General features: G+C 37.0%; 98 protein-coding genes and 1 riboswitch. Of the genes, 64 read left to right on the forward strand and 34 right to left on the reverse strand.

Going from position 1 to position 115,343, the window contains the following annotated elements; translation table 11 throughout:
- Positions 1-172: 172 nt before the first annotated feature.
- Together IEV35_RS01935 and IEV35_RS01940 are read right to left on the reverse strand one after the other, a co-directional pair.
- Positions 173-1,465 carry a hypothetical protein gene (locus tag IEV35_RS01935; RefSeq protein WP_188383012.1) on the reverse strand — a complete coding sequence of 431 codons (1,293 nt, stop codon included), beginning with the start codon at positions 1,463-1,465 and terminating at the stop codon, positions 173-175.
- A gap of 235 nt (positions 1,466-1,700) precedes the next feature.
- A complete protein-coding gene (locus tag IEV35_RS01940) occupies positions 1,701-3,320 on the reverse strand; it encodes a long-chain fatty acid--CoA ligase (RefSeq protein ID WP_188383013.1) in 1,620 nt (539 codons plus the stop codon).
- Positions 3,321-3,537: 217 nt separating this feature from the next.
- On the opposite strand from IEV35_RS01940, the gene IEV35_RS01945 reads away from it, so the two are divergent.
- The 6 genes from IEV35_RS01945 (at position 3,538) to IEV35_RS01970 (ending at position 10,366) form a co-directional block, all read left to right on the forward strand.
- Positions 3,538-4,482: a TAXI family TRAP transporter solute-binding subunit gene (locus IEV35_RS01945; RefSeq protein WP_188383014.1), complete on the forward strand. Its 945-nt coding sequence runs from the start codon at positions 3,538-3,540 to the stop codon at positions 4,480-4,482.
- A gap of 215 nt (positions 4,483-4,697) precedes the next feature.
- Positions 4,698-5,105 (forward strand): DUF1850 domain-containing protein, encoded by a 408-nt coding sequence (locus tag IEV35_RS01950; protein ID WP_229740609.1) that lies wholly within the window; start codon positions 4,698-4,700, stop codon positions 5,103-5,105.
- The gene (locus IEV35_RS01955) at positions 5,098-7,107 is read left to right on the forward strand and encodes a TRAP transporter permease (protein WP_188383015.1); all 2,010 of its coding nucleotides are present in this window, start codon (positions 5,098-5,100) and stop codon (positions 7,105-7,107) included. Before IEV35_RS01950 ends, IEV35_RS01955 begins: the two co-directional genes overlap by 8 nt.
- A 119-nt stretch (positions 7,108-7,226) precedes the next feature.
- A complete protein-coding gene (locus IEV35_RS01960) occupies positions 7,227-8,579 on the forward strand; it encodes an MATE family efflux transporter (RefSeq protein WP_188383016.1) in 1,353 nt (450 codons plus the stop codon).
- A gap of 223 nt (positions 8,580-8,802) precedes the next feature.
- Complete coding sequence (locus IEV35_RS01965) at positions 8,803-9,180, forward strand: RidA family protein (RefSeq protein ID WP_188383017.1); 378 nt, start codon at positions 8,803-8,805, stop codon at positions 9,178-9,180.
- A 13-nt stretch (positions 9,181-9,193) separates the two neighbouring features.
- The gene (locus IEV35_RS01970; protein WP_188383018.1) at positions 9,194-10,366 is read left to right on the forward strand and encodes an iron-containing alcohol dehydrogenase; all 1,173 of its coding nucleotides are present in this window, start codon (positions 9,194-9,196) and stop codon (positions 10,364-10,366) included.
- Between the two features lie 64 nt (positions 10,367-10,430).
- Here the strand turns inward: IEV35_RS01970 and IEV35_RS01975 are convergent, their stop codons facing one another.
- From IEV35_RS01975 to nikC, 5 genes are all read right to left on the reverse strand, one after another.
- The gene (locus tag IEV35_RS01975) at positions 10,431-10,676 is read right to left on the reverse strand and encodes a YuzB family protein (RefSeq protein WP_188383248.1); all 246 of its coding nucleotides are present in this window, start codon (positions 10,674-10,676) and stop codon (positions 10,431-10,433) included.
- Positions 10,677-10,944: 268 nt separating this feature from the next.
- Positions 10,945-11,952: an ABC transporter ATP-binding protein gene (locus tag IEV35_RS01980; RefSeq protein ID WP_188383019.1), complete on the reverse strand. Its 1,008-nt coding sequence runs from the start codon at positions 11,950-11,952 to the stop codon at positions 10,945-10,947.
- The gene (locus IEV35_RS01985; RefSeq protein WP_188383020.1) at positions 11,933-12,967 is read right to left on the reverse strand and encodes an ABC transporter ATP-binding protein; all 1,035 of its coding nucleotides are present in this window, start codon (positions 12,965-12,967) and stop codon (positions 11,933-11,935) included. Before IEV35_RS01985 ends, IEV35_RS01980 begins: the two co-directional genes overlap by 20 nt.
- 37 nt (positions 12,968-13,004) lie before the next feature.
- A complete protein-coding gene (locus IEV35_RS01990; protein ID WP_188383021.1) occupies positions 13,005-13,961 on the reverse strand; it encodes an ABC transporter permease in 957 nt (318 codons plus the stop codon).
- 15 nt (positions 13,962-13,976) lie between these two features.
- A complete protein-coding gene (gene nikC, locus IEV35_RS01995; protein ID WP_188383022.1) occupies positions 13,977-14,870 on the reverse strand; it encodes a nickel transporter permease in 894 nt (297 codons plus the stop codon).
- A gap of 195 nt (positions 14,871-15,065) precedes the next feature.
- On the opposite strand from nikC, the gene IEV35_RS02000 reads away from it, so the two are divergent.
- On the forward strand, positions 15,066-16,622 hold the full coding sequence (locus IEV35_RS02000; protein WP_188383023.1) for a glutathione ABC transporter substrate-binding protein: 1,557 nt from the start codon (positions 15,066-15,068) through the stop codon (positions 16,620-16,622).
- Positions 16,623-16,769: 147 nt separating this feature from the next.
- Here IEV35_RS02000 and IEV35_RS02005 read toward each other — a convergent pair whose 3' ends face one another.
- Positions 16,770-17,960: an MFS transporter gene (locus tag IEV35_RS02005; protein ID WP_229740610.1), complete on the reverse strand. Its 1,191-nt coding sequence runs from the start codon at positions 17,958-17,960 to the stop codon at positions 16,770-16,772.
- Between the two features lie 227 nt (positions 17,961-18,187).
- On the opposite strand from IEV35_RS02005, the gene IEV35_RS02010 reads away from it, so the two are divergent.
- The 12 genes from IEV35_RS02010 to IEV35_RS02065 all read left to right on the forward strand — a co-directional run bounded on the left by IEV35_RS02010 (position 18,188) and on the right by IEV35_RS02065 (position 32,568).
- On the forward strand, positions 18,188-19,096 hold the full coding sequence (locus IEV35_RS02010; RefSeq protein WP_188383024.1) for a DUF1002 domain-containing protein: 909 nt from the start codon (positions 18,188-18,190) through the stop codon (positions 19,094-19,096).
- 442 nt (positions 19,097-19,538) lie between these two features.
- Positions 19,539-20,552: an ABC transporter ATP-binding protein gene (locus IEV35_RS02015; protein ID WP_188383025.1), complete on the forward strand. Its 1,014-nt coding sequence runs from the start codon at positions 19,539-19,541 to the stop codon at positions 20,550-20,552.
- Positions 20,539-21,471, forward strand: coding sequence for an ABC transporter ATP-binding protein (locus tag IEV35_RS02020; RefSeq protein ID WP_188383026.1), 933 nt, complete (start codon positions 20,539-20,541; stop codon positions 21,469-21,471). The genes IEV35_RS02015 and IEV35_RS02020 overlap by 14 nt, the downstream gene beginning before the upstream one ends.
- A 4-nt stretch (positions 21,472-21,475) precedes the next feature.
- Positions 21,476-22,438, forward strand: coding sequence for an oligopeptide ABC transporter permease (gene opp4B, locus IEV35_RS02025; RefSeq protein ID WP_188383027.1), 963 nt, complete (start codon positions 21,476-21,478; stop codon positions 22,436-22,438).
- A 26-nt stretch (positions 22,439-22,464) separates the two neighbouring features.
- Positions 22,465-23,358 carry an ABC transporter permease gene (locus IEV35_RS02030; RefSeq protein WP_188383028.1) on the forward strand — a complete coding sequence of 298 codons (894 nt, stop codon included), beginning with the start codon at positions 22,465-22,467 and terminating at the stop codon, positions 23,356-23,358.
- Positions 23,359-23,442: 84 nt separating this feature from the next.
- The gene (gene opp4A / locus IEV35_RS02035) at positions 23,443-25,281 is read left to right on the forward strand and encodes an oligopeptide ABC transporter substrate-binding protein (RefSeq protein ID WP_188383029.1); all 1,839 of its coding nucleotides are present in this window, start codon (positions 23,443-23,445) and stop codon (positions 25,279-25,281) included.
- Between the two features lie 449 nt (positions 25,282-25,730).
- On the forward strand, positions 25,731-26,747 hold the full coding sequence (locus tag IEV35_RS02040; RefSeq protein WP_308419753.1) for an ABC transporter ATP-binding protein: 1,017 nt from the start codon (positions 25,731-25,733) through the stop codon (positions 26,745-26,747).
- Entirely contained in the window at positions 26,734-27,669 is a 936-nt protein-coding gene (locus IEV35_RS02045) for an ABC transporter ATP-binding protein (protein ID WP_308419754.1), read from the forward strand. The genes IEV35_RS02040 and IEV35_RS02045 overlap by 14 nt, the downstream gene beginning before the upstream one ends.
- Before the next feature lie 4 nt (positions 27,670-27,673).
- Positions 27,674-28,636, forward strand: coding sequence for an oligopeptide ABC transporter permease (gene opp4B / locus IEV35_RS02050; protein ID WP_188383030.1), 963 nt, complete (start codon positions 27,674-27,676; stop codon positions 28,634-28,636).
- Positions 28,637-28,663: 27 nt separating this feature from the next.
- Complete coding sequence (locus IEV35_RS02055) at positions 28,664-29,578, forward strand: ABC transporter permease (RefSeq protein ID WP_188383031.1); 915 nt, start codon at positions 28,664-28,666, stop codon at positions 29,576-29,578.
- Positions 29,579-29,769: 191 nt separating this feature from the next.
- Positions 29,770-31,662 carry an oligopeptide ABC transporter substrate-binding protein gene (gene opp4A / locus IEV35_RS02060; RefSeq protein ID WP_188383032.1) on the forward strand — a complete coding sequence of 631 codons (1,893 nt, stop codon included), beginning with the start codon at positions 29,770-29,772 and terminating at the stop codon, positions 31,660-31,662.
- A 228-nt stretch (positions 31,663-31,890) separates the two neighbouring features.
- Positions 31,891-32,568 carry a 3D domain-containing protein gene (locus IEV35_RS02065; RefSeq protein WP_188383033.1) on the forward strand — a complete coding sequence of 226 codons (678 nt, stop codon included), beginning with the start codon at positions 31,891-31,893 and terminating at the stop codon, positions 32,566-32,568.
- Between the two features lie 375 nt (positions 32,569-32,943).
- On the opposite strand, the gene IEV35_RS20275 is transcribed toward IEV35_RS02065, so the two are convergent.
- Positions 32,944-33,078 (reverse strand): hypothetical protein, encoded by a 135-nt coding sequence (locus IEV35_RS20275; RefSeq protein WP_268237904.1) that lies wholly within the window; start codon positions 33,076-33,078, stop codon positions 32,944-32,946.
- Positions 33,079-33,320: 242 nt separating this feature from the next.
- On the opposite strand from IEV35_RS20275, the gene IEV35_RS02070 reads away from it, so the two are divergent.
- Both IEV35_RS02070 and IEV35_RS02075 read left to right on the forward strand, forming a co-directional pair.
- Positions 33,321-34,511 (forward strand): glycine C-acetyltransferase, encoded by a 1,191-nt coding sequence (locus tag IEV35_RS02070; protein ID WP_188383034.1) that lies wholly within the window; start codon positions 33,321-33,323, stop codon positions 34,509-34,511.
- Positions 34,512-34,533: 22 nt separating this feature from the next.
- A complete protein-coding gene (locus IEV35_RS02075; RefSeq protein ID WP_188383035.1) occupies positions 34,534-35,478 on the forward strand; it encodes an L-threonine 3-dehydrogenase in 945 nt (314 codons plus the stop codon).
- Positions 35,479-36,071: 593 nt separating this feature from the next.
- Here IEV35_RS02075 and IEV35_RS02080 read toward each other — a convergent pair.
- A complete protein-coding gene (locus IEV35_RS02080) occupies positions 36,072-37,694 on the reverse strand; it encodes an ABC-F family ATP-binding cassette domain-containing protein (RefSeq protein ID WP_188383036.1) in 1,623 nt (540 codons plus the stop codon).
- 230 nt (positions 37,695-37,924) lie between these two features.
- On the opposite strand from IEV35_RS02080, the gene IEV35_RS02085 reads away from it, so the two are divergent.
- Positions 37,925-38,536, forward strand: a complete 612-nt coding sequence (locus tag IEV35_RS02085; protein WP_188383037.1) for a hypothetical protein — start codon at positions 37,925-37,927, stop codon at positions 38,534-38,536.
- A 101-nt stretch (positions 38,537-38,637) separates the two neighbouring features.
- On the opposite strand, the gene IEV35_RS02090 is transcribed toward IEV35_RS02085, so the two are convergent.
- The 5 genes from IEV35_RS02090 to rarD all read right to left on the reverse strand — a co-directional run bounded on the left by IEV35_RS02090 (position 38,638) and on the right by rarD (position 44,448).
- The gene (locus IEV35_RS02090) at positions 38,638-39,267 is read right to left on the reverse strand and encodes a YpmS family protein (protein ID WP_188383038.1); all 630 of its coding nucleotides are present in this window, start codon (positions 39,265-39,267) and stop codon (positions 38,638-38,640) included.
- 24 nt (positions 39,268-39,291) lie between these two features.
- Positions 39,292-40,179: an SGNH/GDSL hydrolase family protein gene (locus tag IEV35_RS02095; RefSeq protein WP_188383039.1), complete on the reverse strand. Its 888-nt coding sequence runs from the start codon at positions 40,177-40,179 to the stop codon at positions 39,292-39,294.
- A gap of 311 nt (positions 40,180-40,490) precedes the next feature.
- Entirely contained in the window at positions 40,491-41,531 is a 1,041-nt protein-coding gene (gene metX, locus IEV35_RS02100) for a homoserine O-acetyltransferase MetX (protein ID WP_188383040.1), read from the reverse strand.
- Between the two features lie 21 nt (positions 41,532-41,552).
- Positions 41,553-43,256 carry an O-acetylhomoserine aminocarboxypropyltransferase/cysteine synthase family protein gene (locus tag IEV35_RS02105; RefSeq protein ID WP_188383041.1) on the reverse strand — a complete coding sequence of 568 codons (1,704 nt, stop codon included), beginning with the start codon at positions 43,254-43,256 and terminating at the stop codon, positions 41,553-41,555.
- A 97-nt stretch (positions 43,257-43,353) separates the two neighbouring features.
- Positions 43,354-43,471, reverse strand: a riboswitch (SAM riboswitch).
- Between the two features lie 68 nt (positions 43,472-43,539).
- Positions 43,540-44,448 carry an EamA family transporter RarD gene (rarD, locus tag IEV35_RS02110; protein WP_188383042.1) on the reverse strand — a complete coding sequence of 303 codons (909 nt, stop codon included), beginning with the start codon at positions 44,446-44,448 and terminating at the stop codon, positions 43,540-43,542.
- A 229-nt stretch (positions 44,449-44,677) separates the two neighbouring features.
- On the opposite strand from rarD, the gene megL reads away from it, so the two are divergent.
- Complete coding sequence (gene megL / locus IEV35_RS02115; protein WP_188383043.1) at positions 44,678-45,892, forward strand: methionine gamma-lyase; 1,215 nt, start codon at positions 44,678-44,680, stop codon at positions 45,890-45,892.
- Here megL and IEV35_RS02120 read toward each other — a convergent pair.
- Positions 45,864-46,424, reverse strand: coding sequence for a Rossmann-fold NAD(P)-binding domain-containing protein (locus tag IEV35_RS02120; RefSeq protein ID WP_188383044.1), 561 nt, complete (start codon positions 46,422-46,424; stop codon positions 45,864-45,866). The genes megL and IEV35_RS02120 overlap by 29 nt on opposite strands.
- Before the next feature lie 141 nt (positions 46,425-46,565).
- Between IEV35_RS02120 and cls the strand changes: the two genes are divergently transcribed.
- The 3 genes from cls (at position 46,566) to IEV35_RS02135 (ending at position 50,659) form a co-directional block, all read left to right on the forward strand.
- Positions 46,566-48,002 (forward strand): cardiolipin synthase, encoded by a 1,437-nt coding sequence (cls, locus tag IEV35_RS02125; RefSeq protein ID WP_188383045.1) that lies wholly within the window; start codon positions 46,566-46,568, stop codon positions 48,000-48,002.
- A 31-nt stretch (positions 48,003-48,033) separates the two neighbouring features.
- On the forward strand, positions 48,034-48,549 hold the full coding sequence (locus IEV35_RS02130; protein ID WP_188383046.1) for an acyl-CoA thioesterase: 516 nt from the start codon (positions 48,034-48,036) through the stop codon (positions 48,547-48,549).
- 688 nt (positions 48,550-49,237) lie between these two features.
- Complete coding sequence (locus IEV35_RS02135) at positions 49,238-50,659, forward strand: alanine/glycine:cation symporter family protein (protein ID WP_188383047.1); 1,422 nt, start codon at positions 49,238-49,240, stop codon at positions 50,657-50,659.
- A 41-nt stretch (positions 50,660-50,700) separates the two neighbouring features.
- On the opposite strand, the gene IEV35_RS02140 is transcribed toward IEV35_RS02135, so the two are convergent.
- The gene (locus IEV35_RS02140) at positions 50,701-51,711 is read right to left on the reverse strand and encodes a hypothetical protein (RefSeq protein ID WP_188383048.1); all 1,011 of its coding nucleotides are present in this window, start codon (positions 51,709-51,711) and stop codon (positions 50,701-50,703) included.
- A 261-nt stretch (positions 51,712-51,972) separates the two neighbouring features.
- Here IEV35_RS02140 and hutH point away from each other — a divergent pair, with 261 nt between their 5' ends.
- From hutH to hutG, 4 genes are read left to right on the forward strand one after another with little or no spacing between them, the layout of a single operon-like run.
- Positions 51,973-53,499: a histidine ammonia-lyase gene (gene hutH / locus IEV35_RS02145; RefSeq protein WP_188383049.1), complete on the forward strand. Its 1,527-nt coding sequence runs from the start codon at positions 51,973-51,975 to the stop codon at positions 53,497-53,499.
- Entirely contained in the window at positions 53,492-55,147 is a 1,656-nt protein-coding gene (gene hutU, locus IEV35_RS02150) for a urocanate hydratase (protein WP_188383050.1), read from the forward strand. The genes hutH and hutU overlap by 8 nt, the downstream gene beginning before the upstream one ends.
- Positions 55,148-55,193: 46 nt before the next feature.
- On the forward strand, positions 55,194-56,402 hold the full coding sequence (hutI, locus tag IEV35_RS02155; protein ID WP_229740623.1) for an imidazolonepropionase: 1,209 nt from the start codon (positions 55,194-55,196) through the stop codon (positions 56,400-56,402).
- Entirely contained in the window at positions 56,399-57,379 is a 981-nt protein-coding gene (gene hutG, locus IEV35_RS02160) for a formimidoylglutamase (protein WP_188383052.1), read from the forward strand. Before hutI ends, hutG begins: the two co-directional genes overlap by 4 nt.
- Before the next feature lie 171 nt (positions 57,380-57,550).
- On the opposite strand, the gene IEV35_RS02165 is transcribed toward hutG, so the two are convergent.
- Entirely contained in the window at positions 57,551-57,871 is a 321-nt protein-coding gene (locus tag IEV35_RS02165; RefSeq protein ID WP_188383053.1) for a winged helix-turn-helix transcriptional regulator, read from the reverse strand.
- Between the two features lie 188 nt (positions 57,872-58,059).
- On the opposite strand from IEV35_RS02165, the gene IEV35_RS02170 reads away from it, so the two are divergent.
- Complete coding sequence (locus tag IEV35_RS02170; RefSeq protein WP_188383054.1) at positions 58,060-59,304, forward strand: aminopeptidase; 1,245 nt, start codon at positions 58,060-58,062, stop codon at positions 59,302-59,304.
- Positions 59,305-59,356: 52 nt separating this feature from the next.
- Here the strand turns inward: IEV35_RS02170 and recQ are convergent, their stop codons facing one another.
- Positions 59,357-61,504 (reverse strand): DNA helicase RecQ, encoded by a 2,148-nt coding sequence (gene recQ, locus IEV35_RS02175; protein WP_188383055.1) that lies wholly within the window; start codon positions 61,502-61,504, stop codon positions 59,357-59,359.
- A gap of 289 nt (positions 61,505-61,793) precedes the next feature.
- On the opposite strand from recQ, the gene IEV35_RS02180 reads away from it, so the two are divergent.
- The 3 genes from IEV35_RS02180 (at position 61,794) to IEV35_RS02190 (ending at position 64,866) form a co-directional block, all read left to right on the forward strand.
- Positions 61,794-63,629 carry a cation:proton antiporter gene (locus IEV35_RS02180; RefSeq protein WP_188383056.1) on the forward strand — a complete coding sequence of 612 codons (1,836 nt, stop codon included), beginning with the start codon at positions 61,794-61,796 and terminating at the stop codon, positions 63,627-63,629.
- A 162-nt stretch (positions 63,630-63,791) separates the two neighbouring features.
- Complete coding sequence (locus IEV35_RS02185; protein ID WP_188383057.1) at positions 63,792-64,295, forward strand: RNA polymerase sigma factor; 504 nt, start codon at positions 63,792-63,794, stop codon at positions 64,293-64,295.
- Complete coding sequence (locus IEV35_RS02190; protein WP_188383058.1) at positions 64,282-64,866, forward strand: hypothetical protein; 585 nt, start codon at positions 64,282-64,284, stop codon at positions 64,864-64,866. Before IEV35_RS02185 ends, IEV35_RS02190 begins: the two co-directional genes overlap by 14 nt.
- A 90-nt stretch (positions 64,867-64,956) precedes the next feature.
- Here the strand turns inward: IEV35_RS02190 and IEV35_RS02195 are convergent, their stop codons facing one another.
- A complete protein-coding gene (locus IEV35_RS02195; protein ID WP_188383059.1) occupies positions 64,957-65,136 on the reverse strand; it encodes an SE1832 family protein in 180 nt (59 codons plus the stop codon).
- Positions 65,137-65,236: 100 nt separating this feature from the next.
- Here IEV35_RS02195 and IEV35_RS02200 point away from each other — a divergent pair, with 100 nt between their 5' ends.
- Positions 65,237-66,085: a GNAT family N-acetyltransferase gene (locus IEV35_RS02200; protein WP_188383060.1), complete on the forward strand. Its 849-nt coding sequence runs from the start codon at positions 65,237-65,239 to the stop codon at positions 66,083-66,085.
- A 381-nt stretch (positions 66,086-66,466) separates the two neighbouring features.
- Here the strand turns inward: IEV35_RS02200 and IEV35_RS02205 are convergent, their stop codons facing one another.
- On the reverse strand, positions 66,467-67,531 hold the full coding sequence (locus IEV35_RS02205) for an AI-2E family transporter (RefSeq protein WP_229740611.1): 1,065 nt from the start codon (positions 67,529-67,531) through the stop codon (positions 66,467-66,469).
- 238 nt (positions 67,532-67,769) lie between these two features.
- Here IEV35_RS02205 and IEV35_RS02210 point away from each other — a divergent pair, with 238 nt between their 5' ends.
- The 5 genes from IEV35_RS02210 to IEV35_RS02230 all read left to right on the forward strand — a co-directional run bounded on the left by IEV35_RS02210 (position 67,770) and on the right by IEV35_RS02230 (position 71,271).
- On the forward strand, positions 67,770-69,503 hold the full coding sequence (locus IEV35_RS02210) for a phospho-sugar mutase (RefSeq protein ID WP_188383062.1): 1,734 nt from the start codon (positions 67,770-67,772) through the stop codon (positions 69,501-69,503).
- A 177-nt stretch (positions 69,504-69,680) separates the two neighbouring features.
- Entirely contained in the window at positions 69,681-70,040 is a 360-nt protein-coding gene (locus IEV35_RS02215; protein WP_373284682.1) for a DUF488 domain-containing protein, read from the forward strand.
- A 174-nt stretch (positions 70,041-70,214) separates the two neighbouring features.
- The gene (locus IEV35_RS02220; RefSeq protein WP_188383063.1) at positions 70,215-70,421 is read left to right on the forward strand and encodes a helix-turn-helix transcriptional regulator; all 207 of its coding nucleotides are present in this window, start codon (positions 70,215-70,217) and stop codon (positions 70,419-70,421) included.
- Positions 70,421-70,939: a hypothetical protein gene (locus tag IEV35_RS02225; RefSeq protein WP_188383064.1), complete on the forward strand. Its 519-nt coding sequence runs from the start codon at positions 70,421-70,423 to the stop codon at positions 70,937-70,939. Before IEV35_RS02220 ends, IEV35_RS02225 begins: the two co-directional genes overlap by 1 nt.
- A 2-nt stretch (positions 70,940-70,941) precedes the next feature.
- Entirely contained in the window at positions 70,942-71,271 is a 330-nt protein-coding gene (locus IEV35_RS02230) for a hypothetical protein (RefSeq protein WP_188383065.1), read from the forward strand.
- A 276-nt stretch (positions 71,272-71,547) separates the two neighbouring features.
- Here the strand turns inward: IEV35_RS02230 and IEV35_RS02235 are convergent, their stop codons facing one another.
- On the reverse strand, positions 71,548-72,498 hold the full coding sequence (locus IEV35_RS02235) for a DUF4003 family protein (RefSeq protein WP_188383066.1): 951 nt from the start codon (positions 72,496-72,498) through the stop codon (positions 71,548-71,550).
- Positions 72,499-72,666: 168 nt separating this feature from the next.
- On the opposite strand from IEV35_RS02235, the gene chrA reads away from it, so the two are divergent.
- The 3 genes from chrA to IEV35_RS02250 all read left to right on the forward strand — a co-directional run bounded on the left by chrA (position 72,667) and on the right by IEV35_RS02250 (position 76,010).
- Positions 72,667-73,848, forward strand: a complete 1,182-nt coding sequence (gene chrA, locus IEV35_RS02240) for a chromate efflux transporter (RefSeq protein WP_188383067.1) — start codon at positions 72,667-72,669, stop codon at positions 73,846-73,848.
- Positions 73,849-73,878: 30 nt separating this feature from the next.
- Positions 73,879-74,319 (forward strand): OsmC family protein, encoded by a 441-nt coding sequence (locus IEV35_RS02245; RefSeq protein WP_188383068.1) that lies wholly within the window; start codon positions 73,879-73,881, stop codon positions 74,317-74,319.
- Positions 74,320-74,615: 296 nt separating this feature from the next.
- Positions 74,616-76,010: an L-cystine transporter gene (locus tag IEV35_RS02250; protein ID WP_188383069.1), complete on the forward strand. Its 1,395-nt coding sequence runs from the start codon at positions 74,616-74,618 to the stop codon at positions 76,008-76,010.
- Positions 76,011-76,071: 61 nt separating this feature from the next.
- Here the strand turns inward: IEV35_RS02250 and IEV35_RS02255 are convergent, their stop codons facing one another.
- Complete coding sequence (locus tag IEV35_RS02255; protein ID WP_188383070.1) at positions 76,072-77,883, reverse strand: DNA ligase D; 1,812 nt, start codon at positions 77,881-77,883, stop codon at positions 76,072-76,074.
- Positions 77,884-77,989: 106 nt separating this feature from the next.
- On the opposite strand from IEV35_RS02255, the gene ku reads away from it, so the two are divergent.
- Together ku and IEV35_RS02265 are read left to right on the forward strand one after the other, a co-directional pair.
- Positions 77,990-78,829, forward strand: coding sequence for a non-homologous end joining protein Ku (ku, locus tag IEV35_RS02260; RefSeq protein ID WP_188383071.1), 840 nt, complete (start codon positions 77,990-77,992; stop codon positions 78,827-78,829).
- Positions 78,830-79,531: 702 nt separating this feature from the next.
- Entirely contained in the window at positions 79,532-80,524 is a 993-nt protein-coding gene (locus IEV35_RS02265) for an acyltransferase family protein (protein ID WP_188383072.1), read from the forward strand.
- A 135-nt stretch (positions 80,525-80,659) separates the two neighbouring features.
- Here the strand turns inward: IEV35_RS02265 and IEV35_RS02270 are convergent, their stop codons facing one another.
- Entirely contained in the window at positions 80,660-82,006 is a 1,347-nt protein-coding gene (locus tag IEV35_RS02270; protein WP_188383073.1) for a YjiH family protein, read from the reverse strand.
- A gap of 364 nt (positions 82,007-82,370) precedes the next feature.
- Between IEV35_RS02270 and IEV35_RS02275 the strand changes: the two genes are divergently transcribed.
- The 3 genes from IEV35_RS02275 (at position 82,371) to IEV35_RS02285 (ending at position 83,335) form a co-directional block, all read left to right on the forward strand.
- On the forward strand, positions 82,371-82,526 hold the full coding sequence (locus IEV35_RS02275) for a hypothetical protein (RefSeq protein ID WP_188383074.1): 156 nt from the start codon (positions 82,371-82,373) through the stop codon (positions 82,524-82,526).
- Between the two features lie 126 nt (positions 82,527-82,652).
- Positions 82,653-82,952 (forward strand): YwdI family protein, encoded by a 300-nt coding sequence (locus tag IEV35_RS02280; RefSeq protein WP_188383075.1) that lies wholly within the window; start codon positions 82,653-82,655, stop codon positions 82,950-82,952.
- A gap of 14 nt (positions 82,953-82,966) precedes the next feature.
- On the forward strand, positions 82,967-83,335 hold the full coding sequence (locus IEV35_RS02285; protein WP_188383076.1) for a DUF423 domain-containing protein: 369 nt from the start codon (positions 82,967-82,969) through the stop codon (positions 83,333-83,335).
- On the opposite strand, the gene IEV35_RS02290 is transcribed toward IEV35_RS02285, so the two are convergent.
- From IEV35_RS02290 to hemQ, 5 genes are all read right to left on the reverse strand, one after another.
- The gene (locus IEV35_RS02290; protein ID WP_188383077.1) at positions 83,330-83,581 is read right to left on the reverse strand and encodes a hypothetical protein; all 252 of its coding nucleotides are present in this window, start codon (positions 83,579-83,581) and stop codon (positions 83,330-83,332) included. The two genes, IEV35_RS02285 and IEV35_RS02290, sit on opposite strands and share 6 nt — an antisense overlap.
- Positions 83,582-83,682: 101 nt before the next feature.
- A complete protein-coding gene (gene gerQ, locus IEV35_RS02295) occupies positions 83,683-84,147 on the reverse strand; it encodes a spore coat protein GerQ (RefSeq protein ID WP_188383078.1) in 465 nt (154 codons plus the stop codon).
- A 25-nt stretch (positions 84,148-84,172) separates the two neighbouring features.
- Positions 84,173-84,595 carry a cell wall hydrolase gene (locus IEV35_RS02300; protein ID WP_188383079.1) on the reverse strand — a complete coding sequence of 141 codons (423 nt, stop codon included), beginning with the start codon at positions 84,593-84,595 and terminating at the stop codon, positions 84,173-84,175.
- Positions 84,596-84,684: 89 nt separating this feature from the next.
- On the reverse strand, positions 84,685-84,828 hold the full coding sequence (locus IEV35_RS02305) for a hypothetical protein (protein WP_188383080.1): 144 nt from the start codon (positions 84,826-84,828) through the stop codon (positions 84,685-84,687).
- A gap of 56 nt (positions 84,829-84,884) precedes the next feature.
- Positions 84,885-85,634 (reverse strand): hydrogen peroxide-dependent heme synthase, encoded by a 750-nt coding sequence (gene hemQ, locus IEV35_RS02310; RefSeq protein ID WP_188383081.1) that lies wholly within the window; start codon positions 85,632-85,634, stop codon positions 84,885-84,887.
- A gap of 238 nt (positions 85,635-85,872) precedes the next feature.
- Between hemQ and pta the strand changes: the two genes are divergently transcribed.
- The 3 genes from pta to IEV35_RS02325 all read left to right on the forward strand — a co-directional run bounded on the left by pta (position 85,873) and on the right by IEV35_RS02325 (position 88,236).
- Positions 85,873-86,847 carry a phosphate acetyltransferase gene (gene pta / locus IEV35_RS02315; protein ID WP_188383082.1) on the forward strand — a complete coding sequence of 325 codons (975 nt, stop codon included), beginning with the start codon at positions 85,873-85,875 and terminating at the stop codon, positions 86,845-86,847.
- 124 nt (positions 86,848-86,971) lie between these two features.
- Positions 86,972-87,520, forward strand: a complete 549-nt coding sequence (locus IEV35_RS02320) for a TlpA family protein disulfide reductase (RefSeq protein ID WP_188383083.1) — start codon at positions 86,972-86,974, stop codon at positions 87,518-87,520.
- Positions 87,521-87,645: 125 nt separating this feature from the next.
- Positions 87,646-88,236, forward strand: a complete 591-nt coding sequence (locus IEV35_RS02325) for a Type 1 glutamine amidotransferase-like domain-containing protein (RefSeq protein ID WP_229740612.1) — start codon at positions 87,646-87,648, stop codon at positions 88,234-88,236.
- Here IEV35_RS02325 and IEV35_RS02330 read toward each other — a convergent pair.
- Positions 88,233-89,090 carry a lipoate--protein ligase family protein gene (locus IEV35_RS02330; RefSeq protein ID WP_188383085.1) on the reverse strand — a complete coding sequence of 286 codons (858 nt, stop codon included), beginning with the start codon at positions 89,088-89,090 and terminating at the stop codon, positions 88,233-88,235. The genes IEV35_RS02325 and IEV35_RS02330 overlap by 4 nt on opposite strands.
- Positions 89,091-89,190: 100 nt before the next feature.
- On the opposite strand from IEV35_RS02330, the gene IEV35_RS02335 reads away from it, so the two are divergent.
- The 3 genes from IEV35_RS02335 to IEV35_RS02345 all read left to right on the forward strand — a co-directional run bounded on the left by IEV35_RS02335 (position 89,191) and on the right by IEV35_RS02345 (position 91,576).
- Complete coding sequence (locus IEV35_RS02335; protein ID WP_188383086.1) at positions 89,191-90,492, forward strand: HD domain-containing protein; 1,302 nt, start codon at positions 89,191-89,193, stop codon at positions 90,490-90,492.
- Between the two features lie 2 nt (positions 90,493-90,494).
- A complete protein-coding gene (locus tag IEV35_RS02340; RefSeq protein ID WP_188383087.1) occupies positions 90,495-90,998 on the forward strand; it encodes a YwgA family protein in 504 nt (167 codons plus the stop codon).
- A gap of 77 nt (positions 90,999-91,075) precedes the next feature.
- Positions 91,076-91,576: a YwhD family protein gene (locus IEV35_RS02345; RefSeq protein WP_188383088.1), complete on the forward strand. Its 501-nt coding sequence runs from the start codon at positions 91,076-91,078 to the stop codon at positions 91,574-91,576.
- A 1,151-nt stretch (positions 91,577-92,727) separates the two neighbouring features.
- Here the strand turns inward: IEV35_RS02345 and IEV35_RS02350 are convergent.
- Positions 92,728-94,767: a transglycosylase domain-containing protein gene (locus IEV35_RS02350; protein ID WP_188383089.1), complete on the reverse strand. Its 2,040-nt coding sequence runs from the start codon at positions 94,765-94,767 to the stop codon at positions 92,728-92,730.
- A 152-nt stretch (positions 94,768-94,919) separates the two neighbouring features.
- On the opposite strand from IEV35_RS02350, the gene IEV35_RS02355 reads away from it, so the two are divergent.
- Together IEV35_RS02355 and argS are read left to right on the forward strand one after the other, a co-directional pair.
- On the forward strand, positions 94,920-95,348 hold the full coding sequence (locus IEV35_RS02355; RefSeq protein ID WP_188383090.1) for a YwiB family protein: 429 nt from the start codon (positions 94,920-94,922) through the stop codon (positions 95,346-95,348).
- Positions 95,348-97,018, forward strand: coding sequence for an arginine--tRNA ligase (argS, locus tag IEV35_RS02360; protein ID WP_188383091.1), 1,671 nt, complete (start codon positions 95,348-95,350; stop codon positions 97,016-97,018). Before IEV35_RS02355 ends, argS begins: the two co-directional genes overlap by 1 nt.
- A gap of 120 nt (positions 97,019-97,138) precedes the next feature.
- Here the strand turns inward: argS and IEV35_RS02365 are convergent, their stop codons facing one another.
- From IEV35_RS02365 to IEV35_RS02375, 3 genes are read right to left on the reverse strand one after another with little or no spacing between them, the layout of a single operon-like run.
- Positions 97,139-98,257, reverse strand: coding sequence for a GerAB/ArcD/ProY family transporter (locus tag IEV35_RS02365; protein ID WP_188383092.1), 1,119 nt, complete (start codon positions 98,255-98,257; stop codon positions 97,139-97,141).
- Positions 98,258-98,274: 17 nt separating this feature from the next.
- Complete coding sequence (locus IEV35_RS02370; protein ID WP_188383093.1) at positions 98,275-99,390, reverse strand: Ger(x)C family spore germination protein; 1,116 nt, start codon at positions 99,388-99,390, stop codon at positions 98,275-98,277.
- 5 nt (positions 99,391-99,395) lie between these two features.
- The gene (locus IEV35_RS02375) at positions 99,396-100,916 is read right to left on the reverse strand and encodes a spore germination protein (protein ID WP_229740613.1); all 1,521 of its coding nucleotides are present in this window, start codon (positions 100,914-100,916) and stop codon (positions 99,396-99,398) included.
- 298 nt (positions 100,917-101,214) lie between these two features.
- Between IEV35_RS02375 and IEV35_RS02380 the strand changes: the two genes are divergently transcribed.
- The 8 genes from IEV35_RS02380 to icmF all read left to right on the forward strand — a co-directional run bounded on the left by IEV35_RS02380 (position 101,215) and on the right by icmF (position 114,104).
- The gene (locus IEV35_RS02380) at positions 101,215-103,311 is read left to right on the forward strand and encodes a (Fe-S)-binding protein (RefSeq protein ID WP_188383095.1); all 2,097 of its coding nucleotides are present in this window, start codon (positions 101,215-101,217) and stop codon (positions 103,309-103,311) included.
- A gap of 543 nt (positions 103,312-103,854) precedes the next feature.
- Positions 103,855-105,042: an acetyl-CoA C-acetyltransferase gene (locus tag IEV35_RS02385; protein WP_188383096.1), complete on the forward strand. Its 1,188-nt coding sequence runs from the start codon at positions 103,855-103,857 to the stop codon at positions 105,040-105,042.
- 720 nt (positions 105,043-105,762) lie between these two features.
- Positions 105,763-106,608: a 3-hydroxybutyryl-CoA dehydrogenase gene (locus IEV35_RS02390; protein ID WP_188383097.1), complete on the forward strand. Its 846-nt coding sequence runs from the start codon at positions 105,763-105,765 to the stop codon at positions 106,606-106,608.
- A 389-nt stretch (positions 106,609-106,997) separates the two neighbouring features.
- Positions 106,998-108,125, forward strand: coding sequence for an acyl-CoA dehydrogenase (locus IEV35_RS02395; RefSeq protein WP_188383098.1), 1,128 nt, complete (start codon positions 106,998-107,000; stop codon positions 108,123-108,125).
- 13 nt (positions 108,126-108,138) lie between these two features.
- Complete coding sequence (locus IEV35_RS02400; protein WP_188383099.1) at positions 108,139-109,278, forward strand: acyl-CoA dehydrogenase; 1,140 nt, start codon at positions 108,139-108,141, stop codon at positions 109,276-109,278.
- A 14-nt stretch (positions 109,279-109,292) separates the two neighbouring features.
- A complete protein-coding gene (meaB, locus tag IEV35_RS02405; RefSeq protein ID WP_188383100.1) occupies positions 109,293-110,216 on the forward strand; it encodes a methylmalonyl Co-A mutase-associated GTPase MeaB in 924 nt (307 codons plus the stop codon).
- A gap of 4 nt (positions 110,217-110,220) precedes the next feature.
- The gene (locus IEV35_RS02410) at positions 110,221-110,844 is read left to right on the forward strand and encodes a TetR/AcrR family transcriptional regulator (RefSeq protein WP_188383101.1); all 624 of its coding nucleotides are present in this window, start codon (positions 110,221-110,223) and stop codon (positions 110,842-110,844) included.
- 14 nt (positions 110,845-110,858) lie between these two features.
- Positions 110,859-114,104 (forward strand): fused isobutyryl-CoA mutase/GTPase IcmF, encoded by a 3,246-nt coding sequence (gene icmF / locus IEV35_RS02415; protein WP_188383102.1) that lies wholly within the window; start codon positions 110,859-110,861, stop codon positions 114,102-114,104.
- Positions 114,105-115,343: the final 1,239 nt, after the last annotated feature.

Below are 115,343 nucleotides of genomic sequence, written 5' to 3' on the forward strand. Positions count from 1 at the left end.
TCTCGTTGTCTATTTTTATTTCTTTATTCAAAAAAAAGCTCCTCTCGGTTTCATTCCCGAAAGAAGCATATACAAAAATTGGTCATTTTTCCATTAAAGTTGCTTAACTTGATGGCTATGGGGTCTGTCCCCCTCATCATAATAATTTTGATGGGGACAGACCCTTTATAATTTACATATTAATTTGGAATAACTTTCTTGGTCTACCTTTTACATAAGGCTTTTCCTCACCAACGACTTTAATGACATTTCCATTTAATAATTTATTAACCGTTCTTTCCGCACTTCGTTTCGTAACACGATAATAATTCGCAATGTCATTAGAGGAAAACGGTTCATTGTTTCTTAATTGAACAAAGTCGATAAAGTTATAAGACAATTCATTGTTTAACTTAGCTTTGTGAATAAGTGCTTGATAAAGCTGTGAGGTATCGAAATGTTTCTTTACCCCAAGCGGTCCAATTGTTTCCCCGCGATCATTGACAATATAGCAACTACTATTTGAATTATGAGTACATGCTTCAAGAGCTAATCTAGCATGATCTTCTCCTTGTTTAGCGGTCAAACCTAATCCAAAGCCAATCTCAACAGGTGTATTTAACGCACTTTCAATTTCCTTTATAAGTGGAAAGTCTCTGTAATGATTCGTAATATGATCTAACACACCTCTCGTACCGAAAATAACGTACTGTCTTTCGTTATTTTTAAGTACAGATGCATATGTTTTATGTCCAAACTTTAATAATATTTGATTCAGCTTGAATTGTAGTTCCTTTAGGTGTGCTTCCCCTTTTTCTTCAATTATCTTCTCTATATTTTTAATGCGTACATAACCAGCAACGATTTGAGCGCTTTTACTCATGTTTAATATAGCTATCGATTTGCACTCAGCAATGGCGTGGTCAATATTTATCTTAGGAATTTCCATTAAATAAGTTGGTATTTCCCCTTCTTGAAGGCGTCTATTGACCTCTGGTAAGGAAGTGAGTACATAATCAATCTTTCCTTCATCCCAAAGTTGTTTATGGTAATCTACTATTTGGTTAATATTGATTTCTTCATCGTGCCTATAGCTATATGTATAAATACTATCTCCAGCAATATTTAATTCCGTTAGCACTTCCTTCACATACGTTTCATCAAAAATATCAATAGATAGTCGATTTAACTGTTGCCCATATCGATTTTTTAGATGATAAAAGGAAGTAAGAATCATATATTCATCAAAGGCTACCATCACATGAGGTAATCGTTTCTTTTTGATTTTATTTTTGGCATATAAAAAAGGGAGGTTTTCTAGAAATAAGTACACTTCACACATAAATGCTTTATCTACAAGTTCCACTGCTTCACTTGCTTTATAGTAGATAAATGGTATTGCTTCAAACTCATTATGATCTTTCAGGTAGTCTTGAAACCTGTTAACTAGATCATCTCTTCCAAAGACAGCAACCTTAATCTTCACAATCGACTTCCCTCCTAAATCCATTTTTATTAGGAAAAATGCTATGTTAATGAAAATTCAGACTTTTTGTTACATATTACTATATAACGACTTATTAAACGACGGTTATTATAATTTATCTTAGTCTAATGAATTTTCATAATATTGTCAAGTAGGCAATATTATGAAAATTGGTTGGAGTCTAGTGTGAAACATGCTTGTAAAGTAATTGAACTATACCCCAACCATTATAAATCTACCCTTGTGTACTATATCTAGCTTTTACTTGTTCGCGAAGTTCTCTTTTTAGGAATTTACCAACAGATGATTTTGGTATTTCTTCAAAGAAGAGAACATCATCTGGTAACCAAAACTTTGCAAACTGTGGTTTTAGGAATTCAATAATATCGTCTTTAGTTACTTTATTTTCGAACCCTTCATGGAGGACGACACATGCAATTGGGCGTTCTTGCCATTTTTCATCCGGAATGGCCACAACACTTGCCTCAAAAACAGCTTCATTCGCCATGATAGCGTTTTCAATTTCGACCGAGGAAATCCATTCGCCACCACTTTTGATTAGATCTTTAGTACGGTCGACAATCTTAATTGTTCCTTCCGCATCTACTGTAACTACATCACCTGTATGGAACCATCCATCGATAAATGCATCCTTTGTTCTTTCATCCTTGTAATATTCACTAGCAATCCAAGGACCTCGTAATAATAGTTCGCCCATATCTTTACCGTTCCATTCCACTTCGCCTTTTTCATCAACAACTTTCATCTGCAATCCAGGAACAAGTATTCCTTGTCGGGTACGTTCTTCATATTTTTCTTCCGTAGATAATCCTTGCTGATAGCTTTTTAATCGTGATATAGTTGCAAGTGGAGTAGTTTCTGTTGCTCCATATGCATGGTAGAATGGAATGTTTAGTTTTTCTTCGAAAGCTTTTATCAAACCAAGTGGTGCCGCCGACCCACCACATAAAACTGCTCGTAAACTAGAAGTGTCGTAATCTCCTTGCTGCAATTCTTTCAGTAAACCTAACCAAATTGTTGGTACTCCAGCAGTAATTGTAACTTTAAAACGTTCAATAAACTCAGCAAGTCGTTTAGGGGTAAATCGTGGACCAGGCATTACTTGTGTTGAACCGAACCACGTACATGCAAACGGTGTTCCCCATGCATTCACATGGAATTGTGGAACGACAGGCATAGAAACATCAGATTCAGAAATTGCTGCAGTGTCTTTAAGTCCTAGTGCAAAGCTATGTAACACAATGGCACGATGTGAGTAGACAACCCCTTTAGGTTTTCCAGTTGTTGCTGATGTATAGCACATCCCAGCAGGTTGATTTTCATCAATATCATTTGCAAATTCATAAGTTGGGTCACCTGTTGAAAGAAGCTCTTCATAAGAATAGAGTGGTTGGATAGTAGATTCAGGAAGTTCGGTTTTATCAGTCATGACTACGAATGCTTCAACAGTTGTTAAATGTGTGTGTATATGTTCGATAAGAGGTAAGATATCTTCGTCAATAAATAAAATCTTGTCTTCAGCATGATTAATAATATAAATAATATCTTCTGGGGAGAGGCGGATATTAATAGTATGTAAAATAGCCCCCATTCCTGGTGCGGCAAAATAGATTTCTAGATGACGGTGATGATTCCAAGCAAGAGTCCCAACGCGGTCCCCATTACGGATACCGAGTTCATCTAAAATACTCATCAGTCGCCTTGTGCGTTGACCAATTTCAGCATAGTTCAAACGATGCAGCTTATCATGTGTTTGAGAGATTACTTCCTTTTTAGGAAAGAACTTCTCAGCATGTTCCATCATACTGCCAATGGACAGTGGAACTTGCATCATACATATCAGCTCCTTTTCTAAATAGATATTTTATATTGCTTGTTATCATAATATCATATTATTTAGACAATTTGCAATAGAATTAATATTTAACGTAAAACCTTATTATTATTGCATTTTGGGATAATGTAGCGCTTTCAGTTTTAATAATAGTTTGACAATATTAGGTACTTTTCAGTAGAATACAAATTAGGAAATTATAAAAGGGGGAAATAATATGAAAAAGAAGTATATTCTTTCTATCGCTATTTTACTAGTGTTATCTTTGGCATTAGCAGCGTGTGGCGGTAGTAAACAATTAACGATGTTGACAGGTGGTACTGGTGGTACTTATTACCCACTTGGTGGACAACTTGCAACAATCATCTCTGACAACACAGACATGGAAGTAACTGCATCAGCTTCTAACGCTTCAGCAGACAATGTTGCTGACTTAGCTTCTGGTGATGCTGATATTGCATTTACACAAACAGACGTTATGGCAAATGCAGTAGAAGGTGTTAACTCTTTCAAAGATAAACCAGTTGACAACGTACTAGCTTTAGGATCTCTATATCCTGAAACAATTCAAATTGTAACTTCTGCTAATTCTGGTATTACATCTGTAGAAGACTTAGCAGGTAAAAAGGTATCTGTAGGTGCACCTGGATCTGGTACGTATGTAAATGCTGAGCAAATATTAGCATTACACGGCCTATCAATGGATGATATTGAGCCACAGAACTTAAGCTTTGATGAATCTACTGGTGGAATCCAAGATGGTAACATCGATGCAGCATTTATTACTGCTGGTACACCAACTGGTAGTGTTGAAGGACTAGGAGCTACAAATGATATTGTGATTCTTTCAATCGCTCCAGAAAAAATTGATGAGCTAATTGCTGAGTATCCTTACTATGCAAAAGATGTAATCCCTGCTGGAACATACAGTAGTATTGATGAGGAAGTTACCACAGTAGCTGTTCTTGCAATGCTTGCTGTAACAGATAGCTTATCTGATGATGAAGTTTATGAAATGACGAAAGCGATCTACGATAATGCAGGTGACATTACTCACGATAAAGGTAAATTAATCACTTTAGAATCTGCACTTGATGGTATTGGTATTGATTTACACCCAGGAGCAGAGAAATACTTTAAAGAAAAAGGTTTAATCGACTAATTAGGACAATAATAATGTAAAGTGGAAAATGGCCGGCTTATTGCCTTTAAAGGCTTTTGAGCCGGTCTATCCATTTATTAGGTTGTGATTGATTGAAAAAGATGTTTACTAAACGTATGATATTGAGTATTCTCCTACTATTTGTCCTATCAATAATAATATTTTTTCCTTTCCGAACTGCCTTAGTATTTTACAAACAAAATACATCTCAAATAGTGGCATACCTCCCAATAGAGGAAGGAAATTCATTTCAAATTATATTTACACATTCCATTCACCTAACTGATGTAGTTGAAGAATATGAAGTTTTATCAGATCATTCCATTAAGCAGAATGAGATTATTTATGAGCATTATGGAATAGGTATGCCTGCAAATGATGCAGATGGTGGAACTTTAGTATATGAAGACGGAAAGATTCATATAAAAGATATGAATAGAGTTTTTCCTTATATTAATTTGCGTAATGCAAAGGAAGTACCTAAATACCGATTGGTCTGGGGAGAAACTTTGGAGCATATCGCGTGGTTTAAGGATTACTTTGAACCAGGTGCTAGATTTACTGTAAAAATTGATAATCTATCACTATGGCAAATATTGAAAGGAGTGAAAATTCATGAGTGATAAGAATAAGCAACTACACGATGAATTAACACCAGAAGAACAAGAGGCCTTAATGCAGAAATATGATCAAGAATCCAATACGCGTAGCCTTAAAGGTACTGCGGCAATTATTGTTTTTGTCTTATTATTAGCATTCTCTATATTTCAATTGTACACAGGGTATTTTGGGGCGTTTACAGCGTATATACAACGAACAATTCACTTAGGATTTGCTCTAGTATTAATCTTCCTACTATTTCCTGCTAAAAAGGGCGGGAATAAGCGTAGAGTAGCTTGGTATGATTACTTGTTAGCTGGATTGTCCTTGATTGTTTGTTTATATTGGCCGGTCAATTACACCGAAATAGTACAACAAATTGGTTCTATCTCAACAGTGCAAATGATTGTCGGAGGAATTGCTATTCTTCTAACATTGGAAGCAACTAGACGTGCTGTTGGTCTACCGATTACGATTATCGCTGGTTTAGCTTTACTTTATTCTTTATTAGGGCCTTATATGCCAGGAATGTTAGGGCATAGAGGACTAAGTTTAAATCAATTAGTAAATACGATGTTCTTTACAACGGAGGGTATACTTGGTACGCCATTAAAAGTATCTTCTACGTATATATTCTTATTCCTACTATTTGGTGCATTCCTAGTAAAAACCGGGGTAGGAAATTACTTCAATGATTTAGCAATTTCTATTGCTGGTAGAAGAACTGGTGGACCTGCAAAGGTTGCGATCTTCTCTAGTGCATTAAATGGAACAATCTCTGGTAGTTCTGTTGCTAATACAGTAACAACTGGTGCTTATACAATTCCATTGATGAAACGTTTGGGTTATCGTAAAGAATTTGCTGGTGCGGTTGAGGCTGCTGCTTCAACTGGGGGACAAATTATGCCACCAATCATGGGTGCTGCGGCATTCCTAATGATTGAGTTTGCTGGTGTTCCTTATTGGGAAATTGCAAAGGCAGCACTGATTCCTGCTATCCTATACTTCGCGGGAATTTGGATTATGACTCACTTAGAAGCAAAGAAAACTGGATTAACTGGTCTTCCTGAAAGTGAAATCCCTCCTATTAAAGAGGTATTAAAGAAAATCCACTTGTTAATTCCAATCTTTGTCATTATCATTCTATTATTCCTTGGATACAGTATTGAAAGAACGGCATTAATAGGGATTTTATCAGCAATCATTGTAAGCTTGTTCTTAAAGGAAACTCGCATCACTCCAAGGAAATTTGTTGATGCACTAACTTCAGGTGCTCGTACTGCATTAGGTGTTGCTGCTGCAACCGCTAGTGCCGGTATGATAGTTGGAGTAGTAACCAAAACAGGTCTAGGATTAAAGCTTGGTAATGGTATTGTTGATATTGCTGGAGCTCTTGCTTCAAATATTAATGTACAATTAATGTTAACATTAGCATTTACAATGGTTGCTTCTATCATTTTAGGTATGGGTTCACCAACGACAGCAAACTATATCATTACTTCAACAATTGCTTTACCAGCAATTTTAGCTTTAAATAGTGAACTTGAATTTGCTATACCTGTACTTGCTGCACATATGTTTGTATTCTACTTTGGTATTGTTGCTGACATTACGCCACCTGTTGCCTTAGCCGCATTTGCTGCCTCGGGTATATCTGGTGGAGAACCAATACGAACAGGGTTTAATGCATCGAAGCTTGCAATCGCAGCCTTTATTATTCCGTATATGTTCGTGTTAAATCCAGAAATGCTCATGATTGATGCAACTTGGACAGGAGTATTATGGATACTATTTACGGCCTTAACCGGAATGATAGCTATTGGTGCAGGGCTGATTGGTTACTGGTACAAAGGATTAAATTGGATAGAACGTATCATTTCAGTTGTAGCTGGGTTGTTACTAATGTATCCAGAAGGGTATTCTGATTTGATTGGTTTAGTAATATTTATTGCAATGCTAGTGTATCAATACCTTGTAAGAGGGAAAGGTGACTCTAGTAAACCTCAGCCTCAGGTACAATCTTAATAAATTCAATGTATAGAAGAAGATTTCTCGTTTGAGGAATCTTCTTTTTAATATTGTGGGAATTAAAAATGGATAAATGTTACAATCAGTTCAGATAATGTTGAAGAAAGGTGTTTGAAATGAAAAAGCAGCATGACTTCACTCAGGGGAATATTTGGAAGCAGTTAATGGTGTTTTCTGGGCCAATAATGTTAGCGAACCTGTTACAAACTTCATACCAGTTAATTGACAGTTTATGGGTAGGGAACTTACTTGGTGCGGATGCACTAGGGGCAATTGCAGTATCAGGGACGATTATCTTTACAGTCCTATCATTTATAATAGGATTGAACAATGCTGCTCTAACGATACTTTCGCAACAAAAAGGTAAAGGTAATATAGAGGGATTAAAGCGATACCTTAATGCATTTGTTGTTATCCTTTCAACCATGTCGATAAGTTTAGGCTTATTTGGCTTTATATTTTCAGAACGATTACTTCAGATATTAGGTACTCCTGTAGAAATACTTGAACTTGCTACATCTTATTTACAAATTAATTTCCTTGGGATGTTATTTTTATTTGGCTACAATTTTATTAGTACGGTTTTAAGGGCACTGGGAGATAGTAAAACTCCATTACGTTTTGTATTTATAGCAGTTCTTTTAAATTTAGTGATGGATCCATTATTTATTGCTGGTTTTAATATGGGGGTAGAAGGGGCGGCATATGCAACCATTATCTCACAAGGATTTGCTTTTTCTTATGGACTGTTCCATGTATTAAGGAAAAAACTAGCACCATTCACCTTTCCTAAGCTCCCTAGTTGGCATGAGGTGAAATTAATCTTGCATTTAGGAATTCCTTCTGGACTGCAAATGTCTGTTATCTCTGCTGGCTCTGCGGCAATTATGAGTGTAGTTACTTCTTTTGGTTCTCAAGTGGTTGGGGGATTTGGAGCTGCACAGCGATTAGATAGTATTATTATGCTACCTGCCCACGCACTTGGAACAGCTGTTGGTAGTATGGCTGGACAGAATATAGGTGTTAGGAATTGGGAACGAGTTAATAAAATTGCTAAATATGGTGTTGTGTATAACTTTGCTGTTATGATTTCCATCGGAATCCTCGTAGTATTATTTGCTGAACATGCTGTAAGGTTATTCATTCAGGAAGAAAAAGCTGTTCAATTTGGGACTAGATATTTGCAAGTGATTGCATTATGTTTTCCATTTTTGGGGATAAACTTTATTCTTAATGGTGTTGTTCGAGCTGCAGGGGCAATGTACCAAGTGTTAGTACTTAATATAATTTCGTTCTGGGTATTAAGATACCCCCTAACATATCTTTTCTCGAAATTGTTAGGGGATATTGGCATAGCGGTTGGTATGGGTGTTAGCTTTATGATCAGTAGTATATTTGCTTATCTGTATTTCCGATATGGAAAGTGGCGAAAAAAAGTATTGTTTAAAGAGAAGAAGCAGTCAAAATAACAATGTAAATCAGAAACTTATACACAATTTGTGGATAGTCTGAGGATAACCGCAATATTTTGTATTTAAAAATGATAAATAATACAAAATGTTGAGGAATAGTCTGAAAAACTGTGGATATCTTATGTGGATAAACCCTTATCCACAAGCTAGTTCATACCACTGGCTTCTCAAATAAAAAAACGCTATGATTTAACTAGAAATTAGTTTAGGAGGAATGAAAATGGGAAAAGAAGTGTTTACAAGTAAAGCACCTGCTGCAATCGGACCTTACTCGCAAGCAGTAGAGTTAGGTAATATTTTATTTGTGTCCGGTCAAATTGGAATCAATCCGGAAACAGGTGAGGTAGTACCAGGAATTGAAGCACAAACAAAACAAGTAATGGAAAACTTAAAGCATATTTTAGAAGAGGCAGGAACAGACTTCTCTAAAGTTGGTAAGTTTACAATTTATTTATCCTCAATGGATGACTTTGCTACAGTAAATGAGATATACGGTAGTTATTTACAAAAGCCTTATCCTGCACGTGCTACTATTGAAGTGAGTCGTTTACCAAAGGATGTACTAGTAGAAATTGATGCATTAGTAGTAAAAGAATAAGGAGGATTTTTACTTGGAGAACTTTACATATTATAATCCGACTAAATTAATCTTTGGAAAAGGTCAACTAGAAGCACTTCCAGAACAAGTGAAACAATATGGTACAAAAGTATTGCTTGTTTATGGTGGGGGAAGTATAAAGCGAAATGGTATTTATGATGAAGTAAAGAATCAACTTTCAAAAATAGATGCACAAGTCTTTGAATTACCTGGAGTAGAGCCAAATCCGCGTATTAGTACGGTCCGTAAAGGGGTTGAAATTTGTAAGGAAGAAGGAATCGAATTTCTACTAGCTGTTGGTGGTGGAAGTACAATTGACTGTACAAAAGCGATTGCAGTTGGAGCTAAAACGGATGTAGATATGTGGGACATTGTAACGAAAAAAGAAACAGCAAATGATGCATTACCGTTTGGTACTGTATTAACTCTGTCTGCAACTGGTTCGGAGATGAATAGTGGTTCGGTAATTACGAATTGGGAAACGAATGAAAAGCATGGTTGGGGTCTTGCTCCATATACATATCCGAGGTTTTCTGTTTTAGATCCAACCCATACATTCTCTGTGCCAAAGGATCAAACGATTTATGGTATTGTGGATATGATGTCACATGTATTGGAACATTATTTTCATCAAGCGACGAATACGCCAATACAAGATCGCTTCTGTGAGTCTGTTTTAATTACAGTGATGGAAACAGCACCTAAATTACTCGAAGACCTAGAAAACTATGAGTTACGTGAGACAATAATGTTAGCAGGAACATTAGCATTAAATAATATGTTAAGCATCGGTTTCCGCGGAGATTGGGCAACACATAATTTAGAACATGCGGTAAGTGCCGTTCATGATATTCCACATGGTGGGGGATTAGCTATTCTCTTCCCTAACTGGATGAAGCATGTTTTAGATGAAGGAAATGTTTCTAGGTTCAAGCAATTAGCAGAGCGAGTATTCCAAGTTGATGGGCAAGGAAAATCTGACCGTGACATTGCTCTAGAAGGAATTGTTAAGCTTCGAGAGTTTTGGAATAGTATTGGTGCACCATCTCGACTATCCGATTATGACATCGATGAAACAACTGTTGAATTGATGGCAGAGAAAACAGTAGTAGCTAGACCGGAATATGGAAACTATAAAAAGTTAACAAAACAAGATTCGATTGAAATATTCAGAGCAAGTTTGTAAATAAACTAAATATCGACATATTATTTCCCTGGTAATAAATTTGTCGACATAAAAAGAACTAGCCTTATTGATAAATGGCTAGTTCTTCTTCAATTGCTGCTCTAATTTTATCTAAACATTCCTCGGGTGTCTTCCCGAAAATACGTCTATTATTTACTATTGCATATGGCTTTACTCGACATAATCCACAAAATGATAAACAGTCACTAGAAAGGACTGCGACTTCGGGATATTCTTTTTCAAGAATCTCCTCTAAATCTAATGTAGTGATCGCATTACCATCACAAACTTCTACAACGACAATACCCATTAGTGTATCACTTTCCTTCAAGGGAATATAAGGGAATAATAGCATTAACAGAATCTCATTTCAATAATGGTGCTTTGCATGATGAAGAAGTGGACAATCGGAGAAACGAATAATAGATTAACGATTATATAGATAGAATCAGTTAATAAGGAAAGAAAAAGCTTGACCACACATTTATCGCCTCGTACATTAATTATTTCCAAAACTTGTTAGGATAAACCAACAAAAAAGCATACCCTCAATCCACTGAAGGTATGCTTTGAATAAACTATCTAACTGGCTGCATAATACCAGCCTCGATATCTTCTACATAATGGCAAGCAGCTTGATGTCCATTATCTGTAACTACATTACGTAATTCAGGAACTTCTCTTGTGCAACGTTCTGTTGCAAAAGGACATCTTGTGTGAAAACGACATCCTTGAGGGGGATCGATTGGTGATGGTACATCTCCTGTTAAAATAATCCGTTCCCTTCTCTTTTCTGGATGGATACTAGGTATCGCGGATAGTAATGACTTCGTATAAGGATGCTGTGGATTTGTAAATAATGATTTTTTATCAGCGATTTCTACAATTTTTCCAAGATACATCACAATAATACGATCGGAAATATGTCGAACAACTCCTAAATCATGAGAGATAAATAGATAAGTAAGTTTATATTCCTTCTGTAATTTTTTTAATAGATTAATGACTTGTGCCTGTATAGATACATCTAGTGCAGAAACTGCTTCATCGCAAATGATCAACTGTGGTTCAACGGCAAGTGCGCGCGCAATTCCAATTCGCTGTCTTTGACCACCACTAAATTCATGTGGGTATCGATCCATTTGATGTGCCCCAAGTCCGACCGTTTCCAATAATTCTACAATCCGTTCGTGCTGTTTTTCTTTCGGTACAGTGTTTTGTATACTCATTGCTTCCTGAAGAATCTCACCAACTGTTTGTCGTGGGTTTAACGATGCATACGGGTCTTGGAAAATAACTTGTAAATCTTTTCTTTTCTTGCGCATCTCTTTTTTGTTTAACGATAATAAATCAATACCATCAAATTCAACTTCTCCACTAGTTGGTTCGTCCAAACGAAGAATAGCCCTACCTGTTGTAGATTTACCACATCCAGATTCACCAACGATACTTACTGTTTCTCCTTCATAGACGGTAAATGAAACACCATCTACAGCTTTCACGTGATTGATCGTTCTTCCGAAAATACCACCTTTTATTGGGAAATGTTGTTTTAAATCGGTTACTTTAAGAATTTCTTTCTGCATAGGTCTTCACCTCCGTTGATCCATTCCATTCATCCGTATATATCCAACATCTTGTTTGATGATTATTATCGTCAGTTACAAGTTCTGGTAGTGTATTACATAGTTCCGTTGCATATGGACAACGAGGTGCAAAACGGCAGCCACTTGGTAAATTAGTAGGGTTAGGTACCATTCCTTTAATGATAGGTAGGTCACCCTCTATATCTTCCTCATGGGAAGGAAGTGAATTAATTAATCCAACCGTATAAGGATGTTGTGGGTTACTAAATAGTGTTTTTACATCGGTATACTCTACTATTTTTCCACAATACATCACAGCTACATAATCGCAAGTTTCCGCCACAACTCCTAAATCGTGGGTAATTAATAGCACTGACATATCTAGTTTTTCTTGTAGTTCTTTAATAAGCTCCAAGATTTGTGCTTGGATTGTTACATCGAGCGCTGTTGTTGGTTCATCTGCGATTAATAAATCGGGATTACACGCTAGAGCAATGGCAATCATTACTCGTTGACGCATGCCCCCAGATAGTTCGTGTGGATATTGATCTATCCGTTTCTCGGGAGACGGAATTCCAACTAGTTTTAACATATCAATTGATTTCTTTCTTGCTTCTGCTTTGTTTAAACCTTCGTGTATTTTATAGGCTTCACCAATTTGCTGACCAATCGTATAGGTTGGATTTAATGATGTCATTGGTTCTTGGAATATCATTGAAATCTGATTACCGCGGATTTTCCTCATTTCCTCATTCGATTTATCTAATAGATTTTCACCTTTAAAGATAATCTCTCCGCCAACGATTTTTCCGGGTCGGTCAATTAAACGGAGGATGGAAAGGGATGTAATACTTTTACCAGAACCAGATTCACCAACAATTCCAACGGTCTTTCCTTTTGGTAAGTCGAAAGTTACTCCATCTACTGCTTTTATTTCTACATCTTCTGTAAAGAAGGAAGTCTGTAATTCTTTTATTTCTAAAATGTTATCGAAGTTTTGAGATTCATTTGCCAAAGTAAGTCACACCTTTCTAAACTGGGAAACTAGTAACTTAATTAAAATCAATTCGCTTATTTAAATATCTATAGGTGATGTCTACAATAAGGTTTACTAGAACAAATAATAGAGACGCAACTAATACAGTACCTTGAACTAAAGGAAAGTCACGTGCTTGAATAGCATCGATAACAAGTTTCCCCATTCCATTAATTGCAAAGACTGTTTCCGTTAATACCGCACCACCTAGTAGTCCACCAAATTGTAATCCGACAACTGTTACAACAGGTATAAGAGCATTTTTTAATGCGTGTCTATAGATGACTACTCGTTCTTTTGCGCCTTTTGCCCGTGCAGTACGAATATAATCTTGATCAATCACTTCTAACATGCTCGACCTTGTCATACGAGCGATTATTGCTGCTCCACCAGTTCCTAATGTAATAACAGGTAAAACTATTTGTTGGAAGCTTCCCCAACCGGATGGTTTAAACCAAGCGGTATTATCGATAAATGGAATCCAACTAGGGACGTCTAAGCCAATAGCAAACCATTGAATTAGCATGAGTCCAAGCCAAAAGTTTGGCATAGATAATCCGAAAAGTGCAATTAACATTAATGTTACATCTCGAAAAGAATATTGTTTTACTGCAGAAACAATCCCTGCAATTAATCCTAAAAACACACTTAGAACAATACTATAAAAGGCAAGTTCAACGGTGATCCAAAATCGGTGTCCAATTTCTGTTGTAACGTCACGTCCAGATCGAATCGAGTTACCTAGATCACCTTGTAACACATTACTGAGGTAGTTCCAATATTGAACTGGATACGGATCATTTAATCCAAGTCGTTCACGAATATTTTCCACTTGTTCTGCTGGTGCACTCTCACCGGCCATGATCTGTGCAGGGTCCCCGGGAATGAGGTGCATAAGACTGAAAACAATTATAGTTACTCCTAAAAATACTGGAATAGTTTGAAGAATACGTCTGATTATGAATACGAACAATCTACTGCACCCTCTCTATTTTTTTGATTTTGGATCAAAAGCATCTCTTAATCCATCCCCTAGAATGTTAAATGCAATTACTACGATGACAATGGCCATACCAGGATAAAATGCAACGTGTGGTGCTTGATATAAATAATTTCGACCATCACTTAACATTGCTCCCCATTCAGGTGTAGGTGGTTTTGCTCCAAGGCCGAGAAAGGATAATCCGCTTGCAGTTAAAATTGCCGTTGCAATTGTTAACGTCGCTTGAACGATTAGCGGAGAAATGGTATTTGGAAGAATATGCTTAAAAATAATTCGTGAATCACTAGCTCCTAATGCTTTTATCGCATCTATATACTCTAGCTTTCTTACTGCTAACGTTGAACCACGGACAATTCTTGCGAAAACTGGTACAGAGAAAACCGCTATTGCAATAATTACATTTCGTAGGCTTCCACCAAGTACACTTACGATTGCTAGTGCAAGAAGAATACCAGGGAAAGCTAACAATACGTCCATACAGCGCATTATGAATGAATCTGTACGGCCACCATAATATCCAGAAATAATTCCTAACAATGTTCCGACGATTAATCCTAAGAACACGGAAGAGAAGCCAACAAATAATGTATAAGACATCCCTTTAATTATTCGGCTAAATATGTCTCTGCCGTGATGATCAGTTCCGAACCAATGATCGGATGAAGGTGGTTCTAATTTGTTTGTTGGGGAAACGGCACCAGGGTCATAAGGTACGAAAAATGGACCAATTATCGAGATTAAAATAAATAGAAAAATAAGTATTGCACCAATAACGGCTGCTTTGTTTTTCTTGAACTTCTTATAAAAATCTTTAAATCGCTGTGACTTCTTTTTCTTAATTGGAATAGATTTTTGTTCGTTGATTGCTGGTTGTCCCATTTTCCTATGTACACCCTTTCTAGCATAGTTTAATGTATCTGATAATTTATACTATTATATCATTATAGTTAAATATGACAACTCAGAATACAAAAAATACTCTTGTAATTTATCTCGGTATCCATTATATTTATAGATAATCCAAACCAGAGACAACTTTTTGTCTCTAACTAAAAGAAATGGGGGTAATATGGAGTGAGGTTGACAAAGAAATTATTAGGTTTATTAGTTGTAACAATCATGCTGAGCATGGTGCTTGCCGCTTGTTCAGGTGACTCAACGAATGAATTAGTCATTGCAAACTCAGCTGATGCAGTATCATTAGACCCTGCAGGATCAAATGACGTACCATCAAGTAACGTTGCCGCAAATATTTATGAATCGCTTGTGGCACAGGACCAGAATATGGAATTACAACCAAGTCTTGCGGTTAGTTGGGAATTAGTTGAAGATACTGTCTGGGAATTTAAATTACGTGAAGGTGTAAAATTCCACGATGGTTCCGATTTTAATGCGGAAGTTGTAAAAGCAAACATTGAAAGAGTATTAGATCCTGATATCGGATCTCCTCGTGCATTCTTATATAGTATGGTTACCGATATCGAAGTGGTAGACGATTACACGGTTCGTTTTACGACAGAATTTCCATTCTCGCCACTACCTGCACACTTAGCTCATAATGGTGGGGCGATGGTTTCCCTAAAAGTAATTGAAGAGGATTATGCTGCAATGGAAGATGGGGAAGACCCAGGTAGTGTAATTAATGAAAAACCAATTGGTACCGGATTCTTTAAATTTGATGAATGGGTACCAGGACAGCAAATTAAACTTGTCCGTAATGATGATTATTGGGGAGATAAAGCAAAGTTAGAATCCGTAGTATTTAAAGTAGTTGACGAAGATTTAACTCGTGTAGCGGAATTAAAAACTGGAGATTCCCATATTTCTGATCCGTTAAGTCCTTCTGATGTAGCAGATATTGAGGAGACTGACGGTGTACATGTTAATAGGCAATCTAGTGTAAGTTTATCTTATGTTGGATTCAATATGGATAAAGCTCCGTTTGATGATGCTCGTGTTCGTCAGGCAATAAATATGGCTATTGATAAAGATCAAATTATTAATGGGATTTATGATGGTAATGGTGTTCCAGCTGTTGGTCCACTTGCGCCAGATGTATTCGGATATGATCCAGATGTTCCTGGGCTAGAATATGACCCAGATAAAGCTAGAGAGTTACTTGCAGAGGCTGGTTATGAAGATGGCTTCTCAACAACACTTTGGACAAATGATAACCGTGAACGTATGGATATGGCGACAAACATTCAAGCTCAGCTAAAAGAGTTTGGAATTGATGTTGAAATTGAAGTAATGGAGTGGGGTGCTTACTTAGAGCAAACGGCTAAAGGTGAACATGATATGTTTATCTTAGGATGGTCAACAGTAACTGGTGATGCTGACTATGGTTTATATGCTTTATTCCATTCTAATAATGTTGGGGACCCAGGAAACCGTACATTTACAAAGGATCCTGATCTAGATGCACTATTAGATGAAGCTCGTCAAACTCCAGATCCAGATGACCGTGCAGCACTTTATCGTGAAATTCAAGAATTACTTGCTGAAATTGCACCAATGCTTTACATTCACCACCAAGAGTTCTTACTTGGGGTTAGTGATCGAGTAGAAGGACTTACACAAGACCCAACAGGAGTTCTACAATTACAAAATGTAACTCTAAAAGAAGAATAATATTATAATAGAAGAAAAGAGGAATTCCACACCAGGAATTCCTCTTTTTAATATTATTTTTAATGATTAGTTTGCAATTTGTTTTAGAAAATGCACTATATTTCCGGAGCGGCTTAGATGCATCCATAATATTGAAAACAGAATTAATCAAGATAACGAATGACTACCCTTCTCCGCATATTCATACCGATACCATACAAATAACAAAAATGCCCCACTTGCAATTAATAAACTACTAGTAAATATAAACACAGTTGAAATGCCATAAAACCCAGCAATTAATCCACCTAATGCAGGTCCGATAATATTCCCTAAAAATCGTAAACTTGTATTATAGCCAAGTACTTCACCTTGCATAGACAGTGGTGCTTCCTGACGAATATAAGCAATTCTTAATGGGATAATTCCCCCAATCGATATACCTAATAAGAAACGAACGATGACAAGTTGCCATATGGAAGAAACAAATGCTCCAGGTATATAAACAACACCAGCCATGAATAATAATAAAATTAAGTATTTGATATACCCATGCTGGTCACCAAGTTTCCCCCATTTTCTTGTCATCAGTAGATTACCGACACCGGCAGCAGAAAATGCAACCCCAGAGAAGAATGCAATGTTAAGAGGACCGTGAATTTCTTCTACATATAAAGAAAGAATCGGTTGAACACTAAAATGAGCAATCTGCACTAATGCAGATATAATCATCACAACGAGTAATATAGGATGTTTTACAATATGCAAGAGCACTTCTTTTCGAGAATAAGATTTATTCTCTTTGCCGTTCCCACTTTGTAGTTTTCTTTCCTTAACACCTAGGAATACAATCAACGCGGATAAGAATATAGTAATAGCCGTCCATTTGAATGTTGAAGAAAAGCCAAACGTATCGGCTAGTGCACCACCAAGAAGCGGCCCCATTAACGAACCAGTAATACTTCCTGTTTGCAATGTGCCTAGAACCCTTCCGGCTATGTGTTTAGGGGTTTCTGTGGCGATAAGTGCTTGGGACATTGGAATGAATCCTGTAAAGATTCCCATAAACAGACGAAGGAAAAATAACTGCCAAACGTTTGTAGCGAACCCCATTAGAAATACAGAGATCCCCATTCCTGTAGCGAAGAAAATTAGCAGTTTCTTTCTTCCGTATTTATCCCCAATTCTTCCCCATATGGGTGAAAATAAAAAAGCCGCGATGAAAGTAACTAGAAATACCCATCCAGACCAGTTTTGAACGTAGACATCAGAGTAATCGCCAAAGGAATCAATATATAAGGAGAGAAAAGGGATTACCATCGTCATACTGCCTGCAGTAAAGAAATTAGCAAGCCACATAATATACAGATTTCGTTTTACAGAGTTGTTTTCAGTACTAATGGATCTTTGCCTTCTTTCATAAAATACTTCGTTACCCTAAATATACCGAATACCGAAATAAATTTAAAGTAAATTGCTTGGCATCTATATGGTGTTATTTTTCAAAAATTGGGTATAATCATAGTGATAGATTAATATTTTCTTAGACAAGTAGTAATAGAAAAAAGGAAGAGGAGCTTAAAACGATGAAAAAATTATTGAAATTATCAGCTCTGTTTACATTAATGATTAGTTTATTTGGTTTGCAAGTTCAACCTGTAAGTGCAGATGAGGTTATAAATGAAAAACTTGGTGTTCCAATTATCGTTTATGGTGGGAATTTAACGGAAGAACAAAAAGCTCAAACTAAAGAACTTCTAGAATTGAGTGATTCAACCGTTGCGGATGAACATACTGTAACAGGTGAAGACCTAGCAAAATATATTGGTGGAAATCCTCAGTCTCGAATGTTTTCATCGGCAAAGATAACGATGGAAGAAGAAGGAACAGGACTAAATGTTTCTATTGTAACACCTGATAATATTACAGAAGTAACGAGTGAAATGTATGCAAATGCCTTATTAACAGCCGGAGTAGAAAATGCGACAGTAGTTGTTGCTTCACCTGTAAAGGTGACAGGACATTCTGCGTTAACAGGAATTTATAAAGCTTATGATGCTGAGGGTGTTGTGTTAGATAAGGAACGTATGGAACTTGCTAACGAAGAGCTTAATGTAGCGACTGATCTTGTAAATGATGCTGGATTAGATAAAGATCAGGTAAGTGAATTAATCACACAAATTAAACAAGCCATTGCCGAACAAAAACCTGCATCAATAGAAGATATTGAACGAATCGTTCAGGAGCAACTAGATAAATTAAATATTTCATTAAGTGATAAAGATAGACAGTTATTAATTGATCTTTTTGATAAGATGAGAAGTTTAAATATAGATTTTGACCAAGTGAAGAATCAATTAAACGATATTGCGACAAAAGTACAAGATAAAATAGAAGAAATATTAGCTGATGAAGGTTTCTGGAATAATGTTGGTAATTTCTTTAAACAATTATTTGATGCAATCGCTGGATTTTTCAAAAGTATATTTGGCTAAACATGAATAGTAAAAAAGACAGTCTTCCAATAATATGGATGACTGTCTTTTTGTGTAGATAATTCAATTTTATTCAAAAAATTAGAAAAAATAATTTATTTAGCGACACGAAATATTATGAAAATTTAAACATGGTAAAAATGGACGAATCACGTTCTAGATCTTTAGAATTAGAATAGCGCTTTCAAACCATTGATATAAAAGGATTTTAAAAAATCAAAAAATAATCTTTTGAAAATAATTGATTTTTTTTGAAAATAAAGGTCGACAAAATTCTCGACTTAATAGTATAATAGATTTCATCAAATAAATTCAATAACACTAAATTGTCAGAAAAGTATAAACAATAATATAAATAACTTGTTTAATAAATACATTAAAAAAGTAAACCCTAAAAAGGCATAATGTCTTGGGCCGACAATAAAAAGTAGGGGGATTTAAAATGGCTGAAAAGCTCTTAGAACTAAACAATTTAAAAACTTCATTTCGCATAAAAGATGATTATTATGCAGCTGTTGATGAAGTGTCATTAACAGTAAACAAAAATGAAATACTTGCAATTGTAGGAGAATCTGGTTGTGGGAAAAGTGCATTAGCATTTTCCATTATGGGCCTTCACACACGTGCGAAAATTGAAGGTGATATTTTATTCAAAGGAAATAACCTTGCTAAGATGTCGCCATCTGAAATAAATAAAATTCGTGGTAAAGATATCGGATTTATTTTCCAAGATCCTTTAACATCTTTAAACCCATTGATGGAAATTAAAGATCAAATTGGTGAAACATTATTACTTCATAATAAAAACATGTCCAAAACACAGCGCTATGAACGTGTATTAGATTTATTAAATAAAGTTGGAATTCCTCGTGCAGAACATGTAATGAACCAGTTCCCGCATGAATTATCAGGTGGTATGCGTCAGCGTGTTGTTATTGCTATGGCAATTGCTAATAAACCTGAATTATTAATAGCAGACGAACCAACAACTGCACTTGATGTAACGATCCAATCACAAATTCTTGAATTAATTAACAAGCTTAAGAATGAGATGGATTCAGGTATTATCCTAATTACTCACGATCTTGGTGTTGTTGCAGAGATGGCAGACAGAGTTGCTGTTATGTATGCAGGTCAAATTGTTGAAATTGCGGATGTGAAAACATTATTTGAAAATCCGTTACACCCATATACAAAATCATTATTAAATTCTGTTCCAAATGCTAATGAGGAACAAGATAAATTACATGTTATTCAAGGAATTGTACCTTCATTACAAAATTTACCTAGAGAAGGTTGCCGTTTTGCTGATAGAATTCCTTGGGTTGATGAATCAGAACATGATAAACATCCTGAATTAAATGAAATAGAACCGGGACATCACGTGCGTTGTAGTTGTTATAAGCACTTCAGTTTCCCTGATGAAAGTAAGGAGGGACAACATGTCTTATCTTGAGGTTAAAGATTTAAAAGTGCATTTCCCTATTAAGGGTGGTGTATTTGGAAGAACAGTTGCACATATTAAGGCAGTCGATGGTGTAAATTTATCGATTGAAAAAGGTAAAACATATGGGTTAGTGGGTGAATCTGGCTCAGGAAAGACTACTACTGGACGTGCAATAATTGGACTAAATAATATTACTGCAGGTCAAGTTATCTTTGATGGAGAAGATATTACGAACATTCGTCGTGCAAAATCAGATGCTCGGAAAGATGTTCAAATGATTTTCCAAGATCCATACTCATCATTAAATCCAAAGAAACGTGTTATGGACATTATTTCTGAACCACTACGAAATTTCGAAAATTTATCTCGTAAAGAAGAACGAATCAGAGTTCAAGAGTTATTAGAATTAGTAGGGTTAAGTCCAGAAAGTATTTTAAAATATCCACATGAGTTTTCTGGTGGACAACGTCAACGAATTGGTATTGCAAGAGCAATTGCATTAAAACCAAAACTAATTATCGCGGATGAACCAGTGTCGGCACTTGATGTATCCGTACAAGCGCAGGTTCTTAACTTCATGAAGGAAATACAAAAAGAACTTGATTTAACTTATCTATTTATTAGTCATGATTTAGGAGTAATCAAACATATGTGCGATGAAATTGGAATTATGTATAAAGGTCGCTATGTAGAGGAAGGAACTGCTGAAGATATCTTTACTAACCCGCAACATATTTATACGAAGCGATTAGTAGCAGCAATTCCGGATATTGATCCAAATAAGCGAGAAGAAAAACGTAAATTCCGTGAAGAAGTGAAAAAGGAATATGATCAGTCCTTTAATGATTACTTTGATGAAGAAGGTTTAGCCTATAAATTGCAACCAGTTTCGGATACTCACCAAGTGGCTTTACCTGAGAGAGGTTGATAATATGTGGAAATTTTCAGTACGACGTACGTTAATCATGATTCCCCAAATATTTTTACTTAGTATCTTAATATTTGTTTTAGCACAACTAATGCCAGGGGATGCATTATCTGGAACAGTAGATCCAAACGTAGATCCTGAGAGATTAGATGAAATTCGTGAGCAAATGGGATGGAACGATCCATGGCACGAGCAATATGCGAGATGGATGGGTGGCGTTCTTCAAGGAGATCTAGGGCAATCATTCCGTTTTAAGATGCCAGTTACAGAATTAATTGGGCAACGTATTGTGAACTCATTTTGGTTATCTGTAGCTACGTTAATTCTTACTTATCTAATTGCTATTCCACTTGGAATTACAAGTGGCCGTTATAGTGATACATTCCGTGACCAACTAATAACTGGTTACACATATGTTGGATTTGCAACACCATTATTCATTTTTGCGTTAGTCATGTTATGGATATTTGGTTTCCAATTAGGTTGGTTCCCTACAAGTGGTAGTGTAGAGCCTGGAGTTGAACCAGGAACATTTAATTACTTTATGAGTAAGGTGTACCACCTATTGCTACCTGCACTTTCCATGGCGTTAATCACGACGTACGGTACAATCCAATATTTACGTAACGAGATTATTGATACGAAACAAAAAGACTTTATTTTAACAGCTAGAGCAAAAGGTGCATCCGAGTCTCGCGTGTATAATCGTCATATTTTTCGTAACTCACTATTACCAATTGCGGCGTTCTTTGGATTTGAGATTACAAATCTAATCGGTGGTTCCATCTTTATTGAGAATATCTTCGGTTACCCTGGAATGGGACAGCTTCTAGTAGAATCAATCTCATTACGTGATTACACGGTGTTAACAGCTGTAACGTTAATTTTCGGTGTAGCATCGATTCTAGGGGCATTATTATCCGATATTATTCTAAGTATTGTCGATCCGCGAATTCGTATTAAATAAATTAGGTAAACAGCGAGGTGAGAAAAATGGAAAATAAAGCAGAAGAAGTAAAACCGATAAAAAGTCCTTCTGGCTTTAGTATAATCTGGCGTGAGCTAGTACGAGATAAGTTAGCGTTAATTTCTTTAATCTTTTTAATTTTAATTATGGCTTTTGTATATGGGGTATCCCTTGTATTAGACCAGGATGAGATTGTCACAGTAGACTTGTTTTCTATTTACGAACCACCAGGTGAAGAGTTCATTTTAGGTACGGATTACGGTGGTCGTGATGTATTTGGACAATTGATCATTGGTACAAGAAACTCCTTGTCAATTGCAATCATCGTTACCGTATTGACAGGTATTATTGGAGTTGCTTATGGGTTAATTTCAGGTTACTTTGGTGGGCATATTGATAACATCATGATGCGTATTCTAGATTTCTTTATGATCTTACCATTTACAATGATTGTAATTGCGTTTGTGGCTATCGTTCCAAAATATAGCATTACGACATTTTCACTCATTATGACCGGATTCCTGTGGATGGGAATTGCGCGGTTAATCCGTTCGAAAGCACTCCAAGAGAAAGAATTGGATTATATCCAAGCATCAAAAACACTTGGAAGCTCTAATTTTAAAATTATTTTCACACAATTATTGCCTAACGTAAGTTCCTTGATTATCGTTACGATGACGTTGAACTTAGCGGCGAATATTGGACTTGAATCAGGTCTTTCTTTCCTTGGATTCGGGTTTCCAGAAAGTACACCAAGCTTAGGTACGCTACTCAGTTATGCTAGAAATCCACAAACACTAGAATTTAGATGGTGGATTTGGGTTCCTGCATCAATCATGATTTTACTGCTTATGCTTTCGATCAATAACGTTGGTCAAGCATTGAAGCGTGCAACAGATGCAAGACAAAGAAGAGGTTAAATAATAATAAAACATACTTTTCCTTGGCCGCGACCATTGGAATGGCCAAGGAAAACTTTATAAAAGAATAGGGAGGCAATTAAGATGAAAAAGACAAGCAAATGGCTTTTAGCTCTTATGCTAGTTTTACTGCTTGCACTTGCTGCATGTGGTGGTGGAGACGATAAATCGTCTGATTCTTCCAACAATAATGAGGGAGAAAACAATAAAACTGCTGAAAATAATAAAGACGAAGGCAGTGACACAGAAATTTTCAATATTGAAGATTTCAGCATGACTACTTCAAACACTGGTGAGGCAATTGAAGATGGTACACTAACTTACGGTATTGTATCAGATACAGTTTTTGAAGGAACTCTAAACTATAACTTCTATTCAGGTGCTCCTGATGCTGAAATTATTGGTTGGTTTGATGAGCCTTTATTCGATACAGATGCAAACTATGCATTCACTAATGAAGGTGCTGCTACTTGGGACGTAGATGAAACTGGTACAGTATACACTTTCCAAATCAAAGATAATGTTAACTGGCATGATGGAAAACCTGTTACTGCAGAAGATTATGCTTATGCTCATTATGTAATTGGACATCCTGACTATGTTGGAATCCGTTATGGTTCTGACTTTGAAAACATCGTTGGTATGGCTGAGTACCATGCTGGTGAAACAGATACTATTTCTGGTATCGAAGTTATCGATGAAAAAACTCTACAAATTACTTATAAAGAAGGCGGTCCTTCTCTAATTACTGGAGGAATCTGGCCGTATGCATTACCGAAACATGTATTCGGTGAAATGGAAGTTGCAGATATGTTAGAATCTGATGCAGTTCGTAAAGAGCCAATCGGATTCGGCCCTTATAAAGTTACACAAGTTGTACCTGGTGAGTCAGTTACTCTAGAACGTAACGAAGACTACTGGAGAGGAACTCCTGCTCTAGAACAAGTTACTGTAAAAGTAGTTTCTCCTTCAGTTGTAGTTCAAGCACTAGAAAAAGGCGAAGTTGATATGGTAGATAGCTTCCCAACAGATCAATTCGTTGATAATGCACATATGTCAAACGTTGAATTCTTAGGTCAAGTTGACAATGCATACACTTACATTGGTTTCAAACTAGGTAAATGGAATGCAGATGAAGGTAAAGTTGAAGTAGATCCAAATGCTAAAATGGCTGATGTAAACTTACGTCGTGCTATGTGGTATGCGGTTGATAATAATGCTGTAGGTGACCAATTCTATAACGGTTTACGTTGGAATGCAACTACGCTAATCATTCCATTCTTCCCAGAGTATCATAACTCTGAAATCGAAACACCAACATATGATCCAGAAGAAGCTAAACGTATTTTAGATGAAGCTGGCTACCTAGATGTTGATGGTGATGGAATCCGTGAAGATAAAGAAGGTAATGAGTTAACTATTAACTTTGCTTCTATGTCAGGTGGAGACACTGCTGAGCCACTAGCTCAATACTACATCCAATCTTGGAAAGCAGTAGGTCTTAACGTTGAATTAGTTGATGGTCGTCTAATTGAGTTTAACGCATTCTACGATCGTCTAGAAGCTGATGATCCTGCTTACGATATTTATCAAGGTGCATGGGGTACTGGTACTGACGTAAACCCTGCAGGTATCTTTGGTGGTAACTCACCAGCTAACTACCCTCGTTGGACTAACGAAGAAAACGATAAACTACTTGCTGAAGGTGCTTCAATGAAAGCAATGGATGTTGAATATCGTAAAGAAGTTTATGATCAATGGCAACAATTAATGGTTGATAACATTCCTATGTTCCCAACTCTTTACCGTTCTGTTCTAGTTCCGGTAAACGAGCGTGTTGTTAACTATACACTTGATCCTGCTTCTGAATTACGCCGTTACCAAATTGGTGTAACTCAAGAAGAACCAGTTGTAGCTGAATAATCTTTAAAAAAGAAGAGGCATTTTGCTTCTTCTTTTTTTGTTTATAAATAAAAGAATCTTGTTTATTTAAATTTATTTTATGTACCAATTATCCTACTAAAACCAACGTTGGAAGCGCTTGATAATTGTTTGTATAGGTACAATTATCTAAATACTTTTAATAAAAAGTTTAAAAAAAGCTTGTTAAAAATCTGAAAATAATATATACTTTAAAAAAATCGCATTTATATTACAAATTCATTACGATATCTTCTTATATGAATATTTTCATAGAATAACTCAAAACAAATTAATTGAAAATTATAACATTTTAACCTAAATGGGCAGACGCATACAGTCGAGGGTAACAAAACATCACGAAATATTCTGCTCTTTACTTTGTTTAAAATGTAATTTTATAAGAAAAATTATATCATGAATTTTTTCAATTTTTAGTTAGGGGGATTATCTTGGCAGAGAAGTTACTGGAAATCAAGAACTTAAATACATCTTTCCGAATCAGAGATGATTATTATGCTGCGGTTGATGATGTTTCACTTACTGTTAACAAGAATGAAGTATTAGCAATCGTGGGCGAATCCGGTTGTGGAAAAAGTGCATTAGCATTTTCAATTATGGGATTACATAATCGAACGAAAATGGAAGGGGAAATATTATTTAAGGGTGAAAACATCGTCAATATTTCACCATCAAAGTTAAATAAACTACGTGGTAAAAGCATGGGGATGATTTTCCAAGATCCGTTAACTGCACTAAATCCCTTAATGATAATAGGTGATCAAATTGGAGAGGCATTACTTCTTCATAATAAGGAGCTCTCTAAAACAAAACGTAAAGAAAAGGTAATTGATTTATTAAATAAAGTAGGGATACCAAGAGCCGAACATGTATATGAACAGTTTCCACATGAGTTATCAGGTGGTATGAGACAGAGAGTTGTTATAGCAACTGCAATTGCGAATGAGCCAGAATTACTCATTGCGGATGAACCAACGACAGCACTTGATGTAACCATTCAATCACAAATTTTAGATCTAATAAAAGATTTGAAAGAAGATATGAACTCTGGTGTCGTACTCATTACGCATGACTTAGGTGTTGTTGCTGAAATGGCTGATAGGGTTGCAGTAATGTATGCAGGACAGCTCGTTGAGATTGCAGATGTCCATACCTTATTCGAAGAACCATTACATCCATATACGAAATCACTATTTAATTCCGTACCAAATGCTAATGAAGAACAAGAAAAATTGCATGTCATTCAAGGAATCGTTCCATCGTTACAAAACTTACCTCGTACAGGATGCAGGTTTGCAGCAAGAATACCTTGGATTGACGCATCACAACATGAAGAACATCCGGAATTACATGAAGTAAAACCAGGACATTTTGTACGTTGTAGTTGTTATAAACATTTCCACTTCCCGGAAGAAAGTAAGGAGGAACAGCATCATGGGATTTCTTAAAGTTGAAGATTTGAAAGTCCATTTTCCTATTAAGGGCGGATTGTTTGGAAGGACTTTAGGACATGTAAAAGCAGTTGATGGTGTCTCTTTCTCCTTAGACAAAGGAAAAACATATGGCCTTGTTGGTGAATCTGGATCAGGTAAATCTACTACTGGTAGAGCGATTATCGGACTGAATCACATAACGGATGGAAAAATATTCTTTGAAGATAATGAAATAACTGCTACTGCTAGAAAAGCTAAATCTGATATACGGAAAGATATTCAAATGATTTTCCAAGACCCATATTCTTCATTAAACCCAAAGAAGCGGGTACTTGATATCGTTGCAGAACCGTTACGTAACTTTGAAAGTTTATCTAGAAAAGAAGAACGAATTAGAGTTCAAGAATTATTAGAATTAGTTGGTTTAAGCCCTGAAAGTATTCTGAAATATCCACATGAATTCTCTGGGGGACAACGTCAGCGTATTGGGATTGCAAGAGCGGTTGCACTAAAACCAAAACTAATTATCGCTGATGAGCCGGTATCAGCACTTGACGTTTCCGTACAAGCGCAAGTATTAAACTTTATGAAAGAAATTCAAGGTGAGCTAGACTTAACTTATTTATTCATTAGTCACGATCTTGGAGTTATTAAACATATGTGTGATCATATTGGAATCATGTATAAGGGACGTTTTGTTGAAGAAGGGACAGCAAAAGAAATTTTTAATGACCCTCAACATATTTATACAAAACGACTTGTAGCTGCAATACCTGATATTGATCCAAGAAAACGTGAAGAAATGAAACAGTTCCGTCAAGAAGTGAATACGGAATATGAACAAGCCTACAATGATTACTTTAATGAGGAAGGTTTAGCTTATAGTCTAAAACCTATATCCGACACTCATTTAGTAGCTCTTCCGGAGAAAGGTTGATAGTATGTGGAAATTTAGTGTACGAAGAATAATGATTATGATTCCTCAATTATTTGTTTTAAGTGTACTAATCTTTGTCTTAGCAAAAATGATGCCAGGGGATGCATTATCTGGTCAAATCGATCCAAATATTGATCCTGCTCGTATTGAAGAAATTCGTCAAGAAATGGGATGGTATGACCCATGGCATGAGCAATATGCTAGATGGATTGGTGGAGTAATTCAATGGGATTTCGGTCAATCCTTCCGATTTAAAATGCCAGTTACCGAGTTAATGGGACAGCGAATTGAAAACTCTTTCTGGTTGTCACTTGTAACACTAATATTTACATATTTAATTGCAATTCCATTAGGGATTACAAGTGGAAGGTATAATGACACATTACGAGATTCACTCATTACCGGTTATTCCTATTTAGGATTTGCCACACCAATATTTATTTTTGCACTCGTTATGTTATGGGTATTCGGATTCCAATTAGGTTGGTTCCCAACTAGTGGAAGTGTAACACCGGGACTGGTGCCTGGAACCTTCGATTATTTTGTAAGTAAGGTATATCACTTGATATTACCAGCCTTATCAATGGCACTCATAACAACATATAGTACAATCCAGTACTTAAGAAATGAAATTATCGATACGAAACAGAAAGATTTTATCTTACTAGCAAGAGCTAAAGGTGCTTCAGAATCAAGAGTTTACAATCGACATATTTTTAGAAACTCACTTTTACCTATAGCGGCATTCTTTGGATTTGAGATCACTACTTTAATTGGAGGTTCTATCTTTATTGAAAACATTTTTGGATATCCAGGGATGGGTCAATTGTTAATAGAATCTATTAGTCTACGAGACTATAGTGTTGTAACAGCTACTACATTACTATTTGGTATGGCAGCTGTACTAGGGGCACTACTCTCAGACATTATTTTAAGTATAGTAGATCCGCGAATTCGTATTAAATAAATTTGGTAAATAGTGAGGTGAATAAAAATGGCAGCAAACTCAGCAAGTGTAGAAAATGTTGACGTAAAGAAAAAAGAAATTAAAAGTCCTTCTGGCCTTAGTGTCATCGGAAGAGAACTTATTAAAGATAAGATTGCTTTAATCTCATTAATATTCTTAATTTTAGTTGTCGCTTTTGTATATGGTATATCGTTCGTACTCGATCAGGAAGAGATTGTAAAAGTTGACTTGTTTTCTATCTACGAACCACCAGGAGAAGAATTTATTCTTGGAACTGACTACGGTGGCCGTGATGTATTTGGACAGTTAATCATTGGTACACGAAACTCGTTATCGATTGCATTTTTAGTAACGATAATGACAGGATTAATCGGTGTTGTTTACGGATTATTATCTGGTTATTTCGGTGGGCATGTCGATAATATCATGATGCGTATTTTGGATTTCTTCCTAATTCTACCGTTTACGATGATCGTTATTGCATTCGTTGCAATCGTACCAAAATATAGTATTTGGACTTTCTCTCTAATTATGACTGCCTTTCTATGGATGGGGATAGCCCGATTAATAAGATCGAAGGCACTCCAAGAGAAGGAACTAGACTATATTCACGCGGCAAAAACACTTGGAACATCTAATCTGAAAATTGTATTTAAACATATTTTACCGAATGTAAGTTCATTAATTATTGTAACAATGACACTTAACTTAGCATCAAATATTGGATTAGAATCCGGACTATCCTTCTTAGGATTTGGATTCCCAGAAAGTACGCCAAGTTTAGGTACACTACTCAGTTATGCGAGAAACCCACAAACACTAGAATTCAGATGGTGGATTTGGGTACCAGCATCACTAATGATTTTATTCCTTATGTTAGCAGTAAATAACGTTGGTGTTGCATTAAGACGTGCATCAGATGCTAGACAAAGAAGAGGATAAGATTTTAAGTCATAGCTTTCTAATATTTCCAACTAGATTGGCATATCTTTTAAGGAGGTGAGGCTTGAGTAGTAGAGAGGGTATTAATAAGTTACCTACATTAATACTTAGCTAGGTATTAATGTTGAGTATAAAATGTCGAGTAATCGACAAAAAACAAAAGCTTTATAAAAAAAGGGAGGGTATTTAGCATGAGTAAGAATGTAACAAAGTTGCTATTTGCACTAATGCTTGCAATGGTTCTAGTATTAGCTGCATGTGGTGACAAAGACACTGCTGACAATGGAAACAACAACAACAACACTGAAGATCCAGCAAACAATGAGAACAACGAAGACAATGGTGAGGAAGATCCAGCTGATGATGAAGATTCAAATCTATTCAGCATCGATGACTTCTCTCAAAGCAAAAATAACGAAGGAGAACCAATCGAAGGTGGAACACTTAACTTTGGTTTAGTTTCCGACACAGTATTTGAAGGTACACTAAACTGGAACTTCTATTCCGGTGCACCAGATGCAGAAGTAATCGGTTGGTTTGACGAGTCGATGCTTTACATGGATGATACTTTCACTTACACAAATGAAGGTCCTGCAGAATTTACTACAGAACCTTACGAAACAGATGAGTATCCAAACGGTGTAACTTTCACATTCACAATTAAAGATGGTGTGAAATGGCACGATGGAGAGCCAGTAAAAGCAGAAGACTGGGCATTCTCATATGAAGTAATTGGTCACCCGGATTACCCTGGTGTTCGTTACGGTCCAGATTTCTCTGGAATCATCGGTATGGAAGAATATAATGCTGGTGAAGCAGACTCAATCTCTGGTATTGAGATTGTAGATGATAAAACTCTAAAAATTACTTATAAAGAGTCTCAACCTTCACTACTAACTGGTGGTGTGTGGACTTACGCAATGCCAAAACATCTATTCAAAGATATTCCAGTTGCAGAAATGCAAGAACATGATTTAGTACGTAAAAACCCAGTAGGTATGGGACCATTTAAAGTTAAACAAATTACACCTGGTGAGTCTGTTGTATACGAAAAATTCGCAGATTACTGGCGTGGAGAGCCTAACCTAGATGAAGTTGTATTAAAAGTTATCGCTCCTGAAGTTGTAGTTCAAGCACTACAAACTGGTGAAGTTGATATGGTTGACAGTTTCCCAACTGATCAATTCGTTGATAACGCTGATATGAGTAACGTTGAATGGTTAGGTCAAACTGACTTAGCGTACACTTACATCGGATTTAAGCTAGGACATTGGGATAAAGAAGAGAAGAAAGTTGTAATGGATCCAGACAAGAAAATGGCTGATGTAAACTTACGTCGTGCTATGTGGTATGCAGTGGATAACAATGCTGTAGGTGAGCAGTTCTACAACGGTTTACGTTGGAACGCAACTACTCTAATTATCCCACCATTTGGTGACTACCATAACTCTGAAATTGAAACACCAACATATAATCCTGATGAAGCTAAGAAAATTCTTGATGAAGCTGGATACCTAGATGTTGATGGCGATGGAATTCGTGAAGATAAAGAAGGTAATGAGTTAACAATCAACTTTGCTACTATGTCAGGTGGAGACGTAGCTGAGCCACTTGCTCAATACTACATCCAATCTTGGAAAGCAGTTGGTCTAAATGTAGAATTAATCGATGGTCGTCTACTTGAATTCAACGCATTCTATGATCGCGTAGGTCAAGCGGGAGACGATGATCCAAACATCGATATTTATCAAGGTGCTTGGGGTACAGGTTCTGACGTTAACCCTTATGGATTATACGGTCCAGACCAATTATTCAACTTCCCAAGATACGAATCTGAGAAAAACTCAGAATTGCTAGAAGCTGGTAACTCTCTAGATGCATTCGATACAGATTACCGTATCGATATTTACAGACAGTGGCAAGAGCTAATGGTTGAAGATATCCCAGTATTCCCAACTCTATACCGTGCGGTTCTAATTCCGGTTAACAACCGTGTAGTTAACTACACAATTGAGCGTGGAGCTAACATGGGACTTCATGAGCTAGGAGTTACTCAAGAAGAGCCTTTCACTCACGAAGGATAATTAAGTATTAAAAACGGAGGAGCGATTATGCTTCTCCGTTTTTTTATTTTAATTTGATACATATCAATAAAATGATAACTTTATAGATTTAATCATACTTTTTACTCAAATCTATTAAATTAGTAATAAAAAATAGTAGTTTTGGCAATCCTTATAAAAGATTCATAGAAATCTTGCTATGACTAGTATGGAGTATCGTACTTAGTCAAAATTTAAGGAGGAACTACTATGAAGAAAACAATTATAACTTTAACTACTGTGATAGCATTAGCATTTCCATTAAGCACTTCTGCCTTATCCTACGATGTATTAAATGGAGAAACGTTATTAGGAGTTTCAGAAGAATATCAGAACTATGAACATACAAATTCAAATCAAAATGGTAATGTATCAGAACCGTATATTGTTAAAAAAGGAGATACTCTCTATGCAATCTCGAAACAGTATGATATTTCTGTTGATGAATTAAAGGCATGGAACAATCTTACATCTGATTTAATTTTAGTTGGACAAGAACTAGTTGTTGAAGAATTATCAGCCGAAACAAATAAGATAAATGCTGAGGATACAATCCAACCTAAAGAAGTTAAAGCTAGCTCTACTACTAATGTAGAAGGAAAAACATTGACTGTTGTTGCTACAGCATATACTGCTGAATGTGATGGATGTACAGGCATTACGTATACTGGAATAAACTTGCTTGAAAATAGAAACTTAAAGGTAATCGCTGTTGATCCAACTATCATTCCATTAGGTTCAAAAGTATATGTAGAAGGATATGGAGAAGCAATTGCAGGAGACATTGGCAGCGCCATTAAAGGAAACCGAATCGACGTCCACTTACCAACAAAGAAAGAAGCATATGAGTGGGGAGTAAAAGAAGTAAAAATTACAATTGTAGAGTAAACAAACGAGGCTGGGACAAAACTAAAACAAAGGTAAAAAAATACGAGCAATCACCACATTAGCCCCGGAAATATACGGAGACTCCTCGAAAAAGTAGAACACTTTTTCTTCGTGCGATGTATCGCTGTCGAAGCGTTCCTTGTCCTGTGGGAGGAAAGGCATCGGTGAGACCCCGTTGATGCACCTGCGTCTGCAAGTCATGCTACGAAGAAAGCTTCCTCGGTGCAAGGCAGCAGGGAAGCTTATTCAAGTAGTAGCCTGGCTCACCAGCCGCCCACGGAAAGCGCAGTATATTTCCGGGGCGGGTCTGATGCTCTAACTTTAATGTTCAGTTTTTCCTTTGTTAGAAATAGTTTTGTCTCAGCCTCTTATTTTTTATGATTTATAATTTATAGCATTTGGATTCACAGGTTTAATAACTTCTTCTGGTTCATTAAAAATTTGTTCAATTCCAACGATACTAAAACCAATAATAATCATTAAAAATAAAACGACTAATAGCTTCCTCACTTCAGTCTGCCCCCATATATGATGTCCTAATAAGTAGTATACTAGATGAGCTCGCATTAAGACAATTGGAAAATAGAAAAATATGAAGGAAATATTTCCATATAAAAACAAAGGAAAATGCATAAAAGTAAGGTGTTATTCATCATTCTAAACTTTTATATTAGTTTATGATAAACTATATATGGATAGCATCCTGGTAACGCTTACATTTAAGCTCGTTTTTTATTATAAGGAGGTATACAATGAGTAGTAAAACTCTCGATAAGTTTTTAAATGATAATTTAGCAGAATTAAAAGCCAATGGACTTTATAACGAAATCGACCCAGTGCAAGGGGCGAACGGACCGATCATACATATAAATGGAAAAAATCTAATTAACCTTTCATCAAATAACTATTTAGGATTAGCTACAGATGAGCGACTAAAGCAAGTTGCTAAGGATGCAGTTGATTCTCATGGTGCAGGTGCGGGTGCAGTTCGTACTATTAACGGTACTTTAGATTTGCATATTGAATTAGAGAAAAAGTTAGCGGAATTTAAAGGAACAGAAGCAGTAATCTCCTATCAATCAGGATTTAATTGTAATATGGCTGCTATATCTGCAGTGATGGATAAGCATGATGCGATTCTATCAGATGAGTTAAATCACGCTTCTATTATTGATGGTTGCCGTTTATCAAAGGCAAAGATAATTCGTTTTGCCCATTCTGATATGGATGATCTAAGACTAAAGGCAAAAGAAGCAGTAGAGTCTGGTCAATATAATAAAATAATGGTTATTACTGATGGTGTATTTTCAATGGATGGAGATATTGCTAAATTACCTGAAATTGTTGAGATTGCTGAGGAATTCGACCTAATTACATATGTAGATGATGCTCATGGCTCAGGTGTATTAGGTAAAGGAGCAGGTACTGTTAAACACTTTGGTTTGCAAGATAAAGTAGACTTCCAAATGGGAACACTTTCTAAGGCAATTGGAGTTATCGGTGGATATGTAGCTGGTAAAGCAAATCTTATTGATTGGCTAAAAGTTCGTTCCCGTCCATTTTTATTCTCAACTGCAGTTTCTCCAGCGGATGCAGCTGCAAGTAAAAAAGCAATTGAAATACTAATGGAAAGCACAGAGCTTCATGATAAGCTATGGGAAAATGGCAACTATTTAAAAGATGGATTGAAAAAATTAGGCTTTGATATTGGTAATAGTGAGACTCCAATTACACCATGTATTATTGGTGAAGAAAAAGCTGCACAAGAATTTAGTAAGCGCCTGTTCGAGGAAGGTGTATATGCGAAATCAATCGTATTCCCTACTGTTCCAAGAGGTACTGGTCGTGTGAGAAATATGCCAACAGCAGCACATACAAAGGAAATGCTAGATGAAGCAATTCAAGTGTATGAAAAAGTTGGTAAAGAAATGGGTTTAATTTAGTCGGTAGGTAGGGGAGAAGCATATGAAAAGAATACTAGTCACCGGTGCAGGGGGCCAAATAGGCTCTGAACTTGTTGTGAAATTAAGAGAAATATACGGGGATGCGAATGTAATTGCATCGGACATTCGTGTCGTTGAAGGGGAAGTGGCGAACGGTCCCTTTGAAATTGTTGATGTGACAGATGAACAGCGGATATATCAAGTAGCCAAAGATTATCAAGTGGACACAGTCATGCACTTAGCCGCATTATTATCTGCAACTGCAGAGAAAATACCTAAAAAAGCATGGGATATCAATATGGGTGGTCTAATGAACACGTTAGAAGTGGCCCGTGAATTGAATTTGCAATTTTTTACACCGAGTTCAATAGGTGCCTTTGGTCCATCTACACCAAAAGATAATACACCGCAAGATACGTTGCAACGTCCTACAACGATGTATGGAGTTAATAAAGTGTCAGGAGAACTTCTCTGTGACTACTATTATGAACGATTTGGCGTTGATACACGTGGTGTACGTTTCCCTGGGTTAATTTCATACGTTGCACCTCCAGGTGGTGGAACGACAGATTACGCGGTGGAAATTTATTATGAAGCGATAAAACAACAGAAATATACTTCATATATTGCAGAAGGAACATATATGGATATGATGTATATGCCTGATGCACTTGAAGCCATTATTCAGCTAATGGAAGCAGACCCAACTAAGTTAATCCATCGAAATGCTTTTAACATAGCTGCTATTTCGGCAGAACCGATGGACTTTGCTAAAGCAATCCAAAAACATATACCTCAATTTGAACTAACATTCGAGGTTGACCCGGTCAGACAGAAGATTGCGGATAGTTGGCCAAATAGTATAGATTCCTCGGCTGCTGAGGAAGAATGGGGCTTTCAAGCAAAATATGATATCGATCGTATGACTAAAGAAATGTTAGAAAAGATTGCAGAGAAGTTAAAATAATATAGAAGCATTCTCATCTTAGGTGGGGGTGCTTTTTTATTTCAATGTGATGATAATTACGGGAGGCTTTTTTCATACATTGTTTCGTATCATATGGGGTTCCAAATGAAGAATGGGCAGTTCTCATACATCAATTCGTACCTAATTTCAGTTTCAAATGAAGAATGGGTAGTTCTCATACATTATTTCGTACCTAATTACGGTTCCAAATGAAGAATGGGCAGTTCTCATACATTACTTCGTATCTAATTTCAGTTCCAAATGAAGAATGGGCAGTTCTCATACATTATTTCGTACCTAATTTCAGTTCCAAATGAAGAATGGGTAGTTCTCATACATCAATACGTATCTAATTTCAGTTCCAAATGAAGAATGGCCAGTTCCCATACATTATTTTGAATCTAATTACGGTTCCAAATGAAGAATGGCCAGTTCCCATACATTATTTTGAATCTAATTGCGGTCCAAAATGAAGAATGACAAGCTCCCATTCGTTAATTCCAGTAGCCATCCCAGCCAAAAAGGATAAATAGCAATTGCCAAATCATTTTCACTACAAAAAATCCCCCCTGCACGAAGCAGGAGGGTTAATATTAACCAGCATACATCTCGCTAATTTGTTTTTGTAATTTTTTGTCGCGAACATATTCGTCATAACTCATTTCCTTATCGACAATTCCATTTGGAGTAATTTCAATAAGGCGATTTGCAATACTATCAATAAACTGATGGTCATGTGAAGTAAATAGAATAGAACCTTTGAACTTAATTAATCCATTATTTAATGATTGAATGGATTCTAAGTCTAAGTGGTTTGTAGGTTCATCTAATAATAGAACATTTGCATTGGATAGCATCATTTTAGATAGCATACAACGAACTTTTTCTCCACCAGATAGTACATTTGCTTTTTTCAGTGCTTCTTCTCCAGAGAATAACATTCTTCCTAAAAATCCGCGTAAAAAGGTTTCTGTTTCATCTTCTGGTGAATATTGACGTAGCCAGTCGACTAGTGTTAAATCTCCATTTTTGAAGAACTCACTATTATCTTTCGGGAAGTAGGATTGAGATGTTGTAATTCCCCATTTATACGTACCGGAATCTGGCTCCATTTCTCCCACTAAGATTTTAAATAGAGTCGTTTTGGCAATATCATTTTTACCAACAAAAGCAATTTTGTCATCTTTATTCATAATAAAGCTAACATTATCAAGAACTTTCTTCCCATCAATTGTTTTCGTTAGTCCTTCTACACGCAATAGGTCATTTCCGATTTCGCGTTCTGGTGTAAATGCAATATAAGGATATTTTCTAGACGATGGTTTAATATCATCTAATGTAATATTATCGAGCATTTTTTTACGAGAAGTCGCTTGTCTTGACTTAGAAGCATTCGCACTGAATCGTGCAATAAATGCTTGTAGTTCTTTAATCTTTTCTTCTTTCTTCTTGTTTGCATCTTGTGCCATTCTAGAAGCTAATTGACTGGACTCATACCAGAAATCATAGTTTCCAACATAAATTTGTATTTTTCCAAAGTCAACATCTGCAATGTGCGTACATACTTTATTTAAGAAGTGACGATCATGGGAAACAACGATAACCGTGTTCTCGAAGTTAATTAAGAACTCTTCAAGCCATTGGATAGCTTGTATATCCAAACCGTTTGTAGGCTCATCTAATAGTAGAATATCGGGATTGCCGAATAGGGCCTGTGCAAGTAATACTTTTACTTTCTGATCTTCTGTTAATGTGGACATGAATTGGGAATGTAGACCTTCCTCAATGCCAAGACCTTTTAAAAGAATGGCAGCATCAGATTCAGCTTCCCAACCATTCATTTCAGCGAATTCACCTTCTAGTTCTGCAGCACGAATTCCATCTTCTTCTGTGAATTCAGTCTTCATATAAATTTGGTCTTTTTCTTGTTTTACTGCATATAGTTTTTCATGTCCCATTAAGACAACTTCTAATACAGGATATTCTTCATAAGCAAAGTGATCCTGCTTCAGAACAGCTAAACGCTCACCAGGAGACATAGAAACATTACCAGTTTGCGGATCAATTTCACCAGATAATATTTTTAGGAACGTAGATTTACCAGCACCATTGGCACCAATAACACCATAACAGTTTCCTGGAGTAAATTTTAAATTAACATCTTCAAATAATTTTTTATCGCCATATCGTAAACTTACATTAGTTACAGTAATCATTTAATCGGTTTTCCTCCAAATTTAATACTTCATCGTAAGCTTATTAGATTTAAGGGGTGAAGTCAATGTAAATCGTTGGTTTTACAATGATTTACGTTAACTTTATATAAATATTTTCAATAATGTCTTGTGTAATTATCGTTTTTTCGGTAAAGTTTTGTTATATTCGTTTTTATTATTACTAATATTAGAAAAAATGCTTAAGGTTAGTCCTGAGTGGAGGGGAAAACATGAGAGAAAGGACTATATACTTTATCTTTACAGATACAGGGACTTATCTTTCTAGAATGATTAATTTATATACAAATGCACCTCTAAATCATGTGTCAATCGGATTTGATTATGAATTAAAAGAGGTATATAGCTTCGGTCGAATTAATCCTAAAAATCCTTTTAGTGGGGGCTTTGTTCAAGAGGATATTAGAGGAGATTTTCTTAAAAATTCACAGTGTGCTATTTATGCATTTCATATAACGGAAGATGAGTATATAAAGGTTCGTCATCATATTAAGGAAATAGAAAATCGAGCGTCTGACTATAAGTATAATTTTATTGGTTTAATAGGAATAGCATTAAAAATTGAGATTCGTAGAAAGAATGCATTTTTCTGCTCGCAATTCGTTGCAACAGTCATGCGGGATACCGAAACATTTAAGTTTTCGAAGCCAATTCACTTTGTTACACCAGCTGATATTAGGGCTCATTCTGAGTTACAACTAATCTATCAAGGTAGATTAGGAGACTATCCGGTTCATCAACTAAGCGAAGAGGCACTAGAGTTGCCTAAGAAATCATTTTTTCATATTGTATCGAACAAGGTTAAGAGTTTTGTTGCAAGATAATAAGAATAGCACCATAGTGACATATAGACAAGGGGTCTGACTCCTGAAGAAAACAAGTAAGCTAGTTATTTGTGTTTTTCAGGAAACAGATCCCTATTTAACTACTTCCTTAAAAAAGTTTCAATTCCTAATGTTTCATAAGGGACCTTTATTTTAAATGCAAGATTATTCCCTTCTAAATCCATATTTTCAACACTAACTTGAAAGTTGCTCTTTATATCCATCTTCGTAACAGCTACGTAAATCTCCTCATCGTCTGGATTAATTGTAACCCACTTCGGTACCGGTAGATATTTGTTCATGTATTCCATAATCTTTTTATTTGGTAATTCCATAAGTCCAAGAGAAATGGACTTTTGCTTTAAGACGACATCTCCATTTTCTTGGACAATGGGCTCTAATCGAATGGATAGTGGGACGGTCGTTGAGAACACAGGAATATCCCCAACTATATGAACATCCTCTTCTAATGAAACCCTGTACTGGTGATTCGAGTCTTTTAAGTATTCATACATATAGGCATTAATTAATTCATTGAGATTTTTTTTCGTCGTTCGAATAACGAATTCTGAACTATCTTGAGTTACTTGGTGTTCTCCAATAGACATGTTAGGGCGATCAACAGGCCAAAAGATAAGTGATGTAATGATAATTACAATGATAATATTTAATATTAGTAAGGTGAAAAAGGACCTTTTCCATTTGTTTTTATTTCTATTACTTCTTTTCATTGGAATTTTTCACCCTCGATTCTTTCATTCTACGACTAAATAATTTAATATTCGTTCAGCAATACGTTGGTAACCAAATTCATTCGGATGGAAGTGATCTTCTGCAAACAGATTAACAGATTCGTCGGTGAATAAATCTTTTGTAGGGATAAAGGTGGCACCTGCCTTTTCGGCTACTTGTTGACTTGTGCTATTCCAATCATCTGCAATCATATCCAACTCTTTAATATGTTCGAAATACTTTTGAAAAGGATTGTAAAACCCAATAAGATAGATTGTTGCATCTGGATTAATCGTATCTATCTTTGCGAAAATTTGTTTCAATCTCTCCTCATAATGCACTCTTTCTTCGGAAAAAATCGTATAAGTTATTTCCATAAAGTTTTCTTTAACGACTTGCATAATATCATTGGCACCAATTGTAATAAGAATAATGTCTGCTTTTTTTATCGAATCTTGTATATTGGATTCATTTAGACGTTCTAATAATTGCTCGGTGCGGTTTCCGCGCTTACCGAAATTATCAATTGTTACGACTTTTTCTTCTGCATTTAAATGCTTATCGATAAGTCCAACATATCCACCTTGATTCGTGCTATCTCCTACTCCTTGTGTTAAGGAGTCGCCTATAGCGACGATATGCTTATCTTTATTTGAAAAGAATGCAATCGTATTTTGAATCATTTTAGAAAATTCTTCGGAGAGTTCTTCTACTGGTGTTTTAGTGTCTTTATTATTTGTATCATTCGAATCTTTTTCTTCAATAGTTCCTACTGGGTCTTCCATGGAAGTATCGTGATTCTCTGGAGGTGAAGCAGGATTCGTTTCTGTTTGTGCATTGTAATTTAAGGTAACTCCGATAAAAACAAGACAAATAAGTGCAATACTTAAGATGACAGTCTTTTTATTCATATGAACACACCTAATAGTTGTTTGACCTTACTTTAATGTATGAAATGCAAAAAAAGAAATCTACTCATTTTATTATATATATCCATTTTCAGTAGGTTTTAAAAGTGGAATTGTGAATTTATGATAGAAAATCGGCAATTTTGGTTGAATTATGGGGAAAGAAGAGGTTTGCAATAATAAAAGTTAGATTTAGAGGACGAACAATACGCTTTATCAGCTCTGGGAATATACGAAGACTCCTTGAGAAAAAACGAAAAAGCTTCCTCGGTGCAAGGCAGCGAGGAAGCAAATTCTTTGTAGTAGCCTGACCTTCAACTCTCCAAAAACTGTTGGACCATCCAACTCCATTTTTCAAATTCGGTGAGAAAGCCGTCGTGGCCGAATTTAGTTGAGACGTGATGATAGGTGGCGTTTGGAGTGTGGCTTGCGAATTCCGCGATTGAATTTGGGTCATAAATAAGATCATATTCATAACTAATTGCCAAGATAGGACAAGTATATTTCTTACAAGCTTCTTTCCAACCACCACGGTCTCTTCCTATATCATGGGAATTCATTGCTTGAAGTAATGTTAGATAACTATTGGGGTCGAATCGACTTGCTAGTTTTTCACCTTGATACTTTAAATAGGAAGTAACAGAAAATCCATCACTAGATTCTGCGCGACCGAATCTCTCATGAAAAAGTTCTGCACTTCGATACGTAACCATGCCAATCATTCTTGCAATTTCTAGACCTCTAATTTCAGATGGTGAGTTATAATCTCCATTATTCCAGGCAGGATCAGATATAATCGATTGTTCAGAAATATAATTGTATGCAATACCATAATCGGAAAGTGTTGGGGTAACTGCTAGTGCAATGAGACGATTTACTATATTAGAGTATAGGAGTCCCCATTCTAACACTTGCATACCACCTAATGACCCCCCAACGACTGCAAAAACTTCATCAACTTGTAATCTTTTTAATGCGAGATATTGTGCATGCACAATATCACGAATTGTAATATTGGGGAAGTTTTTGCCATATGGGCGATTGTTATTAGGATTAATGGAAAGTGGCCCAGTTGAACCATTACAACCACCTAATACATTAAAAGTAATCACTTGATATTTAGTTGTATCGATGGCTAAACGATGTCCAATTAGCCCACTCCACCATCCTGGTTCTTCGTTATTTCCGATTGTTACATGATTTCCTGTTAATGCGTGGCAAATTAAAACGACTGGCGCACCAACAGGTCCAACACGTTCATACCGTAAGGAAACAGAGGGAATGGTTGCGCCAGATTCCAGTTGGAGTGGACCAATGTTAATATCATTTACCTCTGTTATATAATTTCTAGACATATGAACCATTCCTTCAAACATTTACCCAATCGAAATTGCTTGTTTTGCTATGCCCCGTAATGCTAGCCACTCATCAATAATAGAACGGCCAGCTACCACTGTAATACCTGTAGCTTTTAGATGACTAATTATTGGATCATTTAGATTGGCGTTTTCCACCCAAAGGGCTTTCACTTGTTTATTAATTAAATCTTCAATGACCGTTGGCGGTAGTGTATCTTCATGTACAAGAACAAGATCGACCTCCGTTGCACTACTTAAATCGGTAACTTCATAGCCAAACTGGTTTAATCGCTCTAATGTTTGTTTAAATGCACTTTGTTCAGTCTGCCCTAATGTTGCAATTACTTTTTTACGTGGTGCTCCATTATTTCGGTCAAAGGAAGAGTGAAGTAACCATGGAACAAATTTCTCATCCGATTCTCCGTTTGTGGATTTTAAAGTTGTTGCTTTATGGATTGCTTGCTCCAAGTCTTGAATAATATCATTAATGGATTCGATACCGATGGACAGTCGAATTAGCTCTTCAGATACGCCACTCTTCTTTAAATCATCCGCACTTAATTGTTGGTGGGTTGTTGAAGCGGGATGAATAATTAATGATTTGGCATCCCCTACATTTGCTACATGAGAGAATAGCTGTGTAGCATCAATGACTGCACTTCCAGCTTCTCGCCCACCTTTAATTCCAAATGTAATAATCGAGCCAAACTTCCCACTTAAATATTTTTTAGCTAACGCGTGTGATGGATGTGTTGGAAGCCCAGGATAATTAACCCATTCTACTGCTGGATGTTCATTTAAATAATTAGCTACAAGGTTAGCGTTCTCAGTGTGCCTTTCGATTCGAAGATGTAATGTTTCTAATCCTTGCAGTAATAAAAAGGCATTATTTGGACTTAGGCAAGCACCAATATCTCGTAATAATTGGACTCGTAGTTTTGTTGCAAATGCACTCGGTCCTACATCAACATAGCGAAGTCCATGATAGCTTTCATCGGGTTCATTAAATTCAGGGAAGCGTTCTTTATTCCATTGGAAACGGCCACCATCGACAACAACTCCACCAATGGACGTACCATGACCACCAATCCATTTTGTAGCGGAATGAACGACAATATCTGCTCCCCATGTTAAAGGTTTAGAAAGGTATGGTGTCCCGAATGTATTATCGATAATTAGTGGTATTCCGTTTTGATGACAAATACGAGCAACATTTTCAACATCAAAAACATTTAAGCTAGGGTTTGTAATGATTTCTCCAAAAACTGCTTTCGTCCGATCAGTAATTGCATTCTCAATTTCTGATAAACTAGTTCCATCTACAAACTTCACGTTAATGCCATACTTCGGTAACGTTTTGGCAAATAAATTATACGTTCCTCCATAGAGATTGCTATCAGCAATAATTTCATCTCCAGCACTCGCAATGTTTAAGATTGCTAATGTAATAGCAGCCATGCCTGATGAAGTGGCAACAGCAGCAACTCCATCTTCAAGTAATGCAACTCGCTCTTCAAACGCATCTACAGTAGGATTCATAATTCTTGTGTAAATATTTCCGGATTCTTTTAAGCCGAATAAATTTTGTGCATGTTCGGTGTCTTTAAAAACATAGGAAGTAGTTTGATAGATCGGAACTGCTCTAGAGCCAGTTGCAGGATCTGGGGACTGTCCCCCATGGAGTAATGTTGTTTCTGGTTTTTTGAAATTATAATTGGTCATGATAAATTCCTCCTTATGATAGTTTTTATCTGGAGGAAGAGGGGAAACAAAAAACCCTCTTCCTAAGAAGAGGGTGTAGGTACGAAAACCGTTCCTCCTCTTATCTTCCAGATCATATGACCTGTAGGATTTAGCACCTTTTAAGGAAAGTATCACTTTCACCTCAGGTTGCCGGGCTTCATAGGGCCTATTCCCTCCACCGCTCTTGATAAGAGATTTGAAAATTTTAAATTTGAATACTATACTATCGATTAAAAAAATAAATGTCAACTATAATTGTTTATTAATTGTCGACATTTTTCATTTTACGTATCGGGAATCGATATACAGAGCTAAGATAGATAACAAGTGCTAACCAGATCATACTAAAAGCGATAAGATGTTCTTTTGTGAACGTTTCTCCATATACAAATATCCCAATTAGCAGCATAAATGTTGGTGCGATATACTGTAAAAATCCGACCATTGCTAGAGGAATTCTCCTCGCCCCACTAGCAAAAAGTAGTAAGGGAACAGCAGTCATTATGCCAGAACCAATGAGCAATAATTGGTTACTTGAGATTTCCTGAAAGGTAAATGTATTAGTTGGTAGAAAAAGTAGATAAAGTAATGCGATCGGTGTAACAATTAATGTTTCAATCGTTAAGCCATACATAGCAGGAATGTCTACAACCTTTTTAAATAATCCATACAAAGCAAAAGTGACAGCTAAGATGATAGAAACCCATGGAAATACGCCATAAGAGATTGTTAAGTATAGAACGCCAAGACCGGCTAAAAGTACGGAAACGGTTTGGCTTTTCGTTAATTTCTCTTTTAGAACAATAATCGCCAGTAGTATGCTAACTAATGGATTAATATAGTAGCCGAGACTTGCTTCAAGAATATGTTCACTATTTACTGCCCATATGTATGTTAACCAGTTTAAACTAATGACGAGGGAAGCCAATGTGATGCTCATCCACTTCTTTTTATCTTGCAAAATAGCTTTACATTCACGAATGAAACCATTCCACTTACGAACAATCAACAAAATCAAAATCATGAATGCAAATGACCAAATGATTCGATGAGCTAAAATTTGACCAGCTGGTACATGATCAAGGAGTTTCCAATAGATTGGTAGAAATCCCCAAACTACATAAGCAAAAACGGCATAAACAACGCCAATACGGTCTACTGTCTTTTCCATAAAATCCCTTCTTTAGTTTAAATTTGAAATTCTTCTTATTAACACAATCTCTCTAATAATGTCCTTAGAACACTTGGAGTAATCGCAATATAAATAAAAACCATTCTAAAACTATTCCGAGCAAAAGGCAATAAAAAAGTTTCCATATATAAATAGAGAAAACGCTTTCATAATTGTGGGTAATAGAATATGATAATTATAGAAGGATATTTTAGAGGAGGAGAAATAAATGGCAAGATCGTATAAACATATGGAAACATCCGTAATTCATGAAGGCTATGACTCAAAGGAAATGTTAGGTAGCCTGACTACACCATTGTTTCAAACCTCAACCTATACGTTTGATACAGCAGAACAAGGGGAAAGGCGTTTTGCTGGAGAAGAAGAAGGCTATATTTATTCAAGACTTGGAAATCCGACCGTAAAAGTTCTAGAAGAAAGAATTGCAGCACTCGAGAATGGAGAACGTGGACTTGCTTTTGGTTCTGGTATGGCTGCTGTGTCTGCGGTGTTAATTGCTTTAACGAAGGCGAATGATCATGTGCTTTGTTCTGTAGGACTGTATGGCTGTACATTCGGACTTTTATCGATGATGAAGGAAAAATATAATATCTCTCATAGTTTTTCCACCATGGAAACAGAGGAGGAAATTCGCTCACAAATTAAACCAGAAACGACTTGTATTTATGTGGAAACTCCGATTAATCCGACGATGAAGCTCATAGACTTGGAGATGGTCGCTCGAGTTGCCAAGGAATATGACATTCCAGTAGTAGTGGATAATACATTTGCATCGCCATATTTACAAAATCCGTTAGAATTAGGCTGTGATGTTGTTCTCCATAGTGCGACAAAGTACATTGGTGGCCATGGGGACGTAATAGCAGGGCTAGTCGTTGGGAAAAAAGAATTTCTAGATGAAGTTGCGATGACAACATTAAAAGATATCGGTGGTGTTATGTCTCCATTTGATGCCTGGCTATTACTAAGAGGTTTAAAAACATTACCAGTTCGTGTGGACCGTCATTGTGATAACGCAGAAGAGATTTTTAAACGACTAAAATCCCATCCTAATGTGGAAGCAGTCTATTATCCTGGAGATAATACACATCCAGACTATCACATTATGAAGAAACAAATGCGTCGTGGTGGAGGCGTAATCTCATTTGAAATAAAAGGAACAAAACAGGATGCACAGCAGTTTCTAAATAATCTCTCCTTCTTAAAAATAGCTGTTTCCCTTGGTGATGCGGAAACATTAATTGAGCATCCAGCAACGATGACACATGCAGTCGTTCCTGGAGATTCACAACGGGATATGGGGATTACCGACCAGTTAATTCGCCTATCTGTTGGATTAGAAGCATGGCAGGACATTTGGCAAGACTTGGAGCAAGCATTAAATAAAATTACAGTTAGCTTAGACGCTTACTCCAAGGCTTAAGAGTCCCGATAATAGTTTCTTTAAAGTCGCGTTTAATCACTTTTATAATTCCATTTGCGACTTCTTCATTTGTAAGCCACCTAGGGGAATCATTTTCATCTACAAATCCTAAATATACACGTCTGTATTCACATGGTTTGGGTACAGTCGTGTTTTCTTTTACAAAGAATGAAGAGCTGCCTTGAATGTGAATTAATTTCCATGGGTCTGTTCGAGTGCTTACCTCCTTTAAAATCATTGGAAGGGCATTTGGCGCAGAATTATGCATGTAACTAATAATTAAGTCTGGGCAACATCCATGTTGCTTAATAGCTTCCCTTACTTTTTCTTGTAAAGTTTGATCATCATGATAATCAACGGCTAATGAAAAGAGTTTTTCCGGATATTCACTATTTTTCTTCATTTGATCAAAAAGGTGCTGATGTTTAGTGACGACATACACATCATAGCCTTCTTCCGTAAGCCAATGACAAACTCCATCTAACATGCCAATTCCACCAAACACAAAAGCAAATAGAGATTTATTACTCACGATTTTAACTCCCTTCTGTTATAGTATTTAATAGGATTAGATATTGTGTAATCAACGTATGCTATAGTATACGGAATTGACTAATTTCTACTAGTTTCTGTAAAATTTGATTTTCTATGAATCGGATAAAGGGGATATCAAATGGACATCATGCCCTACTTGTTAGTAGCATTTATTATTTTTAACATTGCCCTTGGGTTCTCTATTGTATTCTTAGAGCGTAAGGATGCATCGGCAACATGGGCATGGCTTATGGTACTATTATTTATCCCAATTGCAGGTTTCTTCTTATATTTAATTTTTGGAAGAAGGCTTAGTGGGAAGAGACTGTTTACTTGGGATGCCAAGGCAAAATTAGGGGTTAAAAAGATCGTTCAATCACAACTTAGAGCCATTGAAAATAATGAGTTTGAATTTAATGATTTAGAGGAGTATCAAGACTTATATTATTTACATTTACGAAATGATGATGCGATTTTTACCCAAGATAATGATGTGGATCTTTTTGTTGACGGAAAGGAAAAGTTTAAGTCGTTGCTCCTGGATATGGAGAAGGCAAAGGATCATATTCATCTACTTTATTACATTATTAGACATGATGAATTAGGCCAGCAAATTTCGAACATGTTAATACGAAAGGCATCCGAAGGGCTCGAGGTAAGAGTATTGTACGATGCACTCGGTACAAGGTACTTAAGGCCAAAATATCTTCGGAAGCTTAAAAAAGCTGGAGTACAATTAGAAGCTTTTTTCCCTTCTATTATTCCAAAAATTAATTTTAAGATAAATTATCGTAACCACCGTAAACTTGCCATTATTGATGGGCAAATCGGCTATATTGGTGGTTTTAATATTGGGGATGAATATCTAGGGAAGAGTAAAAAGTTCGGCTATTGGCGAGATACGCATTTACGTGTTCGGGGAGCAGCAGTACAAAGTATGCAAACTCGTTTTATTTTGGATTGGAATCAAGCCTCTAAGAAAGATATTGTCTATGATGATAGATACTATTCCTCTATACCAGCAGGTAAAGTTGGTGTGCAAATTGTTTCCAGTGGCCCAGATTCCGATTGGGAACAAATTAAGAACGGCTACATAAAAATGATCCTGTCCGCAAAAGAATATGTATACATTCAAACACCTTATTTTATACCAGATGAAAGCTTACGAGACGCTATTCGAATTGCGGCACTTTCTGGTGTAGATGTAAAGATAATGATACCAAATAAGCCAGACCATCCTTTTGTCTATTGGGCAACCCTATCTTATTCAGGGGATATGCTGGAAGCTGGGGCAGAAGTGTATATATACCAAAATGGTTTTTTACATTCCAAGACAATTGTTGTGGATGGGAAAATTGCCTCGGTTGGAACAGCGAATATTGATGTTAGAAGTTTTCGATTGAATTTTGAAGTGAACGCATTTTTATATGATCGCACACTGGCAAAAAGACTTGTAGATGCTTTTCACGTTGATGTGGAACATTCGACACAGATGACGAAAAAGCTCTACGAAAAACGGTCTATTGGCATTCGTATTAAAGAATCTGTATCCCGCTTGTTATCACCAATACTATAATTACTGTAAACATAAATGGAGTGAACTAAGAATGGAAAAGAAACCATGTTCGAGCTCTTTGGCAGTAAAAACTTCTCATGTTCTGCCACCAGATACGAATTACCATGGCACATTATTCGGAGGAACGCTAATGGCTCATATTGATGACGTTGCCGCAATAAGTGCTGTTAGACATTGCCGTAAACCAGTCGTCACGGCCTCAACGGATTCGGTTGATTTTATTAAACCAGTCAAACAAGGTAATTCAATTTGTGTGGAAGCATTTGTAACATGGACTCATAATACATCGATGGAAGTATTTGTTAAAGCTGTTACAGAAGACCTTCTTACTGGAGAAAGAAATGTATGTGCAACGGCCTTTTTAACTTTCGTAGCGGTAGACGAAAATCTACGTCCCGTTCCAGTTCCTGAAGTATATCCAGAAACAGAATCAGAGAAGTTTCTACATGAAGGTGCACAATTAAGAGCAGAGCGTCGTAGGGAACGCAGAGCCTATTCAAAGGACTTTGCCAACCGATTTGGAACGACGTATCCTTGGAATAAATAAATGTTATGGAGAAGAAGCCTATTTATGTAGTGCTTCTTTTTTTGTTGGGTGATAAATAGCTAGTATACCTCGTTAAGGAGGTTGTAGAGTTTCTTCTTGGTAGAAACCCGGCATTTATAAAGAATGATGGCCGAGAGAGCGCTTGTCACGGAAGAAAGTTGGAGATTTATGAAGAAAGAAAGCCAAGAGAGCGCTTGTCACGGAAGAAAGTTGGGCATTTATGAAGAAAGATAGCCGAGAGAGGTGCTTTCACGGAAGAAAGTTGGGGATTTATGAAGAAAGAAAGCCGAGAGAGCGCTTGTCACGGAAGAAAGTGGAGCATATATGAGGAAAGATAGCCGAGAGAGAGCTTGTCACGGAAGAAAATGGAGCATTTAAGAATAAAGACAGCCGAGAGAGAGCTTGTCACGGAAGAAATTAGAGCACATATTAAGAAAGAAAGCCGAGAGAGTCCCCATCACGGTAGAAACTGAACAAATATGATAAAAATTAAGCCGTGAGGAGTCTCTTCACAGCAAAAAATGACCATGAAGATTCAACAACAGTCGTGATGATTAGCCTAGGTTAAATTGCTCTTGTTAGATAAACCTCAATTAAAATATCATATTCACATGAGGGATATTTTTATAATTGGTTATGCTAAGTAGTAGCATTCAAATCAATAAGATAGTTTGGAAGGGGAAATAATGTGGAATTTATAGAGAATCTCGTAGGCCATGCCAATGATTTATTGTGGTCCTATATCCTTATAATTGTATTAATTGGCTTAGGACTATATTTCACGATTCGAACAGGATTTGTACAGTTTATTAATTTTCCGGAGATGCTTCGAGTCATATTTGACAAACGAACTATTGATGCTTCAGGTAAGAAGGGGACCTCTTCTTTCCAAGCATTTGCGATAAGTGCTGCTTCCCGTGTAGGAACAGGAAACTTAGCAGGTGTCGCATCTGCAATAGCTGTTGGTGGTCCTGGTGCTATATTTTGGATGTGGGTTATAGCTTTATTAGGTTCCGCATCCGGATTTGTAGAGAGTACACTTGCACAAGTATATAAAGTGCCAGATAAACATCAGTATCGAGGTGGACCAGCATATTATATGGAAAAGGGACTGAAGAGCCGTGTGCTCGGAGTCGTATTTGCTATTACAATTACCTTTACATATGGGTTAGTGTTTAATTCGGTACAGTCAAATACGATTAGTCTAGCTTTTGACGGTGAATTTCCAATTACGAAAACCGCAACAGCAATCATTCTAGTCGTAATGACTGCTGCAGTTATTTTTGGGGGACTGAAGTCGATTGCAAATGTTTCGCAAGTAATTGTACCGGTTATGGCGATCATCTATTTATTAGCAGCCTTATATGTTGTGCTTACCAATCTTACTATCATTCCTGAATTATTTTCGTTAATCTTTGCCAATGCATTTGGTATAAAAGAAGTTGCTGGTGGTGGATTCGGAGCAGCGATTATGATGGGAATTAAACGAGGACTATTTTCCAATGAAGCAGGTATGGGTAGTGCACCAAATGCTGCAGCTACAGCGGAAGTGTCCCATCCTGTAAAACAAGGATTAATCCAAGCGCTTGGAGTTTTCTTTGATACCCTTCTCATCTGTTCGGCAACAGGATTTATTATTATAACTGCTGGTGGTTATGCTGGAAGTGATTTAGACGGAATTCAGTTAACACAAGCAGCATTTTCTCAACATGTTGGAGACTGGGCAGGTGCCTTTCTAGCAATTGCTATATTCCTCTTCGCCTATAGTTCCATATTAGGGAATTACTATTATGGGGAAAGCAATATTGGGTATCTTCATACAAATCCAGTCTGGTTGTTTATTTATCGGATAGCGGTTTTAGCAATGGTCGCTTTTGGAGCATTGGCAAGCTTTAATTTTGTTTGGGCGCTAGCTGACTTAACGATGGCGATTATGGCTCTAATTAACCTTTATGCGATTACGAAGTTATATAAGATTGTTCATGTTGTATTAAAGGATTACCGTGATCAGCGAAAAGCAGGAAAAGACCCTGTATTTGACCGCAACATATTAGAAAATACAGATGGTATTGAATTCTGGGAGCCTGGTCAAGTGAAAGGTAAGGACTAATTAAAAGAGCGTTCACTAATTTGCAGTGAACGCTCTTTTACTTAACGAACTCTCCGTCTCGGCCAATTCATCCCAATTAAAATGACACTAATGAAAGTACTGACAGGAAATGCTGGGGTATGATATCCTTCTCCATAATAGTTCGTATAACTTATTGCAAGTGAACTATTATTTAGTAAGAAAGTTTCGTAATGACTTCTATCCTCATAATGAAATGCATCTTCTTTTACTTCACCAGTTTCATTTATTTCATAGTACGTGTAAGATAAATCATCTTCTGAAGACATCATCATAACAATAAACTTCTCACTTTTATCATTATAATCCGTTATTCGAAAAATGGATAACTGCCCATAATAGCGATCAATCCCTTCCCAATCTATGCGAATAGGGGAATCCTCAAGTTGTACGAGCATATTATCTTTTAGTAGAACAGTAATGTCACCAATCATAATTTGATTCTTCCAATGGTCTATTTTTGCTGTTTGGTTTTCTTGAATTTCCTCAACTATTTCTATACCGGAAAACTGTTGTCCTCTTGAAATGGTATATCGTTCTATAAATTCCTTCTCTTTTATCTCTTCTAAAGTCACAAATACAGTAAACGGAATGGTTATGATAAATAAAATGAGACCTGTTGTAAAAAGAGTAAAACGATTGTTAAATTCTTTTAATCGAATTAATTCATCAATCCCCCAAATTGAAATAGCTACCAGTGTTGCGGCAATTAAAAACATATCAAGATGTAGACCTAGGATGGAAACATCGATGTTGCTTGGTACGATGATTCCAAATAAGAGCCCAAATCCGAGATGAATGAGAAAGGCAGTTAATAATCTTTTATGTCCATCATAACGTTTGGCAATATAATCCGATAATAATGTAACGGTCCCTCCATAGAGAACAATAAAAGGAAAAGCAAATGGAAGCAGTTGAAAGATATAACTTATTAATTCGGGTAAATTCATCTTAATTTGTGCAGACATTAATACCAACAGCATTAACCCAATTATACTGCCTACTATAATGGAAGTTATCTTACGACGTAACATAATTAAATTCCCCCTCCTAATATTGAGACGAAGCCCAAAGTCGAATGGTCACTTTTATTTCTTTATTCCTATTGAAACCTCACAAGAAAACGCTTACAATAATAATTGTAGGAAAATTTAAATAATGGAGTATGGTCATGAGAAACGGTCATGTGCATATAAAAATAAATACAAATATTGTAGGGGCTATGGATCAATCCAAGCCTCTTTTTTAATGTCTTGCTTTACTCCATTACAGTGATACAACAAAGGAGTGGGAGAATGGTTGTCATAACGGGGAAGGACTTAACATTAGATGATATAAAACGTGTTGTATTTCAGCGGGAGAAAGTGAAGTTGTGTGACAAACAGAAGATAAAAATTACGGAGAATCGAAGTGCTCTTAAGAAGATGATTGATTCGAAAAAAGTCATGTATGGCATAAACACAGGGTTCGGGAAGTTTAGTGATGTCATTATAGATGAAAAAGATATAGATGATCTCCAATTGAATCTGATTCATTCTCATGCATGTGGTGTAGGAGAACCGTTTGATGAAAATATAAGTCTCACCATGGTGTTATTGCGGGCCAATGCACTGGCACAAGGCTATTCAGGAGTACGTTCAATATTAGTAGAATTTTTACTTGAATTAGTGAATGAAAGGATTTGTCCTGTTATCCCACAGCAAGGTTCCCTCGGAGCAAGTGGCGACTTAGCACCACTTTCCCATTTGGCTTTAGTATTACTTGGGGAAGGAGAAGTTTTCTTAGATGGCAGGCGGCTAGTAACGAGTATTGCTTTTCAGAAAAAAGGAATGGTGCCAATCACTTTGAAGGCGAAGGAAGGTCTTGCATTAATTAATGGAACTCAAGCAATGACGGCTACAGGGGTTATAACGTATTTGGAGATGGAGAAATTGATGTATCAGAGTGAATTGACAGCTGCGATGACGTTTGAAGGATTAAATGGGATTGTTGATGCATTTGATGAAGAGTTGCATGACGTGAGAGGACACGAAGAGCAGATTGCTGTTGCAAGTAGAATACGCTTGATGCTAGTAGATAGTAAACTGACGACAACTCAAGGTGAACTTCGTGTCCAAGACGCCTATTCCTTACGCTGTATTCCACAAGTACTTGGAGCATGTTGGCAGACGCTTCATTATGCAAAAGAAAAACTAACAGTCGAAATCAATGCGGTTACGGATAATCCATTAGTTTTCTCAGCGAGAAACCAAGTTATCTCAGGAGGGAATTTTCATGGGCAACCGATTGCGTTTGCGATGGATTTTATTAAGCTAGGCATTGCTGAATTGGCTAATATGGCAGAAAGAAGAATTGAACGGCTTGTCAATCCACAGTTAAATGATTTACCAGCATTTTTAAGTCCGAATCCTGGCCTTGAATCAGGTGCAATGATTATGCAATACAGTGCCGCATCGCTCGTTTCTGAAAATAAGACGTTAGCACATCCTGCTAGTGTGGATTCCATTCCGTCATCTGCTAATCAAGAAGACCATGTCAGTATGGGAACAATTGCAGCTCGGCACGCATTAATGATGCTACAAAATACAAGAAGAGTGATCGCAATTGAACTAATTTGTGCTATGCAAGCTGTTCAATATCGAGGCATAGATAAACTTTCTTCCATGACAAGAGACTATTACAACAAGGCAAGACGAATTGTTCCTAGTATAACGAAAGATCGAATTTTTTCTAATGATATCGAGAGATTAACGAAATGGCTAAAAGAATCAGAGGAAAGTGATGTTACAAATTCAAAAGGAGAGGTGAAAGTGTATGAATAAGATAGTTGTAAGGGCAAAAAAAGGGTTAGATTTGGAGTGCAAAGGATGGGAGCAAGAAGCGGCATTACGAATGCTTTACAATAATTTAGATCCTGATGTAGCCGAAAACCCAGATGAATTAGTTGTTTATGGTGGAATCGGCAAAGCGGCGAGAAATTGGGAAGCATTCCAAGCAATTGTAGATACGTTACGACAGCTGGAAAATGATGAGACAATGTTAATTCAGTCTGGAAAACCAGTCGGTGTTTTTAAAACACATCGTCATGCCCCGCGTGTTTTATTATCTAATTCCGTACTTGTACCTAAATGGGCGAACTGGGAGCATTTTCATGAATTAGATAAAAAAGGACTTATGATGTATGGACAAATGACTGCTGGGAGTTGGATTTATATTGGAACACAAGGGATTTTACAAGGGACATATGAAACATTTTCTGCTCTAGCTAAAAAACACTTTGGTGGGTCTTTAAAGGGGACAATAACGTTAACGGCTGGTTTAGGTGGAATGGGAGGAGCACAACCTCTCGCAGTAACGATGAATGAAGGGGTTGCTATCGTAGTAGAAGTAGATGAGAAAAGAGCAGAGAAACGGCTGAAAACAAAATATTGTGATGTAAAGACGACAAATATAGATGAGGCAGTTTCTTTAGCTAATGAAGCTAAGAGAGATGGGAAGGCTTTATCTATTGCCTTAATCGGGAATGCTTCAGAAGTCCACCACGAACTACTCGACAAAAATATTACGATAGATATCGTGACGGACCAGACTTCAGCACATGATCCATTAAATGGGTATATTCCTCTAGGCTATACACTAGAAGAAGCGGCACTTTTGAGAGAACGTGATCCTAATAAATATGTGAAACTAGCTAAGCAGAGTATGGCAAAGCATGTCGATGCGATGTTAACGTACCAGGAGCAAGGTTCGATTGTTTTCGACTATGGAAATAATATTCGACAAGTTGCTCTGGATGAAGGGATAATGAATGCATTTAATTTTCCGGGCTTTGTTCCAGCGTATATTCGCCCATTATTTTGTGAAGGAAAGGGTCCTTTCCGCTGGGCAGCATTATCTGGTGATCCAGAAGATATTTATAGAACGGATCAACTAATTAAAGAACTTTTCCCAGAAAATGAGGCATTAATTCGTTGGATCGATATGGCGCAGGAACAAGTCGAGTTTCAGGGCTTACCATCACGAATTTGTTGGTTAGGCTATGGGGAACGGAAAAAGATGGGGCTTGCTATTAATGAACTCGTCCGTACTGGAGAACTAAAGGCTCCAATTGTGATTGGAAGAGATCATTTAGATTGTGGTTCTGTTGCTTCGCCGAATCGAGAAACAGAAGGGATGAAAGATGGCAGTGATGCTGTTGGAGATTGGGCTGTATTAAATGCATTAATTAACACTGCAGCAGGTGGGTCATGGATTTCCTTCCATCACGGTGGTGGAGTCGGAATGGGCTACTCTCTTCACGCAGGAATGGTGGTTGTAGCGGATGGTACAGATTTAGCCAAGGAAAGGCTGGAGAGAGTGCTAACAACAGACCCAGGTATGGGGATTATTCGCCATGCAGATGCAGGATACGAGAAAGCAAATGAGTTTGCAGATGAACATAATATTACAATTCCGATGAGGAGGAAGTGACGTGGAAGTAGATATATTGATTACAAATATAGGCGAATTATTAACGATGGATAAAGAAGGGCCAGTAAAAGGGAAGCAAATGGCGGAACTACCTGTACAGACGGATATGGCCATTGGGATACAGGGAGGTAAGGTTGTTTGGATTGGGAAGTCTGAAGAATCTACTAGTCTCTCGTCATCTCAAATTATTAATGCGAAAGGTAGATTAGTAACTCCAGGGTTAGTAGAGGCCCATACCCATCTTGTTTTTGGTGGGTCACGAGAAAAGGAGCTTGCTTTAAAACAACAAGGGGTACCGTACTTAGAAATACTTAAACAAGGCGGAGGTATTCTTTCTACTGTTCGCGCAACCCAACATGCAACCTACGAAGAACTGTTAGAAAAAGCATTATTTCACCTTGACCGAATGGCCATGCATGGTATTACAACGGTAGAGGCAAAGAGTGGCTATGGATTAGAGAAGGATACAGAGCTGAAGCAATTAAAAGTAGTGCAGGAAGCCGCTAAAAAACATCCACTAGATATTGTATCTACGTTTTTAGGAGCACATGCAATTCCAGCCCATTACAAGGATGACCCAGAAGCATTTTTAGAAGAGATGTGTGAGCTATTTGATGAGATAAAACGAGAAAACTTAGCAGAATTCGTGGATATTTTTACGGAAACCGGTGTATTCACTGTAGAACAATCAAGACGATACTTATTAAAGGCGAAAGAAAAAGGATTTGGCCTCAAGATTCACGCTGATGAAATCGATCCGTTAGGTGGGACAGAGCTTGCGGTAGAAGTAGGAGCAATTAGTGGGGATCATCTAGCAGTAGCAACAGATGAAGGAATTGAAAAACTAGCAAACTCTGAAACAATTGGTGTCATCCTACCAGGGACGAGTTTTTACCTTGGAAAAGACGATTATGGTCGAGCAAGGGAAATGATTGACGCTGGGTGTGCGCTTGCGATATCAACCGATTTTAATCCAGGCAGTTCAGTTACGGAAAACTTGCAATTAATTATGTCTATTGCTGCCCTAAAGTTAAAACTTTCTCCAGAAGAAATTTGGCATGCTGTTACCGTGAATGCAGCTTATGCAATTGGAAGAGGAGACGAAGCGGGAACTATTGCAGAAGGAAGAAAGGCAGATATCGTCATTTGGGATGCACCTAATTATTTATATATTCCTTATCACTACGGGGTAAATCACGCGAATACAGTTATTAAGAATGGAAAAGTCATTTATGAAAGGCAGGAGATACGATGAAGGACATCCGTTATTTAAAACCTGCTGGAAAAGCAATCTTTCAAGATCGTTATACAAAAAAAGCGAAAGAACTTTTGAAAGAATGGAAGGATAGTGAGGAAGGAGCATATGGCTTAGTTGGACTGCCATTATCTAAACCATCCATTAGCCACTCTGGAGCAGCCTTCGCTCCAGGAACAATCCGAGATGCATTACAAAGTTATACCGTCTATTCTGGTGAACAAAAGTTAGTTTTAAAAGACGATATAATTGATTTTGGTGATTTTGACATGCATCCGACTGATATTGTCCAAAGTCAGATGAGGCTGTATGAAGGATTAAAGGATATTTTCCAAACCAATACAGTAAAAAACTGGTTTTTACTAGGAGGTGATCATTCGGTAAGCTATTCTGCTATTAAAGCATTCCATAAAACATATTCTTCTGTAGGTGTCATTCAATTGGATGCCCATCATGATTTACGTAACATAGAGGATGGTGGACCCACAAATGGTACGCCATTTCGCCGGTTATTAGAAGAGGAAATATTGGATGGACATAACCTTGTCCAAATCGGTATCCGAGATTTTACAAATGCATTGGCATATCATGAATATGCAACAGAAAAAGGGGTTATCGTATACACGATGGAGGATATTCAAACACAAGGAATTCGATTGATCTTGAAGGATGAGATTGAGAAGCTATCTAAGCGAGTAGACCACATCTATCTGTCGGTTGATATGGATGTCCTTGACCAAGCATTCGCTCCAGGTTGTCCAGCTATCGGACCAGGTGGAATGGATAGTATGACATTATTACAAGGTATTACCTACGCAGCTCAATTTGAAAAAGTTACCGCCATGGACATCGTAGAAATTGACCCAACAATCGACTTTCGGAACATGACAAGCAGAGTAGCAGCTAATGTATTATTAGCATTTATGAAGGGAAAGGATTTGGAGAAAAGATGGGCTGTTAAAGAAGGAATAAACTAATTTAGCTATATGAGCTACGGAAATAAACGGAGACTCCTGCGGGAAGCAAGGCATAGGTGAGACCCCACAGTGCGCCAGCACGAGGAGGCTCACCAGCCGCCCGCGGAAAGCGGAGTTTATTTCCGTAGCGGGTCAGATGCGCACATATTAATTATTAGGCAAATCTTTTATTCAGCCTTCAACTTCCTCAGGCGTAACCCAATCATCTGCCCATTTCTGAATATCCTCAATTACCGGACGTAGGGATTCCCCTTTCTTCGATAATGAATATTCAATCCGAACAGGAAACTCAGAATATATATTACGATTAACGATACCTTCTTGTTCTAGCATTTTTAGACGATCCGAAAGCAGTCGTCCACTAACTGGTAAATTAGATTCCATTTCAGAAAAGCGCTTAGGGCCATCAAGTAATTCAAATAAAATTAAACCAACCCAGCGTTTGCTAATAATTTGCATCGCTTTTTCAAAACGTGGACATAATTCACTCATACGATCCACCTCATCAATTGTTTTCACTTACTTACAAAAAGTAACTACATAAATTGTACCATAGATAGGCTTAGAAAGTAAAATAACCAAAAAATTTCAAACAATTTTACACGTTTGTAGTTGGATATTTTGTTGAATTATGAAATAATAACGGTATACGAAATAATTTATTATTTGGAGGTTTCAAAATGGTATCTCAACAAATTCAAGAAAAATATGCAGAATTAGCCCTTCGTACAGGAGTTAATTTGCAAAAAGGGCAAGCATTAATGATAAATTCTTCTCTTGAGGGAGCAGACTTCACGAAAATCGTTGCTAAAAAAGCGTACGAGCTAGGTGCAAAAGATGTACATATCAACTGGGGAGATGACGATTTAACACTTTGGAAATATCAATATGCTCCAGACGAAGTAATCGAAACATTTCCAGAATGGCGTGTAAAGCTACATGATATGTATGCAGAAGATGGAGCTGCAGTTCTTTCCATTCGTTCCACAAATCCAGACTTACTGAAAGATATTGATCCAACGAAAGTGGCTAAAGCAAATAAAGCAGCAGCACAAGCAATGACTAATTTCCGTAAGTATACAATGAATGATAAAATTACTTGGTCTATCATCTCTATCCCAACAGGGGATTGGGCACAAAAAATCTTCCCTGATAAGTCACGTGAAGATGCAATTGCAAGTCTATGGGAAGCAATTATTAAAATAGTTCGTGTAGACCAAGAAGACCCAATTAAAGCTTGGGATGAGCATAATGAAACATTAAAAACTGCTCGTGAAATTTTAAACGAAAGAAATTACAAGAAATTAATCTTTACAGCACCTGGAACAGAATTAGAGATGGAACTTCCAGAAGGACATATTTGGAAAGGTGGATCGGCTGTTTCTGAAAAAGGAATCGTATTTAATCCAAACATGCCGACTGAAGAAGTTTTCTGTATGCCACATAAATATGGAGTTAATGGAACAGTCTCCAGTACGAAACCATTAAACTATGGTGGTAGCTTAATTGATAACTTTACATTAACATTCAAAGAAGGAAAAGTAGTTGATTTTAAAGCAGAACAAGGTGAAGATACATTAAAACATCTACTAGAAACAGATGAAGGTGCAAGTCGCTTAGGGGAAATTGCATTAGTACCACATGAATCACCAGTTTCTCAATCTGGTTTATTATTCTACAACACATTATTTGATGAAAATGCATCTTGTCATGTTGCTTTAGGTAAAGCATATCCGACGAATATTAAAGACGGTTCAAGCATGACAGAAGAAGAGTTAGACAAGCATGGTGTGAATGATAGTTTAACACATGTTGACTTTATGTTTGGTTCAGAAAAACTAGACATTGATGGTGTAAGAGCTGACGGTACTACTGAACCTGTATTCCGCAATGGTACATGGGCATTAGATATTAAAAATAAATAAGATAATTTGAAGAGAACCTCCGCTTTGATCTAATCCAAAGCGGAGGTTCTCTCTATAGTAATCCGTTTTTCACTAAAACCGCCTTAATCTTTGTATAATCATACTCCTCAGGCAATGCTTCTTTCAATGGTTTCAGCCTTGGTTCCTCTAACTGTTCTCTAGCCGCCAATATCTTTGCTTCCTCATCTTCATTAAAGAATATACTCCATTCAATCGGATAGCCATCTTGAAATGCTTTAAATAAGTGATTTTCTATCGTCAAGGGCTTTATATCGCGAATAGCTGCGATATCTTTAATCGTTTTTCCAGATTGAAATAATTTATAACTAACGAGATGGCTAGGGCCTTCTTCTGCCTCTTTCTTCTTAGGTGTTACACTAGTACTGCTACCAGATATTCTTACTCTAGTCTTTGCTTCAGGATGCTCGTCTCGCCACTTTTTAATTACCTCTAAGAAGGCTTCACCATATTGATCAAATTTTCTTTCCCCAATACCTTTAATTTCAAGCATATCTTCCTTAGTAACGGGGAAATATCTACTAAGCTCTTTTAAAGTTGCATCCGTGAATAAGACATATGGAGGTAATTTTAATTCATCAGCCATTTCCTTACGTAGTGCTCGTAATGTTTCAAATAAATCTTTATGGTAATCTTCTTCATCACTAGTTGGAATAGATGTCGTATACATTGTTACTGTTCGTTTTCCTTTTAACACATCGACGGAGTTTTGATTCAATTTCAAAGTAGGAAATTGTCCTTCTTCTGTAGCTAAGAGCTGTTCAGCAACAAGGAAATGTATTTTTTCTGTTATTTCCTTCTCTGTATACGCAGATAGTAATCCATACGTAGATAGTGATTGTAGCCTAAATTCCATTAGCTTTTTATCTTTAGATCCTTTTAGTACTTTGGCAGTCATACTAACACCGAATCGTTCACCCATACGTTTAACACAAGATAAAATCATTTGTGCTTCTTCTGTGATATCCGTTTTTTCACCTTTTTCCACACAGTTGCTACAACGACCACAAGGCTGAGTAGGGAGATTGTCCTTAAAATAATCTAAAATATAATGACTTAAACACCCTTGTGTATGGCAATAGTTCACCATTGCTTGTAGTTTTCGATATTCATTTTGTTTTGCTTGTTCATCCATTAGAGATCGTTCGATCAAAAACTTTTGTAATTGAATATCTTGTGGGGAGAATAGCAAAATACAATCACTCATTTCTCCATCACGACCTGCTCGTCCTGCTTCTTGGTAGTACGATTCAATATTCATTGGCATAGCATAATGAATGACGTAGCGGACGTTTGATTTGTCAATCCCCATTCCAAATGCATTTGTTGCTATCATGACAGAAACGGTGTCATGAATAAAAGCTGCCTGTGATTCTTTACGTGCTTGTTCGGACATACCGGCATGATATTTAGCAACATTGATGCCTCGATTGTTGAGCTGATCATATAATGCATCGGCCTGTTTCCGAGTTGCTGTATAAATAATTCCGGATTCATTTGGATGTTCTTCCAAAAACGCTCGAATATAACTAGAACGATCTCTACCTTTAACAATATGGAATGATAAATTATCTCTGGCAAAACCAGTATTAATCACATTTTCATTCTCTATATGTAATAGTTCTTGGATATCTGAAATAACTTCTTCTGTAGCCGTAGCAGTAAGCGCCATAACAACCGGAATACTACCAATTTGTTTCAAGTTTGGAACGATAGAACGATAGCTCGGTCTAAAATCATGTCCCCACTGAGAAATACAATGAGCCTCATCAAAGGCTACTAAAGAAATTCGCAGTCGTCTCATGACTTGGATAAACCCATAGGATTCAAATCTTTCCGGTGCAACATAAACAAATTTATAGCGGCCGCGTGAAATATCGGTCATGCGGTTCTCTTGTTCTTCTGTTGATAAGGAACTATTAATAAACGTTGCGGGAATTCCTAATGCAAGGAGAGAATCGACTTGGTCTTTCATTAGTGAAATTAATGGGGAGATGATAATAGCAGTCCCATCTAAGATAAGTCCTGGAACTTGATAACAAATGGACTTACCGCCACCTGTCGGCATAACAGCTAACGTATTTATCGTATCGGTAACTCGTTCAATCACTTCCTGTTGGCCAGGTCGAAACGATTCGTAACCGAAATAGGTTTTTAAAATATGCTCTTGCTCGAGAATCATACCTTACCCTCCTCTACTTAGTTATCCTACCATAAAATTAGGCCGTAAACGAGTTTGTAAAAAGTCATTTTAATAGTAAACTAATGTAATATTTTGCAGTATTTTACTAATATAAATTAATGTTCTGCCATTGTTTTATAGGTAAAAATTAATTTTTAATGAAATGAAGATACTATCTGTAAAAACAGTTTTGTTACAATTTCGTATTAAAATATTAAGGCGATTATAGTTTACTTTTTTCTATTTGAATTATAGAATGACCTTATATTTTTTATTTAGGGGGCATGTAATGGTACCATCTTTATTATTTGAAGTAATGCTAATCTTCTTTTTAGGTATTGGCTCACAATGGGTTGCCTGGCGTTATCGTATGCCAGCGATTGTTGTCATGGCTGTTACTGGATTACTTGTTGGTCCGATCTTCGGCTTAATCAATCCAGAAGAAGATTTTGGAAGTCTTTATAGTCCGATTATTTCTGTTGCAGTTGCAATTATACTATTTGAAGGAAGTTTAAATTTAAGTTTTAAAGAATTACGTGGAGTTGGAAAACCAATTTTTCGAATCTCCACTTTAGGGGCCTTTATTGCTTGGATCCTAGGTTCATTAACCGCACATTATATTGCAGGTTTGGATTGGCCAGTTGCCTTTGTTATTGGAGGATTATTCATTGTAACTGGTCCAACGGTAATCATGCCATTGCTACGTCAATCAAAATTAAAGCCGAGACCTGCTAAGATATTAAAATGGGAAGGAATTATTGTTGACCCAATAGGAGCATTACTTGCTGTATTTGCTTTTGAAATTATCGCTTATTTAACTGCTAATGATCCAGATGGTACAGCTCTAGCAATGTTCTTCGCTGCTTCGATTTTTGCAGGGATTTTCGGATGGGTATGTGGACGTGGGATTGGATTTGTGTTTGAACGAGGACATATCCCAGAGTTTCTTAAATCACCAGCAGTATTTACAGTAGTTATTCTCTGTTTTACAGTAGCAGATGAAATTATGCATGAAACAGGGTTATTATCTGTAACGGCAATGGGTATTACGTTAGCGAATATGGGAATTTCTTCAGTTGCTGACATGCGTCATTTCAAAGAGAATATATCCATACTATTAATTTCTGCTATTTTCATCATGTTAACTGCGTCATTACAACTTGAAACTATTTTAGAAATTTTTAGTCCTAATATTATCGGCTATGTATTACTCATGATGTTCTTAGTACGTCCACTGTCTATTTTTCTATCGACATTTGGAACTGGGTTAACGTTTAATGAGAAATTATTAGTCGGCTGGATTGCTCCAAGAGGTATTGTTGCCCTAACGGTATCAAGTTACTTTGCAACGATCCTTCTAGATGCTGGCTATGATGCAGAAATTCTAACGACATTAACGTTTGGGCTTGTATTCTTTACCGTATTAGCACATGGTTTTTCTATTGGTTGGTTAGCTAAAAAGCTGAATCTTTCTATGGAAGGTCGCCCTGGTACATTAATTGTGGGAAGTAATATTTTCACGGTAGAACTTGCAAAATCATTAACGAAAGAAAATGTACCGGTTATTATTGTTGATAGTTCTTGGGAGAGATTAAAAGTTGCTCGTGAAGCGGGAGTTCCTTTTTATCATGAAGAACTACTTTCCGAACAAACAGAATATCATTTAGATACGATACCATATGAATATTTAGTTGCTGCAACGGCAAGTAAATCATATAACTCGTTAGTATGTACAACATTTATGCCAGAGTATGGACGAACAAATGTATTTAAAATTAGTCCATACGATAAAGTGTATCGAACGGGAGAAATTGTATCAAAAGTCGGTGGCCGAATCTTATTTAAGAAAGAAGTAACCTTAGAGGATTTAGAGGAGAAAGTCCAAAAAGGATTTGTATTCCGCCGAACAACAATCACCGAACAATATTCGTATAAACAATATTTAGCTGAAAAAGACGATGAAACAGTTTTTCTATACCTTGTTAAACCAACTGGGCAAATTAAATTTTACTCAGAAGAAATGCGTACGGTACCAAGTACAGGAGATGTTATCGTTAGCCTTATGCCAAGAAATAAGGAAAAAGCAAAAATTCAAGCTAGATTAGGAAATGGCGATTTGGAATAGAAAAGTTTTCTACGAGTCTTAACATAAATAGTGGGTAAGATCATCATTGGATGATATTACCCACTATTTTTATTTTAGAGTTAAAGTGAGATAATTTTCTTTTATAAATGATTTATTAAAGGAACTTTTACGTGTAGTTCTAAGTCTATATACATAGAGGGGGTGCTTGGAATTAATAGATTAAAAGAACGAGATATATATGAAAACTATTTCGAAAAAGTTTATAAAACAACTTTTTATATTTTGAAAAATGAGGAACTAGCAAAAGATGCAACACACGATACATTTATAAAAGTGTTTAAAAATTTGGGGAAGATGAAAGATCAAACGAAAATAAATGCTTGGATAACAACAATCGCTTCACGCACTGCCATTGATATTTATAATAAAAATAAAAAACTAATAACATATGAATTAAAGGAAGAACATGCTCACATCTCAGATGAATTCAACTATACAAAAGATGAGTTAGAAAGCTATTTAAAAAGTATTCCACCTGAACAAAAACAGGTGTTGATATTGAAGTATATAGAAGATTTACCTGAGAAAGAAATTGCTAAGCAACTTTCCATTAAATTAGGAACTGTTAAATCAAGAATACATCGTGCAAAACAAAAATTATTTGATCTATACCAATTAGGAGGTGATAGTGATGTCCAAGAATAACGAATTAGAAGCAAGTATAAAGGAACATGTAACAAAGGAAATGAATGCGATTAACGTGCCAAAAGGATTAAAAGAGGAAATGTGGATGCAAGTTCAGTCTGCTCATAAGAAGAGAAAGTTAACCATTAACGTATTTCCATATATAGCTGCAATCGCATGTTTAATAATTTTCATTCCGCTAGTATTAAGTGGATTACCTACGAAAATGGCTAGTGGAGATTTGTCTGGTCAATCGTTTGCTATTTCAACTCCAGATCCTAATAGCAGCCCTGATAAATTATACTCCATTATGACAATAGAATTTATAGACAATGAGACAGTTTCAACAGCCAGATACGGAGAGGGAACATACGAGTTAAATGATGACGAACTGATCCTTTATTATGAAAATGATAATGAGTATGTAGAAATTAGATTCACTCTAGAGGAAAGTGATAAGGCTGGCAGTGAATATCTTGCTGAGATTAATGAAGTTATTTTTGAGATGGAAGACTATGATAAGGTAAGTTATTATAGGAATTTGGCTAATACATTTTATCATCGTAGCGGTGTGTTTTTTGTGAAGAAATAAAAAATTAGTTGTAACAAAAGAAAAATGCAGAGGAGTAATAATCCTTCTGCATTTTTCATAGTTTAATATATGTTTTTTTGAGCGACATACTCACTCAAACTCTTCTAGCTGTCTACGTACCTCTGCAATTTCTTTCTCTAAGCGAATAAGCTGTTCCTCCGCTGAAGAAGCTCTCCCTCGCACATATACTAGTTTATCTAAATCACTTTGAATACGAACATAATCTGATTTAAGTTCATCTAATTTGTCTTCTAATTCTTTTTTGGTCAATTTATTCACCTCTTACTAATAATCTTACAAGGAACTCTTTTACAACTCAAACGATTCGTGTATAATAAATCCAATTATTCTAACAAAGGGGGAGAAATACATGAAGATTTACTTAGAATCATCCATCCATCGTTATTTAGAAAAAGTAGAGGAACTATTACTAGAACATGAAGCTAATAACAGTTTAATGTTAGGTTTATTAGACCGGGGGAAGAATAATGTTGGCGTATTCGTTGATGGCATTCATCTAGGGATTGTGGAAGAGGGGGGTAAAGCAGTCTATGCGTTTATGCAAACACCTCCAAACAAGTGGATTCTTCCTACAGTAAATAACTTAGATGAAACTATTATTCGAAGTATCACGGATTTTTTATTTCAACATAAATATCCAGTTCCAGGTGCTATTGGGCAAGTTGAAGTAGCGGAAGTATTTCTCTCTTATTGGAAGGAAAAAACGAATAAAACGGCTAGTCTACATATGAAACAACTAATCTATCAATTGGATGAGGTAAAAGTGGAACCAGTTAAAAATGGACAGCTTATTCAAGCTGATCAAACACATCAATCTATAGTTAGGGACTGGCTCATTTACTTTGGTGAACAGGCGAATTTGCCGATGACAAAAACACAAGCAGAAAGTATGGCAACTTCTTATATACAAAGAAAATCATTATATTTATGGGAACAAAATGGGGTACTAGTCTCTATGGCAAACAATTCGAGAAAGACACGTAATGGTGCAACCGTCAATGCTGTATTCACTCCAGACGAATATAAACGAAATGGCTATGCCACAAGTGTAGTAGCAGCGTTATCTCAGAAACTATTAGATGATGGTGCTAAGTTTTGTACTTTATATACGGATTTAGCCAATCCGACTTCAAACAGTATTTATAAGAAAATTGGATATTATGTTGTTGGCGATTCGGTAGATTATCGATTGGATTGAAGGGATTTCGTATATTACCTTTAGCGCTGTTGAAGTGGTAGAAGGTCTTATAGAGTGGTTCTATGTACCCTATTGGTGGGTATAGAGTGGTAAAGGTCATATAGAACTGCTCTAGGTACCCATTCCGAGCTAATAACAATGATGAAGGTTCTATAGAGCGGTTCTATGCTCCCTTTCCCTCCCTAAACAGTAGAGAAGGGTCGATAGAGCACTTCTATGTCCCCTTCTCAGTATCAAGGTCATTGAAAAGGTAACATAGCTTCATCCTATATTACCTTCCAACTTCATAACAACCAAGCAAAGAAAAATAAGTGCTTCTATATTCCCATTAAAGCTCTTAACAGCTTCAAAAGGTCCTATAGAAGCACTCACTATAACTACTTATATTAATGCATCTTCTTTATTCTTCCTCGTATCCTGATACGTTTCCCAGAAATGAACAATAATTGCTTTTACAACAGCGTAGAATGGAACTGCAAATAAGATTCCTATAAATCCTGCAATACTTCCAGCTGCTAAAATAATAGTAATGATCGTTAAGGGGTGAATTCGGAGTACATGCCCCATGATGTTTGGAGAGATAAAGTTCCCCTCAATTTGTTGGGCGATAATCATAATGATTGCAATCCAAACTACATTCATTGGATCCTCGAAAACCCCTACGATTGCTGCTGGTACCACAGCTATAAACGGTCCAATAAATGGCACGACACACATTACCATCCCAAATAAAGCTAACGATAATGCATAATTTAAATCAATAATTAAATACCCGATAAATAGCATAACCCCAATACTTAAACTCACTAAAAGCTGTCCTTGAATGTAAGCAGAAAGTGTATGGTCAATCTTTTGCAAAAGGTTGCGGAGATTACTTGCCTTTTTCGGTTCAAAGATTTGCGTAACGAATGGCATGAATTTTTCTCCATCCTTCAGCATGAAGAATAAGAAGAACGGTACTAAAACAAGCGAGAAAATAAATCCAACTATTTGGCTAATAAAGCCGATAAGAAAGGTCATAAATCCTTCAATATAGCTTTGTAAATTAGCCATAATATTATCAATGGTTTCATCGACTTCTTCAGGTATGATCCGTTGTATACTCTCATTTGTTTGTATGTAATCAATAACATCCTGGGCAGCCTTTACCATCGTAGGAATGTTTGCAACAAATCTTTCAAATTGATCTCTGGCAATTGGGATGATAAACATTGTAAATACGAATCCGACTAGAATGATTAGTACAAAGATAATCAGAATACCTAATAGCTTAGGTACTTTATATTTAAGTAAAAATTTCATGACAGGCCTAGTTAAATAGTATAGTAATCCGGCTGCAATAAGAGGAAAAGCTATTGCTCCGATATATTTAAAAGCCGGGTCAAAAATAAATCTCGTTTTGTAGACAAGATAGATTAATAGAAAAGATAAAATTAAGGCAACCAATATTTGAAACCAGCGTTTATTCAGCAATTTTCATCACACTCTCTATATTCTTTAAGTAATCATATATTATCTTGCATGATTTCGCATGCATTAAATCTATTTTTACATAAAAATAACACATTCTATTACTATTAATTTTATCCGAAAAAATGAAAGATTAAACTACCGTTCCGTTATTAGATAATTACCATCTAATATGTTAGAATTTGGTCAGATAAACATGTGGAGGACTAAGCAGATGAGCAACTGGAAGTCAGTATATAATAAATGGAATCAATTTCAAGAGCTAGATTCGAAACTGAAACAAGAATTAGAACAACTTAAAACAAATGAACAACAATTAGAAGATGCTTTTTATAAAGAACTATCATTTGGAACAGGTGGAATTCGCGGTGTGTTGGGTGTCGGTACAAACCGGATGAATATCTATACGATCCGTAAAGCCGTCTATGGACTAGCTTCCTACTTACTAGAAAATACGGTTAATGTAAAGGAACGTGGTGTTGTCGTTGCTTATGATTCAAGATATATGTCGAAGGAATTTGCTGTTGAGACGGCAAAAACACTTGGAACCTTTGGTATTCGTACGTATGTATTTGAATCGTTAAGACCTACTCCGTTATTATCTTTTGCTGTACGCTATTTAGGAACAGCTGCTGGTGCGATGATTACAGCGAGCCATAATCCTCCGGAATATAATGGTTTCAAAGTTTATAATGATGATGGAGGCCAAATGATCCCTGAAGAGGCGAATCAAATTATCGAGAATATCTCTAAGATAGAAAACGAACTAGCCATCCCTGTTATGGAACAAGCTGAATTAGAAGAAAAGCAGTTATTAGTCTGGGTTGGTGAAGAAGTAGATAATGCTTACTTGGAACAATTACGTCAAATTTCTAAGCTTCCCGTAGAGGAGATGGAACAAGACAAAGATGTAACTATTGTTTTTACACCACTACATGGTACTGCATATTCCCTAGTAACAAGAGGACTAGAACAATTAAACTTTAGAAATATTTCTGTTGTGGAAGAACAAGCTCAACCAGATCCAGAATTTTCAAGCGTAGAATCACCAAACCCAGAAGAACATCAAGCCTTTTCAATGGCTATTGAACTTGGAAAAAAGGTTAATGCAGATATTCTTTTAGGAACAGATCCTGACGCGGACCGATTAGGTGTGGCAGTGAAGGATAATAATGGCCAATATACCGTCCTAACAGGAAATCAACTTGGTGCATTATTAATTGATTATATTTTATCACATTTAGAAGATGTACATCTCTCCAATGCTAAAATATTAAAAACAATTGTTACGTCTGAACTCGGACAAGAAGTTGCTCGACATTATGGTGTAGATACGATTAACACGTTGACAGGTTTTAAGTATATTGGTGAAAAAATCCACGAATTCGATTCAACAGGTGAAAGGTTTGTATTTGGTTATGAGGAAAGCTATGGTTATTTAATAAGTAGCTTTGCACGTGATAAAGATGCTGTCCAAGCTGCTGTTATGGCAAGTGAAATGGCATATTTCTGGAAAAAGCAAGGCAAGACATTACTAGATGCTTTAGAAGTATTGTATGAAAGACATGGCTATTATCGAGAAGGGATGTCTTCCTTAACTTTAAAAGGAAAAGAAGGCTCAGAGAAAATAGCTTTAATAATGGACACCATTCGTAAAAATCCATTCGAGGAAATTGCTGGCTACAATGTGGAAGCGGTAGAAGATTATTTAATTAGTGAACGTCATCTTCTATCTACTAATGAAATAGAAACAATTGAACTCCCAAAAGAAAATGTATTGAAGTTTGTACTGCAAAACAATAGTTGGGTTTGTCTAAGACCATCTGGAACAGAACCAAAAATTAAATGTTATTACGGAACTTGTGGTACTAGTCTACAAGAAAGTGAACAAGCACTTGCTGCCCTGAAGGAAACAATGACTAAGGTTATGAATGAGATTATTTCATAGAAGAGGTTGGGTTATATCTCTATCAGGATATGTAAAAGAGGAAAACGCATCACACCAGCCCTGGAAAGTGAAGTATATTTCTGGGGCTGGTTATTTGCATATGCACTAATACTCGATATTACCTTAGATAGAAATATTATTATACCCAAGCTCTTTTTCTTAGGAGGGTAATCTAATTTGGCGATAATAAAGAGCAAGCGAATATACGAAGCTTATTCTAGTGATGATGGTATCCGCATCTTAGTCGATCGTCTTTGGCCACGAGGAATTTCCAAAGAAAAAGCAAAACTCGGGTTTTGGTTAAAAGAAGTTGCGCCTTCGAACGAACTAAGAAAATGGTACAACCATGATCTAAACAAATTTGAAGAATTTAAAGAGCGATACATAAGTGAACTAAAGGTAGGATTGCAGTATGAAGCCTTAACAGAACTGAAACAAATAATTATAAATACATCTGGAACAGTAACTTTACTATATGGAGCAAAGGAAGAAACATTTAATCAAACGTTTGTATTAATGGAATTGTTGAAGAAATAGAATAGAGAATTATAGAAGTTTGTGAGGATGATTTATATCGCTTAGTAACAAAAGCGAAATTAATCATCTTTTTTATTGGAAAGGAATACCATAATTCGCTTGATGTTTAGTAAGCAATGTTATATATTTATAACATAAAGAGATATATTTATAACATTTAAGGGGTATTGCCTATTGTTAAAAACAAGAATAAAAGAATATCGTTTAAAATACGACATGAATCAGCAAACATTAGCAGAGCTTGTTGGGGTTAGAAGAGAGACAATTGGTCATTTGGAGCGGGGCAACTATAACCCGTCGCTTAAACTAGCATGGGATATAGCTAAAGTATTTAACGTATCAATTGAAGAAATTTTTGAGTACGTAGAGGAGGAAAAGTAATGGATGAGAGAAGCCAGCAAATGATTGCAAGGGGAATTGGAATAACTTTAGCATTGTTATATGTCGGATTGTTTGTTTCAGCTATATGGAAATATGTGGACACGAAAGATATTGCAAATAGCACATTGGAAATTATTTTTATCGTCTTAATTCCTGCTTCTATCGCTTGGTTTGCAAGAAAAGATGAGAGTTTATCCATTCCTAAAATGGTGTCAGGGGAAAACGTCCCAACAGAATTGACCAAAGAAGCTAGAAAGAGTAGAAAAAAATACTATTTTTGGGATTCAGTTGGATTTGCAATTGCTGTATTAATTCTTACCATCCTTTCCACCTTTTTCATTGAAAAGGATTGGCAACATCTACTCTTATTTCCGAATTTAAATGAGACTTGGAATATTATCTATGTATTAGGCATGGAGTTTATTATGTCCATTATTGTGTTCTTTGCCATTTCATTTGTATGGGAGGAGTGGAATGTTAGAAAATACAATAAGAAATTAGAAGACCTGGAGGAGTAATGATGAATAAGTACGATGAAAAAATCTTTCAATACGCAACAAAGAATGACACGATCTTTGAACTTCTTCCAAAAAAACTACATGGTACAGGTAGAAATATATTTGATTTTATTACTGAAAATATTTTGTCCGTCGGAACAGTCGCTAAACAGTTGAATACGAGGGAAAGTTTTTACCTCGTTATGAACGAGGAGAAAGCAGAACTAGTCACCATCCAAAAAGATTTACAACTGGCATCTCAAGATATTACAGGTTCCGTTAAAATCGCAACAGGAAAGAAGAACTTTGATTATAATGGCTACCGGTATAAGATCTATCGTAAGTTGAGATAGATTACAATTTTTTACTTCCCTAGTCTAATATTAGAATCGGAACAACTAATAGAATAGAAGTAAATTAAGTTAATAACAAATAATCAATAATTCAGCTCCGGAAATATACGGAGACTCCAGCAGGAAGAAAGGCATAGGTGAGACCCCGCAGTGCGTTAGCACGAGGAGGCTCAGCAGCCGCCTGCGGAAAGCGAAGTATATTTCCGGAGCGGGTTAGTCGCACCCAAAATGTAAAGTTCGGTTTTTACTTTGTTGGGAAAGCTTTTATCCAATCATCTAATTACTTCCCCCAGTACTCCCGCTAGTTGCTGCAATCATCGCAGCCTGTTGGGCTTGCATTAATGATTCTAATAAAATGGTAAGGCTTGTTTCCGCTAACCCTTCATTCTCCAGTTTGTCACTAATATACAAACTAGCCGACAAAATAAAATTCATATCTTTCTGCCATTTAAAACCTTTCATTTGGTTCAGCTCATGATAAGTATCTGCAATCTGCTCAATAGAAATAGAATCTATAGGAAGTAAAGAAAGCATGCCAATTAGAGGATAGTATAATGATTTTACTTTCATATTATTTTCTTTAAATCTATCCGTTATTTGTAAAACTTGGCTGATTAACCTATTCCTCTCCATATTGCCTAACGCTAAAATATGACTAAGAAACTGCAAATCATTTACTTTACGAAAACCATTTTTTGATAGTTCTTCGTAAAAACTTTCAATATGAGTAATCATATCCGGACGGTTTTCAAGGGCAAGTAAAGTTGCTAGTGGATAATCACTATTTGAAGTTAAAAACATATGCTCTTTCGTCATTCCATCATAGATGTCTTTCGCTCGTGAAATAATTGACTTATTATCTTCCACATCCATGACTAGAAGAATCATAGCAGATATATAGGTGTATATTCCTCGCACGAATCTTTCTTCTCTAAAATCATTATATAAATTGAATAGTTCTTGAATTTTCTCTTCTGGTTGATTAAATTTTACGTCTAGCATCGCAGCAGTTGTAAATCTTGCTTGGGATCGTAATGGGGAAAAAAGACCTGCTTGAGATTTGATTGCATTAGCCAAATCCAATAGTCTTTGTAAATCAAATGTTTGATTATTTATGACATAGATAGATGAAACGGTCATTAGCACCTTATCATCTGAAACTTTCCACTTTAAACTCTGCTTCAGTTGTTCGTAATTTTGAACTAGTAGATTCAATCTAGCATGCATGTGATAACCCCTTTAAATGGTTTTATTTACTTATCATACGTGTAAGCGTCCCTTAAAGTTTCACGGTAGAGACTAGCAAATTAAATTGTAAATTCTATGTGAATTTTAAGGCATTGTGTAAATAATATGTTATTTTAGTACAAACATCATTTTTTATTAGGGGGACATATGAACAAAAAGAATTCATTACTTGAAATTTTAGGAACATCATTGAAACTTGGCCTAACGTCATTTGGTGGGCCCGTTGCACATCTAGGTTATTTTAAAAATGAATATATTGATAAGCGGAAATGGCTTGATGATAAAACATATGCTGACATTATTGCACTCTGTCAGTTTCTACCAGGTCCCGCAAGTAGTCAGGTTGGAATTGCAATTGGAATGGTACGTGGCGGACTATTAGGTGGGATTATCTCATGGTTTGGATTTACCATTCCAAGTGTCATTGTACTTATACTATTTGCATTAGCCTTTCAATCATTTGCATTAGGGGATGCAAATTGGATTACTAGTTTGAAAATAGTAGCAGTAGCCGTTGTATTACATGCAGTATTAGGTATGGGGAAAAAATTAACACCTGATAAACCGAGAATTGCGCTTGCTGTTGTTGCTATGATTATTATGTTATTATTCCCGTCTGCACTTGTACAAATAGCTATTATTATTGGTGCAGCCGTACTAGGTTATTTTGTATTTTCGAAACAGGCAGAGTCTAACATAAAGACTTTTTCATTATCGATTACGAAAAGACAAGGAATCATTTCACTTTCTATATTAGTTATCTTATTAGTTGGACTTCCGATTATAAATCAATTCGTCGATCATGCGTATATTAGTCTATTTGATACATTTTTCCGTGTTGGATCCATTGTTTTTGGTGGGGGACATGTTGTTCTTCCATTATTAGAGCAAGAGGTTGTACCGAATGGACTGTTAACGAGTAGTGAGTTTCTAGCTGGATATGGGATGGCGCAAGCAGTTCCAGGGCCATTATTTACATTTGCGAGTTATATTGGAACGATGATGAATGGTTTGATTGGTGGTATTATTGCAACAGTTGCAATGTTTCTTCCGTCTTTCTTATTAGTCATTGGTGCATTACCATTCTTAAGTGCACTTCGCAAACATAAAAGCTTCCAAGGTATTTTAACAGGTGTTAATGCAGCTGTTGTAGGTATTTTACTTGCAGCATTCTATGATCCTGTATTTACAAGTTCGATTACCGATGCAGCAAGCTTTTCGATTGCGGCAATTTTATTCGCGCTTATGTACTTCTGGAAAACACCAGCATGGCAAATTGTCATTATTGGAATTGTGTTAGGTGAAGCTTCACACTTCTTTTTTGGTTAGGTTATAATGATTGGTAAGAGGTGAAACGAAATGGCACAACATCATTTTTATTTAAAAGCGGACTGGCCTGGTGGACGAAATAGTGAAGGGTTTATCGATGCAGGTAACTTAAAGACGAAGATTTCTATTCCAACGGAGATGGATGGACCGGGTATCGGGACTAATCCAGATGAGATGCTCCTCGGAGCCGCAGCTACTTGCTATATCATCACATTGGCAGCGATGATTGAGCGAGCGAATTTACCATTAAAAGAAATGGCTTTAGAATCAGAAGGTATTGTTGATGTGACAAATGGCGTATTTACCTACGAAAAGATTATTCATAGACCTACTGTAGAGCTTAAAGAAAATGCGATGGAAAAAGAGTATACATTACTACGAAAACTCGTTCACAAAGCAGAGACAAGCTGTATGATCTCAAGAGCAATAAGAGGAAATGTAGAACTAGAATTGGAAGAGACAATTTTATAGAAATATCAATATAATTAAAGTGCTAAATCATACGGTTTAGCACTTTTTTAGTAGAAAGAGGAGGAATGGATTTATCAAAAGGTATGTTCCATCCTCTTTTCTTATCCCCTAATCTCAAGCATGAACTTCTGAATATTGGAGAAACTATCCATAATAAAAAAACAAGATTATCTTCTTGACACATTACTAAAACCATTATATCTTATTAAAGCATACTATTTTTATCGGATTAATATACTTATAGTATAAAGACCAGTATGACATACATTTTTAATAAAACAGTAGGGGGAAAAACAATGAGCTGGTTCGTTATTTTAAATATCATAGTATTACTAGCAATTATCGGTTTATTAGTTTATATGCAAAAGAAACATGTTTCCTTTACGAAACGTGTATTCACAGCTTTAGGTTTAGGTATCGTACTAGGTGCCGTATTACAATGGATTTATGGAACAGGGTCAGAGACACTAGTCCAAACAACAGATTGGTATAATATCGTTGGAAGAGGGTATATCAACTTCCTAATGATGATCGTTGTGCCTTTAGTAATGGTATCGATCATTCAAGCCATTACTAATTTAGAGAAAACGGCACAATTAGGAAAAATGGCCGGATGGATCATTGGTATATTAATCGTAACTACTATGGTTGCCGCATTAATTGGTGTAGGTGCAGCAGCAATCTTTGATTTAAATGCAGAAGAAATTACTGTAGGTCAAGCAGAACAAGAACGTGCAGCTTCTTTAGAAGAACGTTATTCAACACAAGTTGAAGGAGTATCTACTCCACAACGTATTTTAAACTTTATTCCATCTAATATCTTCTTTGATATGACAGGTGGTCGTTCGACTTCAGTAATCGCAGTAGTTATCTTCTCTATCTTCGTAGGGATAGCAGTACTAGGAGTAAGAAGAAAAAATCCAGAACAAGCAGAAATGTTTACTAAAATCGTCAATGCGATATACGCAGTTGTTATGCGTATCGTTACATTAGTACTTCGATTAACTCCTTATGGAATTTTAGCAATCATGGCAAATATGATTGCAAGTACAGATTTTGCAGGAATTTTACAATTAGGTAAATTTGTATTAGCTTCCTATGCAGCGTTAGGAACGATGTTTATTCTTCATTTAGTTCTTGTCGGTGTATTTGGTTTAAATCCATTCACATGGTTGAAAAAAGTTTTCCCTGCACTAAGCTTTGCGTTCTCATCTCGTTCAAGTGCAGGAACTATTCCATTAAACATCTCTGCACAGAAAAATGCAGTTGGAGTAGAACAAGGAATTGCCAATATGTCCGCATCATTCGGTGCAACAATGGGGCAAAATGGATGTGCTGGTATTTACCCAGCTATGCTAGCAGTTATGATCGCGCCATCTGTCGGTATTGATCCATTTACGTTTGAATTCTTAGCACAACTTGTACTAATCATTGGTATTAGTTCATTCGGTATCGCTGGAGTTGGTGGTGGTGCTACATTTGCAGCATTAATCGTTCTTTCTTCTATGGGATTACCAGTCGGTCTTGCTGGGTTATTAATCTCTATCGAAGCATTTATCGATATGGGCCGTACTGCATTAAATGTAAATGGTTCTATGTTAGCAGGAACATTAACTTCACGTATTTTGGGAAACTTCAATACGAAGGTATTTAATGATAAAACAGCAATTGCTGAAGAAAAATCAGTATAATATAAAAGCCGTTCCCTAAAATGGGGCGGCTTTTTGTTTAATATTGGAAGATAAGGGTTTGTCACTGAATTAAATTTTTGATCGCTTCGACGTCTTGCTTATCTGCCATGTGAAAATAATCTTGGAATGGACAACCAAGTGTCTGTACTCGTTCTACAACGTTTTCTACTGTAAACATCTCAGGTCTTAACTTCTCTGTTACTTCCTCCCAATATAATGGTGTTGCAACTGTTCCATCTGGAGTTTTTCTTGTCGAGTATGGAGCTATTATTGTTTTATCCTTCCCGTGTTGTACATAATCAATATACAATCTTCCTTTTCGCTTGTTTTTCATCCGCTCCGTTGTAAATAAATCGGGTTGTTGGTTTTCAACCGTATAGGCAATAGCTTGCGTAAAGACACCCGTTTCCTCATAGGACATACTGCCTTCTGGAATAGGTATGTGGATTTGCAGTCCTTTATTGCCGGAAGTTTTTACATAGGAAGTAAGCTTGAGATTATCTAAAAGTTCTTTAATAAGAAGCCCTGCCGTAATTGCTAAGGAAAATTTCTCTCTACCTGGTGGATCCAAATCAAATACAATCTCGTTTGGGTAAACACTAGTTATAGTTTGAAAAGGTACATGAAATTCAAGGGTACCATGATTAGCAAACCACATTAATGATTCCAAGGAATCACAAATCATTAGTTTTTCATCCCCATCGCCAATTCCCGTAATAAATTCAGGAGCATAGGAGGGGAGATGCTTTTGGTAAAAAGATTCTGCTGTTACACCGTCTGGACAGCGAATCGTTGTCAATGCTCGATTCTTAAGAAAGGGTAACATATACGGAGAAATTTCACGCATATAGCTGAGGAAATTTCCTTTCGTTATATTGACATCGGGCCAATACAATTTTTCCGTATTGGCAAAATCAATATGTTGCGGTAACATCGCTAGATCCAGTTGAAGTCGGTCTTTCGTACATTCCTCTGGCTTCACTTCTGGTGCAATTCGATTAAATTCAGGCTCCCGCAGTTCATTATCATAAATATCTAATGTATGGATGGATGCACAAATAGCTGGAGGAAGTGTATAACGAGTTCCTTGTTTCTCTCCATTCGTTAAAAATAACTTTTTTACCGTATTTAGTTCTTCGTCGTCTATTCCATGTTTACATTTTCCTACTGCAAATAAATGCTCCCCCTCTAAAACATGCACATCAAAATAGCCATTTTTACTGTCATATGTCGTTAAAAAGGCGTGAATCTCTCGCCAGTTTTTAATTTTGTACCAATCTCGATGGGTTTTCCCAATCCCATAAGTACTAGTTTTTCGTTTAGCTATAATGCCTTCTCCTTTATGGTCAAACACGAGCTTACTTATCTCTTCTGGGTTCTGGAAGGTTGTTACATAAGCTAATCTACTCCAAGTTCCTTTGCCTAAATTGCTTTTATTAAAAAAAGTCAGGAGTGCTTTCTTCCGTTCTTCAAATGGTTTTTTAGTTAAATCTGACCCATTAAATTGAATGAGATCGAACGCTAAAAGGGAGGCCTGTCTTTTAGTAGATGCTTTTTGAATGGATGTTTTATTTTTCAATCTTCCTCTTGTTTGTAATAATCCAAAATTCCCTTGATAAGCATTGTTTAAAATAACGAGTTCACCATCGATTTTTACCGGTAAAAACTGTTTTACGTCATTTACTTTTTCTTTACAATAAGTGACAATCTCTGGAAATTGAGCTGTCAGATCTTTTTTATTTTTACTCGTTAATCGAATCTCACCACTAGCTTCCCAATGAAGCACACAGCGAAAACCATCATATTTTACTTCATATAACCATTCACTTCCGGTAGGGATATCTTGACTTGCAATTGGCTTCATGACATCCATTTTATTGCCCCCTTTTTTATAAGATGGTTGAAAACGTGGCAAAATAATCATGCTTGGATGAAAAAGATGGATGTACGACAAACTAAGAAAAAGGGAGGAATGTATCGTGCATACAATGTGGAAGGGTACGATTAGCTTTGGGCTCGTTAATATTCCTGTAAAAATGCATGCCGCAACGGAGAATAAAGATGTTTCCTTACGACAACTGCATAAAGAATGTAAGTCTCCCATTAAATATGAAAAAGTATGTCCGGTGTGTGAGACAGAAGTAGGTGCAGATGATATTGTACGCGGATATGAATATGCGAAAAATAAATTCGTTATTTTAGATGAGGAAGACCTAAAGGAGTTAAAAAAAGAACAAGAAGATCGAGCAGTTGAAATAATCGACTTTGTAAAACTAGAGGATATCGATCCCATCTATTTTGAAAAAAGTTATTATTTGTCCCCTAATGAAGGTGGAAGTAAAGCATATGGGCTATTACGTGCTGCATTAGAAGAAACTGGAAAAATTGGTGTCGCTAAAATGATGATTCGTTCTAAGGAACAACTAGCTGTCATTCGTATTTATAAAAATACATTAGTTGTGGAAACGATTCATTACCCAGATGAAGTTAGAGATGTAAACGAAGTTCCTAACGTACCAGAAAATGTCGAAACAGCGAAGAAAGAACTGGATACCGCAAAAATGCTAATCGACCAATTAACGACAGAATTTGATCCTGAGAAATATAAAGACGATTATCGAACCGCATTGTTGGATTTAATCGAAGAAAAGAAAAATGCGGATGAAACAATAACCGCCAAAGACAAAGCAAAACCGGATAATGTAACCGATCTTATGGAAGCACTTCAAGCATCACTGGAACGAGCCAAAAAAGACAAACCAAAACCATCCCAGCCTAAAAAGCGAAAAACAACAGCGAAGAAGAAAAAGGAAGCATAGTGGAAGCCCCCTCTTTGTAGGGGGTTTTTGGTGTTTGTTGCTTTATTAGATGGGGAGAACTAGCCTTGGTTGAATCTGTGCTGGCAGTAATTTAGGTTAATCTGCCAAATGGGTGTTGAATCTTCCGTAATTTGGGGTAATCTGCCAAACTGGAGTTGAATCGCCCGTAATTTGGGGTAATCTGCCAAACTGTGGTTAAATCGCCCGTAATCTAGGATAATCAGCCAAACTGTGGTTGAATCGGCCGAAATTTAGGAAAATCAGCCAAACTGGAGTTGAATCGCCCGTACTTTAGGATAATCTGCCAAACTGGTGTTGAATCGCCCATAATTTGGGATAATCAGCCAAACTGGAGTTGAATCGCCCGTACTTTAGGATAATCAGCCAAACTGGAGTTGAATCGCCCGTACTTTAGGATAATCTTCCAAACTGGTGTTGAATCAGCCGTAATCTAGGATAATCTGCCAAACCACCGTCCCAATCTCCGTTCTCTCGGCAAATCACCCAAACTACCATCCAATCCACCAAACTTAGTATCTAATAACTCTCTCCAAAAACATTACAATTTTTTATCAATCTTTCAATGCAATTACATGTCCTTAACAACCATGCTAAATCGATAAGGACAACGCGTATTACTATGGTGCAGTGGGTAGATAAGTATTACACACCACGACAAATCATAGTGAAGGAGAGAGCATCTTGGAACGTAACGCTTTTTTTGATAATGCGAAACTGCTACTTATTTTTTTAGTAGTGTTTGGGCATATGATTCAACCATATATTACTGATTCCAATGGCATGCATACTTTGTATACGTGGATATATACGTTTCATATGCCAGCATTTATTTTTCTCTCAGGATTTTTTGCGAAAGGGTTTGGAAATAAGGGGTATTTGTTAAAGTTAGGGCGGAAACTTTTACTTCCATATTTAATCTTTCAATTAATATATTCTTCCTATTACTATCTAATTGGAAAATCCAATTGGTTAACCGATATATTTTATCCGCACTGGTCTTTATGGTTTTTAATCAGTTTATTCTGTTGGCATCTATTGCTTATTTTATTTAAACGGATGCCTGCGTATGTAAGTGTTAGTGTTGCTGTAATATTAGGGATTACTGTTGGGTATGTTGAAGCGGTAGGTCATACTTTTAGCTTATCGAGAACTTTTGTATTTTTCCCGTTTTTCCTGTTAGGATTTTGGTTAAAAGAAGAACATATTATGTGGTTAAAACAAAGAAGTATAAAAGTAATCTCTATCGTAATTATGGCGGTAATAGCCATGGGTATCTATTTCGCACCAGAAATAAATACTGGTTGGTTACTTGCTTCTAAGTCTTATTTTGATCTAGGGATGGATGAATTTGGAGGAATCGCTAGAATACTAGTATATGTTACTTCCGCACTGATGGCTGCAAGTGTATTTGCTTGGATTCCAACGAAACGAAATAGTGTCACTCACTTAGGAGAACGAACACTTTACGTTTATTTATTACATGGCTTTATTATTCAATATTTCCGGGCATATGATGTGTTTACCGTGAATCATCTATTGGATGTGCTGGGCCTTGTCGGTGTCTCAGTAATTGTCGTTCTCGTTTTATCTAGTAAACCAGTCCTCACGTTGAGCCAGCCATTCATTGAATGTAAAACAAGTTATATGAAAAAATATATGAAAAAATTCAGCTAACCTGAAACTTTTTATGTAGAAAATGCGTATATAATAGTAGCCCCCCCTTTTTCTAGAAATAAATGACAGGTAAAAAAGCTGATTCCATATTAGGAATCAGCTTTTTGTCAGTCATAGACGTAAACAAACGTTTGTTTAAAAGATTAAATGTGCCATTAAAACGATAATTGGCAGTGTAATAAGCGTCCGTAATAGGAAGATAATGACTAAGTCTTTAAAGTTAACTGGTACTTTAGATCCAAGTAAAAGCCCTCCGACTTCGGACATATAGATTAATTGTGTTACGGATAGAGCTGCGATGATAAAGCGGGTTATATCTGCTTCAATGGAAGCCCCAATTACTGCAGGTAGAAACATATCAGCAAATCCAATTAAAATTGTTTCAGATGCTTCTTTAGCGAATGGAACTTGCATGAGCTCTAATAATGGAATAAATGGTAACCCAAGCCATTGGAATAATGGTGTATATTCAGCAATAATAAGTGCAACTAAACCGAAAGCCATTACAACTGGAGCGACACCCATCCACATATCTAATACATTTTGGCTACCTTCTTTAAAGAATTTATAGATGCTAGATTCTTTCTTAGCCCGGTGAATTGCTTTTTCATAGCCAAGTGTGAACGAATTGTATCCTTCTGGAATTTCTTCGCTAATTCCATCTGCTTGTTCTGTCACATACGTATTCTCTTTTCTTGATAGTGGCGGGATTCTTGGCATAATTAAGGCTGCGATTAATCCAGCTACTAGTACAGTGAGATAGAATGGAAGAAACATATGGTCTAGATCTACTTCTTGAATAATAACGAGTGAAAAAGTAATCGATACGATAGAGAATGTTGTCCCGATAACAGCAGCTTCACGTTTCGTGTAATATCCTTCTTCATATTGTTTACTTGTAAGTAAGACACCAATTGTACCATCACCAATCCAAGATGCTAATGCATCAATAGAGGAGCGGCCAGGTAATTTAAATAAAGGTCGCATAAATTTAGTTGCTAATGTTCCAAATAATTCCATTAAACCGAAGTTCATTAATAACGGCAAAAATATTCCAGCAAAAAGGAATACAGCGAAAAGCACGTGTAATAAACTATCTAATAATAATTGGCCGGTATCTTCGCCATGAATAGCAACTGGTCCAAGTTGAAAATAAACCATAATCGCAAATACAGCAGCAAGCACTCTCGTGATTGTCCAGAACCAATTTACGTAAAGTAATTTTTGATAAAATGGGAATCGTCTAAGCTTCTGGTAACCAATGAGTTTTGCAGCAACTGTTAAAACTGCGGTAATCGTGATGATGATCATCATAATGAGCGATAATTGGCTAGCGAGCTTATCTTGTACCCAATTCGCTAATATTGCAATCGGAATGGTGAATCCACCATCGACCTTCATAGGTATAATAAATAAAAAGATACCGAGTATCGAAGGAATAATAAATTTTAAATGTTCTTTCCATGTGTAAGTTTTTCTCATAATTATCCACCTTATAATCATCTACTACTAGGATGTATGATTTTGTCTTTCTTTAAACTAGTAATTAGTATAAAGGTTGAATAATTATATGTCAAAATGTATTTTTATAAATTTATTAGTTTTATAGAATTTAGTTCGTATGTCCTAATTTCGATGTTTTTTCCATAAAAGTTACTATTATCGACTTTATACGCATTTAAACAAACGTTTGTTTGGGGTAGAAAGTTTTAGGTTTAAGGGATAATTTGTCATTTATATTATTAATTTAGTGAAATGTAACTAATTAAGAAAAACAGTGTTGCGTATATTTTCAAACAATTGTAATATATAAGGTAAGAGAATAGGTGGAAGGGGAATCAAGCGTATGGAAAACTACATGCAAATGCATAAAGACTTTGAAACAAAGTTGAATCGTCCATTGACAGAAGATGAAGAAGCGTTTTTGCAATGGGTTTTTAAGCGCTACTTACATGAGATCTCAACTCAGTCAATTATCCCCCCCAATTTAATATTCTCGTAAATGTAAAAGTAAGTCTTGAGTGTATCAAGGCTTTTTTTGTTTTTTATAAACGTCTATACTTTAAGATTAGCGATTTCTTATGTATGATAAAGAAGGATGAATTCACGGAGAATAGGAGTGGCCAAATTGGCAGTTGCAAATGAAACAATCTTGCTGAAAATGATGGACGAGCTAAAAAGTGCACGGTTGCATCATAATAATCAATCGGAATTGATCAAACATGTAGATAAGATACGTTTATTATGTGATTTAATATTAATGGAAGACAAACCACAAACATCATCAGGTCAATCCTCTGAAATAAGTGCTGAGGAATTAAAAGCAATGTTTGGCAAGGAGAATGTCTCAAAATCCGCACAGCAATCATTTAAGAAATCAATAGAATTAGATGAAGAAGGAAATGGAGATTCCATTTTTGACTTTTAGAGGGGAGCATGAACATGAAGATTTTTTTAATTTTAGGAGCAATTAATGGCTTCTTAGCTGTGGCACTAGGTGCTTTTGGAGCCCATGGATTAGAAGGGAAATTATCAGAGAAAGCAATAGGTACTTGGGAAAAGGCAGTAACGTATCAAATGTTTCATACCGTCGCATTATTTGTTGTAGGAATCTTAGGATTAAAGTTTCAATCGGGAAGTCTTTCTAGTGCAGGATGGTTCTTTTTAGCGGGAATAATTATATTCTCCGGTAGCTTGTACGTATACTCCACAACAAGTATTAAAATGTTTGCGATGATTACTCCAATAGGTGGCGTTGCCTTCTTAATTGGTTGGGTACTAGTTGGCTATGCTGTTATGAAATTTTTATAAGAAAAACAAAAGAAACGTCGCAAATATAAAAAGCAACCCTGCTCGTAACAGTTGTTTTATTCCATGGACTTGGTTGCGCATATTCATTCCGATTAAGCCGTCAAAGGCTAAGCTTGCGGAAACAAGGTACAGTCCGATGATAATCAGGATAAATATACCTTGAATTAATGCTATTAGTCCGAATAGGAGGGCTAGGCCAATGGCAACTAGCTCACCGCGAATGAATTTTTCATAAGGGTGTCGCATGGAATCACCTCACTAATTATAATGTGTGAAAAAAGGATGGTACAATCGGGTACCATCCTTTTTATGATTGTTTTTCAAAGTGAGAATCTGTTTAGTTTTCCTTATCTAGGTGGATATGTGGCCAACTGACCAGAATTTCCAACCGGATAATCATAATTTAGTTCTTCATCAAAAGTTACATAATCGAGGTATACCATTAACAATAAGTAACGCTTTCCAGTTTGTGGATCGCTAAGTATGATATGGTCTCGACCAGCTGCTTCTACTACACCACGGAATATCTTAGCATTCCATTCTTTGTTCCCTTCAAATGTCATGTAAACAGTTGCTACTTTTCCACGATTTAATCGTAAAATATTTTCGATATAAGATTGTTCCGTTGGCAGCATTCCTGGAACATTGTCAGATGCTAATTGCTGTTGTTGTTGTTGCTGCATTTGTGGTGGAGTTGGAAATTGGCGATAGTGCATTGCTGGATAATATGCTGGAGAGGCTTGTGGGAAATAATAGTAAGGCTGATGCCCGAAATTAGCACTGTGCTGTGACTTTCCTTGGTTGTCAGTCATAATAAAACCTCCTAAAATTTAATTGTTAAAAAACAGTTGGACAATCGGAAGGTGTTGGAGCATAAAAACAATGTGATTTATACCTCCCAGTGTTCCACTGGTTATACCATTGTGCAGGACAATTCCCTTCAGGCTTAAAAAACCATAAGGAATTCGTTGCGGGGTGAAATCGTTCCCCGTTAATCGTACGTCGAGCTAAACGTTTTTCTGATTCTCTAGCTCGCTGATAAAAATATCCTTTAATTGTTGCTTCAAAACCACCTGGACGTTGAAAGACCATGTCATTAATATTTCTTATATCTTTAAAATCCAAGCAATCAGCACGGACACGGTTCACACCTACATTTCCAACCATAAGCATGCCTAAATTACCGTCTCCCTCAGCTTCGGCTCGAATTAATCTAGCTAATAGATCGATATCTGCTGCATTATGTGCTATTACTGCCATTCGTACACCTCACTTCTTCCAAGGTCTACTATGATTATATGTATGAGTGGGCGGAAAGTGATATGACAAGAGAAATTAATTGAAAAAAATTAGGTGTTACTGGGTTGTTTTTGCGGGTTGACATAATCTTTAGCAAGGATCTGGGAATCTTTAGCAACTTTTGGGGTAACTTTAGCCAGTTTTACCCAAACTTTAGCCACTTCACCCAAATCTTTAGCTTCTCGCCAAAACACAGGCAGAATCGCACAAAAAAAGACCTCCCACCTAAGAAGGAAGTCTCAATAAAAAATTATATTTCTAAAAATGGAGCAATGTCTTCTTTTTTAAGAAGATTTCCAACGAAGAATTCACCAAATTCTCCATAACGGGAACTTACTTCGTCAAATCGCATTTCATAGACAATTTTCTTGAATTGAAGAGGTTCATGAGCAAATAGTGTTACGCCCCATTCCCAGTCATCAAGACCGATAGAACCAGTAATAATTTGTTTTACTTTACCAGCGTATTTACGTCCTGTTTTACTATGTTCATATAAAAGTTTACCACGAACATTTTTCTCTAATGTATACCAGTTTTCATCGCCTTCACGACGTCTGTTCATTGGATAGAAGCAGGCATGTTCCCATTTTGGTAAAATAGGTTTAAGACGTGCTTGCGTTTCTGGTAATGTTTCTGGATCAATTCCGTCTTTGGCAGGACGGTATTTAGAAAGCTCAACTACAGACACATAGGAGTGAGCTGGAATTAAAAATTCAGCGAACTTGGATTTATTTAGTTCTGTTTCTAGTTCGTTTAATTCTTCCATTGTCGGACGAAGGAACATAAACATTAGATCTGCTTTTTGTCCAACAATTTTATACATCGCATGAGAGCCGTTTTTTGCTTCTTCAACAGCATCCCATTTTGTAACTAGCTCTTCAAAACTAGCAATTGCTTCTTTTTGAACTTCTGGTGTAGCTTGTTTCCAGTAGCTCCAGTCTATTGAGCGAAAATCATGTAAACTATACCAACCATCCATTGTTTCGACAGCTTCTACCATTATGTATCTCTCCTTCAAAAGTTATCGGCAAGGTTACTATATCATAAAATATTATGTATTTAAAAACAGCTTATACCAATTCTCAAAATGTTAACCGCTTTGACAAGAAATTGACATATTTTAATGGGACTGATTATTTAACATGGAAAACGTATTGTACTATGATGAAGGAGTAAGATGTTTATGTAATGAAAAGTTGATACATATTAAGAGCATCAGATAAATGGAGGTAGAAGAGTTGAGTAATTTATTTAAAGAGGTTAAAGCCAATGTAAGTGGTAAAAATATAGCAATTGTTTTTCCAGAAGGATTGGATGAGCGTGTCCTAACGGCAGCAAGTAAACTAGGTAAAGAAGGCGTAGTTAAGCCAATTGTTATTGGAAATAAAGAGAAAGTCCAGGAGAAAGCTAATGCACTGGGTGCCGAATTAGAATCATTAACGATTGTTGATCCAAATCACTATGAAAAGTTTGATGAGATGGTAGAGCAATTTGTAGCGCGTCGTAAAGGAAAAGCAACGGAAGAGGACGCTAGAAAAATCCTACTTGATGAAAATTATTTCGGAACGATGCTCATTTATATGAATGAAGCGGATGGACTTGTTAGTGGTGCTGCTCATTCGACAGCAGATACCGTTCGCCCTGCACTACAGATTATTAAAACAAAAGAAGGTGTCAAGAAAACGTCTGGTGTATTTATCATGGTTCGTGAGGAAGAAAAATATGTATTTGCCGATTGTGCCATTAATATCGCACCTAATTCTAACGACTTAGCTGAGATTGCTATCGAATCCGCTGCTACTGCAAAACTATTCGGGATTGACCCAAGGGTTGCGATGTTGAGCTTCTCTACGAAAGGTTCGGCGAAATCACCAGAAACGGAAAAAGTAGTGGAAGCATTACAACTAGCAAAAGAAAGAGATGCATCCCTTCTCATTGATGGGGAGTTCCAATTTGATGCGGCATTTGTACCGAGTGTTGCGGAGAAAAAAGCACCGGATGCAATTATTAAGGGAGATGCAAATGTTTTTGTTTTCCCAAGTCTAGAAGCAGGAAATATCGGCTATAAAATTGCCCAACGATTAGGTGGATTTGAGGCAGTTGGCCCAATTTTACAAGGATTAAATAAGCCAGTTAATGACTTATCGCGCGGATGTAGTGCAGAAGATGTATATAATTTAGCGTTAATTACTGCAGCACAAGCAGTACAATAATTAGAGGAGAGCCTGTAATGAGAGTCATCTTGTTGCAGGTTTTCTTTAGAATAGTATAAAGGAAGAAAAACGTTTACACTTAAGAATAGAATAGAAAAAGGAACAGCTAAAGGGAGCGGATAGCATGGGTAAGCCACTTGCCAAGAAGATTCCGGCAATAATTGGTGTATTATTTATAGCATTTCTAGTTTTCTTATTAATACAGAACATCTTAGAAACTACGAAACAGTCAAAGACGGATACAGATGCTGATTCGTTAGCACCTAACTTTACTGCAACGACATTATCTGGTGAAGAAGTGAGCCTGGAGGATTATAAAGGAAAGCCGGTCTTAATTAACTTTTGGGCTAGTTGGTGTGGGCCTTGTCGAAAGGAAATGCCATATATTCAAGAGGCATACGAACAATATAAAGATGAAGGATTAGAAGTATTAGCTATTAATTTTCGAGAAAAAGATGAAGCAATCGAGAAGTATTTAGATGAGAATCCAACTTTTGATTTTACGGTTCTACGAGATGACGGCACGATAAATGACCTATACAAAGTAATTCAACTTCCTACAACGTTCTTTATTAACACGGATGGGACAATAGAATCTTCTTATCCAGCAGAACTAAGTGAAGAAGCACTACATGTGTTTATTCAAGAAATACTACCGGGGAAAAAGAATTAAATCGTCAACTTCCCAAGAACAACTTTCAATGTTATAATTGTCGGAAAATTACAAAGGGATGAGACGTCTTGAATAAACACTTATTTCTTTTTGGGGGTGGATCACCTTTTACCCCAAACTTTGCGATGGAGTTTGTCAAGCTATGTTCAGGTGGCGATATCGCTATTCTTTTTCTAGATGGGGGAGAGCCGATTATGCCACGCTATACGAATCTATTAGAAGAAATAGGTCACCACGACTTTACATACATACCTCTACCATCGACCCCAATCGACCATGCAATTAGTAAAATAAACCAAAGTAGTGGGGTTATTATCTGTGGTGGCGACTCGCTTGGATATGCAAACTGTATTGTGGACACGCCTATATCGAGAAGTGTGATACAAGCCTATGAAAATGGAATTCCAATTGCAGGATTCTCTGCAGGTGCGTTAATTAGTCCAGAAGTTTGTGTGGTTTCAGCAAGGGATAGTGGTTTACAAAATTATGTGAAGCGGAAAGGATTAGGACTACTACCGGATACATTAGTTGCGGTTCATTTTACAGAATGGAACGAAGTGAACCATCTAAAACAAATAACTCATGATATTCCTAGTACTTATAACTATGGAATTGATGAACAGACAGGCATGTATTTTCATAATGAGACTCTCGTGGATATGGAAGGTAGAGGCGTCTATACAATGAAAAACGGAAGCTTAATGCAAATGTATTAAGCTTCCGATTGCCAATCCTTGATTTTTTCATTTCGTTTCACCATTTGTTCGTAACGTTTCTGGAAAATAGACAGTTCTTCTTCAGAGAATGGAATTCTGACAACCTCCGAGAATTCTTGTAATGTGTGGAGAACTCTTTTTTTCATGTCATTTACTGTCATAGGATGACCTGTTAATTTCGATAAAGAACCCATTACATCCGGATTCACCGTCGGATAGTGAAAGGATGTCTGTTCGCCCTTTTTACTAATGGAATAGAAGTCACGAATGATCGATGCCCGTTCATAGCTATCTCCAGTAATGTCTAAATAAATTTGAATAGCAGCACCTTCACGAACACGTCGTTGGGAGATTCCAGCAAACTTTTTCCCATTAATACTTAAATCATAGTCACCCGGACAATACGATTCGACAATTTCATATGCTTGAATATCGGATGTTATATCTTTAAGCATGTATTGGATAAAACTTACCATCGCCTCATAACATTCGTGAATAGATAAGTGTTTTACACCAGGAATGACTAAGGACAGATTCAGTACTCCTTCATCTAACGCTACAGCAAGTCCACCAGAATTCCGCACGACCACATGATAGTCGTGATTCCGTAATAATTTTACTCCTTCTTCAATATAGGGAAGTCGAGAATCAGTAATACCTAATACGATCGTTTTCGGATGTGCCCAAAGCCGCATGACAGGTGGGGATTTTTCGAGACTCACAGAAGTAGCTAACGCATCGTCTATAGCAAAAGCAGTTAATGCTGTGTTAGAAACATGATGGAATTTTTTTTCTTCTGTATGATCGATGTATCGGAAAGTCGTATGGGGTATGATTTCTTGCCAAGTTTTCATAATGATGTCCTCCAAAATTTAGCGAAATATGTCTTTTTATACTTCGATATCTATTATATAATGATATCAAAATCGCCGAATAGAAACGAGTTGAAACATTGTGGCTTACAAAGATGAACAACTACATGAGGAAAAGGTGTTTAAAGATCCAGTACATCGTTATGTCCATGTTCGTGATCGGGTTATTTGGGATCTAATCGCAACACCAGAATTTCAACGCCTCCGTAGAATAAAACAACTAGGTACGACAAATATTACATTTCATGGAGCGGAACATAGTCGCTTCAATCACTCCTTAGGTGTATACGAAATTGTCCGCAGAATTATCAATAATTTTCAAGGTAGAACCCATTGGAATAACGACCAGCGCCTTCTTTGTATGTGTGCAGCTTTACTACATGATTTAGGTCATGGGCCATTTTCTCATTCATTTGAGAAAGTTTTTAAACTGGACCATGAACATTTTACCCAACAAATTATTTTAGGTGATACATTTGTTAATAAAATTCTTCAACGGGTTAGCCCAGGATTTGCCCAAGAAGTAGCTGATGTTATTGCTAAAACACATCCTAATAAACTTGTGGTTAGCTTAATCTCGAGTCAAATTGATGCAGATCGAATGGATTACTTACAACGAGATGCCTATTTTACAGGGGTGAGCTACGGTCATTTTGATATGGAGCGGATTTTGCGTGTCATGAGACCCATTGAGGATCAAGTTGTTATTAAGTCATCTGGTATGCATGCGGTAGAAGACTATATTATGAGTCGCTACCAAATGTACTGGCAAGTGTATTTTCATCCAGTAACGAGAAGTGCAGAAGTTATCTTAACGAAAATTCTGCATCGGGCGAAACATTTATATGAATCAGACTATGAATTTAAATTGCAGCCAACACATTTCTTATCCTTCTTTACCGGCAATGTGTCTTTAGCTGAGTATATTAAGCTGGATGAATCGATTGTTCATTACTATTTTCAAGCTTGGCAAGAAGAAGAGGATGAAATTTTAAGTGATTTATGCGAACGTTTTATGAACAGACGTTTGTTTAAATATGTAGAATTTAATCCAAATAAACAAATTAGCGAGTTATTAAGACTTATAGAACTCTTTAAGAAAGCTGGCATTGATCCGGAATATTATTTAGTAGTGGATTCTTCATCCGATTTACCGTATGATTTTTACCGTCCTGGTGAAGAAGAGGAAAGACTTCCGATTCACTTACTCATGCCAAACGGGTATTTAAAAGAGTTATCAAGACATTCTGATATTGTAGAAGCAATCTCAGGGAAAAAGCGAACTGATCATAAATTATATTTCCCAAAAGATTTCTTATTTACTATACAAGACGAACAATTAGCAACTGAAATTACTGAAATACTTTACGGCAAGGAGATGTAGTAATGCTTGATAATCATGCGAAGTTAATCCAGTTTTTTTCCGATGCCAAAGAGGTAATTGGAAGAAAGAAACTGCAAAAGATGGTATATATCCTACAATCATTTGGTGTTCCATTTGAAGAAAAATACCAGTTTCACTTTTATGGTCCTTATTCCGAAGAACTTTCCTTACGTATTGAGGAACTGTGTAATTTAGGATTCCTTCATGAAGAAAAAGAAGTGAAAAGCAATTATTTTCAATATCATTATTCATTAACTGAAGATGGGACCCAATTTCTAAATCAATTTGGTGTAAACATGCCAAATTGTAAGAACGTCATCGAACTGTTACAAGAAAAAAGTTCTCGTTTTCTAGAATTAGTCTCTACGATGCTTTACTTTAAAGAATTGCCTCAAGGAGAGGTAGAAGAAAAAGTTCGTACTGTGAAGCCTAAACAAAAATATAGTGATGAGGAAATGGCTGAGGCTTGGAAGTTTATTGATGAGCTGCAAGTGAAACTACAATAAGGCGCTGAAAAGGTGAATTCCATTGGTTACCTATGCTACAATATGTGTTAACGAAGTAAGCTTAAGGAGGTCAACCGATGAGTGAACCAAAGAAAAATCAATTTACTATTTTAAAAGACGACCCAACAGACGGACATGGTGGTTACAATGCAGGAGTAATTAGCCTAGAAAATATGTCCTCTGTCATTGTGGATCCGAATGAAAATAAAGCATATGTTGATATGGGTGCTATGCACGCCCGAAGTGATGTAGAACGCCGTGTGAAGTTTCAACCAGATCGTTCCAAAGTTCCGAATGGATTATTATATTGGATTGTATGGGTAGAAGTTGCCCGTAACGAAAAAGGTCCTTATTACGCAGGGGTTACGGGTTGTGAGATTCTCGTAGACCGCCCAAATAAAATAGCTTATAAATCAATGGCCGAGCATGTGAAACATATGGAAAAAGCACTAAAAGGCCATATCATCGTAGACCATATGGATGAAAAATCACGCCATTTACTACGTGATTTTTTAGTAGAATTTCGACCAGAATTCTGGGAGAACTCTACTGACGAATTGAAGAATGCATTAGGGTAGATATTTAGTTTTTGGTTATAATTTTATCATGGACAATAGACAAACAAGCACTACACTAGCCCCGGAAATATACGGAGACTCCTTGAAAAAGAAAAACGCTTTTTCTGCGTGCGATGTTTCGCTGTCGAAGCGTTCCTTGTCCTGTGGGAGGAAAGGCATCGGTGAGACCCCGCTGATGCACCTGCGTCTGCAAGTATCGCTATGAAGCAGGCTTCCTCGGTGCAAGGCAGCATGGAAGTAATTCCAAGTAGTAGCCTGGCTCACCAGCCGCCCACGGCGAGGTAGACACTGCGATGGTTCTTTCGAGCAGATGTCGCCCCGGTACTGGAAGTGAAAGCGCAGTATATTTCCGGGGCGGGTAATATGCGCATATAATAATTATTGCTTTTAGCTAGGATAGAGTTTTTGTCTAAATTGTGTCTGAATGATGAAAAGTGACCTAAAATCTTGTACTTTACTTCAGAAATTTGTAAACTAATTAATACATGGGCTTACTCATGTATTACTAGGACAAAAAAGATGCCGACGAGCACAAGCTGGACACTTGTGTAAACGTCGGCATCTTTTTTGTCTTTAAGTTTACTAAGTGGAAATGTTTGTGGGATTTTGTGAATGTGACAGAAATGTGTCTGGTTAGATAGGGATTTAAGTGATGAACGGGAAATGTAGTAGGAAATGAAGTTGAATTCCTTTTCATTGCTGCAATGAGCGGGAAAAGTGACAAGGAATTAAGCTGAATTCCTCTTCATTGGGTCGATGAGCGGGAAATTGAACAATAAATCCAAACGAAATCCCCTTCATCCAAGTGATGAAAGGGAAATGCAACAAGAAATTAAGTAAAATTCCCCTTCATTGGAGCGATGAACGGGAAATGTAACACGAAATCCAAACGAAATCCCCTTCATCCAAGCGATGAAGTGGAAATGCAATAAGAGATTAAGCTAAATTCCCCTTCATCGAAGCAATGAACAGGAAATTGAACAATAAATCCAAACGAAATCCCCTTCATCCAGGTGATGAAAGGGAAAAGTAAAAAGTATTTAAGCTAAATTCCTCTTCACCCGGATAATGAGCGGGAATTTCAACAAGAAATCCAATCCCAACCCTCTTGAGCCTACCTTCCAAAGAAAAAAACAAAACCCAAAGCACCACTAATCAAAAAACACTTCAAACCACCGCTGAAACATTCCCTTTTCTTTTTCCGTTTGATCTATTTCCTCCCCGTAAAAATGGTCAGAACAGTGGAAGTCGGGTTCGGTTCCTTCTTCAAAAAACATGACTGTGCTAGTAGGGCAGTGTGGTGTTGCTTGTAGTCCAGTGGTAGGATCAACTGGGACGGCAACAAGCCCTTCTGGCGCTTTGAAATGCTCTTCTGGTTCTCCTTTATGGGCACTTTCCATAAAGGCTGTCCAAATCTCTTTGGAATACGCTCGCTCAGGCACATGTGTAATTGTTCGATTGTCGTCATATCCTGTCCATACCCCTGTGACGAGGCTCGGGCTAAAACCAATCATCCAAGTATCCGAATCGGTTGAACCTGTTTTTCCGGCATAGGTACGGGAAATTCGATCGACAATGGAACTGCCAGTAACAGACATATATCCATTTAAAGATTCATCAAACATTCCAGTCATGAGCTGGGTTAAAATAAATGCTTTTTGAGGATCTAATGTTAACTCTTTTTTTCCATCTTCTTTTTCATAAACGGTATGTCCTTCTCGATCTACTATTTTCTCAATTGAGTGTCCATCAATATGGTAACCACCATTTGCAAGCATGCCGTAACCAGTAACCATTTCTTGTACAGATACTGTTGCTGTACCGAGTGCAAGGGATGGAACGGCAGGGAGTTTGCTCTTAATTCCAAATTTCCTTGCTGTTTCCACTAGTTTTTCAGCACCTAAATACATATTTGTTTTAACCGCATAAATATTATCGGAGACAGCTAATGCTTGTGCTAGAGTAATTGGTTCGTTAGCATAGTAGCCATTAAAGTTACTTGGTTGATAAACTTGTCCATCTTCAATTTCAAAAGTGGTCGGTTTACTCATTAGCATCGTTGTTGCTGTATAACCATTTTCTAATGCAGAATAATAAAGAAATGGTTTAAAGGATGAGCCTGGCATCCGTTTTGCTTGAATCGCACGGTTAAATGGGCTTTCTCGATAATCCCGTCCACCAACTAATGCTCGTATGGCACCATTATTGGGTTCGATGGCGATAGCTGCAACTTGGATTTCACTGGATTGATTAATATTAGAACGAACACTTTCTTCCAGTTGTGTTTGTAATTGAGTATCTAATGTCGTGTGAATTTCATATCCGCCAGAACGGACTAATTCTTGTTCGATGTCTAATAACTTGGCAGCTTCTGCTAAAACGGTATCTTGAAAATAGGGGCCAACTGTTAATTGTATCCTCTCTTTTGGATCCGCATAGGTGAGTTGTTCTTTAGTAGCTAATTCATATTCATCATCTGTAATGACTTGTTCCTTATGCATCACGGCAAGAATCTGTTTTTGTCGGTTTGTTGCTCGTTCTTCGTCATTTAACGGTGAATAATAAGTTGGTCCTTTTGGAACTCCAGCAAGCATAGCAGCTTCTGCAATAGTTAGTTCACTCGCTTTTTTATTAAAAAAATGGTGACTGGCAGCTTCTATCCCATATGCGCCATGGCCGTAATAGACTGTATTAAGATAGCCTTCTAAAATCTCATCCTTGGAGTAATACATTTCTAGACGAATCGCATAGAAAGCTTCTTTAATTTTTCTAGCCCATGTTTTCTCATGAGATAAGTATAGATTTCGTGCATATTGTTGGGTTAACGTACTAGCTCCTTCTTTTAAAGACATCGTTTTAATGTCTTTGAGAATAGCTCCAATAATTCGTTTGAAATCAAATCCATGATGCTCATAAAAATGTTGGTCCTCAATCATTAATGTTGCATCAATAAAATGTGGCGACATGTCTTCTAAATCAATCCAATGTCGATTCTCCACACCTTGTTCTTCCCCAATAACAGTACCATCCTTACTATAATAAATGGTATTCTGTTCATTCAGTAGACTGGGTGGTCCTAGTAAAAAAGCTAAAAGATAAATAAAAACGATGGTTGAAACGAACATTAAAGCGAGTCCGACTGTCGTTTTAAGTAATATTCGTTTTGTTTTTTTTGAAAAAGGTTTTATCATCGATCATACTCCAATGGAATTTTGTCGTTACTTGTCAATTACTATCATTATGGGAAAAATAACGTAGAATTAAACTTCTAAATATATATATTGAAAAGGGGCTCTACTTGTCGCTATAATAGTTAAATACACGAATCATTAGGAGCGACATAATGGATAGTAAAATCTTGATTCAATTAGAGATGGTTATCGAGGATAATGGCTCAACCGAAACGAGTAAAAATGAGCTTCGCGGTAACTATTATTCGAAAAAAAATATGGATGTCATTGCATTTGAAGAGAAAATGGATAACAATTATACAGTAAAAAGTCTAATTACGATTAAACCGGGAACAGTGAATATAAAACGAACTGGGCCGATATCGATGAATCAGCAATTTCGATTACAGCAAAAAACGGAAAATGTCTATACCCATCCACATGGCCATCTTCATATGGAGACATTTACGAAAGCAATCGAGTATGCATCGTTAATCGATCATGAAGTAGGTCATTTAGAGATTACATATCATGTAAAACTGAACGGTCAAGACGAGCGAAATCATAAATTAACGCTTCAGATGAAAAAGGAGGACAAATAATGAACGCCTTAGCACAAACAGAAAATAATTTAAAAGAACAAATTAGTGCAGCCGTTATTAAAGCAGAACTAGCATCAGAAAGTGAATTACCTAATATTATTTTGGAAAAACCAAAGGACAAGTCTCATGGTGATTTTGCAACGAATATTGCAATGCAATTAGCACGTATTGCTAAAAAGGCACCGAGACAAATTGCAGAGGATATTGTAGCTAATTTAGATGCATCGAAAGCATCTGTTGAAAAAGTAGATATTGCTGGACCTGGTTTCATTAACTTTTTTATGAAAAATGATTTCCTAACAGACTTAATTCCAACTATTTTAGAAGCTGGAGAAACTTACGGGAAAACCGATTTTGGCAATGGGAAGAAAGTCCAAGTAGAATTTGTTTCAGTAAACCCAACAGGGAATTTACACCTTGGTCATGCTCGTGGTGCAGCCTTTGGAGATGTGTTATGTAATGTGCTTGCTGCAGCTGGATTTGAAGTAGAGCGTGAATATTACATTAATGATGCTGGAAACCAAATTGATAATCTAGCCCTTTCTGTTAATGCTCGTTATTTACAAGCATTAGGGAAAGAAGCAGAAATGCCAGAAGACGGTTATCGTGGAGCAGATATTGTAGAAATCGGGAAAGAACTAGCACAAGAACATGGTGAAGAGTGGGCGAATAAGTCAGAAGAAGAACGCCTTGCTTTCTTTAAAGAGTATGGGTTAAAACATACACTAGGTAAAATCAAAACCGATTTAGATGATTTCGGAGTTCACTTCGATAATTGGTTCTCTGAGCGAAGCCTTTATAAAAATGATGAAATTAAAGATGTTTTAACCAAATTAGAAGCTGGTGGCTATATTTACGAGAAGGAAGGGGCAACATGGTTCCGTTCCACTGATTTTGGGGATGATAAAGATCGTGTGTTAGTAAAAAATGATGGAGCATTTACGTACTTAACACCAGATATTGCATACCACCAAAATAAACTAAACCGTGGCTTTGACAAATTAATTAACGTATGGGGAGCAGATCATCATGGGTATATCCCGAGAATGAAAGCTGCTATTCAAGCACTTGGTTATGAAGCGGATAAATTAGATGTGAAAATCATTCAAATGGTTAACCTATTTGATGGTGGCGAAAAGCTTCGTATGAGTAAGCGTACTGGGAATGCCGTATCATTACGAGAATTAATGGATGAGGTAGGAATTGACGCGGTTCGTTATTTCTTTGTTGCTCGTTCAAACGATTCACAGCTTGATTTTGATGTAGAGTTGGCTCGTTCGCAGTCTAATGATAACCCGGTATACTATGTACAATATGCTCATGCTCGTATATGTACGATGTTAAAACAAGCAGAAGCAAAAGGTATTGAGTTGAAACAAACGTTTGATCCAGGATTACTAACATCTGAAAAAGAGTTGGATCTACTGAAGAAAATGGGTGAGTTCCCACAAGTCATTGCGGATGCAGCAGAAAAAGGCGCTCCACAAAAAATTACGCAATACGTATTCGACTTAGCATCTTTACTGCATAGTTTCTACAATGCAGAAAAAGTGTTAGATACAGATAACTTAGAATTAACAAATGCAAGAATCGCATTAATGAAAGCAGTGCGAACAACACTCCAAAACGGACTAAAACTAATCGGAGTAACAGCACCAGAGAAAATGTAATTTAATGGGTGTCTTTTAATGGGTGTCTGACACCTCCCGGATTTTGTCAATTATTGTCGATAAGCGCATTTCATTTCCGTAGCGAGTTTTTCGACAAAATGTTGCATTTTTCGGGAGGTGTCAGACACCTTTTTCTTTATTCTTATCTTTCTTCTTGAATTGATTCTTAATGACCGCAATGATAAATAGGAATGGTATATAGCCAAAGAGAACGACTAGACCACTATAATTTACAACATTACCAATAAGAAACGAAAATTTGATGTCTATTAAGAAGCTATTGATGTAAAAAAAGACAACTAAAAGACTTCCCAATACAAACGTTGGTTTTATTTGTGGAAAAGTCAATTTAATGGACCGTATTGCTGACCAGAGATATATACAAGCTACAGGTATAACTACTAACAACCACGTGAAAATAAAAATAAATTCGAATCTCTCTAAGAATGGCAAACGAATAATTTTAATCATCATTAACGTGGGCCAAGATAATTTTTCAAGTTTTTCTTGGGTGAAAAACATAAAAGTAATGACTGTTATAATGGTATAGAGCAATGTAGTATACAATAAAGCGAAATATCCCCATTTACTTGCCTTCTTCTTATTTTTTACAAACGGTAAAAATACAAGCGCTGTTTCCATGCCAAAGTAGAGTGGAGCTGCTTCTTTTGCTGAAGTGAAAAAATCTTTCCAAACTAATTCAAACATCGGAAATAAATAAGAAGGTTCAGTGAAATTAAGTAAATACACTAAGGAAAGTAACAAGAAACTAGGAATAACAACACCCCAGAATGCAATTGCAGTTACAATTCGAAACCCTCCAGAAATGATATAAAAAATAATAATCGTAAAAAGTAAGGAAAACTCCCAGCTTGCTATCCCATCAAATACCCATATTTGAAGAATGTCAATATACGTATGAATTGCTGTTAAGCTAACTAATGAAAAGTAAATTGCCAAAACAATATTCAACAAACTTCCAATATACTTCCCAAAAATATCCTTGTGAAAAGACAGGATATCCCCTGAACTAGCGCCCTTTAGTATATAAAGCATCATGAAAAAAATAATCGGCATGAGTAATCCGAATACTAAGACAGGAATCCATGCATCATGTCCTGCCCCTTTAATAATATGAGTTTGAAAAGAGAGGACTGATACCCCTGTTTGTGCTGCATGTACTAAGAAGAACAATAAATAGGGTGATACCATGTTCTTCGCGTTGATATTAGCATTCATAAAAAATCCATCCTAAACTAATTCTCTAAACCAGAGTGTATGATTCCTACATCTACGTTGACATGAATTGGTATGTCGGGATATTTTCTATAAAAAGATTCCTTCTCCCAAGTCCTATCCTTTGATCGTACAATATTCCCTATTCCAAGTGGGTCAACTTCATTTTCTTTAAAAGTTGCAAGTAAGTTATGAATATCTTCTTCTAATTCCTTTGCAATGAGTTTCTTAATCTTTTGTAAATCCTCTGTTTTACTAAGGTCAAACCGATTAGGGTGTTGGGTTAGGGTCACTTTTAATTTTAAGTTTAGCGTTACTTCATCCTTTTCTTTATTCCACTCCCATTCACTCTTACTTCGAAAGCCTCTTAGAGTAATATTTTCATCTCGTTTCTCACCTAAATCGAGATGATACGTTGCTTGGGCACGTTTATCTTTAATTAATGAAAATAAACTCGTTTCCTTTTCCGGTAAATGAAGTTTTAATTTACTCTTCGAAATAATCCCTATTCCATCGACTTTAATTCGATTTTGATTATCAATAGTTATCATCGGGACATAAGCATCCATTCCTTCTCCATAAAATTGATTTAAAAAATAATGAAGATTCATTTGAGGCTGACCTTGTTCGATCATATTATGTTCAATACGGTCAATTAAGGTTAGGGATTGCTCTTGCATAAATGTTTTCAAAGTTTCATTAGCAGTATGTGTTGTTACGGCTATTTGTATATTCGTCCCAAGTTCTGGGGTGAAAATAAATCGATCGACCATATCTTTCACACCATTTTCTGCAAAGTCTTTACCAAATACGATAACTCTAATTTTGGCTAACTCTACACGAGTACTTGTATGTCTTGACATTTCAGGTATGAATAGCACCCCAGCGGGGACTTGTTCTTCTACGGCTAGAATATGGTCAACCTCTGCACTTACACTGTAATCAGGTATTAATGCTGTTCCCAATATTTCTCCGTTCTCGGCTAAATCTAGTCCAAAAACATGAACAATACTAACGTCATCAACAATTTTAGTTCTGGAGCAACCGAGAAGGGTTATCATACAGCCCATAAGAACATATAGTAATAGGTTTTTGAAAACTCTTTTCATCACTGCTTGCCAACTCTTTCTATTCATAAAATTTACTCATGGTTAAGCCCTTCCTTTGGATCTTTGTCAGTAGAAGGGGAGTAACGAATGACACTTAATGGCCTTAAATACCAAGAACGCTTAGAATGTGCAGGATAGTTTGGTCGGATAAAGGAGCTTCCTACGCCACCTTTTCGGTAAGGATAAAGTGGTAGCAAATATGGGACCCCTAATGATTTTAATCGTGATAAATGGACAATTAATATGATGATCCCTATAAAAATACCAAACCCGCCCCAAATTGCAGCAATGAGAATAAAAGGATATCTCAACAGTCGAACAGCATTAGACATTTTATAAATAGGAGTTGTAAAGGAAGACAACGCAGCTAGTGCTACTAGTATTAATAAAATAGTACTTGTAAGTGCAGCTTCTACCGTTGCTTGCCCAATAACAATACCGCCAACTATCCCTAGCGTTTGTCCAATTTTGGATGGGAGTCGTGCCCCTGCTTCCCTTAGTAAATCAATGGTTATCTCTAGAAATAGTGCTTCTGCCACCGGTGGAAAAGGAACGTTGGCGCGAGAGAAAATAATCGGCGCTAACAGATCCTTTGGGATGACTTCAAAATGATAGGTTAAGATAGCGACATAAAAAGCAGATGCAAAAATAGAAAATATCATCCCGATAATTCGAATCAATTTAAAGAATGAAGCGATAAACGATGGCAAATAATAGTCTTCCGGATTGGAGAAAAATTCCATTAATGTCGCGGGTCCAATAATGGCGTAGGATGATTTATCACTAATCATCACTACTTGCCCTTGAACAAGTGATTCTACAGCTCTATCAACCCGTTCCGTTGATATATATAAGGGAAAAGGGGTCCGGGAATTGTCGGCAATTAATTGCTCTAGTTGCGTATTGTCGAATGAAATATCGATATCAAGATCGCTAATTCTTTGTCTTACAGTGTTTACATATTCTGGATTGGTTATTCCTTCAAGGTAAGCTACGACAACCTTTGTCTTTGCTCTCGTGCCAACAGTAAACTCTTCATAAATCAAATCTGCCGTATTGATTTGCTCTCTTATTAAATTTAAATTCGTACGGATATCTTCAATAAACCCAATCTTTGGTCCAATTACACTAAACTCATTCTGTGTATCATTGGTTTCCCGTTGACCTAGCCGAGAATCACTAAGTTCTATTAAGAGTATTTCCTCTTTGTTATCCGTCATATAAATGGCGATAGACCCATCCAGTAAGGCTCTTTCTACCTGATTGGCCTCGTTCGAAATGGTGATTCCTTCTAGCGGAATAATGGATACGACATCAGAGAGTGTTTGGATCTTATTGGCCTTTTCTTTAAGAAAAAGTAATACCGATTCTTGAAGGATTGTTTTATCAATTAATGTTTCAAAATAGCTGATCTGTAATGGAAAATCCTTAATTGGTGAGAAGGTTATAAAATCACTAGATTTACTAGCAACTTCAAAGACTTTTACTATACTTTTCTCTACAGTTTCATAGCCTTTGTCTGTTTTTTTCTTCCACCTTTTTCTTCTGAGCAATGGCATCACCTTTTACTTAACGATAGACTTCCTTATTAAGAGTAGTATTCAACAATATGTATGGAATTATGTTTCAAAAGAAGAAATTTTATCCACTATTTGTGATGTAGAAAAAAGAGTAAAAACTTTTCCTTAAAAATCGGTTGACTGAATAGTCATTCATAACTTATAGTAGAAGGTGAAACACTCTTTTTTATTTTCGGAAAAATGGAATCGTTATCATTTTATGAAAAAGGACATCATAATCATCTTAGTTAATACAATAAATAAATTTTAAAGACTACAGGAGGGGCAGCAGATGGAAATTTTTCTATTAGTCAATTCGTTGTTATTCTTTGCCGTAACCTTATATGCGTTTTACTTGTTTGGTAGAGTAATAGCAACCCGAGTAGCCTATATTAGGCTAGGAAAGAAATCTGAGTTTGATGGAGAAATCAAAGAGAGAGTCAAACGGATTATTACGATTGTTTTTGGACAATCCAAATTATTAAAGGATAAAAAGTCCGGGATCATTCATGTGATGATGTTCTATGGATTTATTCTCGTCCAGTTTGGTGCAATAGACTTTATTGTTAAAGGAATTTCACCAGGCAATCACTTGCCATTTGGGTTTTTATATCCAGGATTCACATTTTTCCAAGAAATAGTGACGCTGACCATTTTAGTAGCAGTTATATGGGCATTTTATCGCCGTTATATTGAGAAGTTAGTCCGCTTAAAACGAGGACTTAAGGCTGGTCTAGTATTAATATTTATCGGAACATTAATGCTGACGGTTCTATTAGGAAATGGGATGGCGCAAATTTGGCATGGGCATGAAGCAGCATGGACAGAGCCGATTGCAAGTGGAATAGCAACTATATTTGGCTTCTTATCCCCATCAGCAGCGATGGTTGTTTTCTTTGTTGCATGGTGGATTCATAACTTAACATTATTAACTTTCTTAGTGTACGTACCACAATCGAAACACGCGCACTTAATCGCCGCACCAATTAACGTATTTTTAAGTAAGCGTGTACCAGGTAAATTGAATAAGTTAGATTTTGAGATTGATGAAGAAAGCGAAGAAGAAGTTTCCTTTGGAGTTGGGAAAGTAGAAGACTTTGAACAAGTACAAATGATTGATTTCTATGCTTGTGTAGAATGTGGTCGTTGTACAGATGTTTGTCCCGCAGCAGGTACTGGAAAAATGCTCTCACCAATGGACTTAATGGTTAAGATTCGTGATCACTTAACAGAAAAAGGAGCAGCTGTAACTGGAAAAACACCTTGGGTTCCTGCGTATGCATTTGCAAGTACAGATGGGAATAAATTTGCAAAAGGTGAAGCAGCAGCGACAATGGAAAACATCAGCCTAATCGGAGATGTAATTACCGAAGAAGAAATTAGTGCATGTACAACTTGCCGTAACTGTGAAGATGCATGTCCAGTAATGAATGAACATGTTGACAAAATTATTGACCTACGTCGTTATCTAGTAATGACGGAAGGGAAAATGGATTCTGATGTACAACGTGCAGTCATGAATATTGAGCGTCAAGGAAACCCTTGGGGACTTTCTAAGAAAGATCGTATCAAATGGCGCGAAATTGATGAGACAGCATACATCCCAACTGTAAAAGAATTGAAAAAAGAAGGAAAAGAATTCGAATACTTATTCTGGGTTAGTTCGATGGGTTCATTTGATGCACGTAGTCAAAAGATTGCGATTGCATTTGCGAAACTTATGAACCAAGCAGGAGTAAGCTTTGCAATTTTAGGGAATAAGGAAATGAACTCAGGTGATACGGCAAGACGTATCGGAAATGAATTCCTTTTCCAAGAAATTGCCGAGAAAAACATTAAAGAATTTGAGAAAAATGACGTGAAGAAAATCGTAACGATTGACCCACACGCATATAATATATTTAAGAATGAATATCCTGATTTTGGATATGAAGCCGAAGTTTACCATCATACGCAAATGCTTTATGATTTAGTAATGGAAGGTAAATTAAAACCAACACGCGCAATCAACGAACGATTAACATATCATGATTCTTGTTACTTAGGTCGTTATAATGGCGTATATGACCCACCACGCGAAATCCTTCGTGCAATTCCAGGCTTAGAGCTTGTTGAAATGGTACGAAGTGGTGAAAATGCTATGTGCTGTGGTGCTGGTGGAGGTCTAATGTGGACGGAAGAAACAACTGGTACTCGTATCAACGTTGCCCGTACTGAACAAGCACTAGCAGTAGAACCAACCATGATCTCCAGCGCATGTCCATTCTGCTTAACCATGTTAAGTGACGGAACAAAAGCAAAAGAAGTAGAAGAAGATATTAGCACAATGGATGTTGCCGAAATTCTAGCATTATCCGTTTTAGTAGAAGAACAAGTAAAGACAGCTTAAGAGATGCGGTTGAGGAAAAAATCATTAAGAAAAGGTGAATTATCTGCATCAGCTCCGGGAATATACGAAGACTCCTTGAAAAAGGAAACCGCTTTTTCTGCGTGCGATGTTTCGCTGCCGAAGCGTTCCTTGGGACTGCGATTACTCGCCCCATCGAAAACCGTCTGTCCTGTGGGAGGATAGGCTTAGGTGAGACCCCGAGAATGCACCTGCGTCTGCAAGTAAAGCTACGTAGCAAGCTTCCTCGGTGCAAGGCAGCAGAGAAGTAGATTCAAGTAGTTGCCTGGCTCACCAGCCGCCCACGGCGAGGTAGACACTGCTCAGGTAGTTTCTGAGCAGATGTCGCCCCGGTACTGGAAGTGAAAGCGAAGTATATTCCCGGAGCGGGTCTGTTGCGCAACACTCAATTTCACTTTTAATTAAAAAAGATGATTTTCTTCAACCTTCTTTCTAGCACAGACACTGAGCGAGCGTTCAATCAAAGGCATAATGAAACTTCACATAAAGATTACTAACCTATAAATTATGAGGAGGAAATAAGCTATGAAAAAAACCGTTATTGTATCAGGAGCAAGAACTCCATTTGGTAAATTTGGTGGAGCATTACAACCATTAACTGCATCCCAATTAGGTGGAAAAGCAATTAAGGCTGCCTTAGAGCGTGCGGAACTAGATGGGTCTGTTGTCGGCGAAGTTATTATGGGGAATGTCCTACAAGGTGGGCAAGGTCAGCTTCCATCCCGTCAAGCATCAAGGGAAGCAGGACTACCTTGGGATGTTAAAACAGAAACAATTAATAAAGTATGTGCATCAGGTCTTCGTAGTGTCACTTTAGCAGATATGCTTATTCGATTAGGCGAAGAAGAGGTAGTTGTTGCTGGTGGTATGGAAAGCATGAGCAATGCACCATATATTTTACCAGATGCTCGTTGGGGTAATCGCATGGGTGACAAGCGTGTCGTTGACATGATGATCCATGATGGGCTAACTTGCTCATTTACCGGTGTTCATATGGGTACATACGGTAACTCCACTGCAGAAGAATTTAATTTAACACGGGAAGCTCAAGATGAGTGGGCTTATAGAAGCCATAAGCGCGCTATTCAAGCAATGGAAGAAGGAAAATTTGACGAAGAAATCGTTCCGGTCGAGATCCCACAACGTAAAGGCGATTCCGTGCTAGTAGCTAAAGATGAAGCACCAAGAAAAGATACTAGTTTAGAAGTGTTAGCAAAATTAAGACCAGCATTCGATAAAGACGGAACAATTACTGCAGGAAATGCACCAGGAATCAATGACGGAGCAGCTGCATTTGTTTTAATGTCTGATGAAAAAGCAGAGAGCCTAGGCAAAAAGCCAATCGCAACTATTATTGGTCATGCGGAAGTTGCAGTAGAAGCAAAGAATTTTCCACAAACTCCAGGGATTGTCATAAATGCATTACTTGAGAAAACAGGCTATTCAAAAGACGACATTGACTTATTCGAAATTAACGAAGCATTTGCAGCAGTATCACTAGCTAGTAGTTCAATTGCTAGTCTTGACCCAGAAAAAGTAAATGTAAATGGTGGAGCAGTTGCACTCGGTCACCCAATCGGAGCGAGTGGATCACGCATCATTCTTACATTAATCCATGAGTTGAAACGCCGTGGTGGCGGACTTGGTATCGCGGCAATTTGTAGTGGTGGTGGCCAAGGCGATGCTGTGTTGATTGAGGTTCCTGGGGAATAAGTGGTGGTCCAGTAGAGTTTGAGAGTTTTGTAAGGTGAGAGTTAGGTTGATGAGTAGTGTTCTCGGCGTTGTTTTGGTGTGAAATTGAATCGAAATGATGTTGATAGACATTCTCAACGTTATTTTAGTTTGAAATTGAATTAAACGATGTTGATAGACGTTCTCAAGGCTATTTTGTTTGGAAATTGAGTTGAAATGAAGTTGATAAACGTTCTCAAGGCTATTTTGTTTGGAAATTGAGTTGAAACGATGTTGATTAACGTTCTCAAGGTTATTTTGGTATGAAATTGAATTGAAATGAAGTTGATAGACGTTCTCAACGTTATTTTAGTGTGAAATTGAATTGAAATGATGTTGATAGACATTCTCAAGGTTATTTTAGCTTGAAAATGGGTTGAAATGATGTTGATAAACGTTCTCAAGGCTATTTTGTTTGGAAATTGAGTTGAAATGAAGTTGATAGTCGTTCTCAAGGCTATTTTGGTATGAAAATGAAATGAAATGAAGTTGATAAACGTTCTCAAGGTTATTTTAGCTTGAAAATGGGTTGAAATGATGTTGATAGCTTTTCTCAACACTATTTTATGAAATATTTAGTTCAAGTCTAAGTTGACAGCCTGTTAAACTACTATCGACATAGTACAAAGGTTAAATAAGCCAGAAAATGATTCTATCAATCTACTTTTCTGGCTTTCTCACGAATCTTTTAGGAGGTACGAGATGAAAAAAATTATGGTCATAGGTGCAGGACAAATGGGGGCAGGCATTGCACAAGTCTTTGCACAGTCAGGATTTGACGTATTTTTAAATGATGTAAATGAATCAGCTTTGGATAAAGGTATGAAGAATATAGAGAGATTATTAACTCGTGCTGTTGATAAAGGAAGAATGAAAGATGTAGAGAAAACAGAAACACTCGGCTGCCTAACGCCATCGACAACACTTCAAGATGCAGAAACATGTGATTTAGTTGTTGAAGCGGTAGTCGAAAACATGGATGTAAAGGCAAAGGTTTTTAAACAGTTAGATGAAATCGCACCAAAACATGCGATATTAGCATCAAACACATCGTCTCTTCCTATTACCGAAATTGCAAGCGCTACCAGTAGGCCGGAGCAAGTTATTGGGATGCACTTTATGAATCCAGTTCCTGTCATGAAACTAGTAGAAATTATCCGTGGGTTGCAAACAAGTAATGAGACGTATCAAGCAATTGAAGATATGACTCATCAATTAAACAAAACACCAGTTGAAGTAAATGATTTCCCTGGATTTGTATCTAACCGTATATTAATGCCGATGATCAACGAAGCAATTTACACGTTATACGAAGGAGTTGCTACGGTAGAAGATATCGATACAGTGATGAAACTAGGAATGAATCACCCAATGGGACCTCTTCAGTTAGCCGATTTTATCGGATTAGATACATGTCTATATATTATGGAAGTGCTACACGAAGGGTTCGGAGACAGCAAATACCGCCCATGCCCACTACTAAGAAAATACGTCAAAGCCGGCTGGTTAGGTAAAAAATCAGGAAGAGGGTTTTATCAGTACGAGTAATCTGAATTTCAAGATGTAAATAAAAAGCTGGGACATATTTGACAATGGAATGGACGCATAACATTTGTCTGCGGTCACATACCGATCGTCCAAGGGAGCATATCTCAATGTGAAGGTCACATACCAAGAGTCCAAGGGTGCATATCCCGAAGTGAAGGTCACATACCAAGCTTCCAAGGGAGCATATCCCGAAGTGAAAGTCACATACCAAACGTCCAAGGGAGCATATCCCAAGCTGAAGGTCACATACCGATCGTCCAAGGGAGCATACCCCAAGCTGAAGGTCACATACCAAACGTCCAAGGGTGCATATCCCAAGTTGAAGGTCACATACCAAACCAAGGTCACATATCCACCCAGCTTTCCCACACCAGAAAGGAGGAAGTCTCATGAACTTCCATTTCACCGAAGAACAACAAATGATGCGCAAAATGGTTCAAGATTTTGCCAAGAAGGAAGTTCTCCCAGAAATCGAGCGAATGGAAACAGAAGAACGTTTTCCAATTGAAGTTATCCGCAAAATGGGGGAACTAGGAATAATGGGAATACCTATTCCTGAAAAATACGATGGTTCAGGGATGGATTACTCGTCTTATATTATTGCCATTCATGAACTTTCCAAAGTAAGTGCCACTTTAGGAGTTATATTATCTGTTCATACATCGGTCGGGACGAATCCAATTTTGCATTTTGGCTCAGATGAGCAAAAGGAAAAATATGTTCCGAAGCTTGCCACTGGAGATTATCTTGGTGCCTTTGCTTTAACAGAACCACATGCGGGTTCAGACGCGAAAAATATAAAAACGACAGCCAAATTAGATGGCGATCATTATATTTTAAATGGATCGAAAGTGTTTATTACAAATGGTGGTGCCGCAGATGTTTATATAACGTTTGCTAAAACTGCACCAGATGAGATTTCAGCATTTATCGTAGAGAAAGAGACAGATGGTTTTGTGATTGGAAAGCAAGAGAAGAAAATGGGATTACATGGTTCGTCAACAGTACAGCTTACTTTTGAAGGTTGCCGTGTCCCTAAGTCCCAGCTCCTTGGGAAAGAAGGGGAAGGATTTAAAATTGCGATGGCCAACTTGAATAAAGGAAGAGTCGGTATTGCAGCACAAGCACTTGGAATAGCGGAAGCAGCACTGGAACATGCGACGAATTATGCCAAAGAGCGGGAGCAATTCGGAAAGCCTATCGCCCATAACCAGGGGATTTCTTTTAAACTAGCTGATATGGCAACGGAAGTAGAAGCTGCAAAACTATTAGTCTATCAAGCAGCCTCACTCATAGAAAAAGAGATCCCGTGTGCGAAAGAAGCATCGATGGCTAAAATGTATGCATCCAATATAGCGATGAAAGTAGCTATTGAAGCCGTACAAATTTTTGGTGGCTATGGATACACGGAAGAATATCCCGTAGAGAGACTATTCCGTGATGCAAAAATCACGCAAATATATGAAGGTACAAATGAAATTCAACATATCGTAATCGCGAATAATTTACTGAAATAGGAGGCCTATTCACATGAATTTTCAATTAACTGAAGAACAAGAAATGCTACGAAAAATGGTACAGGACTTTGCAAAGAAAGAAGTAGAACCAACGGCAGCAGAGCGTGATGAGGAAGAGCGTTTTGACCGAGAGATTTTTGATAAAATGGCGGAACTTGGATTAACTGGGATTCCATGGCCAGAAGAATACGGTGGAATTGGTGCAGATTATGTAAGTTATGTCATTGCAGTTGAGGAATTATCGCGGGTTTGTGCATCAACTGGAGTAACGTTGTCAGCACATTTATCTTTAGCTAGCTGGCCAATTTACAAATATGGAAATAAAGAGCAAAAGAAAAACTTCTTAACTCGTCTTGCTACCGGAGAAGCATTAGGTGCCTATGCATTATCGGAACCAGGTGCAGGTAGTGATGTGGCAAGCATGAGAACGACAGCGAAATTAGATGGTGACCATTACATCTTAAATGGAAATAAAGTGTGGATCACAAATGGTGGCGTGGCTGATATTTATGTCGTATTTGCGAAAACGGATGTCGACGCGCGCCATAGAGGGATTAGTGCCTTTATTGTGGAAAAAGGAACAGAAGGATTTTCGTTTGGAAAGAAAGAAAAGAAATTAGGAATTCGTTCCTCTCCAACAACAGAGTTAATTTTTGAAAACTGTCGTGTACCGAAAGAAAACTTACTCGGTGCAGAAGGTGAAGGATTTAAAATTGCGATGACAACATTAGATGGTGGTCGTAATGGTATCGCTGCTCAAGCAGTTGGTATTGCACAAGGTGCATTGGATGCGGCGGTAGGCTATGCGAAAGAAAGGGAACAATTTGGAAAACCAATTGCCCACAACCAAGGGATTTCTTTCAAATTAGCAGATATGGCAACAGAAGTAGAAGCTGCTAGATTACTAACTTACCAAGCTGCATGGCTTGAATCAGAAGGTCTTCCATACGGAAAAGCGTCGGCTATGTCTAAGCTTTTCGCTGGAGATATTGCTATGAAAGCTACGGTAGAAGCGGTTCAAGTATTCGGTGGTTATGGATATACGAAAGATTATCCGGTCGAGCGCTATATGCGGGATGCTAAAATTACGCAAATTTATGAAGGAACACAAGAAGTACAAAGACTCGTAATTGGTAGAATGGTAACGAAATAGAAAGGATGTCCGGGATGCATCATCTAGTAGAGCGGATTGCCAACAAAGATATTCGTGCGTTAGCAAGGGCAATTACGCTCGTGGAAAATGACCATGAAGAAAAATTACAAATTATGCAAGACGCCTACGCGATAAAAAAGAATGGGATGTATGTCGGACTAACTGGTTCACCAGGAGCTGGGAAAAGTTCCCTCGTGAATCGGTTAATTTCCCATATTCGTTCAGAAGGAAAAACAGTTGCAGTCATTGCGGTTGATCCAACAAGTCCTTTTAGTGGTGGGGCTCTTCTAGGTGATCGAGTACGGATGAACGAACACTTTACAGATGATGGTGTATATATCCGTAGTATGGCCACTCGTGGGAGTCTTGGGGGACTTGCACGAGCTACAAAAGATGCCGTCCGAATATGTGATGCCTTTGGGTTTGATGTCATTATTGTGGAGACGGTCGGGGTAGGACAATCAGAACTCGATATTATGAAAATTGTCGATACAACGGCAGTCGTACTTACGCCTAATAGTGGGGATGTTTTACAAATTTTTAAGGCAGGCATTATGGAAATTGCCGATTTATTTGTAATTAATAAAGCCGATTTGCATGGCGTTGGAAAGCTACGAGCAATGCTTCGGGAACTTGTACATATCACTCAAACAGAAGAACATGAAACAGCTATCGTCAAAACAATTACAACGGAGAATAAAGGGATTGATGAGCTTTGGGAGAAAATGAAAGACCATCATGATTATTTATACCGTACAAAAGCTGGGAAAAAACGTCGCGATATGCAATTTGAATTAGAAGTTCTGGAATTAATTCGCGAAGAAATATGGCGTGATGTGTATCAGTTTATGCGGGAACAATCATTTTCAATCGAGGACCATGATCCGTATAAACAGGCAAGCAAATGGTATGAAAAATGGAAAAAAGAAGGGAGATAGCCAGATGGAGGAGAAAAAGGTTCTATCTTCTGTGAAAGATGAAGAGTTAATTAAGAAGCGGCGCGACCAAATGATAAAAGGTGCCTTAACGTTATTTAAAGAAAAAGGTTTTCATAAAACAACAACAAGAGAAATCGCGAAAGAATCGGGCTTTAGTATTGGTACGTTATATGAATACATCCGTACAAAAGAAGATGTCTTATTTCTAGTCTGTGAATCGATCCATGGGGAAGTGCTGAAACGGTTGGAACACGTGATGGAACGGAATAAACCGTCGGCTGAAAACTTAGGCGCTGTCATATCTTCTTTTTTCCGATTAATGGATGAAATGCAAGAAGAAATATTGATTTTATACCAAGAAGTTAAATCATTAAGTAAAGAAACGCGAAGTGCCATTTTACAAAAAGAAAAAGAGATGGCTTTGATGCTTGAAAAAGCAATTACAGCGTCACTTCCAAATGAGATATCGAAAAAGGATATTACATTATTAGCCAATAACATTATGATTCAAGGACATATGTGGGGATTTAGGAGATGGATGTTACAAAAAGAATATACCCTGGATGAATATATTGAAAAACAAATTCATTTTGCATTTTTAGCAATGGGTATTCATTACGCGAAATAAAAGGAGGGCTTACAGTGGTTCAACAAGTATTACCATATCAAACAAAGCATCCCGTTCGCTTTGTGACTGCATCTAGTTTGTTTGATGGTCACGATGCTTCGATTAATATTATGCGACGAATCTTGCAAGCAAGTGGGGCTGAAGTCATTCATCTTGGCCATAACCGCTCTGTCGAAGAGGTTGTTCAAGCAGCGATTCAAGAGGACGTCCAAGGTATTGCTATATCGTCATACCAAGGCGGACACGTCGAGTATTTCAAGTACATGATTGATTTATTGAAGGAATTAGGAGCAGATCATATTAAAGTGTTTGGTGGTGGCGGTGGTGTTATTATCCCTCGTGAAATCAAAGAACTGCACCAATATGGTGTAACAAGAATATTCTCACCAGATGATGGTCGAGAGTTTGGTCTGCAAGGAATGATTAATGTCATGTTAGAGGAATGTGATTTTGAACCTCCTTTTGATATAGAAAAACAGCTTGAGAATTTACAACAAGGTGACCGCCAAGCAATGGCTAGACTCATTACGTACGTGGAAAATGAAGAAGTTACTGATGAAGAAAAGCAAAAAGTTCTTGATGCGGTGAATGAAATTGCTGATACGAACATACCAGTACTAGGTATTACAGGTACAGGTGGAGCCGGGAAAAGTTCCTTAACAGATGAATTAATTCGTCGTTTTCTAAATGTAATTCCGGACCGAAAAGTGGCAATTATTTCGATTGACCCTACGAAGCGGAAAACGGGTGGCGCATTACTTGGAGACCGAATTCGGATGAATGCGATTTTCTCTGATCGCGTATACATGCGCTCGTTAGCAACAAGGGATTCTAGAAGTGAAATTTCCAAGGCAACTCAAGATGTTATTCAAGTAGTTCGTGCATCTGGTTTTGATTTCATTATTGTGGAAACGAGTGGAATTGGGCAAGGTGATGCAGCGATAACGGAAATTACCGATTTATCGATGTATGTGATGACTTCTGAGTTCGGTGCTCCAACCCAGTTAGAAAAGATTGATATGATCGATTTTGCTGATTTTATTGTTATTAATAAATTCGAACAAAAAGGTTCAGAAGATGCCTTAAATCAAGTCCGCAAGCAATATGAGCGTAGCCATATGTTATTCCATCAAGATAAAAAAACATTTCCGGTGTATGGGACGATTGCGAGCCAGTTTAATGATAGTGGAACAAATGCGTTATTTGCCGCACTAATTGATAAAGTAAATGATAAATATGGTTGGGAGGAAGCGGTTGATTTTGATCGTTATACTCTTTCTGAAAAGCAAAATTTAATTATTACGAATGAACGGCGTCATTATTTGCGTGAAATTGCTACACATGTCCGTAATTATCATAAAAACGCGAAAGAACAGAGCGATATTGCACGAAAGATGTATCAGCTCCATGGTGCGATGCAAGTCGTAGAAGATGAAGATATTCGAAATCCATTGTCTAGAACATATACAACATATGAAGCGAAACTTCATCCAAATGCGAAGAAACTATTGGAATCTTGGGATAGGACGAAAGAAAGTTATTCTGGAGATACGTATGTTTATAAAGTAAGAGATAAAGAAATAACGATGGAACTAACAACCGAGACTCTTGCTGGTTTAAAAATTCCTAAAGTAGCTTTTCCGAAGTATACAGACTGGGGAGAAAGACTCCTCTGGCAGCTGAAGGAAAACGTTCCAGGTGCCTTTCCGTTTACCGCAGGTGTATTCCCGTTTAAACGAAAAGGGGAAGACCCAACAAGACAGTTTGCTGGAGAAGGAACTCCAGAACGTACGAATAGAAGGTTCCATTACTTATCGAAAAATGATGAAGCAAAGCGTCTGTCGACTGCATTTGACTCCGTTACGTTGTACGGGGAGGATCCTGCATACCGCCCTGATATTTACGGAAAAGTCGGGGAGAGCGGTGTTAACGTCTGTACGTTAGAGGATATGAAAAAACTGTATAGTGGTTTTGATTTAACGAGTCCAACAACTTCGGTATCGATGACAATTAATGGTCCAGCACCAATTATTTTAGCGATGTATTTTAATACGGCAATTGACCAACAAGTAGAAAAGTTTACTAGTGAACAGGGACGTAAACCAAGTGCCGATGAATATGAGAAAATTAAAGCAGAAACAGTATCAGTCGTTCGCGGAACGGTTCAAGCAGATATTTTAAAAGAAGATCAAGGGCAAAATACATGTATTTTTTCAACAGAATTTGCTCTACGAATGATGGGAGATATTCAGCAGTACTTTATCGATAACCAAGTTCGTAATTACTATTCCGTGTCTATCTCTGGGTATCATATTGCCGAGGCTGGTGCCAATCCAATTACTCAACTAGCATTCACGCTAGCGAACGGATTTACGTATGTGGAGTATTACTTAAGTCGAGGGATGGATATTAATGACTTTGCGCCGAACTTATCCTTCTTTTTCTCCAATGGGCTTGACCCAGAATATACGGTAATTGGTCGCGTAGCACGTCGAATCTGGGCGATTACGATGCGTGATAAATATGGTGCAAATGAACGTAGTCAAAAGTTAAAGTATCATATCCAAACATCCGGTCGCTCACTTCATGCACAGGAAATTGATTTTAACGATATTCGCACAACCTTACAAGCATTAATTGCTATTCAAGATAATACGAATTCACTTCATACAAATGCTTATGATGAGGCGATTACAACACCGACAGAAGAATCCGTTCGTCGGGCAATGGCTATTCAAATGATTATTAACCGTGAATTCGGATTAACGAAAAATGAAAACTCACTACAAGGCTCGTTCATTGTCGATGAACTAACTGATCTTGTAGAAGAAGCAGTCCTACAAGAGTTCGAGCGCATTAATGATCGTGGTGGCGTACTCGGTGCGATGGAACGTCAATACCAACGTGGCAAAATCCAAGAAGAATCGCTCTATTATGAAGGCAAAAAGCATTCCGGAGAACTTCCAATTATCGGGGTGAACACATACTTAAATCCAAACCCACCTTCTGAAGAAGAAATCGATTCAATGGAACTTGCCAGAGCAACAAAAGAAGAGAAAGAACACCAAATCCAAGAACTAAATAAATTTAAAGAAAACCACAAACATGAAGTTGGCCCAGCATTAGAGCGGCTAAAACAAGTTGCAACGTCAGGCGGAAATGTTTTTGAAGAATTAATGAATACAGTCCGCGTTGCTAGCCTTGGCCAAATTACTAGTGCCCTTTATGAAGTCGGCGGGCAATATAGAAGGAATATGTAAGGGAAGAAAAGTGATTTGATTTGAGGAAGGACATTACAAGGGTGATATGCTGTTGTAATGTCCTTTTTTGGGGGGGAGTTTTTGTTGGGGGATGAATCGTTAGTCAACCGTCAATTATTGGTGTTGCGAGTGCCCGTTGGAGAGAGGGATGCTCGTCAACCGTCACTCATAAGTGTGATGAGTGCCCGTTGGAGGGAGGAATGCTCGTCAACGGTCACTCATCGGTGTTATGAGTGCCCGTTGGAGGGAGGAATGCTCGTCAACGGTCACTCATAGGAGTTATGAATGCCCGTTGGAGGGAGGAATGCTCGTCAACGGTCACTCATAGGAGTTATGAATGCCTGTTGGAGGGAGGAATGCTCGTCAACGGTCACTCATAGGAGTTATGAATGCCCGTTGGAGGGAGGAATGCAGGTCAACGGTCACTCATAGGAGTTATGAATGCCCGTTGGAGGGAGAAATGCTCGTCAACGGTCACTCATAGGAGTTATGAATGCCCGTTGCACCAAGAAACGCACGTCAACGGTCACTCATAGGAGTTATGAGTGCCCGTTGGAGGGAGGAATGCTCGTCAACGGTCACTCATAGGTGTGATGAGTGCCCGTTGGAGGGAGGAATGCTCGTCAACGGTCACTCAAAGGTGTGATGAGTGCCCGTTGCACCAAGAAACGCACGTCAACCGTCACTCATAAGTGTGATGAGTGCCCGTTGGACCAAGAAAGGCACGTCAACCGTCACTCATAGGAGTTATGAGTGCCCGTTGCACCAAGAAACGCACGTCAACGGTCACTCAAAGGTGTGATGAGTGCCCGTTGGACCAAGAAAGGCACGTCAACCGTCACTCATAAGTGTGATGAGTGCCCGTTCCATCAAGAAACACACATCAACCGTCACTCATCGCTGCCATGAGTGCCCGTAGCACCCTAAACCCCGCCTCACCCTCATTCAACCATCCCATGGAAAGCATTAGCCACATACATCCCAAATAACAAACAGAAAAACGACCATTTTTCATCGCAAATAATGTCGAATAAGCTATCTTGCAAAGAACTTGCTTAAACAAATAAAATAAATTTGATAATTACTTCCCATTTTGTTTATAATGTATGATAGCTTTATAAACATACATAGTTATTTCACCCTAGAGTAATCTCTACCCTAGAGGATACACTTTATAATAAAAGTTGCTTATTAAATAAAAAGGGAGTGCGGTACTGTGAGCTTGGATAATTTGAGCCG

Origin of the sequence: Ornithinibacillus halotolerans, from assembly GCF_014637405.1 — a bacterium.
GTDB lineage: Bacteria > Bacillota > Bacilli > Bacillales > Amphibacillaceae > Ornithinibacillus > Ornithinibacillus halotolerans.

What these genes read in the sequence shown, in the direction of transcription:
- IEV35_RS02410 (WP_188383101.1), top strand. Translation starts at nt 110,221, where the DNA reads ATGGAGGAGAAAAAGGTTCTATCTTCTGTGAAAGATGAAGAGTTAATT.
- argS (WP_188383091.1), top strand. Translation starts at nt 95,348, where the DNA reads ATGAACGCCTTAGCACAAACAGAAAATAATTTAAAAGAACAAATTAGT.
- recQ (WP_188383055.1), bottom strand. Translation starts at nt 61,504, where the DNA reads ATGATTCTCGAGCAAGAGCATATTTTAAAAACCTATTTCGGTTACGAA.
- IEV35_RS02245 (WP_188383068.1), top strand. Translation starts at nt 73,879, where the DNA reads ATGGCACAACATCATTTTTATTTAAAAGCGGACTGGCCTGGTGGACGA.
- IEV35_RS02170 (WP_188383054.1), top strand. Translation starts at nt 58,060, where the DNA reads ATGGTATCTCAACAAATTCAAGAAAAATATGCAGAATTAGCCCTTCGT.
- IEV35_RS02370 (WP_188383093.1), bottom strand. Translation starts at nt 99,390, where the DNA reads ATGAATAGAAAGAGTTGGCAAGCAGTGATGAAAAGAGTTTTCAAAAAC.
- hutG (WP_188383052.1), top strand. Translation starts at nt 56,399, where the DNA reads ATGAAGGACATCCGTTATTTAAAACCTGCTGGAAAAGCAATCTTTCAA.
- IEV35_RS02065 (WP_188383033.1), top strand. Translation starts at nt 31,891, where the DNA reads ATGAAGAAAACAATTATAACTTTAACTACTGTGATAGCATTAGCATTT.
- IEV35_RS02090 (WP_188383038.1), bottom strand. Translation starts at nt 39,267, where the DNA reads ATGAAAAGAAGTAATAGAAATAAAAACAAATGGAAAAGGTCCTTTTTC.
- IEV35_RS02350 (WP_188383089.1), bottom strand. Translation starts at nt 94,767, where the DNA reads ATGATAAAACCTTTTTCAAAAAAAACAAAACGAATATTACTTAAAACG.
- chrA (WP_188383067.1), top strand. Translation starts at nt 72,667, where the DNA reads ATGAACAAAAAGAATTCATTACTTGAAATTTTAGGAACATCATTGAAA.
- IEV35_RS02055 (WP_188383031.1), top strand. Translation starts at nt 28,664, where the DNA reads ATGGCAGCAAACTCAGCAAGTGTAGAAAATGTTGACGTAAAGAAAAAA.
- IEV35_RS02180 (WP_188383056.1), top strand. Translation starts at nt 61,794, where the DNA reads ATGGTACCATCTTTATTATTTGAAGTAATGCTAATCTTCTTTTTAGGT.
- IEV35_RS02385 (WP_188383096.1), top strand. Translation starts at nt 103,855, where the DNA reads ATGAAAAAAACCGTTATTGTATCAGGAGCAAGAACTCCATTTGGTAAA.
- IEV35_RS02190 (WP_188383058.1), top strand. Translation starts at nt 64,282, where the DNA reads ATGTCCAAGAATAACGAATTAGAAGCAAGTATAAAGGAACATGTAACA.
- IEV35_RS02400 (WP_188383099.1), top strand. Translation starts at nt 108,139, where the DNA reads ATGAATTTTCAATTAACTGAAGAACAAGAAATGCTACGAAAAATGGTA.
- IEV35_RS02165 (WP_188383053.1), bottom strand. Translation starts at nt 57,871, where the DNA reads ATGAGTGAATTATGTCCACGTTTTGAAAAAGCGATGCAAATTATTAGC.
- IEV35_RS02365 (WP_188383092.1), bottom strand. Translation starts at nt 98,257, where the DNA reads ATGAATGCTAATATCAACGCGAAGAACATGGTATCACCCTATTTATTG.
- megL (WP_188383043.1), top strand. Translation starts at nt 44,678, where the DNA reads ATGGCAAGATCGTATAAACATATGGAAACATCCGTAATTCATGAAGGC.
- gerQ (WP_188383078.1), bottom strand. Translation starts at nt 84,147, where the DNA reads ATGACTGACAACCAAGGAAAGTCACAGCACAGTGCTAATTTCGGGCAT.
- opp4B (WP_188383027.1), top strand. Translation starts at nt 21,476, where the DNA reads ATGTGGAAATTTTCAGTACGACGTACGTTAATCATGATTCCCCAAATA.
- IEV35_RS02005 (WP_229740610.1), bottom strand. Translation starts at nt 17,960, where the DNA reads ATGTGGCTTGCTAATTTCTTTACTGCAGGCAGTATGACGATGGTAATC.
- IEV35_RS02225 (WP_188383064.1), top strand. Translation starts at nt 70,421, where the DNA reads ATGGATGAGAGAAGCCAGCAAATGATTGCAAGGGGAATTGGAATAACT.
- IEV35_RS02300 (WP_188383079.1), bottom strand. Translation starts at nt 84,595, where the DNA reads ATGGCAGTAATAGCACATAATGCAGCAGATATCGATCTATTAGCTAGA.
- IEV35_RS02085 (WP_188383037.1), top strand. Translation starts at nt 37,925, where the DNA reads ATGAGAGAAAGGACTATATACTTTATCTTTACAGATACAGGGACTTAT.
- IEV35_RS02380 (WP_188383095.1), top strand. Translation starts at nt 101,215, where the DNA reads ATGGAAATTTTTCTATTAGTCAATTCGTTGTTATTCTTTGCCGTAACC.
- meaB (WP_188383100.1), top strand. Translation starts at nt 109,293, where the DNA reads ATGCATCATCTAGTAGAGCGGATTGCCAACAAAGATATTCGTGCGTTA.
- IEV35_RS02015 (WP_188383025.1), top strand. Translation starts at nt 19,539, where the DNA reads ATGGCTGAAAAGCTCTTAGAACTAAACAATTTAAAAACTTCATTTCGC.
- nikC (WP_188383022.1), bottom strand. Translation starts at nt 14,870, where the DNA reads ATGGGACAACCAGCAATCAACGAACAAAAATCTATTCCAATTAAGAAA.
- IEV35_RS01945 (WP_188383014.1), top strand. Translation starts at nt 3,538, where the DNA reads ATGAAAAAGAAGTATATTCTTTCTATCGCTATTTTACTAGTGTTATCT.
- IEV35_RS02130 (WP_188383046.1), top strand. Translation starts at nt 48,034, where the DNA reads ATGGAAAAGAAACCATGTTCGAGCTCTTTGGCAGTAAAAACTTCTCAT.
- IEV35_RS02080 (WP_188383036.1), bottom strand. Translation starts at nt 37,694, where the DNA reads ATGATTACTGTAACTAATGTAAGTTTACGATATGGCGATAAAAAATTA.
- IEV35_RS02275 (WP_188383074.1), top strand. Translation starts at nt 82,371, where the DNA reads ATGGAAAACTACATGCAAATGCATAAAGACTTTGAAACAAAGTTGAAT.
- IEV35_RS02345 (WP_188383088.1), top strand. Translation starts at nt 91,076, where the DNA reads ATGAGTGAACCAAAGAAAAATCAATTTACTATTTTAAAAGACGACCCA.
- opp4A (WP_188383029.1), top strand. Translation starts at nt 23,443, where the DNA reads ATGAAAAAGACAAGCAAATGGCTTTTAGCTCTTATGCTAGTTTTACTG.
- IEV35_RS01960 (WP_188383016.1), top strand. Translation starts at nt 7,227, where the DNA reads ATGAAAAAGCAGCATGACTTCACTCAGGGGAATATTTGGAAGCAGTTA.
- IEV35_RS02340 (WP_188383087.1), top strand. Translation starts at nt 90,495, where the DNA reads ATGCTTGATAATCATGCGAAGTTAATCCAGTTTTTTTCCGATGCCAAA.
- IEV35_RS02330 (WP_188383085.1), bottom strand. Translation starts at nt 89,090, where the DNA reads ATGAAAACTTGGCAAGAAATCATACCCCATACGACTTTCCGATACATC.
- IEV35_RS02070 (WP_188383034.1), top strand. Translation starts at nt 33,321, where the DNA reads ATGAGTAGTAAAACTCTCGATAAGTTTTTAAATGATAATTTAGCAGAA.
- IEV35_RS02325 (WP_229740612.1), top strand. Translation starts at nt 87,646, where the DNA reads ATGGAGTTTGTCAAGCTATGTTCAGGTGGCGATATCGCTATTCTTTTT.
- IEV35_RS02075 (WP_188383035.1), top strand. Translation starts at nt 34,534, where the DNA reads ATGAAAAGAATACTAGTCACCGGTGCAGGGGGCCAAATAGGCTCTGAA.
- IEV35_RS01955 (WP_188383015.1), top strand. Translation starts at nt 5,098, where the DNA reads ATGAGTGATAAGAATAAGCAACTACACGATGAATTAACACCAGAAGAA.
- IEV35_RS02270 (WP_188383073.1), bottom strand. Translation starts at nt 82,006, where the DNA reads ATGAGAAAAACTTACACATGGAAAGAACATTTAAAATTTATTATTCCT.
- IEV35_RS02010 (WP_188383024.1), top strand. Translation starts at nt 18,188, where the DNA reads ATGAAAAAATTATTGAAATTATCAGCTCTGTTTACATTAATGATTAGT.
- opp4A (WP_188383032.1), top strand. Translation starts at nt 29,770, where the DNA reads ATGAGTAAGAATGTAACAAAGTTGCTATTTGCACTAATGCTTGCAATG.
- hemQ (WP_188383081.1), bottom strand. Translation starts at nt 85,634, where the DNA reads ATGGTAGAAGCTGTCGAAACAATGGATGGTTGGTATAGTTTACATGAT.
- IEV35_RS02390 (WP_188383097.1), top strand. Translation starts at nt 105,763, where the DNA reads ATGAAAAAAATTATGGTCATAGGTGCAGGACAAATGGGGGCAGGCATT.
- metX (WP_188383040.1), bottom strand. Translation starts at nt 41,531, where the DNA reads ATGTCTAGAAATTATATAACAGAGGTAAATGATATTAACATTGGTCCA.
- hutU (WP_188383050.1), top strand. Translation starts at nt 53,492, where the DNA reads ATGAATAAGATAGTTGTAAGGGCAAAAAAAGGGTTAGATTTGGAGTGC.
- IEV35_RS02045 (WP_308419754.1), top strand. Translation starts at nt 26,734, where the DNA reads ATGGGATTTCTTAAAGTTGAAGATTTGAAAGTCCATTTTCCTATTAAG.
- IEV35_RS02255 (WP_188383070.1), bottom strand. Translation starts at nt 77,883, where the DNA reads ATGGATGTCATGAAGCCAATTGCAAGTCAAGATATCCCTACCGGAAGT.
- IEV35_RS02200 (WP_188383060.1), top strand. Translation starts at nt 65,237, where the DNA reads ATGAAGATTTACTTAGAATCATCCATCCATCGTTATTTAGAAAAAGTA.
- IEV35_RS02320 (WP_188383083.1), top strand. Translation starts at nt 86,972, where the DNA reads ATGGGTAAGCCACTTGCCAAGAAGATTCCGGCAATAATTGGTGTATTA.
- opp4B (WP_188383030.1), top strand. Translation starts at nt 27,674, where the DNA reads ATGTGGAAATTTAGTGTACGAAGAATAATGATTATGATTCCTCAATTA.
- IEV35_RS01980 (WP_188383019.1), bottom strand. Translation starts at nt 11,952, where the DNA reads ATGCAGAAAGAAATTCTTAAAGTAACCGATTTAAAACAACATTTCCCA.
- IEV35_RS02285 (WP_188383076.1), top strand. Translation starts at nt 82,967, where the DNA reads ATGAAGATTTTTTTAATTTTAGGAGCAATTAATGGCTTCTTAGCTGTG.
- IEV35_RS02355 (WP_188383090.1), top strand. Translation starts at nt 94,920, where the DNA reads ATGGATAGTAAAATCTTGATTCAATTAGAGATGGTTATCGAGGATAAT.
- IEV35_RS02230 (WP_188383065.1), top strand. Translation starts at nt 70,942, where the DNA reads ATGAATAAGTACGATGAAAAAATCTTTCAATACGCAACAAAGAATGAC.
- IEV35_RS01940 (WP_188383013.1), bottom strand. Translation starts at nt 3,320, where the DNA reads ATGATGCAAGTTCCACTGTCCATTGGCAGTATGATGGAACATGCTGAG.
- IEV35_RS02250 (WP_188383069.1), top strand. Translation starts at nt 74,616, where the DNA reads ATGAGCTGGTTCGTTATTTTAAATATCATAGTATTACTAGCAATTATC.
- IEV35_RS02235 (WP_188383066.1), bottom strand. Translation starts at nt 72,498, where the DNA reads ATGCATGCTAGATTGAATCTACTAGTTCAAAATTACGAACAACTGAAG.
- IEV35_RS01975 (WP_188383248.1), bottom strand. Translation starts at nt 10,676, where the DNA reads ATGGGTATTGTCGTTGTAGAAGTTTGTGATGGTAATGCGATCACTACA.
- hutI (WP_229740623.1), top strand. Translation starts at nt 55,194, where the DNA reads ATGGATAAAGAAGGGCCAGTAAAAGGGAAGCAAATGGCGGAACTACCT.
- IEV35_RS02030 (WP_188383028.1), top strand. Translation starts at nt 22,465, where the DNA reads ATGGAAAATAAAGCAGAAGAAGTAAAACCGATAAAAAGTCCTTCTGGC.
- IEV35_RS02105 (WP_188383041.1), bottom strand. Translation starts at nt 43,256, where the DNA reads ATGACCAATTATAATTTCAAAAAACCAGAAACAACATTACTCCATGGG.
- IEV35_RS02290 (WP_188383077.1), bottom strand. Translation starts at nt 83,581, where the DNA reads ATGCGACACCCTTATGAAAAATTCATTCGCGGTGAGCTAGTTGCCATT.
- IEV35_RS02140 (WP_188383048.1), bottom strand. Translation starts at nt 51,711, where the DNA reads ATGTTACGTCGTAAGATAACTTCCATTATAGTAGGCAGTATAATTGGG.
- IEV35_RS01965 (WP_188383017.1), top strand. Translation starts at nt 8,803, where the DNA reads ATGGGAAAAGAAGTGTTTACAAGTAAAGCACCTGCTGCAATCGGACCT.
- IEV35_RS02210 (WP_188383062.1), top strand. Translation starts at nt 67,770, where the DNA reads ATGAGCAACTGGAAGTCAGTATATAATAAATGGAATCAATTTCAAGAG.
- cls (WP_188383045.1), top strand. Translation starts at nt 46,566, where the DNA reads ATGGACATCATGCCCTACTTGTTAGTAGCATTTATTATTTTTAACATT.
- IEV35_RS02020 (WP_188383026.1), top strand. Translation starts at nt 20,539, where the DNA reads ATGTCTTATCTTGAGGTTAAAGATTTAAAAGTGCATTTCCCTATTAAG.
- hutH (WP_188383049.1), top strand. Translation starts at nt 51,973, where the DNA reads ATGGTTGTCATAACGGGGAAGGACTTAACATTAGATGATATAAAACGT.
- rarD (WP_188383042.1), bottom strand. Translation starts at nt 44,448, where the DNA reads ATGGAAAAGACAGTAGACCGTATTGGCGTTGTTTATGCCGTTTTTGCT.
- IEV35_RS02395 (WP_188383098.1), top strand. Translation starts at nt 106,998, where the DNA reads ATGAACTTCCATTTCACCGAAGAACAACAAATGATGCGCAAAATGGTT.
- IEV35_RS02095 (WP_188383039.1), bottom strand. Translation starts at nt 40,179, where the DNA reads ATGAATAAAAAGACTGTCATCTTAAGTATTGCACTTATTTGTCTTGTT.